This is a genomic window from Gordonia hongkongensis (assembly GCF_023078355.1).
In the GTDB taxonomy this organism is placed as follows: domain Bacteria; phylum Actinomycetota; class Actinomycetes; order Mycobacteriales; family Mycobacteriaceae; genus Gordonia; species Gordonia hongkongensis.
On the sequence record NZ_CP095552.1, the window covers coordinates 3,396,906 to 3,511,124 of the forward strand.

The 114,219-nt window shown below is 68.3% G+C and carries 112 protein-coding genes, 3 tRNA genes, 1 other RNA gene and 5 pseudogenes (2 of these 121 running past the window's edge); 43 read left to right on the forward strand and 78 right to left on the reverse strand.

Annotated features, from left to right (window positions below):
• The 5 genes from rnpB to cobC form a co-directional block, all read right to left on the reverse strand.
• Window positions 1-290: RNase P RNA component class A (rnpB, locus tag MVF96_RS15315), an RNA gene on the reverse strand (it extends 125 nt beyond the left edge of the window).
• Window positions 291-338: 48 nt separating this feature from the next.
• Window positions 339-1,031, reverse strand: a complete 693-nt coding sequence (locus MVF96_RS15320; protein ID WP_065630070.1) for a histidine phosphatase family protein — start codon at window positions 1,029-1,031, stop codon at window positions 339-341.
• A 4-nt stretch (window positions 1,032-1,035) separates the two neighbouring features.
• Window positions 1,036-1,773: a zinc ribbon domain-containing protein gene (locus MVF96_RS15325; protein ID WP_058253125.1), complete on the reverse strand. Its 738-nt coding sequence runs from the start codon at window positions 1,771-1,773 to the stop codon at window positions 1,036-1,038.
• 81 nt (window positions 1,774-1,854) lie between these two features.
• Window positions 1,855-2,997, reverse strand: a complete 1,143-nt coding sequence (locus tag MVF96_RS15330) for a Nif3-like dinuclear metal center hexameric protein (RefSeq protein WP_058253126.1) — start codon at window positions 2,995-2,997, stop codon at window positions 1,855-1,857.
• Window positions 2,975-4,117: an Rv2231c family histidinol phosphate aminotransferase CobC gene (gene cobC / locus MVF96_RS15335; RefSeq protein WP_247449572.1), complete on the reverse strand. Its 1,143-nt coding sequence runs from the start codon at window positions 4,115-4,117 to the stop codon at window positions 2,975-2,977. The genes MVF96_RS15330 and cobC overlap by 23 nt, the downstream gene beginning before the upstream one ends.
• 30 nt (window positions 4,118-4,147) lie before the next feature.
• On the opposite strand from cobC, the gene MVF96_RS15340 reads away from it, so the two are divergent.
• Complete coding sequence (locus MVF96_RS15340; protein ID WP_058253146.1) at window positions 4,148-4,834, forward strand: HAD hydrolase-like protein; 687 nt, start codon at window positions 4,148-4,150, stop codon at window positions 4,832-4,834.
• A 50-nt stretch (window positions 4,835-4,884) separates the two neighbouring features.
• On the forward strand, window positions 4,885-5,364 hold the full coding sequence (locus tag MVF96_RS15345) for a low molecular weight protein-tyrosine-phosphatase (RefSeq protein ID WP_058253128.1): 480 nt from the start codon (window positions 4,885-4,887) through the stop codon (window positions 5,362-5,364).
• Window positions 5,365-5,381: 17 nt separating this feature from the next.
• Here MVF96_RS15345 and MVF96_RS15350 read toward each other — a convergent pair whose 3' ends face one another.
• Window positions 5,382-6,386: a zinc-binding metallopeptidase family protein gene (locus MVF96_RS15350; protein WP_247449573.1), complete on the reverse strand. Its 1,005-nt coding sequence runs from the start codon at window positions 6,384-6,386 to the stop codon at window positions 5,382-5,384.
• Between the two features lie 36 nt (window positions 6,387-6,422).
• On the opposite strand from MVF96_RS15350, the gene MVF96_RS15355 reads away from it, so the two are divergent.
• The gene (locus MVF96_RS15355) at window positions 6,423-7,406 is read left to right on the forward strand and encodes an SURF1 family cytochrome oxidase biogenesis protein (protein WP_175401096.1); all 984 of its coding nucleotides are present in this window, start codon (window positions 6,423-6,425) and stop codon (window positions 7,404-7,406) included.
• Here MVF96_RS15355 and MVF96_RS15360 read toward each other — a convergent pair.
• Window positions 7,384-8,388 (reverse strand): cobalamin biosynthesis protein, encoded by a 1,005-nt coding sequence (locus MVF96_RS15360; protein WP_058253130.1) that lies wholly within the window; start codon window positions 8,386-8,388, stop codon window positions 7,384-7,386. The genes MVF96_RS15355 and MVF96_RS15360 overlap by 23 nt on opposite strands.
• Before the next feature lie 122 nt (window positions 8,389-8,510).
• On the opposite strand from MVF96_RS15360, the gene MVF96_RS15365 reads away from it, so the two are divergent.
• From MVF96_RS15365 to MVF96_RS24670, 3 genes are all read left to right on the forward strand, one after another.
• Entirely contained in the window at window positions 8,511-9,320 is an 810-nt protein-coding gene (locus MVF96_RS15365; RefSeq protein ID WP_247449575.1) for a spermidine synthase, read from the forward strand.
• A 131-nt stretch (window positions 9,321-9,451) separates the two neighbouring features.
• Window positions 9,452-11,431 carry a protein kinase domain-containing protein gene (locus MVF96_RS15370; protein WP_247449577.1) on the forward strand — a complete coding sequence of 660 codons (1,980 nt, stop codon included), beginning with the start codon at window positions 9,452-9,454 and terminating at the stop codon, window positions 11,429-11,431.
• A 506-nt stretch (window positions 11,432-11,937) separates the two neighbouring features.
• The gene (locus tag MVF96_RS24670) at window positions 11,938-12,222 is read left to right on the forward strand and encodes an endonuclease domain-containing protein (protein WP_418930391.1); all 285 of its coding nucleotides are present in this window, start codon (window positions 11,938-11,940) and stop codon (window positions 12,220-12,222) included.
• 19 nt (window positions 12,223-12,241) lie between these two features.
• Here the strand turns inward: MVF96_RS24670 and MVF96_RS15380 are convergent, their stop codons facing one another.
• The gene (locus MVF96_RS15380) at window positions 12,242-13,066 is read right to left on the reverse strand and encodes a maleylpyruvate isomerase family mycothiol-dependent enzyme (protein ID WP_247449578.1); all 825 of its coding nucleotides are present in this window, start codon (window positions 13,064-13,066) and stop codon (window positions 12,242-12,244) included.
• 157 nt (window positions 13,067-13,223) lie between these two features.
• On the opposite strand from MVF96_RS15380, the gene MVF96_RS15385 reads away from it, so the two are divergent.
• From MVF96_RS15385 to MVF96_RS15405, 5 genes are all read left to right on the forward strand, one after another.
• On the forward strand, window positions 13,224-14,789 hold the full coding sequence (locus tag MVF96_RS15385) for a serine/threonine-protein kinase (protein WP_247449580.1): 1,566 nt from the start codon (window positions 13,224-13,226) through the stop codon (window positions 14,787-14,789).
• 70 nt (window positions 14,790-14,859) lie between these two features.
• Window positions 14,860-15,843, forward strand: coding sequence for a helix-turn-helix transcriptional regulator (locus MVF96_RS15390; RefSeq protein WP_065630075.1), 984 nt, complete (start codon window positions 14,860-14,862; stop codon window positions 15,841-15,843).
• Between the two features lie 102 nt (window positions 15,844-15,945).
• Window positions 15,946-17,037 carry an NAD(P)H-binding protein gene (locus MVF96_RS15395; protein ID WP_065630076.1) on the forward strand — a complete coding sequence of 364 codons (1,092 nt, stop codon included), beginning with the start codon at window positions 15,946-15,948 and terminating at the stop codon, window positions 17,035-17,037.
• 51 nt (window positions 17,038-17,088) lie between these two features.
• Entirely contained in the window at window positions 17,089-17,796 is a 708-nt protein-coding gene (locus MVF96_RS15400; protein ID WP_247449582.1) for a type II CAAX endopeptidase family protein, read from the forward strand.
• A gap of 171 nt (window positions 17,797-17,967) precedes the next feature.
• A tRNA-Val gene (locus tag MVF96_RS15405) sits at window positions 17,968-18,039 on the forward strand.
• Window positions 18,040-18,095: 56 nt separating this feature from the next.
• On the opposite strand, the gene MVF96_RS15410 is transcribed toward MVF96_RS15405, so the two are convergent.
• Both MVF96_RS15410 and MVF96_RS15415 read right to left on the reverse strand, forming a co-directional pair.
• The gene (locus MVF96_RS15410; RefSeq protein WP_247449584.1) at window positions 18,096-18,575 is read right to left on the reverse strand and encodes a hypothetical protein; all 480 of its coding nucleotides are present in this window, start codon (window positions 18,573-18,575) and stop codon (window positions 18,096-18,098) included.
• Window positions 18,568-19,230 (reverse strand): RNA polymerase sigma factor, encoded by a 663-nt coding sequence (locus tag MVF96_RS15415; protein WP_247449586.1) that lies wholly within the window; start codon window positions 19,228-19,230, stop codon window positions 18,568-18,570. Before MVF96_RS15415 ends, MVF96_RS15410 begins: the two co-directional genes overlap by 8 nt.
• 123 nt (window positions 19,231-19,353) lie before the next feature.
• Between MVF96_RS15415 and MVF96_RS15420 the strand changes: the two genes are divergently transcribed.
• The 7 genes from MVF96_RS15420 to MVF96_RS15450 all read left to right on the forward strand — a co-directional run bounded on the left by MVF96_RS15420 (window position 19,354) and on the right by MVF96_RS15450 (window position 22,314).
• Window positions 19,354-19,854, forward strand: coding sequence for an Asp23/Gls24 family envelope stress response protein (locus MVF96_RS15420; RefSeq protein WP_058252039.1), 501 nt, complete (start codon window positions 19,354-19,356; stop codon window positions 19,852-19,854).
• A complete protein-coding gene (locus MVF96_RS15425; protein WP_247449588.1) occupies window positions 19,854-20,192 on the forward strand; it encodes a hypothetical protein in 339 nt (112 codons plus the stop codon). The genes MVF96_RS15420 and MVF96_RS15425 overlap by 1 nt, the downstream gene beginning before the upstream one ends.
• On the forward strand, window positions 20,189-20,368 hold the full coding sequence (locus tag MVF96_RS15430) for a DUF2273 domain-containing protein (protein ID WP_065630080.1): 180 nt from the start codon (window positions 20,189-20,191) through the stop codon (window positions 20,366-20,368). The genes MVF96_RS15425 and MVF96_RS15430 overlap by 4 nt, the downstream gene beginning before the upstream one ends.
• The gene (locus MVF96_RS15435) at window positions 20,361-20,906 is read left to right on the forward strand and encodes an Asp23/Gls24 family envelope stress response protein (protein ID WP_247449589.1); all 546 of its coding nucleotides are present in this window, start codon (window positions 20,361-20,363) and stop codon (window positions 20,904-20,906) included. Before MVF96_RS15430 ends, MVF96_RS15435 begins: the two co-directional genes overlap by 8 nt.
• On the forward strand, window positions 20,903-21,499 hold the full coding sequence (locus tag MVF96_RS15440; RefSeq protein ID WP_247449591.1) for an Asp23/Gls24 family envelope stress response protein: 597 nt from the start codon (window positions 20,903-20,905) through the stop codon (window positions 21,497-21,499). Before MVF96_RS15435 ends, MVF96_RS15440 begins: the two co-directional genes overlap by 4 nt.
• Window positions 21,496-22,044, forward strand: a complete 549-nt coding sequence (locus tag MVF96_RS15445) for a hypothetical protein (protein WP_247449593.1) — start codon at window positions 21,496-21,498, stop codon at window positions 22,042-22,044. The genes MVF96_RS15440 and MVF96_RS15445 overlap by 4 nt, the downstream gene beginning before the upstream one ends.
• Before the next feature lie 72 nt (window positions 22,045-22,116).
• Complete coding sequence (locus MVF96_RS15450; RefSeq protein WP_058252045.1) at window positions 22,117-22,314, forward strand: CsbD family protein; 198 nt, start codon at window positions 22,117-22,119, stop codon at window positions 22,312-22,314.
• Window positions 22,315-22,419: 105 nt separating this feature from the next.
• On the opposite strand, the gene MVF96_RS15455 is transcribed toward MVF96_RS15450, so the two are convergent.
• The 4 genes from MVF96_RS15455 to MVF96_RS15470 all read right to left on the reverse strand — a co-directional run bounded on the left by MVF96_RS15455 (window position 22,420) and on the right by MVF96_RS15470 (window position 25,569).
• Window positions 22,420-23,634 (reverse strand): RtcB family protein, encoded by a 1,215-nt coding sequence (locus MVF96_RS15455; RefSeq protein ID WP_418930392.1) that lies wholly within the window; start codon window positions 23,632-23,634, stop codon window positions 22,420-22,422.
• Window positions 23,635-23,807: 173 nt separating this feature from the next.
• Window positions 23,808-24,290, reverse strand: a complete 483-nt coding sequence (locus MVF96_RS15460; RefSeq protein ID WP_247449597.1) for a peroxiredoxin — start codon at window positions 24,288-24,290, stop codon at window positions 23,808-23,810.
• Window positions 24,287-24,709, reverse strand: a complete 423-nt coding sequence (locus tag MVF96_RS15465; protein WP_058252048.1) for a DUF3052 domain-containing protein — start codon at window positions 24,707-24,709, stop codon at window positions 24,287-24,289. The genes MVF96_RS15460 and MVF96_RS15465 overlap by 4 nt, the downstream gene beginning before the upstream one ends.
• A gap of 239 nt (window positions 24,710-24,948) precedes the next feature.
• A complete protein-coding gene (locus MVF96_RS15470; RefSeq protein WP_211539352.1) occupies window positions 24,949-25,569 on the reverse strand; it encodes a hypothetical protein in 621 nt (206 codons plus the stop codon).
• 151 nt (window positions 25,570-25,720) lie between these two features.
• Here MVF96_RS15470 and aceE point away from each other — a divergent pair, with 151 nt between their 5' ends.
• From aceE to MVF96_RS15500, 6 genes are all read left to right on the forward strand, one after another.
• A complete protein-coding gene (aceE, locus tag MVF96_RS15475; RefSeq protein WP_247452123.1) occupies window positions 25,721-28,600 on the forward strand; it encodes a pyruvate dehydrogenase (acetyl-transferring), homodimeric type in 2,880 nt (959 codons plus the stop codon).
• A 78-nt stretch (window positions 28,601-28,678) separates the two neighbouring features.
• The gene (locus MVF96_RS15480) at window positions 28,679-29,950 is read left to right on the forward strand and encodes a PucR family transcriptional regulator (protein ID WP_058252051.1); all 1,272 of its coding nucleotides are present in this window, start codon (window positions 28,679-28,681) and stop codon (window positions 29,948-29,950) included.
• A 195-nt stretch (window positions 29,951-30,145) separates the two neighbouring features.
• Window positions 30,146-31,054 carry an ACP S-malonyltransferase gene (locus tag MVF96_RS15485; RefSeq protein WP_137810264.1) on the forward strand — a complete coding sequence of 303 codons (909 nt, stop codon included), beginning with the start codon at window positions 30,146-30,148 and terminating at the stop codon, window positions 31,052-31,054.
• Between the two features lie 131 nt (window positions 31,055-31,185).
• Complete coding sequence (gene acpM, locus MVF96_RS15490; RefSeq protein WP_058252053.1) at window positions 31,186-31,488, forward strand: meromycolate extension acyl carrier protein AcpM; 303 nt, start codon at window positions 31,186-31,188, stop codon at window positions 31,486-31,488.
• On the forward strand, window positions 31,488-32,756 hold the full coding sequence (locus MVF96_RS15495; protein WP_065630088.1) for a KasA/KasB family beta-ketoacyl-ACP synthase: 1,269 nt from the start codon (window positions 31,488-31,490) through the stop codon (window positions 32,754-32,756). Before acpM ends, MVF96_RS15495 begins: the two co-directional genes overlap by 1 nt.
• A 37-nt stretch (window positions 32,757-32,793) precedes the next feature.
• The gene (locus MVF96_RS15500) at window positions 32,794-34,245 is read left to right on the forward strand and encodes an acyl-CoA carboxylase subunit beta (protein ID WP_247449599.1); all 1,452 of its coding nucleotides are present in this window, start codon (window positions 32,794-32,796) and stop codon (window positions 34,243-34,245) included.
• Between the two features lie 73 nt (window positions 34,246-34,318).
• Here the strand turns inward: MVF96_RS15500 and MVF96_RS15505 are convergent, their stop codons facing one another.
• From MVF96_RS15505 to MVF96_RS15525, 5 genes and pseudogenes are all read right to left on the reverse strand, one after another.
• Window positions 34,319-34,837, reverse strand: a complete 519-nt coding sequence (locus MVF96_RS15505; RefSeq protein ID WP_010841193.1) for a DUF3145 domain-containing protein — start codon at window positions 34,835-34,837, stop codon at window positions 34,319-34,321.
• A gap of 128 nt (window positions 34,838-34,965) precedes the next feature.
• Window positions 34,966-35,783: pseudogene (locus MVF96_RS15510) on the reverse strand (serine hydrolase domain-containing protein).
• A 23-nt stretch (window positions 35,784-35,806) separates the two neighbouring features.
• Entirely contained in the window at window positions 35,807-36,937 is a 1,131-nt protein-coding gene (locus MVF96_RS15515) for an NDMA-dependent alcohol dehydrogenase (RefSeq protein WP_065630090.1), read from the reverse strand.
• 252 nt (window positions 36,938-37,189) lie between these two features.
• On the reverse strand, window positions 37,190-38,794 hold the full coding sequence (gene fadD5, locus MVF96_RS15520; protein ID WP_247449601.1) for a fatty-acid--CoA ligase FadD5: 1,605 nt from the start codon (window positions 38,792-38,794) through the stop codon (window positions 37,190-37,192).
• An 82-nt stretch (window positions 38,795-38,876) separates the two neighbouring features.
• Complete coding sequence (locus tag MVF96_RS15525; RefSeq protein WP_247449603.1) at window positions 38,877-39,683, reverse strand: enoyl-CoA hydratase-related protein; 807 nt, start codon at window positions 39,681-39,683, stop codon at window positions 38,877-38,879.
• A 202-nt stretch (window positions 39,684-39,885) separates the two neighbouring features.
• On the opposite strand from MVF96_RS15525, the gene MVF96_RS15530 reads away from it, so the two are divergent.
• The gene (locus tag MVF96_RS15530) at window positions 39,886-41,073 is read left to right on the forward strand and encodes a TetR/AcrR family transcriptional regulator (RefSeq protein ID WP_247449605.1); all 1,188 of its coding nucleotides are present in this window, start codon (window positions 39,886-39,888) and stop codon (window positions 41,071-41,073) included.
• Between the two features lie 300 nt (window positions 41,074-41,373).
• On the opposite strand, the gene MVF96_RS15535 is transcribed toward MVF96_RS15530, so the two are convergent.
• The 5 genes from MVF96_RS15535 to MVF96_RS15555 form a co-directional block, all read right to left on the reverse strand.
• Complete coding sequence (locus MVF96_RS15535) at window positions 41,374-42,267, reverse strand: hypothetical protein (RefSeq protein ID WP_247449607.1); 894 nt, start codon at window positions 42,265-42,267, stop codon at window positions 41,374-41,376.
• Window positions 42,268-42,329: 62 nt separating this feature from the next.
• A complete protein-coding gene (locus MVF96_RS15540) occupies window positions 42,330-42,755 on the reverse strand; it encodes a pyridoxamine 5'-phosphate oxidase family protein (protein ID WP_065631454.1) in 426 nt (141 codons plus the stop codon).
• 68 nt (window positions 42,756-42,823) lie between these two features.
• Window positions 42,824-43,576, reverse strand: coding sequence for an isocitrate lyase/PEP mutase family protein (locus MVF96_RS15545; protein ID WP_058252063.1), 753 nt, complete (start codon window positions 43,574-43,576; stop codon window positions 42,824-42,826).
• Window positions 43,577-43,624: 48 nt separating this feature from the next.
• Entirely contained in the window at window positions 43,625-44,272 is a 648-nt protein-coding gene (locus MVF96_RS15550) for a dihydrofolate reductase family protein (protein ID WP_058252064.1), read from the reverse strand.
• Window positions 44,273-44,391: 119 nt separating this feature from the next.
• On the reverse strand, window positions 44,392-45,252 hold the full coding sequence (locus MVF96_RS15555) for an SDR family oxidoreductase (protein ID WP_058252065.1): 861 nt from the start codon (window positions 45,250-45,252) through the stop codon (window positions 44,392-44,394).
• Between the two features lie 108 nt (window positions 45,253-45,360).
• Between MVF96_RS15555 and MVF96_RS15560 the strand changes: the two genes are divergently transcribed.
• The 3 genes from MVF96_RS15560 to MVF96_RS15570 all read left to right on the forward strand — a co-directional run bounded on the left by MVF96_RS15560 (window position 45,361) and on the right by MVF96_RS15570 (window position 46,198).
• Window positions 45,361-45,750, forward strand: a complete 390-nt coding sequence (locus MVF96_RS15560; protein WP_065631457.1) for a winged helix-turn-helix transcriptional regulator — start codon at window positions 45,361-45,363, stop codon at window positions 45,748-45,750.
• A gap of 60 nt (window positions 45,751-45,810) precedes the next feature.
• On the forward strand, window positions 45,811-45,999 hold the full coding sequence (locus MVF96_RS15565) for a hypothetical protein (RefSeq protein WP_058252067.1): 189 nt from the start codon (window positions 45,811-45,813) through the stop codon (window positions 45,997-45,999).
• 126 nt (window positions 46,000-46,125) lie between these two features.
• Window positions 46,126-46,198, forward strand: a tRNA-Asn gene (locus tag MVF96_RS15570).
• 426 nt (window positions 46,199-46,624) lie between these two features.
• Here MVF96_RS15570 and MVF96_RS15575 read toward each other — a convergent pair.
• The 14 genes from MVF96_RS15575 to MVF96_RS15640 all read right to left on the reverse strand — a co-directional run bounded on the left by MVF96_RS15575 (window position 46,625) and on the right by MVF96_RS15640 (window position 56,969).
• A complete protein-coding gene (locus MVF96_RS15575; protein WP_247449609.1) occupies window positions 46,625-46,933 on the reverse strand; it encodes a hypothetical protein in 309 nt (102 codons plus the stop codon).
• A complete protein-coding gene (locus MVF96_RS15580) occupies window positions 46,930-47,244 on the reverse strand; it encodes a hypothetical protein (protein ID WP_247449611.1) in 315 nt (104 codons plus the stop codon). Before MVF96_RS15580 ends, MVF96_RS15575 begins: the two co-directional genes overlap by 4 nt.
• Window positions 47,241-48,077: a phage major capsid protein gene (locus MVF96_RS15585; RefSeq protein WP_247449613.1), complete on the reverse strand. Its 837-nt coding sequence runs from the start codon at window positions 48,075-48,077 to the stop codon at window positions 47,241-47,243. The genes MVF96_RS15580 and MVF96_RS15585 overlap by 4 nt, the downstream gene beginning before the upstream one ends.
• A 137-nt stretch (window positions 48,078-48,214) precedes the next feature.
• A complete protein-coding gene (locus MVF96_RS15590; RefSeq protein ID WP_247449615.1) occupies window positions 48,215-48,688 on the reverse strand; it encodes a hypothetical protein in 474 nt (157 codons plus the stop codon).
• Between the two features lie 531 nt (window positions 48,689-49,219).
• Window positions 49,220-50,569, reverse strand: coding sequence for a phage portal protein (locus tag MVF96_RS15595; RefSeq protein ID WP_247449617.1), 1,350 nt, complete (start codon window positions 50,567-50,569; stop codon window positions 49,220-49,222).
• Complete coding sequence (locus tag MVF96_RS15600) at window positions 50,566-52,035, reverse strand: terminase large subunit domain-containing protein (RefSeq protein WP_247449619.1); 1,470 nt, start codon at window positions 52,033-52,035, stop codon at window positions 50,566-50,568. Before MVF96_RS15600 ends, MVF96_RS15595 begins: the two co-directional genes overlap by 4 nt.
• Window positions 52,035-52,301 carry an HNH endonuclease signature motif containing protein gene (locus tag MVF96_RS15605; protein ID WP_247449620.1) on the reverse strand — a complete coding sequence of 89 codons (267 nt, stop codon included), beginning with the start codon at window positions 52,299-52,301 and terminating at the stop codon, window positions 52,035-52,037. The genes MVF96_RS15600 and MVF96_RS15605 overlap by 1 nt, the downstream gene beginning before the upstream one ends.
• A gap of 120 nt (window positions 52,302-52,421) precedes the next feature.
• Complete coding sequence (locus MVF96_RS15610; RefSeq protein WP_247449622.1) at window positions 52,422-52,814, reverse strand: hypothetical protein; 393 nt, start codon at window positions 52,812-52,814, stop codon at window positions 52,422-52,424.
• A complete protein-coding gene (locus MVF96_RS15615; RefSeq protein ID WP_247449623.1) occupies window positions 52,811-53,101 on the reverse strand; it encodes a hypothetical protein in 291 nt (96 codons plus the stop codon). The genes MVF96_RS15610 and MVF96_RS15615 overlap by 4 nt, the downstream gene beginning before the upstream one ends.
• On the reverse strand, window positions 53,094-53,258 hold the full coding sequence (locus MVF96_RS15620) for a hypothetical protein (protein WP_247449625.1): 165 nt from the start codon (window positions 53,256-53,258) through the stop codon (window positions 53,094-53,096). The genes MVF96_RS15615 and MVF96_RS15620 overlap by 8 nt, the downstream gene beginning before the upstream one ends.
• The gene (locus tag MVF96_RS15625; protein ID WP_247449627.1) at window positions 53,255-53,419 is read right to left on the reverse strand and encodes a hypothetical protein; all 165 of its coding nucleotides are present in this window, start codon (window positions 53,417-53,419) and stop codon (window positions 53,255-53,257) included. The genes MVF96_RS15620 and MVF96_RS15625 overlap by 4 nt, the downstream gene beginning before the upstream one ends.
• A 95-nt stretch (window positions 53,420-53,514) precedes the next feature.
• Complete coding sequence (locus MVF96_RS15630; protein WP_247449628.1) at window positions 53,515-55,443, reverse strand: AAA family ATPase; 1,929 nt, start codon at window positions 55,441-55,443, stop codon at window positions 53,515-53,517.
• Window positions 55,440-55,628 (reverse strand): helix-turn-helix transcriptional regulator, encoded by a 189-nt coding sequence (locus MVF96_RS15635; protein ID WP_247449630.1) that lies wholly within the window; start codon window positions 55,626-55,628, stop codon window positions 55,440-55,442. Before MVF96_RS15635 ends, MVF96_RS15630 begins: the two co-directional genes overlap by 4 nt.
• 219 nt (window positions 55,629-55,847) lie before the next feature.
• Window positions 55,848-56,969: a tyrosine-type recombinase/integrase gene (locus MVF96_RS15640; protein ID WP_247449632.1), complete on the reverse strand. Its 1,122-nt coding sequence runs from the start codon at window positions 56,967-56,969 to the stop codon at window positions 55,848-55,850.
• 295 nt (window positions 56,970-57,264) lie between these two features.
• Between MVF96_RS15640 and MVF96_RS15645 the strand changes: the two genes are divergently transcribed.
• Window positions 57,265-57,338 (forward strand) — tRNA-Ile (locus MVF96_RS15645).
• A 62-nt stretch (window positions 57,339-57,400) separates the two neighbouring features.
• Here MVF96_RS15645 and MVF96_RS15650 read toward each other — a convergent pair.
• From MVF96_RS15650 to MVF96_RS15675, 6 genes are all read right to left on the reverse strand, one after another.
• The gene (locus MVF96_RS15650; RefSeq protein WP_247449634.1) at window positions 57,401-57,640 is read right to left on the reverse strand and encodes a three-helix bundle dimerization domain-containing protein; all 240 of its coding nucleotides are present in this window, start codon (window positions 57,638-57,640) and stop codon (window positions 57,401-57,403) included.
• Between the two features lie 79 nt (window positions 57,641-57,719).
• A complete protein-coding gene (locus MVF96_RS15655) occupies window positions 57,720-58,277 on the reverse strand; it encodes a dihydrofolate reductase family protein (protein WP_086537460.1) in 558 nt (185 codons plus the stop codon).
• A gap of 115 nt (window positions 58,278-58,392) precedes the next feature.
• The gene (dnaG, locus tag MVF96_RS15660; protein ID WP_247449636.1) at window positions 58,393-60,315 is read right to left on the reverse strand and encodes a DNA primase; all 1,923 of its coding nucleotides are present in this window, start codon (window positions 60,313-60,315) and stop codon (window positions 58,393-58,395) included.
• A 62-nt stretch (window positions 60,316-60,377) separates the two neighbouring features.
• Window positions 60,378-61,694, reverse strand: coding sequence for a deoxyguanosinetriphosphate triphosphohydrolase (locus MVF96_RS15665; protein WP_247449638.1), 1,317 nt, complete (start codon window positions 61,692-61,694; stop codon window positions 60,378-60,380).
• Window positions 61,687-62,172, reverse strand: a complete 486-nt coding sequence (locus tag MVF96_RS15670) for a cold-shock protein (RefSeq protein WP_058252071.1) — start codon at window positions 62,170-62,172, stop codon at window positions 61,687-61,689. The genes MVF96_RS15665 and MVF96_RS15670 overlap by 8 nt, the downstream gene beginning before the upstream one ends.
• Window positions 62,173-62,308: 136 nt before the next feature.
• Window positions 62,309-63,694, reverse strand: a complete 1,386-nt coding sequence (locus MVF96_RS15675) for a glycine--tRNA ligase (protein ID WP_004023004.1) — start codon at window positions 63,692-63,694, stop codon at window positions 62,309-62,311.
• Between the two features lie 193 nt (window positions 63,695-63,887).
• Here MVF96_RS15675 and MVF96_RS15680 point away from each other — a divergent pair, with 193 nt between their 5' ends.
• From MVF96_RS15680 to MVF96_RS15690, 3 genes are all read left to right on the forward strand, one after another.
• On the forward strand, window positions 63,888-65,426 hold the full coding sequence (locus MVF96_RS15680; protein ID WP_247449640.1) for a M28 family metallopeptidase: 1,539 nt from the start codon (window positions 63,888-63,890) through the stop codon (window positions 65,424-65,426).
• Between the two features lie 86 nt (window positions 65,427-65,512).
• On the forward strand, window positions 65,513-65,887 hold the full coding sequence (locus MVF96_RS15685) for an ArsR/SmtB family transcription factor (protein ID WP_247449642.1): 375 nt from the start codon (window positions 65,513-65,515) through the stop codon (window positions 65,885-65,887).
• Window positions 65,884-66,312 carry a Fur family transcriptional regulator gene (locus tag MVF96_RS15690; RefSeq protein WP_247449644.1) on the forward strand — a complete coding sequence of 143 codons (429 nt, stop codon included), beginning with the start codon at window positions 65,884-65,886 and terminating at the stop codon, window positions 66,310-66,312. The genes MVF96_RS15685 and MVF96_RS15690 overlap by 4 nt, the downstream gene beginning before the upstream one ends.
• Before the next feature lie 165 nt (window positions 66,313-66,477).
• Here MVF96_RS15690 and MVF96_RS15695 read toward each other — a convergent pair.
• The 16 genes and pseudogenes from MVF96_RS15695 to hrcA all read right to left on the reverse strand — a co-directional run bounded on the left by MVF96_RS15695 (window position 66,478) and on the right by hrcA (window position 82,313).
• Window positions 66,478-67,694, reverse strand: a pseudogene (locus MVF96_RS15695) (IS110 family RNA-guided transposase).
• A gap of 418 nt (window positions 67,695-68,112) precedes the next feature.
• Window positions 68,113-68,523 carry a hypothetical protein gene (locus tag MVF96_RS15700; RefSeq protein ID WP_226513639.1) on the reverse strand — a complete coding sequence of 137 codons (411 nt, stop codon included), beginning with the start codon at window positions 68,521-68,523 and terminating at the stop codon, window positions 68,113-68,115.
• Window positions 68,520-69,343, reverse strand: a pseudogene (locus MVF96_RS15705) (isoprenyl transferase). The gene MVF96_RS15700 and the pseudogene MVF96_RS15705 overlap by 4 nt, the downstream one beginning before the upstream one ends.
• Window positions 69,324-70,127 carry a DNA repair protein RecO gene (gene recO, locus MVF96_RS15710; protein ID WP_055475472.1) on the reverse strand — a complete coding sequence of 268 codons (804 nt, stop codon included), beginning with the start codon at window positions 70,125-70,127 and terminating at the stop codon, window positions 69,324-69,326. Before recO ends, MVF96_RS15705 begins: the two are co-directional and overlap by 20 nt.
• 54 nt (window positions 70,128-70,181) lie before the next feature.
• The gene (locus MVF96_RS15715; RefSeq protein WP_247449646.1) at window positions 70,182-72,041 is read right to left on the reverse strand and encodes a pyruvate kinase; all 1,860 of its coding nucleotides are present in this window, start codon (window positions 72,039-72,041) and stop codon (window positions 70,182-70,184) included.
• A gap of 55 nt (window positions 72,042-72,096) precedes the next feature.
• Window positions 72,097-72,315, reverse strand: a pseudogene (locus MVF96_RS15720) (YhgE/Pip domain-containing protein); the annotation flags it as partial.
• A complete protein-coding gene (locus tag MVF96_RS15725) occupies window positions 72,306-73,811 on the reverse strand; it encodes a YhgE/Pip domain-containing protein (protein WP_247449650.1) in 1,506 nt (501 codons plus the stop codon). The gene MVF96_RS15725 and the pseudogene MVF96_RS15720, both read right to left, overlap by 10 nt.
• Window positions 73,812-73,867: 56 nt before the next feature.
• Complete coding sequence (gene era / locus MVF96_RS15730; protein WP_165629857.1) at window positions 73,868-74,779, reverse strand: GTPase Era; 912 nt, start codon at window positions 74,777-74,779, stop codon at window positions 73,868-73,870.
• Window positions 74,772-75,116 (reverse strand): cytidine/deoxycytidylate deaminase family protein, encoded by a 345-nt coding sequence (locus MVF96_RS15735; RefSeq protein ID WP_078112894.1) that lies wholly within the window; start codon window positions 75,114-75,116, stop codon window positions 74,772-74,774. Before MVF96_RS15735 ends, era begins: the two co-directional genes overlap by 8 nt.
• Entirely contained in the window at window positions 75,113-76,537 is a 1,425-nt protein-coding gene (locus tag MVF96_RS15740) for a hemolysin family protein (RefSeq protein ID WP_247449652.1), read from the reverse strand. The genes MVF96_RS15735 and MVF96_RS15740 overlap by 4 nt, the downstream gene beginning before the upstream one ends.
• Complete coding sequence (gene ybeY, locus MVF96_RS15745) at window positions 76,534-77,136, reverse strand: rRNA maturation RNase YbeY (RefSeq protein WP_055475477.1); 603 nt, start codon at window positions 77,134-77,136, stop codon at window positions 76,534-76,536. The genes MVF96_RS15740 and ybeY overlap by 4 nt, the downstream gene beginning before the upstream one ends.
• A complete protein-coding gene (locus MVF96_RS15750; protein ID WP_055475523.1) occupies window positions 77,133-78,215 on the reverse strand; it encodes a PhoH family protein in 1,083 nt (360 codons plus the stop codon). The genes ybeY and MVF96_RS15750 overlap by 4 nt, the downstream gene beginning before the upstream one ends.
• A 138-nt stretch (window positions 78,216-78,353) precedes the next feature.
• Entirely contained in the window at window positions 78,354-79,133 is a 780-nt protein-coding gene (locus MVF96_RS15755) for an alpha/beta hydrolase family protein (RefSeq protein ID WP_247449654.1), read from the reverse strand.
• Window positions 79,130-79,879, reverse strand: a complete 750-nt coding sequence (locus MVF96_RS15760; protein WP_159371946.1) for a 16S rRNA (uracil(1498)-N(3))-methyltransferase — start codon at window positions 79,877-79,879, stop codon at window positions 79,130-79,132. Before MVF96_RS15760 ends, MVF96_RS15755 begins: the two co-directional genes overlap by 4 nt.
• Window positions 79,880-79,942: 63 nt before the next feature.
• Entirely contained in the window at window positions 79,943-81,112 is a 1,170-nt protein-coding gene (dnaJ, locus tag MVF96_RS15765; RefSeq protein WP_165629853.1) for a molecular chaperone DnaJ, read from the reverse strand.
• Between the two features lie 166 nt (window positions 81,113-81,278).
• Entirely contained in the window at window positions 81,279-82,313 is a 1,035-nt protein-coding gene (gene hrcA, locus MVF96_RS15770) for a heat-inducible transcriptional repressor HrcA (RefSeq protein ID WP_055475525.1), read from the reverse strand.
• A gap of 162 nt (window positions 82,314-82,475) precedes the next feature.
• Between hrcA and MVF96_RS15775 the strand changes: the two genes are divergently transcribed.
• Window positions 82,476-82,934: a type II toxin-antitoxin system VapB family antitoxin gene (locus MVF96_RS15775; RefSeq protein ID WP_055475480.1), complete on the forward strand. Its 459-nt coding sequence runs from the start codon at window positions 82,476-82,478 to the stop codon at window positions 82,932-82,934.
• A 19-nt stretch (window positions 82,935-82,953) separates the two neighbouring features.
• Here the strand turns inward: MVF96_RS15775 and hemW are convergent.
• Window positions 82,954-84,151: pseudogene (gene hemW, locus MVF96_RS15780) on the reverse strand (radical SAM family heme chaperone HemW).
• Window positions 84,152-84,519: 368 nt separating this feature from the next.
• On the opposite strand from hemW, the gene MVF96_RS15785 reads away from it, so the two are divergent.
• The 5 genes from MVF96_RS15785 to MVF96_RS15805 are packed head-to-tail and all read left to right on the forward strand — an operon-like array spanning window position 84,520 to window position 90,059.
• Complete coding sequence (locus MVF96_RS15785) at window positions 84,520-86,283, forward strand: nitrite/sulfite reductase (RefSeq protein ID WP_055475482.1); 1,764 nt, start codon at window positions 84,520-84,522, stop codon at window positions 86,281-86,283.
• Window positions 86,280-87,059, forward strand: a complete 780-nt coding sequence (locus MVF96_RS15790) for a phosphoadenylyl-sulfate reductase (RefSeq protein ID WP_055475483.1) — start codon at window positions 86,280-86,282, stop codon at window positions 87,057-87,059. Before MVF96_RS15785 ends, MVF96_RS15790 begins: the two co-directional genes overlap by 4 nt.
• Complete coding sequence (gene cysD / locus MVF96_RS15795; RefSeq protein WP_189340120.1) at window positions 87,041-88,030, forward strand: sulfate adenylyltransferase subunit CysD; 990 nt, start codon at window positions 87,041-87,043, stop codon at window positions 88,028-88,030. Before MVF96_RS15790 ends, cysD begins: the two co-directional genes overlap by 19 nt.
• Window positions 88,030-89,325 carry a sulfate adenylyltransferase subunit 1 gene (locus MVF96_RS15800; protein ID WP_247449656.1) on the forward strand — a complete coding sequence of 432 codons (1,296 nt, stop codon included), beginning with the start codon at window positions 88,030-88,032 and terminating at the stop codon, window positions 89,323-89,325. The genes cysD and MVF96_RS15800 overlap by 1 nt, the downstream gene beginning before the upstream one ends.
• Window positions 89,322-90,059 (forward strand): sirohydrochlorin chelatase, encoded by a 738-nt coding sequence (locus MVF96_RS15805; protein WP_247449658.1) that lies wholly within the window; start codon window positions 89,322-89,324, stop codon window positions 90,057-90,059. Before MVF96_RS15800 ends, MVF96_RS15805 begins: the two co-directional genes overlap by 4 nt.
• A 267-nt stretch (window positions 90,060-90,326) precedes the next feature.
• Here the strand turns inward: MVF96_RS15805 and MVF96_RS15810 are convergent, their stop codons facing one another.
• Window positions 90,327-90,527, reverse strand: a complete 201-nt coding sequence (locus MVF96_RS15810; RefSeq protein ID WP_055475487.1) for a hypothetical protein — start codon at window positions 90,525-90,527, stop codon at window positions 90,327-90,329.
• 151 nt (window positions 90,528-90,678) lie between these two features.
• Between MVF96_RS15810 and MVF96_RS15815 the strand changes: the two genes are divergently transcribed.
• Window positions 90,679-92,679: a glycoside hydrolase family 15 protein gene (locus MVF96_RS15815; RefSeq protein ID WP_055475526.1), complete on the forward strand. Its 2,001-nt coding sequence runs from the start codon at window positions 90,679-90,681 to the stop codon at window positions 92,677-92,679.
• A 21-nt stretch (window positions 92,680-92,700) separates the two neighbouring features.
• Here the strand turns inward: MVF96_RS15815 and MVF96_RS15820 are convergent, their stop codons facing one another.
• From MVF96_RS15820 to lepA, 3 genes are read right to left on the reverse strand one after another with little or no spacing between them, the layout of a single operon-like run.
• Window positions 92,701-93,612 carry a cation diffusion facilitator family transporter gene (locus tag MVF96_RS15820; RefSeq protein WP_247449660.1) on the reverse strand — a complete coding sequence of 304 codons (912 nt, stop codon included), beginning with the start codon at window positions 93,610-93,612 and terminating at the stop codon, window positions 92,701-92,703.
• A gap of 13 nt (window positions 93,613-93,625) precedes the next feature.
• Window positions 93,626-95,674: a M3 family metallopeptidase gene (locus MVF96_RS15825; protein WP_247449662.1), complete on the reverse strand. Its 2,049-nt coding sequence runs from the start codon at window positions 95,672-95,674 to the stop codon at window positions 93,626-93,628.
• A gap of 32 nt (window positions 95,675-95,706) precedes the next feature.
• Complete coding sequence (lepA, locus tag MVF96_RS15830; RefSeq protein WP_247452124.1) at window positions 95,707-97,563, reverse strand: translation elongation factor 4; 1,857 nt, start codon at window positions 97,561-97,563, stop codon at window positions 95,707-95,709.
• Between the two features lie 183 nt (window positions 97,564-97,746).
• On the opposite strand from lepA, the gene MVF96_RS15835 reads away from it, so the two are divergent.
• Together MVF96_RS15835 and MVF96_RS15840 are read left to right on the forward strand one after the other, a co-directional pair.
• Window positions 97,747-98,427 carry an alpha/beta hydrolase family protein gene (locus tag MVF96_RS15835; protein WP_247449664.1) on the forward strand — a complete coding sequence of 227 codons (681 nt, stop codon included), beginning with the start codon at window positions 97,747-97,749 and terminating at the stop codon, window positions 98,425-98,427.
• 2 nt (window positions 98,428-98,429) lie between these two features.
• Entirely contained in the window at window positions 98,430-98,855 is a 426-nt protein-coding gene (locus tag MVF96_RS15840) for a type II toxin-antitoxin system PemK/MazF family toxin (protein WP_137810291.1), read from the forward strand.
• Window positions 98,856-98,871: 16 nt separating this feature from the next.
• Here the strand turns inward: MVF96_RS15840 and MVF96_RS15845 are convergent, their stop codons facing one another.
• From MVF96_RS15845 to MVF96_RS15860, 4 genes are all read right to left on the reverse strand, one after another.
• On the reverse strand, window positions 98,872-99,720 hold the full coding sequence (locus MVF96_RS15845) for a transglutaminase family protein (protein ID WP_137810292.1): 849 nt from the start codon (window positions 99,718-99,720) through the stop codon (window positions 98,872-98,874).
• Window positions 99,717-100,694, reverse strand: a complete 978-nt coding sequence (locus tag MVF96_RS15850) for an alpha-E domain-containing protein (RefSeq protein ID WP_058252096.1) — start codon at window positions 100,692-100,694, stop codon at window positions 99,717-99,719. The genes MVF96_RS15845 and MVF96_RS15850 overlap by 4 nt, the downstream gene beginning before the upstream one ends.
• A complete protein-coding gene (locus MVF96_RS15855) occupies window positions 100,691-102,592 on the reverse strand; it encodes a circularly permuted type 2 ATP-grasp protein (protein ID WP_137810293.1) in 1,902 nt (633 codons plus the stop codon). The genes MVF96_RS15850 and MVF96_RS15855 overlap by 4 nt, the downstream gene beginning before the upstream one ends.
• A gap of 92 nt (window positions 102,593-102,684) precedes the next feature.
• Window positions 102,685-103,857 carry a sulfotransferase family protein gene (locus MVF96_RS15860; protein ID WP_137810294.1) on the reverse strand — a complete coding sequence of 391 codons (1,173 nt, stop codon included), beginning with the start codon at window positions 103,855-103,857 and terminating at the stop codon, window positions 102,685-102,687.
• Window positions 103,858-104,096: 239 nt separating this feature from the next.
• Here MVF96_RS15860 and rpsT point away from each other — a divergent pair, with 239 nt between their 5' ends.
• A complete protein-coding gene (gene rpsT, locus MVF96_RS15865) occupies window positions 104,097-104,357 on the forward strand; it encodes a 30S ribosomal protein S20 (RefSeq protein ID WP_004023072.1) in 261 nt (86 codons plus the stop codon).
• A 245-nt stretch (window positions 104,358-104,602) separates the two neighbouring features.
• On the opposite strand, the gene holA is transcribed toward rpsT, so the two are convergent.
• Window positions 104,603-105,571 (reverse strand): DNA polymerase III subunit delta, encoded by a 969-nt coding sequence (holA, locus tag MVF96_RS15870; RefSeq protein WP_247449666.1) that lies wholly within the window; start codon window positions 105,569-105,571, stop codon window positions 104,603-104,605.
• 165 nt (window positions 105,572-105,736) lie between these two features.
• Here holA and MVF96_RS15875 point away from each other — a divergent pair, with 165 nt between their 5' ends.
• Complete coding sequence (locus MVF96_RS15875; RefSeq protein ID WP_165629845.1) at window positions 105,737-107,149, forward strand: amino acid permease; 1,413 nt, start codon at window positions 105,737-105,739, stop codon at window positions 107,147-107,149.
• Between the two features lie 12 nt (window positions 107,150-107,161).
• Here MVF96_RS15875 and MVF96_RS15880 read toward each other — a convergent pair whose 3' ends face one another.
• The 8 genes from MVF96_RS15880 to MVF96_RS15915 form a co-directional block, all read right to left on the reverse strand.
• On the reverse strand, window positions 107,162-108,559 hold the full coding sequence (locus MVF96_RS15880) for a ComEC/Rec2 family competence protein (protein WP_247449667.1): 1,398 nt from the start codon (window positions 108,557-108,559) through the stop codon (window positions 107,162-107,164).
• 3 nt (window positions 108,560-108,562) lie between these two features.
• Entirely contained in the window at window positions 108,563-109,564 is a 1,002-nt protein-coding gene (locus MVF96_RS15885) for a ComEA family DNA-binding protein (RefSeq protein ID WP_205333490.1), read from the reverse strand.
• Between the two features lie 116 nt (window positions 109,565-109,680).
• Window positions 109,681-110,541: a DegV family protein gene (locus MVF96_RS15890; protein WP_205333489.1), complete on the reverse strand. Its 861-nt coding sequence runs from the start codon at window positions 110,539-110,541 to the stop codon at window positions 109,681-109,683.
• 4 nt (window positions 110,542-110,545) lie between these two features.
• Window positions 110,546-111,370 (reverse strand): diglucosylglycerate octanoyltransferase, encoded by an 825-nt coding sequence (gene octT, locus MVF96_RS15895; RefSeq protein ID WP_205333488.1) that lies wholly within the window; start codon window positions 111,368-111,370, stop codon window positions 110,546-110,548.
• Window positions 111,371-111,383: 13 nt separating this feature from the next.
• Window positions 111,384-112,097 carry a histidine phosphatase family protein gene (locus tag MVF96_RS15900; RefSeq protein ID WP_247449669.1) on the reverse strand — a complete coding sequence of 238 codons (714 nt, stop codon included), beginning with the start codon at window positions 112,095-112,097 and terminating at the stop codon, window positions 111,384-111,386.
• The gene (gene rsfS, locus MVF96_RS15905; RefSeq protein ID WP_004023080.1) at window positions 112,094-112,456 is read right to left on the reverse strand and encodes a ribosome silencing factor; all 363 of its coding nucleotides are present in this window, start codon (window positions 112,454-112,456) and stop codon (window positions 112,094-112,096) included. Before rsfS ends, MVF96_RS15900 begins: the two co-directional genes overlap by 4 nt.
• 10 nt (window positions 112,457-112,466) lie before the next feature.
• Complete coding sequence (nadD, locus tag MVF96_RS15910) at window positions 112,467-113,246, reverse strand: nicotinate-nucleotide adenylyltransferase (RefSeq protein ID WP_058252105.1); 780 nt, start codon at window positions 113,244-113,246, stop codon at window positions 112,467-112,469.
• A 48-nt stretch (window positions 113,247-113,294) separates the two neighbouring features.
• A protein-coding gene (locus tag MVF96_RS15915) for a vWA domain-containing protein (protein ID WP_247449671.1) crosses the window boundary here: on the reverse strand, window positions 113,295-114,219 show its 3' portion. 470 nt of this gene lie beyond the right edge of the window; the window shows 925 of its 1,395 coding nt (coding positions 471-1,395); the start codon falls outside the window, past its right edge; the stop codon is at window positions 113,295-113,297.

The window sequence follows — 114,219 nt, forward strand, 5'->3', positions numbered from 1 at the left end:
GCAGCCCTCGTGACGCCCGCGCACACGCACCGTGAGGTGCGTGCTTCGGCCTTGCTCCGGGTGGGGTTTACCGAGCCGGCACGGTCACCCGTGCCGCTGGTGCGCTCTTACCGCACCGTTTCACCCTTACCGACCTCGCGGCCGGCGGTCTGTTCTCTGTGGCACTGTCCCGCGGGTCACCCCGGGTTGCCGTTGACAACCACCCTGCTCTGCGGAGTCCGGACTTTCCTCGATGCGCGGCGTGGCGGGAGACCGCCCGTTCCGCGCACCGCGGCCGCCCGGCCGACTCGTTCGCGCACTCAGGATACGCCCGGGGCGACGGCACAAAACATCCGCGGTCAGACGCGCCAGTGCGCGGCGTCGTTGACGAGCCGCACAACGGAGCCGCCGTCGTCGAAGTACTCGGCGATCGACACCGACGCGAGGTCGAGGTGCAGCCGGAACAGCAGTTCGGGTCCGACGCCGAGCGCGTCCTGCAGCAGCGTCTTGATGGGCGTGACATGCGAGACCAGCACCACGGTCTGACCCGGATACCTCTCCAGCAGTTCGGCTTTCGTCCGCGAAATGCGTTCGGCGACCTGCGCGAAGCTCTCCCCGCCGGGCGCGGGCACGGTGATGTCGGACAGCCACGCGCGGTGCAGATCCGGGTCACGCTGCGACGCCTCGGTGAACGTCAGACCCTCCCAGTCACCGAAGTCGTTCTCGATCAGCCCGGGATGTTCGACGACGTCGATCCCGGTCAGGGCGGCGACCTCCTCGGCCGTCGACCGTGCACGCCGCAGCGGCGAGGTCACGATCGCGGCGATCCCCTCCTCGCGCACCACGCGCGCGGCGGCGGCGCGGGCCTGGCGTCGGCCCTCGTCGGTGAGGTCGGGATTGCCCCGCCCGGAGTAGCGCCGCTCCACCGACAGCGGCGTCTGGCCGTGCCGGAGCAGGATCAACCGGGTCGGATCGCTGCGCCGACCCTGCCACGACGGCGCCTTGGTCGCCGAATCTCCCTCGGGGACAGACTCTTCGGCGGTCGCGGTCACGAATCTAGATCCCGGACTCGGCGGTGCGCACGAGGATCGCGCCGCACTCTTCGCACCGGATCACCTCGTCGGACTGTGCCGCGGCGATGGTGGCGATGGTCCCGCGGTCGAGTTCCATCCGGCAGGCACCGCATCGGCGTGCCCGCAGCAGGCCGGCGCCGATGCGGCCGCCGGCGCGTTGCTTGTCGTACATCGCGAGCAGCGGCGCATCGATCTCGGCTTCGAGGGTCTCGCGGCGCTCCCGCGCGCGCGACAGGTCCTCGTCGATGGTCTCGAGCGACTTGTCGCGCCGGACCTGCGCTTCGGCGACCTTCTCTTCGAGGTGGCTGATGGTCGCCGCGGCCCGGGTGCGTTCGGACTCGACGGCCTCCTGCTGCTCCATCAGCGACAGCATCTCGTCCTCGAGCACCGCTCGCCGACGACCCAGGCCCGCGAGCTCGTGTTGCAACTCCGACAACGCTTTCGGCGCCAGGCCACCGGCGGTCAACAGGGCCGAGTCCTTGGCCTCACGGTTGGCCATACCGGTCACCTCGGAGTCGATCCGGCGGTACTCGCGTCCGAGGTCCTCGGCGGCGATCTCCGCGCGCACCAGATCGTCACGGGCGGCATCGATCGCGGAATTGTGTTCGGCGATCTCGGCGTCCTCCGGCAGGGTCTTGCGGCGATGAACGAGACGATTGATCTCGGCATCGGAGTCCGCGAGATCGAGCAGCAGTCGCTGCACGGCGGCGTCGACTTTCATTGCGGTCTCCTCTTCGGCGAAAGTCCCCCCACCGTACGCGGGGGGCGCGCGAGAGCCGGCGGCGGCTCGGTTTCTCCCGAGTCAGCCCGCACTGTGCAGCGCGAACGGATCGGTCGGCGCCTCGAAGACGCTCACCGGCGTGCCCAATTCGGCCTCGAGCAGCGCCTCGACCTGCGCACACCACGGGAACTCGGTCGCCCAGTGTCCGGCGTCGACCAGCGCCGGCCCGCCGTCGCGCAGACTCTCGTCGACCGGATGATGACGGAGATCACCGGTCAGGTAGACGTCGACGCCGAGACCGCGGACACGTCCGAGCAAGGAGTCGCCGGCCCCGCCGCACACCGCGACGGTCCGCACCAGCGCGTCCGGGTCTCCCGCGGCGCGGACACCCGCCGGGGTGCGCAACACCCGGGCGGCCTCGGCGACGAAGTCGCGCAACGTCATCGACTCGGTGAGCGACCCGACGCGGCCCAGCCCGACATCGCTGCCCAGGTCGGCCAGTTCGAACACGTCGAAGGCCGGCTCCTCGTACGGATGCGCGTCGCGCAAGGCGCGCAGGACGCCGGCCCGCAGTCCGCGCGAGGCGACCATCTCGACCCGCGCCTCGTCGACGTGGGTGCGCATCCCGATCTCGCCGATGGTCGGCGAGGCGTCCTCGCCGGCCTCGAACTGCCCGGTTCCGACGACCGTCCACGAGCAGTCCCGGTAGTCGCCGATCGCCCCCGCACCCGCGGCGAACATCGCCTCGCTGACCTGCTCGACGTTGCCCTCCGGCACCATCACGACCCACTTGTCCATCGCCGCAACCGGTTTCGGGTCGATGGGAACGGTGCCGCGCAACCCCAGCCGGTCGGCCAGCGCGTCGGAGACGCCGGGGCGCGCACTGTCGGCGTTGGTGTGTGCGCACAGCAGCGCGATCCCGTTGCGGATGAGCCGATGGACGATCCGGCCCTTGGGGGTGTCGGCGGCCACAGTGGTGACACCGCGCAGGAGGAGCGGGTGATGGGCGACGACGATCCCTGCGCCGGCCGCGACCGCGGCGTCGACCACCGCATCGGTGACGTCCACGCACACCAGCACGCCGCGCGCCGGGTCGGCCCGGTCGCCACACACCAGACCGACCGCATCCCACGATTCGGCGAGGGCGGGCGGATAAGCCCGCTCCACGACGTCGACCACGTCGCCCACCGTCACAGTCGCGTCAGACGCGTTCGCCGGTTCCACTGTCGATCTCCTCTCGTACCAACTCGATCGCCCGCGTGAGCGCGCGGACCTGCGGAAGTGCCCGGACGGCAAGACGAAGATGCGAGTCGCCGAGGCCGACGAAATTGGCGCAGCTGCGCACCGCGAATGCGTGGCGGATCAGCCGCTGCTTCACCTCGGTGGCGTGGGCCATCTCGACGAGCAGGAAGGGCGCCGCGGGCTCGGCCGCCACTCGGAGCCCGATCCGCGTCAGCTCGGCGACCATCTCGCTGCGCTCGTCGGCGACCCGCCGCGCGACCGCGGCGCAGTATCGCTGCCCCTGTTGCTCGACACAGGCGGTCAGCGCGGCCAGCGCGGGGGTCGACACGGCCCACGGTCGTCGGCCGGCGCGGAGTCGGTCGAGCAGGTCGACCGGCCCGAGCAGATAACCCGCGCGGAGTCCAGCGAGACCGAAAGTCTTTGTCACACTGCGGATCACGAGAAGGTCGGGCCAGTCGACCGAGGCGAGGGACTGGGGTTCGAGTGACCCGTCGGCGCCCAGGGTGAGGTCGGCGAAGGCCTCGTCGACGACGAGGATCCGTCCCGGCCTGCGCAATGCGGCGATGGCCTCGACCGGGTGCAGCACCGACGTCGGGTTCGTGGGATTGCCCAGGATGACGAGATCGGCGTCGTCCGGCACGGCGGTCCCGCTGTCTCCCGGACCGGGCAGCTCCCAGGGTGCGGCCAGCGCGACCTGCGTGATCGGGATGCCCGCGGCGCGGAGCACGACCTCCGGCTCGGTGAACGACGGTTGGATCAGGGCCGCGTGACGAACCCCCAGCCGCGGGAGCATCTCGAACCCGTCGGCGGCTCCGGAAAGCAGCAGCACTTCCTCGGGGCGACGGCCGTGTGCCGCGGCGATCGCGTCGACGGCTCGTCGCTCCTGCGCTCCGGTCGGATATCGCGCAAGATCGTCGAGTCCCGACCGGATGGCGTCGAGGACGAACGCGGGCGGTGTACCGCGGACGTTCACGGCGAAGTCGACGAGCCCCGGCGCGGCGTCCTGGTCGCCGTGACGTTCCGGGTCGGTCAGATCGGCGCGCGGCGGCGGTGTCCCGGCCGGACCGGTCCCGACGTCGAGCGCGTCGTACCCAACTGTCATGTGTTCAGACCTTACGTGCACGATGGAGACGTGACGACGACGCCGGATCCCCGCCATCCCGAAACCGTCCTACTCGTCGACCTCGACGGCACGGTCACCGACAGTTTCGCAGGTATCGAGAACAGCTTTCGGCATGCTCTCGCCGTGGTCGGGGCGCCCGAGCCCGATCCGCGCATCGTGGCCGGCATCGCCGGGCCGCCGATGATCGACACGCTGAATGCCCTGGGCCTCTCCCCCGAGACGGCCGACAAGGCGATGCGCGCGTACCGAGAGCGATACACCGAGGTCGGCTGGCTGGAGAACTCGGTGTTCGACGGGATGGCCGAGCTGCTCGCCGATCTGGCCGCCGGCGGCCGGACCCTGGCGATCGCGACGTCGAAGAACCAGACAACCGCGCGTCGGATCCTCGAGCACTTCGGTCTGGCCGGACACTTCCGCTGCATCGCCGGGGCCAGCGACGACGGTACCCGCCGCGAGAAAGCCGACGTGATCGCCTCCGCCCTCGCCGAACTCGGACTGCCCACCGACCCGCAGACCGGGCACGTCACCACTCCGGTCGTGATGATCGGCGACCGCAGCCATGACGTGCTGGGCGCGGCCGAATTCGGCATCTCAGCGATTCTCGTGCGGTGGGGTTACGCTCTGGGCGGGGAGGACCAGGGTGCGACCTGGGTGGTCGAGTCCGTGGCCGAACTCCGCGACGTCCTGGGTGCGTGACCTCGTACCCGACGACCGGCTGAGGCGCACATCGACTTGTTGAGGTAGCAGTGTCTGACGAACTTCACATCTGCTTCGTGTGTACGGGCAACATCTGCCGGTCACCGATGGCGCAGAACATCTTCCGAACGGCACTCGACGACGCCGGACTCGGCGGCAAGGTGCGTGTGTCCAGTTGCGGGACGAGCGGCTATCACATCGGTGAGCCGGCCGACAATCGCGCGCGAACCGAATTGGTCGCGCACGGCTACTCCGACGCACATGTCGCCGCGTTGATCGGACCTGAACATTTCGAGGCCGACCTCCTGCTCGCGATGGACGAGGGCCACGTGCGCGAACTCGAACGCAAACGTCTCGGCGACCGCACACGACTGCTGCGCTCGTTCGATCCGTCCGCGCCCGCCGACGACCTCGATCTCGCCGACCCGTACTACGGCACCCCCGACGACTTCGTGGTGACACGCGAACAGATCGAGGGTTCGATGCCGGGCCTGATCGACTGGGTGCGGGCCGAACTCGGGGTGTCCTGACTCCGGTCCGCGTCTCCTCAGGCCGCCGGCGCGATGAGATTGTGCACGAAGCGGATCTTGGTCAGAACCGTCTCGGGCAGCACGAACGGGTAGAGGTCGGGATGGCCCATCGACCGGTTGATCTGATTGAGCGCCCAGGTCAGCGGTAGCCACTCGTCGATGACCCGGTCGAATCCCACGTCCCCGGGCGGCACCCCGTCGAAGGTCGTGCCCGCGGGCGCCATGGCGAACGCCGCTGCGGTGTCGAGCGTGTCGCGGATGTGCAGGTAGTGCGCGAACGTCTCCGCGAAATCCTCCGCCGGGTGCATCGTCGCGTATGAGGACACGAAGTCCTGCCGCCAGCCCTCGGGAGCGCCCTCGCTGTAGTGGCGGTCGAGAGCCGCCTGATAGTCGTCGTCGGGGTTTCCGAACAGCTCCTCGAAGCCCGCTCGTCGCTCGTCGGTGATGAGGACGAGTTGGTAGTAGTGGCCGATCTCATGCCGGAAGTGCCCGAGGACGGTCCGGTACGGTTCGGCGAGTTCGACGCGCATCTGTTCGCGGTGGACGTCGTCCCCCTCGGCGAGGTCGAGGGTGATGACGCCGTCTGCATGACCGGTGATGACCGACTGCTTCGCACTGGAGAGCAGGTCGAAGGCCAGCCCGGACTCCGGGTTCTCCTCCCGGGTCTCGATGGGGAGCCCGAGTTCGTCGAGTTCCAGGATGAGGCGACGCTTGGCGGTCTCGGTCTGGCCGAAGATGACCAGCGCCTCGGGATCGTCGTCGCCGGGACGGGTACGGGTGAGGCGGCACGACTCACACATGGTCGGCTTGCCGCTCCACTTCACCAGCCAATTGCATTGCGCGACCTTGGTATTGGCACAGCGTTCGAGCAGCACGCCGTCCACCTCCACGCGCGCCTGGTCGTCGAGGACGTGGATGGTCCTGGTCTTCAGCCAGAAGCCGAGCGGGCTCCGGCAGTTCAGACACAGACTGTTCTCGAAGGAGAGACGCTGACCGCACTTCAAGCAGAGGAAGTCTCGCATTTCGATCAGGCTACCCCGCTCGGTAGCCTGGGCGGTGTGCACGTACTGCGAACGATCCTCCGGCCCGGGTGGATTGCCCTCGGTCTCGTGGTCGCGGCGTTCGCGGTGGCCTGCTTCACCCTGCTCGCGCCCTGGCAGCTGGGCAAGAACTCCGACACCGAACGCCGCAACGACCTGATCCGCACTGCCACGTCGATCGAGACGGCACCGTTGGCGGAGGTGGCGCCGTCGTCGACCTTCGTGCCGTCCTCGGAGTGGCGTTCGGTCGCGGTGACCGGGCGGTACCTGACGGACCGGCAGGCTCTCGTCCGGCTCCGCAACGTCGATCAGCGCCCCGCGGTGGAGGTGCTCACCCCGTTCGCGGTCAGCGGGTCCGACCGGGTCATCCTCGTCAACCGCGGTTTCGTCCGCCCGGTCGAGGGAGCGGTCCCCGACATCCCGGCCCCGCCCGTCGGCGAGCAAACCGTCGACGGCCGCATCCGGGCCGCCGAGAGCGTGAGCACCGACCGCGGCACACGCGTCGAGAACGGCGCACTGACCGTCGCGACCATCAACCCGGGGCTGGTGTCCGCGGCGACGTCCACCCCGATGGACGACTTCTACCTGCAGCTCTCCCCCGACCAGCCGGGCTCGCTCGGCGAGATCCCGCTGCCCCAGCTCGACACCGGCCCCTACCTGTCGTACGGCTTGCAGTGGCTCGCCTTCGGCGTAATGGCCCCCCTCGGCGTCGGCTACTTCCTCTACTCCGAGATCCGCGCCCGTCGCCGGGCTGCCGCTGCCGCGACCGAGACTTCGGCGACCGCGGCCGCCGGCACCGCCGTCGACCAGCCGTCCGACCCGGTCGCCGCCACCACGACCGTCGAGTCCCGCTCCCAGCGCCGGCAGCACCGTCGAGAGGAATTGCGGGCCGCCGCCGGGACGACGGTGACCCAGCAGGTCGGCGACATCGGCCATGGCCCGCGCGCCGGTGACGAATCCGGCGACGTCCGCGACAAGCTCACCCGGCGATACGGCGGCTGAGCCGCCTCGCCGCGGCTCCGACGCCCGGTCGTACCACGGCGACGACCGCGCAGGTGAGCACCGTCGCGCGTTGCACGCGCCGCGACAAGGCGACCGCAGCCCGGAGATCGGCCGGCCCCGGCGCCGGTCCGGAACCGAGCGTCGGACGCATCTCGACGCCGTACGGGTAGACGGTCCGACCGCCCAGCTGCACCCCCAGCGCCCCGGCGAACCCGGCTTCGACGACCCCCGCGTTCGGACTCGGGTGGGCACTGCTGTCCCGGCGCCACGCCGCGATCGTCCGCCGCGGGGCGCCGCCGATCACCACCAGCAGCGAACCCGCCAGCCGCGCGGGCAGCAGGTTCACGAGATCGTCGAGGCGCGCGGCCGCCCAGCCGAAGTTCCGGTAGCGCTCACTCCGATAGCCGACCATCGCATCGAGCGTGTTGACCGCCCGATACCCCAGCACTCCGGGGACACCCGCCAATGCACCCCACACCAGCGGACCGACGGTCGCATCGGAGGTGTTCTCGGCGATCGACTCGAGAGCTGCACGGCAGAGCCCCGCCTCGTCGAGTGACTCCGGGTCCCGGCCGCACAGGCTGGGAATGAGCGCTCGCGCACCCTCGAGGTCCTCGGCCTCCAACGCTTGCGCGACCGCATCGCCGACCCGACACAGCGACGTGCCGCCCAGCGCCACCCACGTCGACGCCGCGGTCACCGCGACGCCGACAACGCCTGCAGATCGCCGACCGGGCAACGCCGCGAGCGCCACCGTCGAACCGACCATCACCCCGACCAGCCCGACGCCCGCCGCCCGCGAGTCCCGGTACATACGCCGCTCGACCGCACCCGTCAGCCGTCCGAATCCGGCCACCGGGTGACCGCGCGACGGATCACCGAACAGCTCGTCGAGCACGAACCCGGCCACCAACCCCGCCGCGGTGACGTCACCACGACGGCGATCGGGGTGCGGACTACGGAAACGCGACGGTCTGGGCACCGCGCGATGGTATCCACCCGGGCTCGTGTGCCTCCGGCCCGCTCGCTTCGCTCCCGGCGCCGGCACCCATTCGGCCCGCTCGCTTCGCTCCCGGCGCCGGGCCCGTGCCACACTTGGCCCCCGTGGCCCGGACAACCGCACACCCGACACCCGGTCGGTACGACATCGACACCGGCGTCGCCGAGTTGAGCCCCGACACCATCGCGGGCGGGTGGCTGCTGACCATCAACGGGGCGCACAGCTCGCACATCCACCCCGACGACCCGACCGCGCTCGACTTCGACTACCTGCGGCAGATGGCGGCCGTCATCGACGAACGGCACCCGACGACCGATCGACTCCGGGTCCTGCATCTCGGTGGGGCGGCCTGCGCGCTGGCGCGCCACCTCGACCACCGCTACCCGGACGCCCGCCAGGTGGCCGTCGAGATCGACGCCGAACTCGCACGCCTCGTACGGGAGTGGTTCGACCTCCCGCGGGCGCCGAAACTCCGGATCCGGGTCTGCGATGCGCGGCAGGTCGTCGAGTCGCTGCAACCGGGCACCCGCGAGGTCGTCGTACGGGACGCGTTCGCCGGCGATCGCACCTCACGGCACCTCACGACGCGCGAATTCACCGAACGCGTCCGCGACGTTCTCGTCCCCGGCGGCCTGTATCTCGCCAACTGCGGCGACAGCCGGGACCTCGCCGGCGCCCGCGCCGAAGCCGCGACCGTCGGATCGGTGTTCGGCCATCTCGCGCTCATCGCCGACGCCGCGATGTTCAAAGGTCGACGCACCGGCAACATCGTGATCGCGGGCAGCGACACCCCGCTCGATCCGTCGGCCTCCCTCGTCCGCACCCTGCTCAGCGATCCGCTACCGGCGCAAATCCTCTCCGGTGACCGGGCCCGCGAGTTCGCCCGCGGCGAGGCCCTGACCGACGAGCCGTGAAGCACCGGGGTGGTCGCGCGGCCGCCCGCCGGACGCGGTGTCGTGACCCGGCTGCCGGCACACGCTGCACACCCGTTGTCGCCAATGGATAGGGTTGGGTTCGATCCCGACGCCGAGGAACCGAGGATGACGTGAGCGATCCATCGTCGCGTGCGGGTACGACGCTGGGTCCGTACCGCATCGACAGACTCCTGGGTCGTGGCGGGATGGGTGAGGTCTACGAGGCCTACGACACCGTCCGGGAACGCCGCGTCGCCCTGAAACTCCTGCCCCCACACCTGGTGCACGACAAGGACTTCCGCGAGCGCTTCGAGCGGGAGTCGAAGACCGCGGCGAAGCTCTCCGACCCGCACGTCATCCCGATCCACGACTGGGGCGAGAAGGACGGCGTCCTCTTCATCGACATGCGGCTCGTCGACGGGCAGGACCTGCGCAAGCTGCTCGCCGCCGGTCCGCTGCCCGCCGCCCGGGCGGTTGCGATCCTCGGCCAGGTGGCGTCGGCTCTCGACGCCGCGCACCGCAACGGCCTCGTCCACCGAGACATCAAGCCGGACAACATCCTCGTCGACGCCGACGACTTCGCCTACCTCGTCGACTTCGGCATCGCGCAGGGCGCAAGCGACAGCCGCCTCACCCAGATCGGGACCGCGCTCGGGACACTCGCCTACATGGCGCCGGAGCGGTTCGGCGACGACCCCGCCGGGCCGAGTTCGGACAACTACGCGTTGGCCTGCGTGTTGTACGAAAGTGTCACCGGTCAGACCCCGTATCCGGTGAAAACCGACCAGGGTCTGATGGCCGCGCACATCACCAAGGAACCGCCGACGATGGGCGGTCCGCTCGACCCGGTCATCGCGCGCGGACTCGCCAAGGATCCGGCGCAGCGCTATCCGACGGCGCGCGAACTGATCCGGGCCGCGGCGTCGGCGCTGACCGAACCGCCCGCGTCGTCGGCACCGCCGACGGTGACACCGCGCATCGTGACACCGCCCCCGATGGCCCCGCCCACCTACGCGCCCGGAGGGGCCGGCGCCGACGCGTTTCGCAAGCCCGGGAGTCCGGTCCCCTCGGATCGCACGGTCATCTCGCCCGGCACACCCGCGCCCGGACAGCCCGGCAGCGCCCCCGGGTTCGGGCCACCGCCGGGACAGTCCGGCCCGCAACGACATTCGGGTCCCCAGTCCTATTCGGGCCCCCAGTCGCATTCGGGCGCGCCGTCCTACCCGGGTCCCCAACGCTCGGGTCCCCAGTCCTATTCGGCTCCCCAGCGCTCCAGCCCGCAACAGTTCTCCGGCCCGCAACAGTTCGCGGGCCCGGGCCAGTGGGGCACCCCGACCGCCCCGCCGCGGAAATCGAACACCGGACGGAATGTGGCCATCGCGGTGGGTGCCGGGCTGGTCGTGATCGCGCTGGCGGTCACCGGCATCATCGTGGTCCTGGCCGGTTCGGGCGGCGGCGACCCGGCCCCGCCGAGCACGTCGACCAGCGCGATCCCGGCGGGCACCGTTGCGTGCGACTACCCGACACGGACCGCGGTCGGCGGCATCACCCAGCCCGCTCCCGCCCCGAGCCAGCCGAACACCGGAACGGTCGACGCGCAGATCCCCATTGCCGGCCAGGGCACGATCGACCTGACGCTCGACCGTGCCGAGGCGCCCTGCAACGTGGGGGCGATGGTGTCGTTGATCGAGTCCGGTTTCTACGACAACAGCAAGTGTCACCGCGCGTCGCGGCAGTACCTGATCTGCGGCTCGTCCGGCGGCCGGGAGGGCACCAACCCGGGCTGGACCAGCCCGGACGAGCTGCCCGAGAACCTGCCGTCGGCGGGCACCGACGACGACGGCGTACCACAGGTCACCTATCCGCGCGGCACCGTCGGCATCCTCGATCTGCCAGACGACGAAGGCGCGACCGGCTCGACGACGTTCTTCCTGCTCGCCGACGACACCGACCTCCCGCTGACCTACTCGACCGTCGGCACCATCGACCCGTCCGGACTCGCCGTCCTCGACAAGGTCCTGGCAGGCGGTTTCACCCCGAATGCCCCGGGTGCGGCGTCGGGCCCGCCGAAGCAGAACCTGCTGATCCAAAAAGCGACCGTCGGCGGGTGACCCGCGGAGTCCATGTGGATCCAGTTGCGGTTTGTCCCGGCAACCGGGACAAACCGCAACCGGAATTCTGGGCCATCACCGATCGGCGCGCGCACAGGCACGGATCGCGGTGCTCTCCGTGAGCTCGACGCCGCGTTGGGTGGGGTTGCCGCCGCTTGGTGGTTGGGCCTCCACCCGAAAGAACCTCGAAAACACCTCGTGGCCACCGGTTCTCACAGAGCGCATACGCGCTCGTCAGCGACTGCGGTGGTCCGGCACCGCCGCTTGACGACGCCGACGTCACCACGCACGCCGACCTCAGGGTCACCGCAGCGGCGCTCACCGCCCTCGACGCCTCCGCCGAACTCGGAATCACTGTCCCCGATTCGGCTCTTCTCTCCGGCACGGTGAAACTCACCGACCTATAGGCCGCACACTCGCGCCACCCCGGGCGGCATGGTTCTCCGGCCATCACTCAGTACTTGCGACTCCTCGGCGACGGCACGCGATCGGAGGCGGAGCGAATCGTGGCCACGTTGTTTCGCGAGTCGGGCATAGTGAGCTGGACACCGAACGTGAGCGCCGAGGGATACGTCATCGACATGGCCTTCACCCGGGAGAAGCTGGCTGTCGAAATCGACGGATTCGCCTACCACCGCGATGTCACGACGTTTCAGCCAGACCGGACAAAGCGCAATGCGCTCATCGCCGCGGGCTGGACCGTCCTGAACTTCACCTGGGCCGACATCGTCGAACGCGGCGATCAGGTGGTGACCACGGTGAGAAATGCGTTCAGCCGTTCGGCCGCCTGAGCCGCAAAGGGCCACCCGACTAGATCACGTAGTTCATCCGGCTCAGGATCGCTTGTCCGAGAGCCTGATCGCCGTGCAACTCCACCGCGGACGGATCGGCATCCCGTCGGCCACCGGCGTACCGCGCAAGATTCATCGCATCCAGCCGGATACGCACGTCGGCAGCGTCGTCGCCGCCGTCGAACTCGTCGACGACACCTGCCCGGTCCCCGACGGCGATTCGCACGGTCCGCGGAGACACCCCGGTGATGTCGAAGAGGACGGTGCTGCCCTTCGGTGCATCGGCTCGCTTCCCGACGACGAAGGGCAACGACGCGCCGATCTCGTCGAGTGCGAACGACGCCGGGCCCGGCTCTGCCACGGCGGAACGATCGGTGCCGTCACGCAGGTCGATCTCGTGCACCCAACAGTCGAAGATCCGAATCCGCATGAATCGCCCATACGTGTCCGGCCCGGCGGGCGTCATCGCCTCGGCATCGAAGTCGTTCTGCGACATGGATTTCAACGCCTCGGTCCGGACGCCGATGATCTCGTCGAGGGCGGCAACCACCTCAGCACGCGGCTTCGGGCGGTAATGGTCGACCCACTTCTCGTTCAGTTCGCCGATCGGGTTACGGACGTGGTCGAGGGCGCTGACCGTACGGGTGGCCTCGACGTCGCGGCCGTCGAGCATGCTCTCGGTCCCGACGATGTGGGCGACGATGTCGGCATTGGTCCAGCCGGGCAGAACCGACGGCGCCGACCACGCATCGTCGTCGAGCGCGCGGGCCAGGTCGCCGATCACGCCCCACTGCGCGATCAGAGCCTCGGTCACCTCGTCGATCGGCAGGATCGTCGTCGCCATCGTTCCTCCTCGGGTCTGGATCGGCGATCAGGGTCGCCGGCGGGTCACTCGGTTCAACCGTATCGGGGACCGATCTGCGGATCCCGGGACCCGCCGAACGGAGGACACTGCGCGGTGTCGGCCCCGGCGAACGACCCGGGCACCTACGCTTGTCCGCGTGTCTGCATCCGTGCGCGCCGGCGACCGGCTCGGTCCGTACCTCATCGACGGGTTGATCGGCCGGGGCGGAATGGGCGAGGTGTACCGCGCGACCGACACCCGCAAGGACCGGGTCGTCGCCCTGAAGCTGCTCAGCCCGCAGGTCGCCGACGACCCGGCCTTCCGTGACCGGTTCCACCGCGAGTCGCGTGTCGCCGCCCGCCTCAACGATCCACACGTCATCCCGATCCACGACTGGGGAGAGATCGACGGGCGCCTGTTCATCGACATGCGCCTGGTCGACGGCCGCGACCTACGCACCCTGCTCCTGCAGGACGGACCCCTGCCGGCTGAACGCGCGCTGCGGATCGTCGGTCAAATCGGTGACGCCCTCGATGCAGCGCATCGATCCGGCCTCGTCCACCGCGACGTCAAACCCGACAACATTCTCGTCGACGATCGCGACTTCGCGTACCTCGTGGATTTCGGTCTCGCACAGGCGGACACCGACACACGGTTCACGAGCACCGGCACCGCAGTCGGTTCCTTCGGCTACATGGCGCCGGAGCGGTTCGGCGACGATGCCGTGGGGCCGCCCGCCGACATCTACGCGCTGGCGTGCGTGCTGTTCGAATGTCTCGCCGGAGTGCACCCGTTCGCCTCGGCGACCACCATCGAGCGGTTGATCGCCGCCCACCTCACCGCCCCGCCGCCGCGCCTCGGTGCCGCGATCGATCACGTCATCGCCCGCGGGATGGCGAAAGATCCGTCGCAGCGCCAGCTCTCGGCGGCGGCGCTGGTCGCCGACGCCGGCGGTGCCCTGCGGTCGGAGCCTCTCGGTGGCGCGCCGACGATCGTCCCGGCCGGAACCCCCACCGTCGTGCCCGCCACCCCGTCGGCATCGACACCCGCCGCTCCAGCCGGGCCGTGGGACGCCACCCGGGCCGCGGTCTGGACCACACCGCCCCGCCGCCGGTCACCTCTCGTTCCCATCGTCGTGGCGACGTCCGTCGTGCTGCTGATCTGCGCCGGCGTCGTCGCCTGGGCGATCGTCACGACCGAGCGGGACAACCCGGCGACCACAGCCGCCGACGCATCCGCAGTGTCCACGACCACCGAGGCGGCGCCCCAGCCAACGACGCCGACGCCGGCCGAACCGACGCCCCTTCCCGGACCGACTTCGCAACCGGGCCCCGCGTCGCAGCCGGGTCCGGCACCCCGGCCGTCGGCGAGTCCTCAACCCGCAATCGTCCCCGGCGATCTCGGTCTCACCGTGCCGATGACCCGGCCGGCGTGCGACGGCACGGGGATCGTCGTGGTCGCCAACGCGACCGCACCCGGGAACTACCCCGGCGAGGTGCAGTCCTATTTGAACCAGTACCCGGGTGCGAGCTACTTGCGCACAGATCAGTCGTGTCCGTCGCTGAAGCAGGTGAGCGATGACGGCACTCCGATCTATGCGGTCTACTACGTCGCGGGCCGCACTCTCGAGGACATCTGCACGATGCGCAACCAGATCGGCGGCCTTGCATACGGCCGCTGGCTCGACTACACCACCGACCCGGAATCGCAGATCACCTGCTGACCGCGCCCCTACAGGGACGACGCGACGAACAAGGACCGGACCTGTCCGCATCGTCGGGCAGGATGGGCACATGTTGGAAACCTCCGCGCGGTTGCTCGCGTTGCTGTCGCTACTGCAGACACGACGCGAGTGGTCGGGCCCCGAACTCGCCGAGCGCCTCGACATCACCACCCGCACCGTGCGGCGCGACATCGACAAACTGCGCGAGCTGGGCTACCCGGTGGACGCCAACGTCGGCTCGCGCGGTGGCTATCGGCTGGGCGCCGGCGCGGAGATGCCGCCGCTGCTGCTCGACGACCAGGAGGTCCTCGCGGTCGCTCTGGGGCTCGACGCGGTGACGACCGGTGCGGTCGCCGACATGGCGGAGGCCTCGGCGGGCGCGCTCGCGAAGCTGCGTCAGGTCATGCCGTCGAGGCTGCGCCACCGACTCGACGCCCTGCGGATCGAGGCCGTGCCCCGTACCGCGCCGGCGAGCGCGGTGTCCGCCGACCGGCTCACCGAGATCGCGACCGCATGCCATCGGAACGAGCGGCTGCGGTTCGACTATCGGCGCAACGACGGGGAGGAGAGCCGACGCGAGATCGAACCCTATCGACTCGTCCGCAACGGGAACCGTTGGTATCTGGTCGGTTTCGACATCCAACGCGGCGCCTGGCGGTCGTTCCGGGTCGACCGGATGGAACCGAAGGTGCCGACCGGACCGCGTTTCACCCCGCGCGAACCACCCGAGGGCGGCGCGGCGGCGTTCGTACTGCGCGGTCTCGGGTCCGTCTACCGACGCGTCACGGCGCGGGTGCGTATCCACGCCTCGCTCGACGCGGTGTCGGCGATGGTCCACGAATCGTGGGGTGCACTCGAGTCCGGCGACGAGCACAGTTGCGAGATCACGCTGTACAGCACGTCGCTCGCGGAGATCGCTCGCTGGCTGTACGCCTTCGGCGCGGATTTCACCGTGATCGAACCGGTTGAACTCCGGGCCGAGTTGGTGGCCGCCGCGGAGTACCACGACCGGGTCGCCGAACGGTACCGACGGGCAGTCGTCGCGCAACCGTGACCGTCACCGACGCCGTTACCCGACCGTGACATCGGCACCGTGTCTGTCACATGGACGCTCCCGAGCCGACCGACTCCGCCGATTTTCTCTACCGTCGGTGTCATGCGACTTCTCATCACTGGCGCCACGGGGTACGTCGGTTCCCGCTTGGTGTGCGCACTGCTCAAGCAGGGACACGACGTGGTCGTCACGTCACGGGACACCCGGAAGCTGGCCAAGTTCGGTTGGTCGGACCAAGTCAGCATGGTGACCATGGACGCCGACGACCCGGCGTCGGTCAGGAGCGCGATGTCGGACGCCGGGCAGATCGACGCGATCTACTACCTCGTCCACGCCATCGGCCAGGCCGACTTCGCGAACGGCGACCGCGACGCCGCACGCAACGTCGCCGAAGCCGCGCGTGACGCCGGAGTGGGACGGATCATCTATCTCGGCGGTTTCGTGCCGTCGGACGACAAACTGTCCACCCATCTGCAGAGCCGCGCCGACGTCGCCGACGGACTGGTGGTCGACGGCGGGCCCGAACTGGTGTGGCTGCGCGCCGCAGTGGTCATCGGCGCGGGTTCGACGTCGTTCGAGATCATTCGCTACATGGCCGACCGACTGCCGGTGATCCCCGAACCCGAATGGATCACCAACGAGATGGATCCCATCTCCATCCGCGACGCGGTCCACTACCTGGCCGCGGCGTGCGACTCGTCGGTCCTACCCGCCGGGAACTACGACATCTCCGGCCCCGACAGCGCACGCTACATCTCGATCCTGCACGAGTACGTGTCGGCGATCCGGATGCCGAGGCTGCGGCTACCGGTCTTCGGGATCTCGACCCGGCTCGCCGGGCGCGTCGGCGGCATGCTCGTGCCGGTCCCGGCGTCGCTCACCGAGGAGCTCGTCACCTCCCTCGACCACCCGATGACGGCGTCCGAGCACCGCATCCGCGATCTCGTCCCGCCGCCGGCGGGCGGACTGACACCGATGCGCGAGGCCGTCCACGCATCCGTGCGGTCGCCGTATCCCCGCTCGGTGTGCGACCTCGACGACCTCCACCACCTCGCCGACACCGACCCGGCCTGGGCCGGCGGCGACTGGTTGCGGGTCAAGCGCAGCGTCGTCGAGACGATCGGCACGTCCCTCGGAGTGGCGACGAAGGTCGTCGGAGTCCTCCGACCGGGTCGCGCCGATGTAGCGTCGTGACCGGTGACCATTGATCGACCGACTTCCTGACCGATCGAACTAGGTGGTGATGTGCTGGTGACCTCACTGGCGCGCGACCTGTACGACTCCGTCGCCGCGGACCGCGACCCCGATCCCGGCGCCCACTACATCCGACGACGCTGGCTGGTCGGCGTCTTCCTCGTCATCGGTGCGGTGGTTCTCGGCATCTCCCTACGGGTGGAGCCAGGTGACGCCGCGTTCTACCCGCTGACCATCGGGCTGGCGGCGGTGTGGATCGTCGGTGCGTTCGTCTCCGGACCGCTGCGGCTCGGTGCCTTCAGCCCCACCCCCTCGCGCCCGCCCGACCGGATCGGGGCGATCGGACTCGGCGTCGTCGTCGGCCTGGCCGTGGGCGGCGCGTTCGTGGTCGGTGGCCTGGTGGCACGGATCATCCCCGGCGTCAGCGACCTCGCCAACCAGGTGCTGGCCTTCGCCGACTTCGGCAGCCTCGCCGTGGTCACCGCGATCACGATGCTCAACGGCCTCGCCGAGGAGCTGTTCTTCCGCGGCTCGGTCTACTCGGCGGCCCGCCCGCACAATCCGATCCTCGTGTCGACGGTCATTTACGTGCTGGTCACCATGGCCAGCGGCAACGTTATGCTCGGCTTCGCCGGCGCGGTCCTCGGCACCGTCTGCGCCATCCTCCGACGCAGTACCGCCGGCGTCCTGGCCCCTGCGATCACCCACGTGATCTGGGGCGCGGTGATGGTCCTGGCCCTCCCGCCCGTCTTCGCCTGACCCTCTGCTCCCCGATCCGCGAGAAGCAACCGCCATTGCTCCCTGAGGTGCGAGGAGCGAAAGCGACGAGCCTCGAAGGGCTGGCGACCCGACCACCCAGACCCGGTTTGAGCGACCGGCATCGGAGCGACTAAATTCGTGTGCGCAGCGCCACGTTCGTCAGCGCGGCACGCGCGTATAGCTCAGCGGTAGAGCTCTGGTCTTACACACCAGCGGTCAGGGGTTCGAATCCCTTTGCGCGCACTCCCCGATCTCGTAGCCCCAACCCGCGCCGAGCTCCGCTCCAAGCCCTGAAATCGCTACCGGCTCAGCCACTCTCGGGTGTACACGTCCTGCCAGCGCACCGAGATGTTGCGTCGGGCGGCGGCGCTGCTCTCGCCCCCTAGGGTGTCGAGCAGCACGTCGTCGACGATGTCGCGCACCTCGTCGGAGAGCGCGGGCAGGTCGTCGGCGTAGCGGGCGATCAGGCCGACGCGCACGCCGTCGACGGTGTCACCAGGGCCGTCGACCGACACGAAGACCGTCAGGCGGCCGAGTTCGCGTCGGGTACGCACGGCGATGAGTTGTTTGACGACGCGGTCACTCGTGTTGACGCGCAGTTCGTCGGTCGCCAGGGTCCGGGCCGGCCGCCGAATCCGTTGCAGGCTGCCCGAGATCGAGGTGATCAGCCGATCGACGTCACCGATGGGTTCGTCGGCGGCGATCTGCTGTGTCGCCTCGACGAGCCAGGCGTCGGCGACGTCGGTGGCCTCGAAGTCGCGTCCGTGCTTGTCAGGCACCGACCTCGCCTCCCTCCGCGTCGTCGACGGTCTCCGTCGGTGTGATTCTCGGTTTATCAGGGTTCCACGGCGCCAAACGGGTCAACAGGAACTTCCGGCTCCGTTGGAGATGACCGCGCACCGATCCCGTGGTGATGCGCAACACCTGTCCGATTTCCTCGAGCGTAAGCCCCTCGACTTCCTTCAGCCACCACGCGGCGCGCGAATTGGCGGGGAGGTTGTCCAGTTCGGCGCGCAGCGCATCCATGAGCAGACTCCGTTCGGCCATGTCGGAGGGCAGCGGTCCGGCGGCCTCGAGTTCGGCGAACCGCTCGTCGTCGAACGGGACGTCGCGTCGGCGGCGGTGGTGGTCCACCGCCTTGCGGTGCGCGATGGCGAACATCCAGGTGCGGAAGCTGCTCCGGAAAGCGAAGTCGGGCAGCCCCTTCCACGCGTCGAGCAAAGTCTCCTGCGTGAGGTCCTCGGCGGTCTGCTGACCGTCGACCATCCGCAGCATGTATCGCAGCAGACCCGGGGTCACGCGCCGGACGAGCACGTCGAACGCCTCGGTGTCGCCGACGGCCGCCGCGCCTGCGAGTTCGTCATCACCGAGCTGGGAGAGGTCGAGTCCAACTAGGTCGGGCGGCTCCCTGTGAGCTGAATCACCGATATTCATGCGTGCACCTCCCCCGTCCGTCCCGACTGACCTTACAGACGGATCGTGAACAGCCTTTGCGATCGCGCATCATCCGAACGCGGTCCGTCTACGAAGAAGACACGACGACCGAAGGAGTTCGACATGTCCGCAAGCGCCACCACCACCAAGGACGCCACCAAGGACGACGCCACCACCGTCGACGCCACGCGCACCGACGGCGCCGCGGGCCGTGCCCTCGCCCGCCGTGATCCGTCGGGCGACCGGGGACGCACCTCCATCGCCGACATCGTGGTCGCCAAGGTCGCCGGGATCGCCGCACGCGAGATCGACGGTGTCCACGACCTGGGCGGCACCACCGAGCGCGTGGTCGGCCGGGTCCGCGACGTCCTGCCGGGCACGACGGTGAGCACCACCCAGGGCATCGAGGTCGAGGTCGGCGAGCGTCAGGCCGCCGTGGACGTCTCGATCGTGGCCGAGTACGGCGTCGCGATTCATCAACTCGCAGCGGCCATTCGACGGAATGTGGTCTCGGCGATCGAGCAGATGACGGGTCTCGAGGTCACCGAGGTCAACATCACCGTGCACGACATCGCGTTCGGCGACGACGAGCAGGAGTCGAACACCACCCCGCGGGTCCAGTGATGACGTCGGACCTCCCGGCGGCGCGGACCGACGACGGGGGCCCACTGGCGGAACGCCTCGCCACCGCCGTCCTCGCCGTACCGGGCGTCCGTGACCTGCACAACGGCCTGTTCGGGGAAATCGCCACGTATCTCCCCGGGCGTCGGGTCCCGGGCGTGTCCCTCGCCGACGACCACGGCGAGGTCCACATCGTCGTCGACGCAGCGTACGACCTCCACGGCACTGCCGCGCGGGTACGCGATGTCACCGAGGAGCTCGCCGCGAGACCCGTCACGGTGACCGTGGCAGACATCAGCGTCAGCTCGAAGCCGACTCCGAAAGATGGTGAAGCGCAATGAACAACGCGATCGTGGGCCTGTTCGCCGGCCTGCTCCTCGCTCTGGCCGCCGTCGCCGGCGGGCTGGCCGGTTTCCTGCTGGCCATCGTGCTCGGCGCCGCGGGACTCGTGCTGGGACTCAACCGGGACGGCACCATCGATCTGGGCGCACTCCTGCGGAGCCGGGGTCGTGGCTGAGCACGAATCCGGCGGGCCCGCCCGGGATGCTCACCCGACCGCGGGTGACTCGCCGCCCGGCACGCTCACCGTCGCCGATCGCGTGATCGAGAAGATCGCGGCCCGAGCGGCTCTCGACATCCCGGGGGTCGTCCGCCATCGCGGTGGCGTCGGGTCGGTACTGGGAGTCGGTGAGCGGAACTTTCCCGACGCGGCCGTTCATGCGGGCGGCGCCAGGATCACCCTGTCCCTCGCCCTCGAATGGCCGTGCGCGGTCGCCGAGGTATCCCGCACCGCACGCGATCACGTCGCCGCCGAGGTCGAGCGACTCGCCGGGATCGTTCCGCTTCGCGTCGACGTGACGGTGTCCAAGTTCGAGCCACGACAGGCGATCCGGCGCCTGCAGAAGGGTTACGTGGACCTGCCGCCGGTCTCCGACGAGCCCGAATACGACGACGTTGACGCCCACATTCGCGACAACGACCCGCGCCCCGACGACCCGGACAACACCGACGCATTCACTCCGACCATCAGCATCGACACGGGGGTACGACGATGACGCAGACCGCACCCGAATCGGGTACCGCTCCTGTCGCGACCCTACGGAACACCGACGCCCAGAACGTCTTCCCACCTGCAGCTCTCCCGGGCGCTGCGATCGCCGGCGCAGCGTTGGGGCTCGCTCTCCTCGCTCTCGGCGCGGCAGCCGTACGCGACATCGCCGTCGACGCGAGCTGGCTCAATGGTCGTCCGTGGTCGGTCACCGCCGCCGAGTGGGTCGCAGAACTGCAGTGGCAGAACTGGATGTGGCCGGCCGCGATCGGGTCGATCTTCGTAGGCCTCGTCCTGCTGTGGATCGCGATCAAGCCTCGTCGCCGGACCCACCTCGAACTCGCCGCCGGCGAGGGGATGTGGACCCGCCCCGGAGACGTCGCCCGACGCTGCAGCGCCGCCGTGTCCGACCTGCCCGGCGTACTCGACGCCGACACCGTGGTGACGCGACGGAAGGTCACCTGCACCGTCGGGGTGCGGAGACAGGTCGCCGACCGCGCCCTCATCGACAGCACGGTCGCCGCCGTGGCGGCCGATCTCGCCTCGTCACCGCGGGTTGTGGTGCGCGTGCGCGATCGAGGACCGAGGAGCGTCCGATGAATCGTCTTCCCGCAACCGCACATCGGCTGTCGGTCGGACTCGTGGCGCTGCTGCTCATCATCGTCGGCGTCGGAGCCGTGGCATGGAAGGTCGACGCCCAACCGGTGGCCGGGTGGGTCGACCGTCTCAACGAGCGTGCCGCTCTCGACGCCGCGCAGGCGTCCCGGTGGGTCTGGGTATTGGCCGGCGTCACCGTGATCGCGATCGGCTGGGGCCTGTTGTTGCTGGCCACCAACGTACGGCCCCGCGCAGTGGACGACGCTCTGCTCGTCGGTTCCAATCAGACCGGAGCGCTCACCGTCGCACCGAAACTGATCGCGGACGCGGCAGCGACGGAACTGGCCGGGAACCCGCTGTTCCAGAAGGTGACCGCGAGAGCGATCGACGACCGGTCGCGCAGCATCATCCGGCTCGAGGTGTCGGCGACGCCGAATCGGAGCTTCGACGAGGTCACCGCGCCCGTCGCGGAGACCGTCGCCGCCATCCGTACCGCGCTCGGAGAGTCCGGAGTCCACGTCCAGGCTCTCATCCACCTCGACAGGTGACCCGAAGAAGCGACCCCGACGGACGGCCTCATCCGAGGCTGTCGTCGAACCAATGAGATGAAGGAGAAGAGAATGGGATTCAGCGACAAGGTCGGCAACAAGGCCGAGGACCTCTCGGGTAAGGCCAAGGAGGCCGCCGGCGATGTGACCGGTGACGACCAACTCAAGAGCGAGGGCAAGGGCGATCAGCTCTCCGCCGCCGTCAAAGACGGCGTGGAGAACGTCAAGGACGCCGCGTCGAACATCAAGGACAAGCTGACCGGCAAGTGATCATCGCCGCCGGCAGCCGAACCTCCCCGCCGGCGGTGACAGGGCGAATCCCGGAGGTGCTCAGCACCTTCGGGGTTCGTCCTGTTGTCGGCCAGGAACGGTCGGTCACGTCCCCTTGACGTTGAGGATCTGTCGCAGGGTGTACTCGATGTCCACCAGATCGACGGCGTCGGCCATGACCTGCTCGATGTCCTTGTACGCGTCCGGGATCTCGTCGACCCACTGCTCGCCGTGACGGTACTCGATCCCTGCCATCCGGGCGGCGAGATCGTCGGCGGTGAACCGCCTCCGCGCCTCGCTCCGCGAGAACCGCCGACCGGCACCGTGCGGCGCCGAGCACAGGCCCGCGGGATTCCCCTTGCCGCGCACCACATACGACCGTGTACCCATCGAACCCGGGATGACGCCCCGTACGCCCTCATGGGCGTCGATCGCACCCTTCCGGGTGAGCCAGACGTCCTGGCCCGCGTGCGTCTCCCGCACGGTGTAGTTGTGGTGGCAATTGATCCGGTCCACCTCCAGGGATTCCGTTTCCTCGACGACGCCACCGGAGGCGTTGTCTGCGAACCACTTTCCGAACACCTCGACGAAGCGGTCCATCATCTCGGCGCGGTTCTCGAACGCGAACCGCTGCGCCCAGGACAGATCCCCCAGATAGGCGGTCAGTTCCGGGGTCCCCTGCGGCAGGTATGCGAGGTCGGCGTTCGGCAGCTTGATCCACCACTGGCGGCACAACCGCTGAGCGATCTTGATGTGCTTCTGCGCGATCTTGTTGCCGACTCCCCGCGAACCCGAGTGCAGGAACAGCCACACCACGTCGCCCTCGTCGAGGCACAGCTCGATGAAGTGGTTGCCACCGCCGAGCGAGCCCAGCTGCTCCCGCCACTTCGGCGAATGTGACAGGTCGACACCGTCTTTCGTCGCCTGTTCGGCGAGGGCATCAATGCGTGGCCGGGTGAACTCGAACCGGTCCAGACCGCGGTTGTAGTTGCCGGGCGACAGCGGGATCGCGTCCTCGATCGTCCTCCGCAGTCGCCCGAGGTCCATTCCGTCGATGTCCGCGGCGCGCAGGCGCGTCTGCACCGCGATCATGCCGCAGCCGATGTCGACGCCGACGGCCGCGGGAATCACCGCGCCGGTCGTCGGGATGACGGTGCCCACCGCGGAGCCCTTCCCGAAGTGTGCGTCGGGCATGAGGGCGATGTGCGGGTGCACGAACGGCAACCGGGCGGTCTCGGCCGCTTGGGTCAGGGTGTTGTCGTCCACGTGCGATGCATAGTTCAGCACCTTGGGCGACACCTTGGTCGGCATGGAGTTCATCCTCTCGTGTGCGCCCGGGTCAGCGGGCCCACACATCACACCGTCGAATCCCCGGTGCGGCAACCGTATTTCTTCTTCCCGATGCCACCCGGAACTCTCGCCGCCACCCGTCGCGGCGACACGAGACACACCAGGCGACCCGTCATGTACCGACCCGAGTCGACAGCAGATGGTCAGCCGATGACGCCGAGTGCCTTGTCCCAGACCGCGTTCTCGCGCACCTCACCGGGACCGACCATGTCGGCGAAGACGATCGTGCCGTCCCGATCGACGAGAAAGGTCCCGCGGTTCGCGTAGCCGCGATCCTCGTTGAACACCCCGTAGACGCGCGCGGTGTCGCCGTGCGGCCAGAAGTCGGACAGCAGCGGGAACAGGAAACCCTGCGCGGCGGACCACACCTTGTGCGTGGGAGAGGGTCCGACCGAGATGGTCACCGTGGTCACGTCGTCATTGTCGAAACGGGGCTGCTGGTCGCGGATGTAGCCGAGCTCGCCCTGGCAGGTACCGGTGAACGCGAGCGGGAAGAACACGACGAGCACGTTGCGGTCGGCTCGCAGGGTCGACAGCGACACGAGCTGGTTGTTCTGGTCGCGCAGGGCGAAATCCGGGGCCCGGTCACCGACGGTCAGGGGCGCAGAAGGCAGAGCACCGCTCATGCTTTCTTGCCCGCGCGGGCCTTCGGTTGGACCAGTCGGGCCGCCGACCAGTCACCGAGGCTGATGGCCGACGTCTGGGTGAGTCCCGCGGTCGGGGCCGCCTCGGCGATCTCACTCGGATCGACGTAGCCGGACTTGCCGGTCTTCGGCGACAACACCCACACGAAACCGTCTTCGGCGAGCGGACCGATCGCATCCATGAGGGCGTCGACGAGGTCGCCGTCGCCGTCGCGCCACCAGAGGACCACGACGTCGACGACGTCATCGGCATCCTCGTCGACCATCTCGGCGTCGATGGCGTCCTCGATGTCAGCGCGCAGTTCGTCGTCGGTGTCCTCGTCCCAGCCGAGTTCCTGCACGACCAAACCTGCGGTCAAGCCCAGTTTCTGGGCGTTGCTACCGTCTGTGGCGGCTACCACCGCGCGTGACCTCCTGAAGATTCGTGGATCGTTCTGTGCGTCGTCTGTGGCGAATCCGCGTGCGCTCCCGCACGCCGTTCGCCTGTCAGCATAGGCAACAGCCTAGAGCCTCACATTGCAAGCCGAACGCCGTCAGGGATTTCGGGCGTTTCGCACCGGTTCCGTGGCCGACCCGCCCGATCGTTACCCACAGCGGGGCGGAACAAACCGTACCCAGCGGCGCGAGGCGGACGGCGCCGTCAACCCCCGGGTCGCTCGGCCGACGTCGTGGCGGGAACCGACGGTCGAGGTGTGGCCGAGGACGTGGCCGGGAGCGGCGTGTAGGTACCGCACACATCGAGCAGGCGCTGTTTGGTGCGAGACCACTCGCTCGACACCGGGTTCAGGCCGGCACGCAGTTCGCGACTGATCGCGTTCTCGAGGCGTGCGGTCGACGCGAGGAACGCCCGCGCCGGCGTGGAGACGGCCGGTGGCGACGTCTCGGTGATCTTGGGGCGGATCTGGTCGGCACCGGCAATGAGACTGGCACGTGCCTTCTCGTCGAGATCCCCGACCCCGGCGTAGGTCTGTGCCGCGTTCAGCCGGGCGACGAAGGCGTTGAACCCGCGGACCATCACGACCATCGACGCCATCGACTCGCGGCAGAGTTCGACACCCTCGGCACGCACCTCCGCAGCCGCCGAGGCGGACAGTTCGGAGCGGTACACCGCCACCTCGCCGGGCGCCGGCGCCCCCGCGCCATCGACGGTCGACGCGCACGCCCCCGACAGGGCCGCGCCGAGTGCGATCGTGGCCGCGGTCGCCGACCGGACGGCACGACCCCGGCGTCGCCCGTCGGCCGCGCCTCCTCGATCCGGCATCCACTCCCCCTACTGGTCAGTAACCGTTTCTGGACGCTACCGCATCACGCCGATCGGGACACGCGACACGGATCCACCCGGTGCCAAGCCACCCCACATGGGGCACGATGAGGGTAGGCGCCGCACCACATCGGAGTGCGGTGCCGACGCCATGCGGTCGGACCACCACCCCGAGTTCGGCCTGTCAGAGGGAGTAGGCATCACCGTGACCAACCAGATGGACCAAGCGACACAGGACGTCTCGCCGGGCGCCGCCGGGAACACCGGCCCCAGCTCGAACGGACGTGCCGCCGGACAACGAGTCCGGGTCATCCGTGAAGGAGTCGCGTCCTATCTGCCCGACATCGACCCCGACGAGACCGACGAGTGGCTCGACTCGTTCGACGCCCTCCTCGACGCCGCGGGCCCCGGTCGTGCCCGGTACCTGATGTTGCGTCTGCTCGAACGCGCCGGCGAGAAGCGGGTGTCGATCCCCGCGCTCACCTCCACCGACTACGTCAACACCATCCCCACCGAGGCCGAACCCTGGTTCCCCGGTGACGAGGACGTCGAACGCCGTTTCCGCCAGATGATCCGGTGGAACGCCGCGATCATGGTGCACCGCGCACAGCGCCCGGGCGTCGGTGTGGGCGGCCACATCTCCACCTACGCCTCGTCGGCGTCGCTGTACGAGGTCGGCTTCAACCACTTCTTCCGCGGCAAGGACCACTCCGGCGGCGGCGACCACATCTTCATCCAGGGCCACGCCTCCCCGGGCATCTATGCCCGCGCCTACCTCGAGGGCCGCATCGACGAGGCCCGCATGGACGGGTTCCGGCAGGAGCACAGCCACGCCGGCGAGGGCGGCGGCCTGCCGTCGTACCCGCACCCGCGACTGATGCCGGACTTCTGGGAGTTCCCGACGGTGTCGATGGGCATCGGCCCCATGAATGCCGTCTACCAGGCGCGGTTCAACCACTACCTGCACGACCGCGGCATCAAGGACACCTCCGACCAGCACGTGTGGGCCTTCCTCGGCGACGGCGAGATGGACGAGCCGGAATCGCGCGGCTTCGCCAGCTTCGCGGCCACCGAGGGCCTCGACAACCTGACCTTCGTCATCAACTGCAACCTGCAGCGTCTCGACGGCCCCGTGCGCGGCAACGGCAAGATCATCCAGGAGCTCGAGTCGTTCTTCCGCGGTGCGGGCTGGAACGTCATCAAGGTCATCTGGGGCCGCGAGTGGGACTCGTTGCTGCACGCCGACCGTGACGGTGCACTGGTCAACCTGATGAACACCACCCCCGACGGCGACTTCCAGACCTACAAGGCCAACGACGGCGCGTTCGTCCGCGAGCACTTCTTCAACCGCGACCCGCGCACGAAGGAACTCGTCAAGGACCTCTCCGACGCCGACATCTGGAATCTGAAGCGCGGCGGCCACGACTACCGCAAGATCCACGCCGCCTACGCCGCGGCGATGACCCACAAGGGACAGCCGACGGTCATCCTGGCGCACACCATCAAGGGCTATACGCTCGGCAAGCACTTCGAGGGCCGCAACGCGACGCACCAGATGAAGAAGCTGACGCTCGACGACCTGAAGGCCTTCCGCGACAGCACTCGCATCCCGATCACCGACGAGCAGCTCGAGAAGGACCCGTACCTGCCGCCGTATTACAACCCCGGCAAGGACTCGCCGGAGCTGCAGTACATGCTCGACCGGCGCAAGACCCTCGGCGGCTTCCTGCCGAGCCGCCGCACCAAGGCGAAGGTGCTGAAGGCCGACATGAGTTCGGCACTGAAGGCCACCGCGAAGGGCTCGGGCAAGCAGCAGGTCGCGACCACCATGGCGCTCGTGCGCGTCTTCAAGGATCTGTTGCGCGACAAGGAGGTCGGCAAGCGGATCGTGCCGATCATCCCGGACGAGGCGCGGACCTTCGGTATGGACTCGTGGTTCCCGACCCTCAAGATCTACAACCGCAACGGACAGCTCTACACCTCGGTCGACGCCGAGCTGATGCTCGCCTACAAGGAGAGCCCCGAGGGTCAGATCCTGCACGAGGGCATCAACGAGGCCGGGTCGGCAGCCAGCTTCGCCGCGGTCGGCACGTCGTACTCGACCCACGACGAGCCGATGATCCCGCTGTACATCTTCTATTCGATGTTCGGCTTCCAGCGCACCGGTGACAGCTTCTGGGCCGCCGCCGACCAGATGGCGCGCGGCTTCGTCATCGGCGCGACCGCGGGCCGCACCACGCTGACCGGTGAGGGCCTGCAGCACGCCGACGGGCATTCGCCGCTGCTCGCCGCGACCAACCCCGCCGTCGTCTCCTACGATCCGGCCTTCGCCTACGAACTCGGCCACATCGTGGAGAGCGGCATGGAGCGGATGTTCGGCGAGGACCCCGAGAACGTCTTCTTCTACCTGACTGTCTACAACGAGCCGATCAGTCAGCCGGCGAAGCCCGAGGGACTCGACCCGACCGGCATCGTCAAGGGCGCCTACCGGTTCCAGAGGGCGCCAGAGGGCAAGGAACACCCGGCCAACATCCTCGTGTCCGGTGTGACCATGCCCGACGCACTGCGCGCCGCCGACATGCTCGCGGAGGAATGGAACGTCGGCGCCGACGTCTACTCGGTCACGTCGTGGAGCGAGCTCGCCCGGGACGGGATCCGCGCCGACCGCGAGGTACTGCGCGATCCGGCCGCCGAGCCGGCACCGGCGTACCTGACCGAGCTGCTCGCCGACGCCGCCGGCCCGTTCGTCGGTGTCAGCGACTACATGCGCGGCGTGCAGGAGCAGATCCGGGCATACCTCCCGGGCACCTACCTCACGCTGGGGACGGACGGGTTCGGGTTCTCCGACACGCGTCCGGCGGCGCGACGGTTCTTCAACGTCGATGCCGAGTCCATCGTCGTCGCGGTGCTCGTCGCGCTCGCCCGGGACGGCAACATCGAGATGTCGGTGGCCAAGCAGGCCGCCGACAAGTACCAGATCGACGACGTCTCGGCCGCACCCGAGCAGACCAGCGATCCAGGAGTCGCCTGACCGGTCGCGCCGACGGACACGGCCTCCACTCGTCCTCGGTCGGGGAACCCACTCCGGCCGAGGGGCTAGATTGAGGTCGTGTCCGATGCGCGCGTGAACAGGAAGCAGCCACCGGCTGACGTGTTCGGTGAGCGGGGCGCGCACGTACCGGCACCCGCCACCGTGCACGACGCGCTGCCGGACACGCTTCTCCGGCGGGTCAAGCAGTACAGCGGCCGACTCGCCACCGAGGCGGTGCATTCGATGCAGGACCAGCTGCCCTATTTCTCCGACCTCGACGCCGCGCAGCGCGCGAGTGTGCAACTCGTCGTGCAGACCGCGGTGGTCAACTTCGTCGAGTGGATCCAGGACCCCGAGGGCAATGTGAAGTTCACGGTCCAGGCCTTCCAGGTGGTCCCGCAGGATCTCGCCCGCCGCATCACGCTGCTGCAGACCGTCGAGATGGTCCGCGTGGCCATGGAGTTCTTCGAGAAGTGGCTGCCGCTCCTCGCCCGCAACGATGCCCAGCTCCGTGCGCTGACCGAGTCGGTGCTGCGCTACGGACGCGAGATCGGTTTCGCCGCGGCGGCGATCTACGCCTCGGCCGCGGAATCACGTGGAGCGTGGGACTCCCGGCTCGAGGCCCTCGTCGTCGACGCGGTGGTCCGCGGCGACACCGGGCCGCAATTACTCTCTCGCGCAGCGGCGCTCAACTGGGACTCGGATGCGCCGGCCACCGTGATAGTCGGGACGCCGCCGCCGGAACAGAACGTGTCGGTGCCACTGGCGATCCACAACACGGCCAAGTCCTTCGACCGGTCGGCCCTGTCGGTGGTGCAGGGTTCGGTGCTGGTGGCCATCGTGAGCGGTCCCGCCCGTCCCACCGAGAAGTTCGTCGGCGCACTGCTCTCCCACTTCGCCGACGGTCCGGTGGTGATCGGTCCGACCATGCCGAACCTCGGCAGCGCGCACTCGAGTGCCACCGAGGCCATGGCCGGGATCGAGGCAGTGGCCGGGTGGCCGAGCGCGCCGCGGCCGGTCCACAGTCTCGAACTGCTACCCGAGCGCGCGCTCAACGGCGACGAGTCAGCGATGACCGCTTTGATCGAATCCCTCGTCCAGCCGCTCGCCGAGGGCGGTGCGACGCTGACCACCACTCTCGAGGCCTACCTCGACTCCGGCGGCTCGGTCGAGTCCTGCGCCCGAATTCTGTACATCCATCCAAATACGGTTCGCTACCGACTGAAGAAAATTTCGGAAATCACAGGACGTGACCCAACTAACCCGCGCGACGCCTACGTTCTGAGGGTCGCGTCGACGGTGGGTCGACTGACACACTTCCGGCACAAATCGCCAACATCTGCCACATGAGTCACACGGGTTTCATGTCCGATTCACCGTTTGTGCTGATAGGAGCCCTAAGAACACGGTTCGGTAACAAATCTCAGACTGATGACGAACCAGGTGACCTCTAGGTCTCCTTTGTGGGAACCCCACAAAAGCCCGCGACAAGCTTCATGCTTCTCCACACCCACATCCCACGGGTAAAGGGTGTTCTCTGGTCACGTGCTTTCGATGCTTGCTCCCGGACAGGGATCTCAGACACCCGGCATGCTCACGCCGTGGCTCGAATTGCCGGGCGCGCGTGACCAGATCGCCACCTGGTCCAAACAGACCCGTCTGGACCTCGAACGCCTCGGCACCACCGCCACGGCGGAGGAGATCACCGACACCGCAGTGACCCAGCCGCTCGTCGTCGTCGCCGCACTGCTGGCCTACGACGAGGTGCGCAAGCACGGTGAACTGCCCGCCGACGCCGTGGTCGCCGGCCACTCGGTCGGCGAACTCGCCGCCGCCGCGATCACCGGTGTCATCTCGGCCGACGAGGCCGTCACGCTGGCCGCGCTGCGCGGCTCGGAGATGGCGAAGGCGTGTGCCCTGCAGCCCACGACCATGGCCGCGGTCCTCGGGGGCGACGAGGCGGCCGTCCTCGCACGTCTCGACGAACTCGATCTCGTCCCCGCCAACCGCAACGCCGCCGGGCAGATCGTCGCCGCCGGCGCCGTCGCGCAGATCGACGAGCTGATCGCCTCGCCGCCGGAGAAGGCCCGGATCCGCAAGCTCGCGGTCGCCGGCGCGTTCCACACGCACTTCATGGCCCCTGCGCAGGACGCCGTCGCCGCAGCCGCCGCCCGCATCACGCCCGCCGATCCCACCCGGACCCTGCTGTCGAACTCCGACGGACAGCCGGTGACGAACGGAGCCGACGCGCTCGCCAAGCTGGTGGGACAGGTGACCAGGCCGGTCCGCTGGGATCTGTGCTCGGCGTACCTGCGCGACCACTCGGCCCACGCCCTGGTGGAACTTCCCCCGGCGGGGACGCTGGTGGGCATCGCGAAGCGCGAGCTCAAGGGCACCCCCGCGCTGGCGCTCAAGGAGCCCGGCGACATCGCGAAGATCACCGAACTTGGATAGCGGTCGCGGCTGGTCCGCGACCCCCGGAACGTCGGCTTCGATGTCGGCGTGTCCAAGCGCGCGGACTTCTCCGTCCGTGCTGCGCTCCGGAAATCTCACATCCACGTAGGAAGACGAAAGGGAACCACACAGTGGCTGCCACCCAGGAACAACTCATTGCCGGCATCGCCGAGATCATCGAGGAAGTCACCGGCATCGAGCCGTCCGAGGTGACCCTCGAGAAGTCGTTCGTCGACGACCTCGACATCGACTCGCTGTCCATGGTCGAGATCGCGGTCCAGACCGAGGACAAGTACGGCGTCAAGATCCCCGACGAGGATCTGGCCGGCCTGCGCACGGTCGGCGACGCGGTCGCCTACATCCAGAAGCTCGAGAGCGAGAACCCCGAGGCCGCAGCTGCCATCAAGGCGCAGGTCGAGGCAGACGAGGCCTGATGACCCCCTCTTCCCTCCGCGAGTACTCCACGCTGGGTGGGAACTTCCCGAGTGTGGTGGTCACCTCCATGGTGGCCACCACCTCGTTGGGTGGGGATCTCGACTCGACCTGGAAGAACCTGCTGGCCGGCGAATCGGGCATCCGTGAGCTGACCGACGACTTCATCACCAAGTACAACCTCCCGGTGCGCATCGGTGGTCGTCTCCTCCAGGATCCCGCCGAGGAGGTCACGCGCATCGAATCCCGGCGGATGGCCTACGTCGAGCGCATCTCCCACGTGATGAGCAAGCGCCTCTGGGCGCAGGCCGGCGAACCCGACGTCGACAAGGACCGCCTCGCGGTCGTCATCGGCACCGGTCAGGGTGGCGCCGACGCGATGGTCGACGCAGTCCAGGCCATGGAGGGCACCGGCAACTACCGCAAGGTGTCCCCGCTCGCCGTCTCGATGGCGATGCCGAACGGACCGGCGGCCGTCGCGGGACTCAACGTCGGCGCACGCGCCGGCGTGATCACCCCCGTCTCGGCCTGTTCGTCGGGCGCCGAGGCCATCGCGCACGCCTGGCGGCACATCGTCATGGGTGACGCCGACATGGTCGTCACCGGCGGCGTCGAGGGTCACATCGACGCGGTGCCGATCGCCGCGTTCTCGATGATGCGGGCGATGAGCACCCGTAACGAGGACCCCGCAGCGGCGTCGCGACCGTTCGACAAAGATCGCGACGGTTTCGTGTTCGGCGAGGGTTCGGCGATGCTGATCCTCGAACGCGAGGAACACGCCCGCGCACGCGGTGCACATATCCACGCCCGCCTGCTCGGTACCGGCATCACCTCCGACGGATTCCACCTCGTCGCCCCCGACCCGAGTGGTCAGGGCAACGCGCGGGCCATGACGCGGGCCCTGCAGACCGCTGGTCTGCAGCGCTCCGACATCACCCACATCAACGCGCACGCGACGTCGACCCCCATCGGCGACACCGCCGAGGCCGCGGGCATCCTCGCCGCCATCGGACAGCACGCGGCGGTGTACGCGCCGAAGTCCGCGCTCGGACACTCCATCGGTGCGGTCGGGGCGCTCGAGTCGGTTCTGACGATCAAGAGCGTCGAGGAAGGCGTCATCCCGCCGACCCTCAACCTCGAGAACCTGGACCCGGAATGCGACATCGACGTCGTGCACGGTGAACCCCGGTACGGGCAGATCGATTACGCGATCAACAACTCGTTCGGTTTCGGTGGGCACAACGTGGCGCTCGCCTTCGGTCGCTACTGAGCATCACCGCCACACCCCCGACACCCAGGAGACATCGATGACGACCTTGGCTCCCGTTGCCGGCCGCGAAGAAGCCGCCGATCCCCGCGACCCGCTGTTGCGGCTCACCAACTTCTTCGACGAAGGCACGATGTCGCTGCTCCATCCGCGCGACAAGTCGGGCGTCCAGGCCGCCGTCGGACTGGTGCACGGGGTCCGCACGGTCTCCTACTGCACCGACGGCACCGTCATGGGCGGCGCCATGGGTGTCGTGGGGTGTGCGCACATCGTCAACGCCATCGACACCGCCATCACCGAACAGGCGCCGGTCATCGGCATCTGGCACTCGGGTGGCGCCCGCCTCGCCGAGGGTGTCGAGGCGTTGCACGCGGTGGGACAGGTCTTCGAGGCGATGGTGCGCGCCTCGGGCTACATCCCGCAGATCTCGGTGGTCGTCGGCTTCGCCGCCGGCGGCGCCGCCTACGGCCCGGCGCTCACCGACGTCGTGATCATGGCGCCGGCCGGCCGGGTCTTCGTGACCGGCCCGGACGTCGTCAAGAGCGTCACCGGCGAAGAAGTGGACATGGAGTCGCTGGGCGGCCCGACCACCCACGGCAAGAAGTCCGGTGTCTGTCACATCGTCGCCGACTCCGAGCCCGACGCGCTGTGGCGTGCACGGCGTCTGGTGTCGACGTTCACCCAGCAGGGACATTTCGACCGCGAACACGCGCGGGCCGGCGACACCGACCTCAAGGCCCTGCTGCCGGAGTCGAATCGACGCGCCTACGACGTCCACCCGGTCGTCGAGCAGTTGCTCGACTCCGGTGTCGCGGCCGACGGCGAGACCCAGATCTCGAGTTTCGAAGAGCTGCAAGCCAAATGGGCACCGAACATCGTCGTCGGCTTCGGCCGGTTGTCCGGACGCAGCGTGGGGATCATCGCGAACAACCCGCTGCGGATGGGCGGCTGCCTCAACTCCGAGAGCGCGGAGAAGGCATCGCGTTTCGTCCGCCTCTGCGATGCCTTCGGCATCCCGCTCATCGTCATCACCGATGTGCCGGGTTACTTGCCCGGCGTCGGCCAGGAGTGGAACGGCGTCGTCCGCCGCGGCGCGAAGCTCTTGCACGCGTTCGCCGAGGCCTCGGTCCCCCGGGTCACGCTGGTGACCCGGAAGATCTACGGCGGCGCCTACATCGCGATGAACTCGCGTGCGCTCGGCGCCACCGCGGTGTTGGCCTGGCCGGGCTCCGAGGTCGCCGTGATGGGCGCGAAGGCCGCGGTGGGCATCCTGCACAAGAAGGCTCTCGCCGCAGCGCCCGACGACGAGCGTGAGGCCCTGCACGACCGTCTCGCCGCCGAGCACGAGGCGATCGCCGGCGGTGTCGGCCGCGCACAGTCCATCGGCGTGGTCGACGAGATCATCGACCCGGCGCACACTCGCAGCATCATCGCCGAGGCGCTCGCCGCGGCACCCGCGCGCCGCGGTCGCCACAAGAACATCCCGCTCTGACGCGTCGCACAGACGACGAAAGTGCCCCGGTCCTCGAGGACCGGGGCACTTCTCGTTGTCGTTCGTCCCCCTGCTACCCCACCCGCTGCTGCAACCAGGTGACCTCGGCGCCGGCACCGCCCATGCGGTACTGCTCGAGCGCGTTGTCCCACGCGGTTCCGAGCGCGCCTTCGAGTTCACCGGCGAGACCGGCGCTGTCGGGTTGCGATTCGATCATCGAACGCAACTGGTTCTCGCCGATGATGACGTCGCCGTTGGCGCTCGTGGAGCCGCGCCAGAGGCCGAGTCCCGGGACGTAGCAGAACCGTTCACCGTCGACACCCTCGCTGGGGTTCTCGGTCACCTCGAAACGCAGCGCCGACCACTCCCGCAGCGCCGTCACCAGACGAGCCGCGGTGCCGACCGGACCCGCCCAGTCGACAGTGGCACGCTGCATGCCGGGTTCGGCATCCTGTGCCGACCATTTCAGGTTGGCGCGCGCATTCAGGGTCGACGACAGAGCCCACTCCACATGCGGGCACAGCGCCACCGGCGCCGAGTGGATGTAGACCACTCCTGTTGTCATGTCCGCAAACTGATTCAGATTGCGCACCTTGTTCACCTCCGTTGTCGACGAGGAACGTCTTCCCCAACACACCTCGCGACAGCGGATATCACATTCGTAGGGTCAATTGTGCCCCATGATGCACGTGTTGCGCTAGTTTCTCCTGCGAGAAAAATTCAGTTCTGTGACGAGAGTTCATCAACGACACGATCGTTGAATTCGCTCCACAGCGGCTTCGCCCATGGTCCGAAGAGCCGATCCGTCAGCACGACGCAGGCCGCGTCGAGCGCCGGATCCACCCAGAGGAACGTGCCGGCCTGACCGAAGTGCCCGAACGTCCGCGGGAGTTCCTCGTCCCGGTCCAGTGCGGCGACTTCTCGGACCTGATCTCGAAGCCGATCCCCCAGTCGTTGGGACGGTGCTTGCCGTACCCGGGGACGAATCCGTCGAGTCCGGGGAACCGCACCGACGTCAGCGTCCCGAAGGTCTCCGGCGCCAGCAGGCGCGGATCCAGCAACTCGCGGGCAAAGGCCGCCAAATCCGCCACGCTCGAGCGGGCGGCATGCCCGGCCGGCCCGTAGAGCGTCGTCGACGACATCTCCAGCGGCGCGCACACGGCTTCGGAGAGATAGCGGCCGAACTCGATACCGGTCGCCTCGGCCACGACCTCGGAGGCCACCTCGAAGCCCGCGCTCGAGTAGATCCGCTGCTCCCCCGGCGGGGCCTCGACCTCGCGGGTGTCGTAGGCCAGGCCGGACGCGTGCGAAAGCAGGTGGGCAAGGGTCGACCCCGACGGCCCGGCCGGGTCGTCCAGCTCGACGGCTCCCTCCTCGACGGCGACGAGCACCGCGTAGGCCACCAGCGGCTTCGTGACCGAGGCGAGCTCGTAGACGCGAGCGGGGTCGCCGAACTGGTCGGCGACCCCGTCGCGGGTGATGATCGCCGCCGACACGTGGTCGACGGGCCATTCCGTCAGAGAATCAAGGACAGACACATCGGGTCACGTTACCCGGGTGCTCACCAGTCCTCTTCGGTGTAGCGGATGACTCCGCGGATGTTCTTGCCGTCCAACATGTCCTGGTAGCCCTCATTGATCTGGTCCAGACGGTACTGCCGGGTGATCATGTCGGCGATGTTGAGCTTGCCGATCTTGTACATCGACAGCAGCTGTGGGATGTCGAGCTTCGGGTTGGCACCGCCGAAGATCGAACCCTGCAGATTCTTCTGGAGCAGGGTCAGCATGGCGAGATTGAGGTTGACATCGCTCTCGAGCATGTTGCCCATACCGGTCAGGACGCAGGTGCCACCCTTGGCGGTGATACCCATCCACAGGTCGACGTCCTTGCCGTGGACCTCGCCGACCGTGACGATCACCTTCTGGCACATGCCGCCGTGAGTGGTCTCCGCGATCGCCATGGCCGCCTCTTCGACCGTGGCGAAGGCCGCGGTGGCCCCGAACTTGAGCGCCTGCTCCCGCTTCCACTCCACCGGGTCGATGGCGAACAGGTTGCGGGCGCCGGAGATGACCGCGCCCTGTAGGGCCGCGGTACCCACGCCGCCGACACCCACGATCGCGACGTCCTCCCCCGGTCGTACGTCGCCGCTGCGGGTCGACGAGCCGTAACCGGTGGGGATGCCACAGCCGCAGAGCGCCGCGACCTCGAACGGGATGTCCTTGTCGATCTTCACCGCCGAGGCCTCGTGCACGACCATGTACGGCGCGAAGGTGCCCAGCAGCGTCATCGGGTAGACGTTCTCGCCGGCGGCGGTCTGGATCCGGAAGGTGTTGTCCGACACCGCCTCGCCCTGCAGCAGCATGGCGCCGAAGTCGCACAGGTTGGCCATTCCCGACTGACACGACGGACACTTGCCGCACGACGGGATGAACGACAGCACGACGTGGTCGCCGACCTCGAAGTCGGTGACTCCCTCACCGACCTCGGCCACGACGCCCGCACCCTCGTGACCACCGAGGATCGGGAACCCGGCCATCGGGATGCCACCGGTCATCAGGTGATGATCGGAGTGGCACATGCCGGCGGCTTCCATCTTGATCTTGATCTCGTGGGCCTTGGGATCGCCGATCTCGATGTCCTCGATCGCCCACGGCTTGTTGTGCTCCCGCAGCAATGCACCTTTTGTCTTCACTGAACTCCTCCGTTCGAACCGGCGACGTGTCACACCGGGAGGACCTACACACTCCGACGGTTGCCGCCATGACGTGACAGTAGTCACTCAACCACAAAATTGGAACGTGTTCTAGTGCGTGTTTCCTTGGCGCGTCGATGCCGGCGGTGGTCGGGACGGACGAGACCACGACGACCTGGGCGCGAGTGCTCGCGCCCAGGTCGGAGGGTGTCGACGTCGCCGAGGTGTCCGACGACGGTGGATACGACGGCGTCAGTCGGCCAGGCCGGCGTCCTTGCTGCCGTAGCTCTGGCGCAGGGTCGGCTTGACGACCTTGCCACCGGCGTTGCGCGGCAACTCGTCGACGATGACGATGTCCTTCGGATGCTTGAACCGCGCGAGGTTCTCGTTGAGGTACGGCTCGAGGTCGGCGAGCGTCAGGTCCTCGACGCCTTCGGCGAGCACGATCACCGCGACCGGCACCTCACCCCACTTCTCGTGTGCGCGACCGATGATCGCCGCCTCGGTGATGCTCGGATGACCGAAGAGGACGTTCTCGACCTCGGCGCAGTAGATGTTCTCGCCACCGGAGATGATCATGTCCTTGGCGCGGTCGACGACGTAGAGGAAGCCCTCCTCATCGGCCCGGACCAGGTCACCGGAGTGGAACCAGCCGCCGGCGAAAGCGTCGGCGGTGCCCTGCTCGTTCTGCCAGTACCCCTTCATCATGTTCGGACCGCGGTAGACGATCTCGCCGACCTCACCCTGCGCGACGTCGTTGCCCTCGGGGTCGACGATGCGCGCGGTCACGGCCGGGACGACCTTTCCGATGGAGCCGATCTTGCGCAGGGCATCCTTGCCCTCGAGTACGCAGGTGATCGGCGACATCTCGCTCTGTCCGAAAACGGCGACGTTGAGCGCCTCCGGGAAAGTCTCGTTCATCGCGTTCAGGACGGTGTCCGACGCCGGGGCCGCACCCCAGCTGATCACGCGCAGCTTGAGATCACGCGGCTTGGCCTGCTGCGCGGCACAGACGGCCTGCCACTGTGCGGGCACCAGGAAGATCGAGGTGGTGCCCTCGCGCTCGATGGTGTCCAGCATGTCGTCGGGGTCGAAAGCGCCGAGCGGATGGATCACCGAGAGGGCGCCCATGTAGAACAGCGGCGCCATGGCGCCGAGGCCGGCGATGTGGAACATCGGGGCAACACACGAGCCGATGTCGTCGGAACGGGTCTGCAGGGCCTGCAGACAGGTGACCGCCTGCGCCTGCATGTTCGTGTGGGTGAGCATGGCGCCCTTGGGCTTTCCGGTCGTGCCCGAGGTGTACATGATCAGCGCGACGGTCTCCTCGGGAACGTCTATCTCCTCGAGATCCGACGAATCCTCGGCGACGAGCGCCTCGTAGTCGAGGTGATTGTCCTTGTCCGAACCGCCGACCACGATGGTGTGCTCGATCGCTCCGGTGGAGGCGCCCGCGGCGTCGGCCAGCGGGGCGAGCAGGGTCTCGGTGACGATCACCTTCGCGCCGCTGTCGTTGACGAGAAACGCGACCTCGGCCGGGCTCATCCGGATGTTCACCGGAACGGGGATGGCACCGATCAGGTTCGCACCCAGAACCGCTTCGACGTACTCCGAGCGGTTGAGCAGGACGATCAGCACACGATCGCCGAACTGCACGCCGCGGCGGCTCAGTGCGGCCGCGAAGGCGCGGCTGCGCTCGTCGAGTTCCTTCCAGGTGGTGATGTTGCCCAGGAACTTCAGCGCCGGCTTGTCCGGGGTCATGAAGGCGTGGCGGCGGATCTGGTTGTTCCAGTGGTTGCGGCGCGAACGCAGCGGCTCGGTGGCCAGGTCGCTGAAGGTGTCGACGGTCGCGGTCATACGATCGGTCTCCTCGTTGTCTCTCTGGTGGTGATGGGGTCGGGAACGGTTGTGGTACAGCGATTCCGACGTGTCGCAGTGCTCACTTGGAGGCGCCGGCGAACGCGGTGATGGCCGCCTGGAACTCCGGGGACTGGAGCAGTTCGGTCTGGCCGTCGAGTTCTCGTTCGATCGCGGCCTCGAAACCGGACATCGTGTGCGCGTCGAGCGCGGCCTTCGTGAGCCGGAGCGCCGCGGCGCTCTTGCCGGCGAGCTTGCGGGCGACCTTGCCGACCACCTCGTCGAGCGCGGCACGATCCTCGACGACGCCGTTGACGAGTCCGGCGTCGAGAGCCTCTGCGGCACGCAGCTTCTCACCGAGCAGCGCCAGCTCGTTGGCACGCACGCGACCGACGGCCGTCGCGAACGACATCGAGGCGGCGCCGTCGGGCATGAGACCGATGTTGACGAACGCGAGCAGGAAATACGACCTGGCCGTCGTATAGATGAGGTCGGCACCGAGTGCGAGCGACGCACCGATCCCCGCGGCTGCACCGTCGACGGAGGCGATCACCGGGACCGGGACCGAACGCACGGCCCGGATGAGATCAGAACCTCCGGAGATGATCTGACGCGCCTGCGTCGGAGTGAACCCGGAGGCGCCGCCCGCGGTCGACTGTTCGGCGAAGCCCCGGACATCGGCGCCCGCACTGAAACTGCCGCCCGCGCCGTCGATCACGATCACGCGGACGTCGTCGCGAGTCGACCACTCCGCCAACGTGTCCTCGATCGCCTGATGGGCCCCGCCGTCGAGGGCGTTCATCCGTTCCGGACGAGAAATCGTCAGGCGCCCGATCCCGGAGTCGTCCACCGATGTGATGACTCCGCCGCGCGTGATCTCTTCGCTCACTGCTCTCCCCACTCCAGGCCGGCTTCTCGGTAGACACAGCCCCCCGCATCTGTGCCATCGCCTAGATTACTACCACAATGCGACGCAGATCACGAGAATCTCGGTTAACTTATCAGACCCGCAAGCCGGTCTCTCCTGCAGTTTTGCCGGTCGATGCCGAAATCTGTCACGAGAACGTGGTCTCCGGATAGGCTCTGTCGTCATGACCGCACGTCCGCAGACGTCGCGCCCGGACACCGGCGCCCGGCGTCGCCGTCCCGCCGACCGGCGACGCATGATCGTCGACGCCGCGGCGAAGGCCTTCAGCGACGGCGGGTACCACGCGGTGCGGCTCGACGACATCGCCGACGCCGTCGGCATCTCCACCCCGGCGCTGTACCGGCATTTCCCGAACAAGTACGCACTGTTCGCCGAGACCACCGCCGACCTCGCGACCGGCCTGCGCGACGTTCTCGACACCGTCCCGGAGGGGTCGCCCGAGGAGTTGCCCGCACTCCTCGAGGCGATCACCGCCACCTCGTTCGACAATCGCCGCCGCGGTGGGCTGTACCGGTGGGAGTCGCGCTACCTCGAGCCCGCCGACGCCGCGATCGTCCGCGATGTCGTCGTCCACCAGCATCGTCGTGTGCGTGCCGCCGCCCGCCGGCTGCGCCCGTCGCTGACCGATCTCGACGCCAATCTCGTTGCCGCCGCAATGATCAGCGTCGCGGCAAGTCCGACAACGCATCGCGCCTCGTTGCCGGCCCGCGAGGCGACGGCGTTGATGTCGGCCGCCGCGATCGGCCTACTCGGGGTCGAGCTGCCCGAGCCGACCGACCCCGAGCCGCCGTCGGTGACCGGACTCGCCCCGGCCGCCAAGCGCGAGGTCATCCTGACCGAGGCGATCGAGCTGTTCGCCGCCCGCGGGTTCCGGGACGTGACGATCGAGGACATCGCACACGCGGCCGACCTGCCGGCATCAGGCGTGTACCGCCACTTCCCCAGCAAGGTCGCCATTCTCGAGGCCTCGTTCTGGCGCGCGACCGACCGGGTCACGTCGGCCATCTCCGACGCGCTGGCGGCGTCGACCACGCCCCGCGAGGCGATCGCCGCGATGGTCGCCTCGTACATCCGGTTATCATCCAGCGCAACCGATCTCATCGCGATCTACGAGACCGAGATCGGGCACACGACTCCACAGGCACGCGAGGAACTACGCAACCAGCAACGGATCACCGTGGACGAGTTCGCCACCTGGCTCACCCGCGTCCGCGACGAGCTGTCGCTCTCGCAGGCGCGCTTCCTCGTACACGCTTCCCTGAACGTGGTCACCGACCTGTCGCGTCAGTCCCTACCGCCCTCCCCCGACCGGATCGACGCACTGGCGATGCGGATTCTGTTGCACGGCTGACTATCTGATGACCGGCAAGCACGCCGAACCTCGCTCCCTGATCCGAAAGAACTGCAGAACCCGAGAGACGTGCTGTGCCACTGCTCCCTGAGGTGCGAGCGAAGCGAGCCACGAAGGGCTTCGCAACGTGTCTCACCAGGCCCTTCGTGGCTCGTCGCTAACGCTCCTCGCACCTCAGGGGGCAATGGTTATGTCGTTCTTCGGATTCGGAAGGCGATGGTTGGCCGCGCCCTCCGCAAGCTCCGGCCGCTCCTCAGGGAGCGATAGGACTCGCTTCTTTCGGATCAGGGAGCCGAGGCCTCACAGCACCGCGAAGTCGTCCATCAGCCAGCGCCCGTCCTGCTCCACGAGGGTGACCTTGACCCGCGACTGGTACGGGAATCCCTCGGGGAACTCCTGGGCGGTCTGCGGCGATTTCAGGGTCTGGTCCTGGGTGACCAGCACAACGGCCTTGCCGTCGTCGACGGACATGAGGCCCGCATTGTCGGCCGTCGCCGTGGACACCGATTCGGCCTCGGCGGATCCGCGGCGGGCGTCCTGCGAGGACTCGATGTAGGTCTGGGTGAACGCGGGCGTGGAGATCTCCCGGATGCGTCGGTCGAGGTCAGCGTAGTCGGCAGAGTTGTAGGTCGAGATCTCGGCCGCGTATCGCCGGGCGGTCTCGAGGAGGGACGTCGTCGTACCGGCCGACGCGCTCGACTCGGCGCGTTCATCGGCATCCACGTACGCCACGGCGAGCACCGCCGTCGACGCCGCGAGGACGACGACCGCCACGATCAGCGCGATCACCGCCCACGGTCGGCTGCCGACCTTCGAAGTCCAACCGGTCCACCGGCGGGAACCACTCCTACGCGCCGTGGCGGGATCGAGCTTGCGGGGGGTGCGGTCCGAGCCAGGGCGTGGGTCCGCGACCACGGTCGTGGCGTCGTCGGACCCGTCGGCGTCGTCCGTATCGGCCGGCTCGTCGGCACCCGTGGGCTCGTCAGCCGGGCGTCGGCGCTCGGCCTTGCGGGCTGCTTTCGCCGCCTTCGCCTCGGCCTCGGCGCGGTACTTGTCGCGGTTGCTGCGATTGGCCTGCAGGAACTCGTTGCCGTCGAGCGGGGTGACCTGCTCGCCCGTCGGCGATGTCGCCTGGTGAGACTCCGCGTCGACGGACTGTTCGGGCTGGTCGGACGTGGAACGCGACTTCGGCATGCGTTCAATGTAGCGAGACGTTCCCGACGGGTTCGTCTCGCTGCCGGATCACGGCCCGTCGGTCACAGCGCACCGAGGTCCAGGGACACCCACTGTTTCGGTTCGAGGAACAGCTTGGTCTGGGGACCGTGATCCTTCTCGGCCATCTCCACGTAGGGGTCGACGGCCTGGGGCGGGAGGTAGCGCGCCGCCATCTCCTGCAGGTCGCCGCGGGTGCCCGGAACCATGTCGACCGCATCCCCCGACACGGCCACGTACATCAGCCGCGGCGACACCTCGTCGACCATGAGCGTGAACCGCCCGGCGGTTCGGATGAGCTGCAACTTGCGCGATTCAGTTCCGGTGAGCAGCCAGGGGCGACCGCCCGGCTCGTACTGGTACCACACCGGGACCGTGAGCGGCGCCCGGCCGGGCTCGGCTTCGACCGACAGCGCCGCGACATGGGGTTCGGACAGGAACGCTTCTCGTTCGGATTTCGTGAGTGCCATGATCCGACGGTAGTTCGGACCACCGACATTCCCCTCCGGGTTCGACGACCCGGAGGAGAGCGGTGTGACTACTTCCAGGGTTCGAGAACCTCGGCGGCGCGTTCGGCGAGCACCATCTGGAAGATCGGGCCGAAACTGACCCGGGCGACACCGAGTTCGGCCAGTGCCGCTTTGGTGTTCTTGGTCGGATGGCCGATCGCGTTGACCGGCAACGGCAGTTCGCTGGTGAGCCGCTTCTGCGCGGCGTCGTCGTGGAAACCGACCGGGTACAGCACGTCTGCGCCGGCATCGGCAGCCAGCTTCATTCGCTCGATCGCCCGGTCGAGGCGGTCGGATTCGTCGCCGACCTGCTTGACGAACAGGTCGGTGCGCGCGTTGATCACCACGTGGACATCGGTGGCGTCGGACGCCGCCCGCAGCGCACCTACGAAATCGGCGTGCTCCTGTGGCTCGCGAAGGCGTCCGCCCTCGCTGTGCACGGTGTCCTCGATGTTCAGACCGACGGCACCCGCGGCGATCAGGCCGTCGATGAGCGTCTTCGGGTCCTCCCCGTAGCCGGACTCGATGTCGACGGAGATCGGGACGTCGACCGCCGTGGTGATCTGCCGGATGCGGGTAGTCAGTTCCTCGAACGTGATTCCTTCGTTGTCGGGCTTGCCGATCGAGTCCGACACCGGGTGACTGCCGACGGTGAGCGCGGTGAACCCGGCGGAGATCGCGAGGTTCGCCGACCAGGCGTCCCACACCGTGGGCAGGATGACCGGGTTTCCCGGTTGGTGGAGTTCGAGCAGAGTCGTGGCCTTGCCGGCGAGTTCCGTCATGGTCCCTACAACTACGCGAGTTCCCGGTCTCATTCCACCGCCATTGCGCTACTTGCGCCAGAACAAATGGTGCGTCACGCCACTGGTGCTCGGGACGGATTCGTGGTGATACCGGCCCTCGAGCTCCTCGGGTGACTCCCAGAGTTTGAGTCCGGCGCCGATCGTGACGGGTGCGACGGCGATGTGGAGGGTGTCGATGAGGTCGGCGTCGAGGAACTCCCGGACGGTGCTCACGCCGCCGCCGATACGTACGTCCTTGCCGTCCGCCGCGGCCTTCGCCTGCTCGGCGGCCTCGGCCGGGGTCGCGTCCAAGAAGTGAAACGTGGTGTCACTCAGCGTGAACGACGGCCGCACATGGTGCGTCAGTACGAAGACGGGAGTGTGGAACGGCGGCTCATCACCCCACCAGCCCTGCCACTCATGGTCGGTCCACGGTCCGCGCTGATAACCGAACTTGTTGCGGCCCATGATCTCCGCACCGATGTTATGAGCGAAGTCGCGGGTGAAATAGTCGTCGAGGCCGCGGGTGCCACCCGGGTCGGTCCGGTTGGGCCAGCTCGCGGTGGCGCCCGCCCACGACATCAGTTCCCACGGTTCGACGCGATCACCGAAGGGACGCTCGAACGTCTGGTTCTCCCCCGCCCCGACCCCATCTTGTGAGATCGAGAAGTTCTGGACTCTGAGTAGCTGTGGCATGGTTCGGCTTCCTTGTCGGTCGGCACGAGCAATCTATGCGGACAGACTCGGTGTCGCAGCCGAACTCATCGATGCGACTCGGCGCGGAGCACGCCGGACGCCGATCGTACGACGCCGGGTCAGGCGAGCGCCTGCGCGATGACCTCCGCGACGGGGGTCGACGACCGGCCGATGAGCGACTGGAGGTCGCCGGAGTCGGTGTCCAGCTCACCGCGGCTGATCCCGGCATCTGCGCCGGCCAGCATCGCGGCGACCGGTTCCGGCAGACCCGCGCTGACGAGAGCGGCCTGGTAGTCGGCTTCGGAGAGGTCGCGGTACTGGACGGTCGCACCCGATGCCACACCGATCGCTCGGGCGAATTCGCCGTAGGTCAGCCGCTCGTCACCACCCAACTCGTAGACCTTGCCGGCCTGGTCCGAGTCGGCGGTGAGGACCGCTGCGGCCGCAGCCGCGTAGTCGGCACGAGCGGCGGCAGCGAGTTTTCCCTCACCCGCGGCACCCAGGAGCGTTCCGGTCGCCGCCGCCTGCGGGATGGCGGCCAGGTAGTTCTCCCAGTACCAGCCGTTGCGCAGGATCACGGCGGGCACCGACGACTCGTTCAGTCGAGCTTCGGTGGCGACGTGCTCGGGAGCCAGACTCAGACCGCTCGTGTCGGCGTGCAGCAGGCTGGTGTAGGCGATCAGTTCGACGGAGTTGGCCTCCGCCGCCTCGATCACGTTGGTGTGCTGGGCAACACGTTGCCCGACCGCCGAACCCGAGACCAGCAGCAACTTGTCGACGCCGACGAGGGCGTCGACAAGTGATGCCGGATCGTCATAGTCGGCGACACGGACCGAAACGCCGTGCGACACGAGCTTCGAGGCCTTCGACTCGTCGCGGACTATCGCCACCACGTCGGCGGCGGCGATGCCCCGGGCGAGTAGTTCGTCGATTACGAGTCCGCCGAGCTGTCCCGTCGCGCCGGTCACTGCTGTGGTCATCTGATTCCTCATCTCTGTCGGTTGGACGACTCCCAGTATGCACTTACTTTTCGTAAGTGCAATACGAACTGTTAGCAAGGTCTCGTCGATTCGGCTACCGTTGAGCACGTGACCGAGATCAGCGACGAGTCCCTCGAGGCGGACGTTTTCGCCCGGGACTGCTCGTCCCGGACCACACTGCAGACCGTTACCGGACGCTGGGGCAGCCTCGTGCTGATCGCGTTGGGGGAGAGCAACTATCGATTCAGCGCGCTGCGGCGACGCGTCGACGGCGTGAGCGAACGGATGCTCTCGCAGACCCTGCAGAGCCTCGAACGCGACGGCATGATCGTGCGCACCGTCCTCGAAGCCATCCCGCCGAAGGTCGAGTACCACCTCACTCCGCTCGGCAGGCAGGTCGCCGACCAGTTGAGCGGCCTGATCGAACTCGTGCAGGACAACATGCCGACCGTCCGCGACGCCCAGGCCGACTACGACGAGCGACGCGGGGGCGACTGAAACCACTCTCGTCGGGTACACGTGGAGACGTAGGAGTCCGACGACGAGAGGAGCGTCCCGATGACGTCACCGGAAGCCGACCTGCCGGTCGAGGCCAACGAGGCCGATGCACTCGAGCAGGCCCAGACGGCAGCGCCCGATCCCGCTGAAGGTGTCAACCCCAGCGTGCCGTTCGAGGCCGACGACGCCGACGCCGCCGAACAGGCCACCGAGGTCGAGATCGACCCCGAGGACTACCCCCGGGAGTAGCGCAGCGGGCGGCCTGGGCGCCGCATGCGGCTGACCGCCCGTTTTGTCGTCCGACATGACCATGCGCTAAAGTCTGTCCTCGGTCCTGATGACGCGCTCCACGAGCGCCGAGCAGGTCCGAGGCAGTCCCCCATAGCTCAATTGGCAGAGCATTCGACTGTTAATCGAACGGTTACTGGTTCGAGTCCAGTTGGGGGAGCAAGTAAACCGCCTGGTCACAGGCGGTTTTCTGCTTTCTCGGGTGGTTGACCATGCCAGACATGTGCCAGACCCGCCGGGTGCCAGACCCCGAGAGGCCCGACGTGATCCCAGACCGCACCACATGGATAGACCGTTGCTGCAAGGCGCTCGATCAACTGCACGCTGACGACATGGCGACTGAGCAGCTTGCCGCGCTGGCGGTGATGCTCGAGAACTTCAATGCTCTGCACCAGGCGACCGCGGCGCCGGTCCTGCGCCTGGTCTGAGACGTGAGGAAATTCCTCACTTACGACGTGCGGAAATTCCGCACTTTTCGACGTGGCAAAGTTTTCCACGTCAGATAGCGAACGACCCCGGGTTCTCCACCATGCCTAATGGAGACCGGGGTCGTTCTGTGTCCTGAGTCAGGAACCCACCGAACCGCTCAGGACACGTCGAGGCTCACCACCTCGACAGTTCGGGCGCCCACGTGCTCGGTGCGGGCGATCACAGGTCGAACACTGCCGTCAGGCAGCGTGACGACGGCGCCGATGTCGGGCAGGTTGGGGCCAGGCTGCACATAGATCGTCGCCGACGAGACTGCCTCTTCGCCGGTCGCGGTCTGTATTGTCTTCACGCCGAACTGCACCCGCGCCGGCACCGTGACCAGGTCGCCGTAGACCGGGCCGAAGCTGGTCCGGCCGGACAGCGGGCGGTAGGTCAGCTGCTGCGGGAGCAGTCGGGTCGGGATCATCGTGCGCGCCGACGGTAGCGGTTGAGGATCGCCAACTCGGCCAGCGTCCACCCCTCGACCACCTGACGCTGCACCTCGTAGTCGCCGATCTTCTCCGACCGGAGGTTCTCGGGGTTGGCGACCAGCCGCGCCGTTGAGGTGAGGATGACGGTGTCGATGTCGGGCGCCGGCTGTTCACCGGAGAACCCGCGGCCGCGGGTGTAGGCCCACACCTGGGCGGTGACGACCTGCTGCGCCTGCTGGGCGACGGTGACCAGCTCGGCGTCACCCGGTCGTCCGAGCAGCGCCAGGACGTCGTTGTTGTCGGTCACGGCGCCGCGGTCAGGACGGTGACCGCCTTCGGCTGCAACAGCGCGAGGTCGTAGCGGGCGACGACCCGCAGTGCGACTTCGTCGGTGTCGAAGTAGCGGGAGCTGTCGACGGTGACCGACGGGCTCATGTCGCGGGCGATGGCGACCATGTTCATGTCGGCGAGTACAGCCTTGCCGGTGGGGACCTGGGCCGTCACCGTGACGGGCACACCGAACAGCACCTCTTGGCCGGTCTGGGTCAGGTCGGGTTGCAGGATGTAGCGGCCGTCGGCGTCTTTGACCTTGCGGATCGACAGGTAGTCGGCGGGGCTGAGGAACCAGCGGTTGGGCTTGACCTCGTTGGCTCGGGCGACGCCGATACCGTCGAGCAGACTGTCGGGCTCGCTGGCGTCGAGGGTGCCGGTGGCCACGCCGCTCTGGTTGAGCAGACCGCGGATGGTGTTCGATGAGCCAGTGCCGGTGAACAGGGCGACGTCGAGCGCCTTGGCAGTGTCGGTCACCAAGCGCTGCTTGAGGATTGCATCGAGCGCCTGGGCCGACGAGCGCAGCACCTCGGACGTGACACGGCTGATGACCTTCAGGCTCTTGAGCGTCGAGGGCAGCATCGAGACTTCGTCGAGGCCGACGGAGCTTTCAGGGATCGCAGCACCTTCGGCGACGAATCCGACGGTCAGGCCGGAGGCGATACGCGGAATGCGGATCGGGCCGTTGGTGTCGATGACCTTGGGGCCGGAGGCGAGGAACACGCTCTCGGATTCGAGGGGCTGGACGAGTAGCTGCTGGATCTGAGTCTGCTGCAGCGTGGACAGGGTTGCGGTGGTCTGGGTGGCCATAGGGGGCTCCTACGTGAGTGCTGGGGATTCACGTCGAGCGCCCGGCTCGCAACGTCTCTTAGACAGGCATCTGGCCTGCACCCATGATGACAGGATGCAGGCCAGATGACAACGGTTGTCGATTACTTCTTCCTAGATCAGGCTCGGCCTTGCATGATGCCGAGCAGGTCGACACCGGTGGTGGTGCCGGACTCACCCTGCCCTACCGCACCGACAATGCGGCGGGCCTTGAGGTGCGGTTTGACGGAAAGCAACTGATCGATGGACGCGGTCAGCTTGTCGGGGTCCTCGAGGTGCTCGGCGTCGAACGGCATGTCGGTGGGGTCGGCGAGTTTGCCGGTGGCGCGGACGAGTTCAGTGTGGAGCCTCTTGGCGAGGTCGTCGGCGGCCTTGGCGCGGGTGCGGTAGTCGGCGTTCTCCTTGCGCAGCCGCTCGATGTAGGCCCGCGGGAAGACGTCGGGCTCAGGCTCCGGCGTCGGCTCGTTCTCGGTTGGCTCGTCGGGTTGCTGCGCCTCGCTGGGCTGCGGCTGATCGTCGGGCTGCGGCGTCGGGGGTGTCGTTGGCTCGTCGGGTTGCTGCTGCTCGTCGAGCTGCTGCGGATCGTTGGGCATCGGAGTTCTCCTTCTCGGTGGGTGTTGCCGGCGCCTGGGTGCAGGAACAGCCGGTGTGGTGCCACATGGGCGTCTCGATGGGCAGGACGGTGCCGGCCAGGTTGCGGCAGGCAGGACAGGCACCGGAGTTCGGTACGCGTTTCCAGAACTTGACCTCGTGGCGGTGCAGCCCGGAGGCGTAGCACTCGCGCGCCGTCTCGAGGGTGCGGCCGCGGGCGGCGGTCTCGAGCTTGGTCCGCGGGTCAGGATCGTCAAGCGCCTCGCGGATCAGGTTGTGTAGCAATGCTTTCGGTGGGTCCGGTGCCGGGACGCCGACGGGTAGCGCGACAGCGCCGAGTTGTGCGGTGAGGATGGCGGCCACGCCGACGTCGGCCAGGGTCGCGGCGCGGTGATCGTTGACCGTGAGGGCGGTGGTGGCCAGCTCGACGAACAGTTCCTCGGTCAGCTCACCGGCTAGGAAACGGTCGTAGAGCGCCTGTACCGACTCACTGGTGGACTGGGCCAGCGTGGCCACGCGATCGGCGTAGGCGTTCACCTCGGGGCCTCGGCGCCGGGTAGCAGGCTGGTCACGTCAGCGCCTGCGGAGTCCATCGCCTCAAGCCTTGTGGCGGTGCGGATTTCGACGACGTCGGTGTCGCTGTAGCCGAGTCGCTTGAGAGCGTAGGTCGCCGGCAGTAGACCGGCCTGATGGAGCTTGACGACGGCGTCGGCCTCCTGGGCGATAGACCGGGTGCTGGGGTCGGCCCACTGCACCGACGCCTCGACCTCGGCCGGGTTGATGCCCTCGCGCACCGCGACAATCAGCCGCGCCACCTGCTCCCAGCTCCGACCGAACAGCGCCTGCTTGGCTTCGGCACGCGCGGTCAGCGCGGCTTCGGCGGCACGCATGGCGTCAGCGCTGGCCGGATTTGCGCTCGTGATGCCGACGTAGTGCCCCGGTAGTGCGCTGACGGCCATGATCTGCTCGAGCAGCACCTTGACGCTCGATTCGTAGGCGGCGATGCTGGCGGCCTCGAGCTGACCGAACTTGGCTTGCACCTCCTCGGCGATCATCATGCGGTTGTTCTCGGGGTAGGGATTGGTCTCTTCAACCACCGGGTCGCCGTCGTCGTCGAGCACCGGGTTGCCGTCGTCGTCGAGTACGGGTTCCTCGACGAGCTCGACGCCGGTGGCCCAGCGGCGCGGTCGGGCGTAGTACTCCGAGCCGACGAGCATGTCGGCCAGCGTCTTGTTGAGGGCGTCGACGAGCGGGATCAGGTCGGTGATCTCGGAGACCGGGTCGCCGAGGATGCGGTCGGTGTTGGCCAGCCGCACCACCGGCACCACGCCGAGCGGGTTGTCAAGCACCTCGACCGTCTCGAATCCTGCGGTCGTCGCGCCGACGTTGTTGGCCCTCAGCCGGGTGATGGTGTCGGCCTCGAAGATGGTTGCCTCGGTGGTGGTGTCGGTGGTCCACCGCTTGCAGGCGGCGACAATCTGACGGGTGCCGGGGTCGACCTTGACCGACACCTGGTGTGCCGACTCGATGGATACCTGCGGGCGCCCCTGAGCGTCGGCCCACACCAGGATGTAGTTGGCGCCGAGCAGCAGCGCTTCACGGTGGGCGACCGGGGCGAGCTGGTCGAGGTCGTTGCGCAGCCAGTCTCCCCAGACGTCGGCGCCAGTGAATCCGGTGACCCGCAACCGTTCCGCGATCGAGGTCACCGACAGGCGGCAGAGGTTCGATGCGATCCGACCAAACCTGTCCCCCAACGCTTTACGCGCCTCGGGGGCGAGGAATGCCAGCGGTTGTTCGCCGACGTAGTAGCGGTCGAGGACCGCATAGCGGGCAGCGGGATGGTCGATGCGTTGCAGTAGATCGGTGTGCAGGGCGTTGGTCACGTGAAGCTCCTTGCTCGTTTCTTCTTCTTGGAGGCGCGCCAGGTGGCACGCGAGTGCGCCATGACCGCGCACGCGGCCAGGTCGATCTTCCGGGCCTTCGCCGACCGGCTGGCCTTGCTCAGGCGGATGCCGCGGGCGTCCTCGGTGATGACCGCGGCGCCGATGTGCTCGGCGAGGGTGCGGTCGCCGGAGTGGCTCAGACGCTTGTTGAGGCAGGCGTTGTAGAGGTCGCCGGTCGCCGCGGTCAGGCGCGCCGGCGAGTGCGGGAACTCGACCACCGGCAGCCGCTCGGCCTCGAGGGCTTGCAGGGTGCGGGTCCAGCGGAACGGGTCGGCGATGATCTCCACGACCTGCCAGTACCGACACGCCTTGCGTATCTCGTCTTCGACCTCGGCGATGGGTACCCGCCAGGTGGTGTCATCGCGGTCGGGCCGCTGCCACACCTTCACCTTGTCCATGTGCGGCTCGGTCGAGACCGTGGCCACCAACAGTGCGGTGGTGTCGTCGGAGAACGACCCGTCGAGCGCGAGCACTACCCGCGCACCCTTGGGTACCGGATGCCCGGTCGAGAGGTCTGCCCACACCCCAGGAGGCAGGAACGCGCCGTCGGTGTCGGAGGCGAACTGACACAGGCGCGCTCGGCGGAACGTCGCCTCGCGGGTCTTGGGCGGCAGCAACGCGGTCAGCGCGTCGCGGTGCAGGAAGTCGTCGAGCGCCGGGTTGGCCAGCTCCCAGCAGTGCTCGCAGTCGACGGGGTGGTCCTCGAAGCCGGCGGCCGAATGCTCCCGCCACACCAGGCTCTTGTCATCGGGGTGCTCGTCGGCGTAGTTGCGGAGGTCGGCCAGAACTTGGTCGTTGGGGTCCGGGCCGGGTGTGCCGATACAGACCAGCGTCGAGCGCTCCCGCTTGCCCTGGGCCAGTGTCAGCACCTCGTAGGAGTCCCGGTTGGCCACACCGGCCTCGTCGAGGATTGCCAGCGTGTAGTCCAGGCCCTCGAGGCGCTTCGGTTCGGCAGGCAGGCAGTGAAAGTAGCTGTCGGTGGTGGGGTTGTAGATCTTCTCCTTGAACGTCTGCACCCGGCTCGCGAGGTCGTCGTCGAGTTCCACCATGCGGCGGGCGATGCCGAACACGATGCCGGCCTGACGCTCGTCCACCGCGACCACGCAGACCATCGCGCCCTCGCCGTCGGTGAAGAACCGATAGAGCCCATACGCGGCGACCAGGGTGCTCTTACCCTGGCCGCGGGGCAGCATCCATCCCGCGGTGCGGGGCGTCTGCTCGGCGTCCTCCACCGACCCGATCAGCTCGCGTTGCCAGTCCCGCAGCCGCAACGCCTTGAGCGCGTTGGTGCCCTTAGGCACCTTGATGAAGCGCTCGCAGAACTTGACGAACCGTGCCGACCCGGTGACCCTCGGCGACCACGGCAGCGGAGTCGCGTCTACAGCGGCCTTCGGCCCGGCGCGCATCAGGCAGCCCTCCTACGTCGCCACTGCCTCAACATGTTCTCCTCGTGGGTCACGGGCTCGAGATGAGCCGGGTTGACGCATCGCGGGGTATTGCACAGGTGATCGAGTTCGAGTCCGTCAGGGATCGCACCGATGCGCTGCTCGTATACCCAGCGGTGAGCACGGATCTCGTCGTACTTGCCGAGAGACTTGACCCCGTAGCCGTCGTCCCGAACCTTCCGGTTCCAGAGCCAGCAGCCTGACGTGTCTACGTCCCAATGGGCCATGTCACGACGCCTCTGGATCACGCCCTCACGGATCGCACGGTTGTAGTGACTCCCGCAGTACCCACGGCTGTGAACAGGCCGATCACATGCTGGCCAGGCGCAGGCCTTCACGCCGCCCCCTCACCGGTGTGTAAGGGCCTTCGCGGCTCCCCCCGCCGAGTCCCGTCCCCCCTCGCGGGGGCTGCCCCCAGGCCGGGCGCGGCCCTTGCGGGCGTTGCAGCGGCGGCACAGGACGTCGATGTCTTGCAGCCTGATCGGCTTGCCGGCGTCGTGGCGGCGCCAGGCTTCCTCGGAGTGGTCGGCGGTGAGGTCGTCGGGGGTGCCACAGTCGGAGCACCACGGCTGCATCCGTCGGGCCTGGCGGCTGAGCTTGTCCCAGGCGGTGCCGTAGCCGCGGCTACGGGCGCTCGTCGTGGGCAGGTCGGTGCGGGTGACGCTGCGGTGCGCGGGTGCGCAGTCGTCGCAGCGCGTGGCGTCTGCGGGCTCACCGCACTCGATGCAAGGGCGCCTCACTGGTCGTCCTCGTCGTCGAGGTTGTCCGGGTCGAGGTCGGGTTCGGCCATCATGCGGAACCACTTCGGGATGTCCTCTGCCGCGACGCCAGCTTTCGGTGCGTGCAAGACAGCAAGTCCGATGGTGACCGAGACGCCGCCGAGCCACATGGCCGTCTGCTCTTCGACACTCATCGATCCGAGGTAGCTGCGCACGAGGTTGCTCTTGCCTTCGGCTCGAAGGGCACAGAGGTAGTAGTAGGCGTTCATGCCTTCGGTCACTTGCTCATCGGCGGTGGGCTTACTCATCGGTCATCCCCTTGATGGCGTGGTCGTAGTAGTGGTCGAGTACCGCAGTGAGGTAGGCGAGTTGGGCGTCGTTGAGGCGGTCGTGGTTGATGCGGGCGGCCAGGCTGTAGAGCCGGGTCACCAGTCGGCGGCGGGTGCGGGTCCGTGGTTCGGTCATGGCTGCGCCTCCTGCTGGCAACGCCGGATGTAGTCGGACTCCGACTCGGTGATGTGGTCGAGGCGGTCGCGGGTTTCGGGTGCGAGGTCGTCACGCTCGTCGCGGAGGTAGATCAGCGCGACCAAGCCATAGGGGAGTCGACGAACCTCAGAGGCCGTCATGTCATCCACACACGGTCTGTCACCCCCTAAAGGGGGGTGATGTGACATGACACCGTCACCGGCGCTGTGACATTCCGTGACACGTGACAGATCGGTCATGCCCTGCCCTCCTTGTAGAAGGGCTGTTTGTCGGTGCCGACGTTGACCAGTCGACCCGCTTCTACCAGCTCAGATACGCCTTTGTAGAACGACGCGGGCGGCATCTCAGCCACCGCCCGAAGCTCCGACTTGCTGGCGCCCGTGGCCGCGAAAGATGACAAAAACGATGACATGACCCTGTCGGCACACGACCCCCATGTCATGGGGGTGTGACACGTGATCGCCGCCGACGTCGTGCCCATGATCGGTTCGATCTTCAGTCGGTGTCGGTCCTCGGCGGGGCCGTCCTTTCGCTTCTCCCGAATGAGGTCGATCGCACCGCCATCGGTGGTCACCTGGTACACCGTGTCCACGCCTGCCTCAAACGCAGACGAGCCGCGCAGTGTCTTCGCGTCCTTACCGGTGTGGTGGACGCCGAGGACCACGCCGCGCCCGCCTGGTGTGGCTTGCCGGATCTTCGTCATGGCGTCGATGACGACGCCGGCGTCCTTGGCGCTGTTCTCGTCGCCACCAACCATGCACCGCGCCAACGTGTCGAGCACGATGAGGCCGAACGATCCCCACTCGACGAGGTGGCACAGCTCGGCAACTTGAACTCCGTTGGTGAGGTTCACCGGCTCGGGCAAGACGGTCAGGTCGTCGGCACCGATGTCGCGTTTCCAGGCGTGTTCCCACGCGTCCACGCGTCCCTTGAGTCCGAAAGCGCCCTCGGCTGCGACGTAGAGGACTCGACGTCGTGCGACCGGCCTGCCCTGCCAGTTGCGGCCGGTGGCCACGTTGGCGGCCCAGTCGAGTGCGATGAAGCTCTTTCCGGTGCCCCATTTGCCGTACAGCAGCACAGTGGTGCCCTGGTCGAGCGTGTCGTGGATGAGTGGCTCAGGATTGGGCAGGGCACGCAAGTCGGTGCGAGAGAGCACTTTCGTGGCCAGGCGCGGCGTGTCAGCGGCAGTCAGGGGCTTCGGGTCGTCAGCCGGTGGTACCCCGCGGGGGTTCCTTGCCCCGTAGTCCAGACCGCGGTCGATCTGTCGTTGCACGGCCGCGGGGCCGTCGTCGGCGAGGTAGCCGTTGCGTTCGGCGGCCTGAGTCAGCTCTCGCCGGATCTCCGTCTCGTCGAGACCGGTTCCCGCCATCAGTGATCCGAGCTTGATCGCCGCCTCGTAGAGTCGATTCTGTCGGTTGCCGTCGGCCGTGTTGGCGAGGATGCGAGCTTCGTCACGCACGGCGCTGTCCACATAGGCCTTTTGTCGTGTGTCGAGAGGTTCGCCACTCCATGGCTGCACCGGCGGGCGCTGTGTCGTGGCGGCAACGTTGGCGGCGTGCATGCCGACGAGGACCTCGATGGCTTCGTCACCTTCGGCGAGCGCGTCGTCGAGGCCATCAGCACCGATCACGTAGCCCATTCCGCCGTACTTGGGTCGGCGGGTGCCAGGAGCGTAAACGTTGCAGCCGTTGGCTTGCAGGTCGACATGGGATTTGTCGAAACCGTGAGGGGTGAACTTGCGTAGGTCAGGGTGGCCGGCGAGGTAGAAGTGCCGACCACCCGATGGTGTGAACACCTCGCCGAACACGCGAATATCGTTGTCGGCAAGGAACTGTCGAGCCTGTTCGATGCCGGCGCCGTTCTTGGTATCGACATCGAAAACGGTCAGCATCTCGCCACACACCGCATTGACCGACCATCCCGGCCGCCATCGGCTGAGACGTTCGCCGTTGCCGTCTGCGGTGTAGTGCTGCCAGCGGGCGTCACCAGACCAGTCGAACTCGCTGCCGCCTGGGGGCAGGCAGAATACTGGGATGCCGAGCGCGTCGAGCTGCCATGCGAATGCGAGGTCGGTAGAATGACCGGTGTCGGCTTGCTTGGTGGCGACTGACTTGGAGAGGTCCTCGATTGGCGCGGGGGCCTCTTCGCTGTTCGGGGGCCTCAAGCTGCACCGCCGAACGGCTGCATCGAGGCGTCAACCTCGTTGAGGTCCAGGCGGATACAGCGTGAACCGTTGCGGTAGCCGTTGAGGCGGCCCTCGGCGATCATGCGCCGGACGGTTCGCTCGTTGAGTCCGAGGTGGTCGGCGACTTGGGGAATGGACGCCCATTGGCGACGAGGAGAAGACATCAGGGAAGAGACTCCAGACACAAGGCAGCCGTGAATCGCGGCTAGTCGGTGTCCTTTCGCCTGCGCTCCGGCAAGCCCGGCGTTCGTGACAGAACCGATCGGCGGTTGCTGTCCTCCGCGCTCAGATCGTCATCGGCGTCCTACGGCGTACTCCGGTCTGAGTCTCTTCGCGGTCGAGACTACCAGTGCGTGCCCGCAGAAGTCCGTGTGCGACACGAGTTATCCCTCGATGAGCTTCGACAGGGCTTCGGCGATGGCCTTGTCGCGGCCCTGGGCGGCGTGCTGGTAGCGCATGGCGGCGGCCACGGTCGAGTGACCGAGCCGGGCTTGCAGATCGGCCAGCGTGGCGCCGCTGACCGCGGCAAGCACGGCACCGGTGTGGCGCAGGTCGTGGAATCTCAGGTCGGGGCGGCCGGCTTGCTGGCGGGCAGGGTAGTAGTAGCGGTACAGCGACGTCGGGGACAGGTAGCCGCCACCAGGGGCTGGGAACAGTAGCGAGTCCTGACGACGCTCGGTGTGCTTGTCGAGGTGCTCGACGATCGCCGGGAGTACGTGCGGCGGAATGTGAACGACGCGGATGCCGGCGTCCGACTTCGGGGTGGTCACGATGTAGCGACCGGTGTCGCCTTCGCGGACTGCGGCCCGGCTGATCGACACAACCCCCTCGGCGACGTCGATGTCGCTGCGCCGCAACTCGATCAGCTCGCCGAACCGCATTGCACACCACCCGGCGAGGAGGACTGAGGCGCGCAGGTGGTCGGGCATGGCGTCGGCGATCGCGGTCAGCTCGGGCACCGTGGCGGGTTTGGTGCGTGAGCGCCGCTGTGCCGACCCTGCGCCTTCGACCCGGCACGGGTTGGCGTCGATCAGGTCGGCGTTGACCGCCGACGTCATGATCGTGCGCAACAGGCTGTAGGCGTGCGCCCGCATGGTGTCCTTGCCGGGCAGGAGTTTCGCGTGCCACTGGCGGACTGCGGCCGGGGTGATCTGGTCGAGGCGCTGCTCGCCGAATGCGGGGATGAGGTGCAGCTTGAGGAGCTCGGCGTAGTGGTCGCGGGTGCGAGTCTTGAGGGGGCGGCCGCGGACGGTGCGGGTCGCCAACCATTCCTCGGCGTACGGGGCGAATGTGGGGGCGACGTCCCGGTCTGCTGCGGCTGGGTTCCACAGGTTGCGGTCGATCTCGCGGCGGCGGTCCGACAGCCACGCTTCGGCGTCGATCTTGGCGGCGAACGTCTGCGGGGCCTTGTGTTCGGCACCGTCGGGGCCGGTGTAGCGGGCCTGGTATCGGCCGGAGGGGAGACGTCGGATGTTGCCGAATCCTCGTTTACTGGCCACTGCCATCTGTCCTCTCGCGTGCCAAATACGTGCCAGATGACTGTATCTCACTGTCCGCTTGTGCCCGTCCATGTCAGCGGTTACTGTGTGCAGTACCCGCAGGCAGAGACTCGATTCTGCAGGTGGGAAACCATAACCGAAGAACACCCGGTTTACTGGTTCGAGTCCAGTTGGGGGAGCAAGAGGCCCGTCACCCGCGTCGGCAGGTGACGGGTTTTCTCGTCTTCGGCAGTCGTGCCGGTCCGCATTCATATGACCGTCGACCGTGCGGTAATGTCCAGCAGCGGGCTCTCGGGCCCACGGGGCGGTAGCTCAGTCGGTTAGAGCCGCGGACTCATAATCCGTAGGTCGCGGGTTCGAGCCCCGCCCGCCCCACGCACGAAAAGCGTTGTAGCACAGAGCGAGAGCAAACAATCCCCCGGCCGGGCCCGCAGCGCTCACTCACCCACTGTGGGTGGCACATCGGTCGATTCGGCCATCACCGCAGAGCCACTGAGTGTCTCGTTGGCGCGGCGCTCGACCAGCAGCGGCACGAAGTCGCGGACATCGATGCCGTCGAAGTGCCGATACGCGGCCTCGACGGCCTCGGCGACCTCTTCGGGCTTCTTGTCGGTGTACATCCCGATCAGGCGGTGCTGCACCTCGGTGACCTGCCTGCGCTCGTCATTCGCGTCCACGCTCCCACGGTAGGCAGCCGCCGGCGGACTCGCAGCCGGGAGCACGAACCGTCGTCGACTGTTCAACTCCGGTTCGGGTTCATCGCTCCACTCGACACCAGTACTCGCTCTCACCGGGGATCGGTGTGAGCCGGACCTCGCCACCGCCGGGCCGGTCGAACAACCGCACGCCCGCGCCGAGAAACACCGGGACGAAGAACACGAGCACCTCGTCGAGCAACCCGTGATCGATCATCTGTCGCGCGACATCGGCACCGATCACGGTGACATAGGCGTCGCCCGCGATCGCGGTGGCGGTCTCGACCGCCTCGTGCAGATCGGACACGAAGGTGACGCCGTCGACGGGGTCGGCGGGTGGGTTGTGCGTGAGAACAACAGCGGGCCCGTCATATTCGCCACCGAACGCACCTTCGCGGTCGGTGCCCTTGTTGGGATCATCGCCGCGGAACGAGCGATTGCCGACCAGCAGTGCGCCGGTGCCGCGCATCAACCGTGCGGCGGCATCGTCCGCTGCAGTGGACGCCGGCTGCCCGTCGGCGGGCACGTCGAAGAATCGGGTCAGCCACGACATGTCGCCACCGGGTCCGGCGATGAACCCGTCGAGTGATGCCGTCGCCGAGAAGATCGTTGTCGCCATGGATTCCTGCCTCCGTCGGTGGCGTGGGGGTACCGACGGGGTAGACCGGGCCGGAGACGGATACTCATCGGCCGCCGGCCCCGCGACCGTCGGCGCGAAGACCTACGCGGGTGTGTCAGCCCGCGTCGACGATCGGGTCGACAGCCTGTTCCAGCAGGCTACGACGATAGGCCTCGAGCGCCACGAGATCACCGAAGACCGCGTTGTAGCCGTCGGGGTCGTCGCTGGGTGCCATCCGGCGCAGGCGCGACTTGATGTCGGCGATCTGCGAGCCCACCCACACCTCCTGCAACCGTGCGAGCACGCTGGAGATGTAGCGGGCGATGTTGTCCTCGTCGACCGGCATCGATTCGACGGCGAGTTCGGTCACGAGCGGATCGATGATCGGGTCGTCGACGGCATTGCGCACCGCGTCGACCCAGGCCGCGCCACCCAGACCGGACGACGTCCCGCCGAGCCCGGTCATCGCCTGGCGGATGATCGCGTAGGCCGGCTCGTTGAAGCACTCGACGGGCAGCGAGTCGAAGACCGTGCCGGCGATCGCCGGATACTGCAGCGCCGCCTTCAGTGCTTCCCGCTGCGGCCACAGGCGCGGGTCGTTGGGCTGTGGGCGGGCCGACGTCGGCGCGGACTCCGCCTCCGGCCGATTGCGAGCACCGCGACCGCTCCCCCGACTGCCGGAGTTGCTGACGCCCTGCGCCTTTCGAATTCTCGCGCCTTCTTCGCGGACTCTGCCGAGAACCTGGGAGACCTCCTCCCAACCGACCCAACCGGCCAGCTGGCGAGCGTACTCGTCACGCAGCGCGATGTCCTTGATCCGGGCGACCACCGGCACGGTGTCGCGCAACGCGTGCACGCGGCCCTCCGCGGTGTCGAGGTCGTGGCCGGCGAGGAGGGCCTTGATCGCGAACTCGAACATCGGCACCCGACGGGCGACCAGGTCGCGGACGGCGGCGTCGCCCTTCTCCTGCCGGAGTTCGCAGGGATCCATGCCATCGGGCGCGATCGCCACGAACGTCTGCCCCGAGATGGACTGTTCGCCCTCGAAGGCCTTGAGCGCGGCTGCTTTTCCGGCATCGTCCCCGTCGAACGTGTAGATGACCTCGCCGCGGAAGTACGAGTCGTCCATCATCAGCCGCCGGATGAGGGCGAGGTGGTCCTCACCGAAGGCGGTGCCACACGAGGCGACCGCGGTGGTGACGCCGGCCAGATGCATCGCCATGACGTCGGTGTAGCCCTCGACGACCACCACCTGATGCCCCTTGGCGATGCTCTTCTTCGCGTGGTCGAGACCGAACAGCACCTGAGACTTCTTGTACAGCATGGTCTCCGGCGTGTTCATGTACTTGCCGAGGTTGTCGTCGTCGAACAGTTTGCGGGCGCCGAAGCCGATGATGTCCCCGCCGAGGTTGCGGATCGGCCACAGGAGACGGCGATGGAAGCGGTCGATCGGCCCCTTGCGTCCTTGTTTGGACAGACCGGCGGCTTCGAGTTCGCTGAACTCGAAGCCCTGCGACAGCAGCGCCTTGGTCATCGTGTCCCAGCCGGCAGGTGCGTAACCGCAACCGAATTGAACGGCCGCCACCGCGTCGAAGTCGCGTTCCTTGAGGTAGTCGCGCGCCGGCTGCGCCTCGGGTGACTGCAGCGCGGCCGCGTAGAACTTGGCCGCGGCGGCGTTGGCGGCCACCAGTCGGGCGCGGGTGCCGCGGTCCCGCTTGATGGCGGTACCGCCGCCCTCGTAGTTGATCTGGTAGCCGATCCGGTCGGCGAGCTGCTCGACCGCCTCGACGAAGCTGATGTGCTCCTGCTTCTGCAGGAAGCTGTACACGTCGCCGCCTTCGCCGCAGCCGAAGCAGTGGAAGTGGCCGTGGTTGGGACGGACGTGGAACGACGGCGACTTCTCGTCGTGGAAGGGGCACAGGCCCTTGAGGCTGTCGGCACCGGCGCGCCGGAGGGCGACGTAGTCGCCGACGATGTCCTCGATCCTCGTCTGCTCACGGATCGCCGTGATGTCGCGATCGGGAATTCGGCCTGCCACGCGACCAGTGTAGTGACGCCGGTGAGGCCGCCCGGCCGGGTGCTTCGTCGACCACGCCCGGCCTACCCCAGATGCGCCTGGGCCCCCGAATTGTGCTTGTCGGTGCGCTCGAGCCGGCCTTCGGTCATGGACGCGATCTGGTCGACGATGACCCGCATGCGGGCGGCATCGTCGGACGCGGCGTTCCACCACGGCACGAAGATCGGGTCCAGGCCCCCGGGCGCCGCCTCGGCGAACCAGTTCGCGACCCGGTGGATGCGTTCCCGCTGACGACGCTGCGTCGCCTTGTGTCGCTCGTTGGAGAAGATGAACCGCAGTGCCAGGGTCTTGAGCATCGACACCTCGGCGGCGATGAGTTCCGGCACCTCGAGGTCGGCGTCGTAGCGCGAGACCGGCCGGTCGCCGACCACCTCGCGGGTGCCGGTGATCGCGGCCGACGCGAAGCGGCCGATGAACTCACTGGTCAACCTCTTGAGCGCGACGTAGGAGTCGAGCGTGCCGTCGAAGACACCCACCGACCGCACGATGTCCATGCGGTGCAGGCGGGCGGCGGCGTCGACGAGGGCCTCGGGGTCGAGACCCGGGAATTCCTTGGCGCCGATGTCGGCGAGCGCGCGTTGGTCCTGCGGATCGCCGAGGGTCCGCAGGTCGATTCGGCCACCGATGACGCCGTCCTCGAGGTCGTGCACGGAGTACGCCACGTCGTCGGACCAGTCCATGATCTGGGCCTCGACGCACTGTCGGGTCCCGGGCGCCTCCCGACGAATCCACGCCAGCGTGGCGGCATCGTCGTCGTAGGCGCCGAACTTGCCTCCGAGCGTGCGTCGGGTCCACGGATACTTCAGGGTCGCGTCCAGCGACGCGCGGGTGAGGTTGAGGCCGGCGCTGCGCCCGTCGGCATCGAGCAGCTTGGGTTCGAGCCGCGTCAGGATGCGCAGGTTCTGGGCGTTGCCCTCGAAACCACCGTGGTCCGCCGCCACCTCGTCGAGCGCGCGTTCGCCGTTGTGTCCGTAGGGCGGATGCCCGATGTCGTGGGCGAGTCCGGCGAGTTCGACGAGGTCGGGTTCGGCGCCGAGACCGATGGCGATCCCCCGGCCGATCTGCCCGACCTCGAGCGAATGTGTGAGCCGGGTACGGGGCGTGTCGCCCTCGCGCGGACCGACGACCTGCGTCTTGTCGGCCAGCCTGCGCAGGGCGGCCGAGTGCAGGACCCGCGCACGGTCCCGCGCGAAGTCGCTTCGATGGTCGGTCCGGGTGCCGGGCAGGCTCGCGACCTTGGCGCCCTCGGGCACGAACCGCTCGACGGCCTCGTCGCCGTAGGTTGCCACCGTCGGGAGCACATGCCCGACCGTCTCGGGAACCTGTCGGGTGCTAGTCAAGCACCCAGCCCCGGGCGACGGCGAAGTCGGTGACCCGCTGCCTGATCGCCACGATCTGACGAGCCGTGAGGGCGCCGTCGGCGTCGAGGAGCAGCTCGGTGAGCTCTTCGGTGAACGCGGCGGCATCCAGCGAGCCACCCCCGCCGCGCGGACGACGACTGCCGCGGTCGTCGTGACGTCCGCGGTCGCCCCGGTCCCCACGATCACGGTCGCGGCCGTGGTGCTCGTCGCGGCGGTGCGCCCGTGCGCCGGCGGTGTCGTCGGCCGGCGCGGCCTCGGTCACCGCGACGTTGACGGCCTTGGAACCGCGGTCGGTCTCCTCGATGTCGAAGGACACCTTGGCACCCGGTTTCAACGAGTTCTCGTCGATGTCGATGTCGTTGATGTGGAGGAACACATCGGCGCCGCCCGATTCCGGCGCCAAGAACCCGAATCCCCGATTCGCGTCGTAATGAACGACTTTCCCGCTGACAGACACGACTCCACTCACTCTCTCGTCGCGCGCACGACGGACCCCATGCCCTACTCCACGCGACAACTCGTCATCGATTGTGACAGACATCCGCAGGTCAGGCGGAATCGTGAACACCCGGCCCGCGCGGCCGGGAGCAGGATCAGGCGCCGAGCAGCTTGCCGCCGAGATACTCGGCGACCTTGTCGAGCGCGACCCGCTCCTGGCTCATGGTGTCCCGTTCGCGCACCGTGACGGCCTGGTCGTCGAGGGTGTCGAAGTCGACCGTCACGCAGAACGGCGTGCCGATCTCGTCCTGCCGGCGGTACCGCTTGCCGATGCCCTGTGCGTCGTCGAACTCGACATTCCAGTGCTTGCGGAGCTCGGCGGCGAGGTCGCGGGCCTTCGGCGAGAGCTTCTCGTTGCGCGAGAGCGGCAGCACGGCGACCTTGATCGGGGCCAGCCGGCGGTCGAGCCGCAGCACGGTGCGAGTGTCGGTGCCGCCCTTGGCGTTCGGCACCTCCTCCTCGGTGTAGGCGTCGCACAGGAAGGCCATCAGCGAGCGGGTCAGGCCGGCCGCCGGCTCGATCACGAACGGGGTGTAGCGCTCACCCGACGCCTGGTCGAAGAACGACAGGTCCTCCCCCGAGTGCTTGCTGTGGGTGGACAGGTCGTAGTCGGTCCGGTTGGCGACACCCTCGAGCTCACCCCACGGGTTGCCGGTGAAGCCGAACTTGTACTCCACGTCCACAGTCCGCTTGGAGTAGTGCGACAGCTTCTCCTTCGGGTGGTCGTAGAGCCGCAGGTTCTCCGGGTCGATGCCCAGGTTGACGTACCAGTCGAAGCGCTGGTCGATCCAGTACTGGTGCCATTCCTCGTCCTCGCCCGGCTTGACGAAGAACTCCATCTCCATCTGCTCGAACTCGCGGGTGCGGAAGATGAAGTTGCCCGGTGTGATCTCGTTGCGGAAGCTCTTGCCGATCTGCGCGATGCCGAACGGCGGCTTCTTGCGCGCGGTGGTCATCACGTTCTTGAAGTTCACGAAGATGCCCTGTGCGGTCTCGGGACGCAGGTAGTGCAGACCCTCTTCGTCGTCGACGGGCCCGAGGAACGTCTTCATCAGACCGCTGAACGCCTTGGGTTCGGTCCAGTTGCCGGGCTGCCCGGTCTCCGGGTCGTTGATGTCGGCCAGACCGTTGGCCGGCGGGTGCCCGTGCTTCGCCTCGTAGGCCTCGATGAGATGGTCGGCGCGGTAGCGCTTGTGGGTGTGCAGCGACTCGACCAGCGGGTCGGTGAACACCTCGACGTGGCCGGAGGCCTCCCACACCTGACGCGGCAGGATGACCGACGAGTCGAGGCCGACGACGTCCTCGCGGCTGATGACCATCGTGCGCCACCACTGCCGCTTGATGTTCTCCTTGAGTTCGACGCCGAGCGGGCCGTAGTCCCACGCCGATTTGGTACCGCCGTAGATCTCACCGCACTGGTACACCAGGCCCCGGCGCTTGGCGAGGTTGACGACGGATTCCACATTGGACTGGGCGGCCACGGTTAACTGCTCTCCACGGGTTGAGGTGTTCGGCTGGGACGGTCGTGCTGACGCTCGGTGCTCGACGTGCATCCACCAGATGCGGGCGGCAACCCGTACAGACTACCGAGCACGTGTGCCGTTTCCCGAAACCACCGGCAACGGTGCACCCGTCGGACCCACATGCACGGACGGGAACTGCCAGAGTGGCAGGGTGATCGTTCGCATACGACGACGCGTCGGCGTCCCCCCATCGGCCCGCGGGCGTCGGCCGGTCCTCGCCTCGGCCGGCCTCGCACTGACAATGGCACTGGCCGTGGGGTGTTCGTCCGAGCAGCCCGCCGAGCCCGAGCGACCCTCGTCGGCGCCGGTGTCGACGCCCTCTCCCGAACCGCCGATCGACGAGGTCACCCCGGCCGCGCTGGCCGACGCCGTCACCCTCGACAACGTGATGGCGCACGTTCGCGCACTGGCCCAGATCGCCGACAACAACGGCGGCAACCGCGCGGCCGGCACACCCGGGTACGACGACTCGCTGGACTACGTCGCCGGGCTCCTCCGCACGGCGGGCTTCGACGTGACGACGCCGCCCGTCGAGTACGAGCGCTTCGACGCCGGTCCGGTCAGCCTCACCGCCGACGGCCTGAAGGTCGCCACCCGCGTCGTCGAGTATTCGGCCGGAACCGGCGACACCCCGGTCACCGGGGCCCCGGTCGCCGTCAACGGCCTCGGATGCGCAAGCACCGACTTTCCGGCCACGACGCGTGGTGCGATCGCCGTCATCACCCGAGGAACCTGCACCTTCGCCGACAAGGCACGGAACGCGGAGTCGGCCGGCGCGGTCGGGGTCGTCATGGTCAACAACGAACCCGGCCCGCTCACCGGCGCCACCCTGGGGCCGGACGACCGCCCGGGGATCCCGGTCCTCGGCATCGCGGGCGACGACGCCGATCGGGTGCGGTCGGCGCGATCGGTCGCGCTTGCGGTCGAGGCGAAGACCACCGGCATCACCACGCGCAACTTGATCGCCGAGACCCGGACGGGCTCCGGCGACGACGTCGTCATGGCCGGCGCACACCTCGACAGCGTCGCCGAGGGACCCGGCATGAACGACAACGCCAGCGGCTCCGCGGCCGTGCTCGAGACGGCTCTGCGACTCGGGTCGTCGCCGCGGGTCCCGCACCGCGTGCGATTCGCGTTCTGGGGCGCGGAGGAGGACGGGCTCGTGGGCTCCACCGAGTACGTCCGGGGACTCGACCCGGCCGCGCGTACGGCGGTGGCCCTCTACCTGAACTTCGACATGCTCGCCTCACCCAACGGCGGGTACTTCACGTACGACGGCGACGACTCCGAGCGTCAGGGAGCCGGCCCCGGCCCGGACGGCTCCGGGGGCATCGAGCGGACCTTCGAGAAGTTCTACGCCGATCGCGGCATCCCCCTCGCCCCCGACGACTTCGACGGCCGTTCCGATTACGGCCCGTTCATCGCGGTGGGCATCCCCTCCGGCGGGGTGTTCACCGGCGCGGAAACAGAGAAGGACGAAGCGCAGGCGAAGATGTGGGGCGGCCGGGCCGGCGAACCCTTCGACCCCGACTATCACACCGCGCGCGACACCCTCGACAACCTGAACACCGACCTGCTGGGCGTCAACTCGGCTGCGGTCGCGTCCGCGGTCGCAACCTACGCGTTGTCGACCGCAGGTGCGGACGGGGTCCCGCCGCCGGCCGAGCGCCGACGTGCAGACGAGGGCTGACCAGCGGCGACACCGGTGGCATGGATTGAAAACCATTTCCGATAGAATGGCCGGATCAGTGGCGCGAGCCAGGCGAGAGGAGCGCGATGTCGACGCAACCGTTGGACGGGCCCGGACCGATCGAGACGGCCGATGCCGCGGCGCGGGAAGCCGCCGCCGACCTCCTGCGCGCCCTCGCCTCCCCCACCCGCGTCGCGATCGTGCTGTCCCTGCGCGAGCGGGTGCAGTGCGTGCACGAACTCGTCGGGCACCTCGGCCTGAGTCAGCCACTGGTCAGCCAGCACCTGCGCGTGCTCAAAGACGCCGGTGTGGTGCGGGGCCAGCGCAACGGTCGTGAGATCACCTACGAACTCCTCGACGACCACGTCGCGCACATCGTCGGCGATGCGCTGATCCACGCGAACGAGACCACCGACGGCCGCGCCGTGCCGTCCGATGCGTCCCGGGTGGTGAACGAATGAGTGGCGTCGCCTCGGGCCCGCAGCCGGTCACCGGCATCCGGTCGACGCGCCAACGCGCTGCGATCGCCGACGCCCTGGCCGGCACCGAGGACTTCTGCTCCGCGCAGGAACTCCACGAGATCCTTAAGGCCCGGGGCGAATCCATCGGCCTGACGACGGTGTACCGCAATCTGCAGGCGCTGAGCCAGGCCGGGCAGATCGATGTCCTGTGGGACGGCTCCGGTGAGACCCGCTACCGCCACTGTTCGTCGGGACACCATCACCATCTCGTGTGCCGGGAGTGCGGCACCACCGTCGAGGTCCAGGCCGAACCGGTCGAACGCTGGGCCGCGAAGATCGCCGCCCAGCACGGCTTCTCCGACATCAACCACACCGTCGAGGTCTTCGGGCGCTGCGCGGACTGCCGGACCACCAAGAAGGACTGAGCTTTCAGCGCCCCCTGATCCGAAACACCACACCCCACTGGTCCCTGATCCGAAAGAACCACACACCGCTGGTCTGTGGCGTGCGAGCGATGCCCCTCCCTCTGCTCCCTGAGGTGCGAGGAGCGCTAGCGACGAGCCACGAAGACATCCCAGGGGTGCAAGGTGTCAAGCGGCGAGGTTGGCGCGGTGGTTCCAGGCGGTGTGTTCGTTGTAGAGGGTGCGGTGTTTGAGGCAGCCGTGGAGGATGCCGATGAGCCGGTTGGCGAGCGCACGCAAGGCTTGGGGGTGGGACTTCTTCTGATCTCGCAGGCTGTCGTAGTAGACGCGGGCGCCGGGACTGCCGGTCAGCGCGCTTTGCGCCATCGCCATGGCGGCGGCGTTGAGGCGGGTGTTGCGGATATGGCGGGCCAGCACGACGTGCCCTTTGCCTGAGGCGATGGTCCGTGGTGAGGTGCCGGCATAGTTTCTGCGAGACTTGGCGGTGGCATAGCGTTCGGGGTCGTCCCCGAACTCGCCAAGCATCCGGGCGCCGGTGATGTCACCGACTCCGGGCATGGACAGGTAGATCTCGGCGTCCGGATGCGCTCTAAAAGACTGGGCCATACTGGTTTCCAGTTGATCAATTTGGGTGTTGAGCGTCGTCAGCATGTTAACCGTCACGGTCACGGTCGCCGCATACGCTGCGGTAAGTGCCTCCGGTGCGCTCAGATGACCGCCCCCACGCAGGGCCTGCTGGATCTCGCGGGCACGGGTATCGGTATTGCGTTGGCGGCCACCCTTTTCAGAGCTGATCGGATCGCCGCGACCGTCAGTGCCGCTCCCTGTCGTGGGGTGGGAGCGCGACGCAACACCGCCAGGCAGTCTTTGTGGGCGAGGTCGCCGCCGAAGGCATCGACCGCGGCCGGATAGTAGGCGCCCAGTTGAGCGCGCAACACGTTCTGTTGTGCTGAGCGCGCCCACACCAGATTCTGATGCGTACGGGCCATCACCGTGATCGCCTTGACCTCGACGGTGTCGGCGGCGACCAATCGATGATTGTGCCGGTCGGTCCGCACCAGATCAGCCAGCGTTTTCGCGTCAGCCTTATCGGATTTGGTGCCCCCGACATGGTGGCGGTCGCGGTACCGCGACACCGACAACGGGTTGATCGCATACACCTGATAGCCCGCGGCGACCAGGGCGGCGACCCACATGCCGTGATCGGTTTCGATCCCCACCACCACCTCAGAGGGGTCGTGGGCGAACCGGGCGAGCAGGTCATGCATCGCCGTCACGCCGGCCGCGTTCTCGGGTAGTCGGCGGGTGGCCAGGGTGGTGCCGTGTTCATCCATCACGTTCACGTCGTGATGATCCGACGCCCAGTCGTTGCCCACACAGATCATGTCGGTCGTTCACCTCGTCTTCGGTCGTCTCGATCGATCGTCGGTGTGAACCTTGGGGCGATCACCCTTGACGCGGCCTAATGGATCAGTGCTCACCCCACATGGTTCAGGGGGCACGACATCCCAGAAGCGTTCTAGCGGGTGATCCTTACCCGGCCGGGCCACGGTCTTCGTGTAGAAATCCGACACCGTTTCAGGGTCTCGGAGTGGTCACCGGCCGGGAAGGCTCACACAAACCAGCATCCCCTGCAGGACGCCGATCCACCCCCATTAGGGTCCTGGCGAGACACGTTGCGGCCCTTCGTGACTCGCTTCGTGCGCACCTCAGGGAGCATAGGTCGCGCTCAACGCCTCAGGGAGCATTGGTTGTGCTCAACGCTTCTCAGTCCTCAGGGAGCGGGATCCGATGTCGCCAGACTCAAGCAGAAGCCGGGCCCACCAGCCGTTCGGCGGCGTCGACACCGGCGGCGAGGACGATGTGCAGAACCGTCAGCAGCGGCACGTCGTCGAGCTGGCTCGCGGGAAACGTGTAGTACTGCAACACATCCGTGGTGACCCCCACACGATCGGAGCGTCGGAGGCTGCCGAAGCTGAGCTGGGCGGCGCACGCCTCGACGTCGTCCCGGAGCGTCGGCGTGTTGGGCAGGTCCATCGCGACCATCTGCGTCAGGGCCAGCACGTCGAGCCCGTCGGCCAGCGTGAGCACGCGGATGGAGGCACGCGTCGGACCGACCTGCACGACGAGGGAGTCGGCGTCGGGTCGGTCGACGGGACCGAGTTCGGCGACGATCTGCGCGGTCCGGTCGAGGAGCGCGGCGGCGTCGGTCACGACGGCTTCACCCCGCCGAATCGCCGGTCGCGCGATGCGTATTCGAGGCAGGCCGCCCACAGGTCACGCCGGTCGAAGTCCGGGAAGAGCTTCTCCTGGTAGACCATCTCGGCGTACGCCGACTGCCACAGCAGGAAGTTCGAGATCCGCTGCTCCCCCGACGGACGCAGGAACAGGTCGACGTCGGGCATGTCCGGCTCGTCCAGGTACCGCGCGAAGGTCGACTCCGAGATGCGCTCCGGGTCGATCTCGCCGCGCGCGCCGCGCGTCGCGCGATCTCCCGTGCGGCGTCGGCGATCTCGGCACGACCGCCGTAGTTGACGCACATCGTGAGCGTCATGACGGTGTTGTCGCGGGTCATCTCCTCGGCGATCTCGAGTTCCCGGATCACGCTGCGCCACAACCGGGGTCGGCGTCCGGCCCAGCGCACCCGGACGCCCATCTCGTGCATCTCATCGCGTCGACGGCGGATGACGTCGCGGTTGAAGCCCATGAGGAACTTCACCTCGTCGGGGCTGCGCGACCAGTTCTCGGTGGAGAACGCGTAGGCGGAGAGCCAGCCGACCCCCAATTCGATACAGCCGCAGACGGTGTCCATCAACACGGCCTCGCCGCGCTTGTGCCCCTCGGTGCGCGGGAACCCGCGGTCGGTGGCCCAGCGCCCGTTCCCGTCCATCACCAGCGCCACGTGCTTGGGCACGAACTCCGCGGGGATCGCCGGGGGCCGGGCACCGCTCGGATGCGGATCGGGGGGACGGACATCCGTCCGGAGGCTCGCGGCCTTGCGTCCCTTCGCCGAACTACCCGGCCGCAACGCCATCGTCGACCCTCCTCACGCCCGTGTCCACACCCGTCTCCATCAGCCTATGAGGGGCGGTGCGTTCGATCAGCGGCAGGGTTCGGAGCTGGCGTTCCAGATGCCACTGCAGATGCGCGGCGGTGAGTCCGCTGGCCTGTCGACGCAGCGACGGCGTGGCGTCGACGACCTCATCCCACCGACCGCGGAACAGGGCCTCCATGAGGTCGAGCACGCCGGGCGAGGGGGTCGCCGATCCGGGTGGCCGGCACGGCAGACAGACGGCGCCGCCGGCGGCGACGTGGAAAGCGCGGTGGGGGCCGGGTGTCGCGCACCGCGCGCACTCCTCGAGCGCCGGCATCCAGCCCGCGCTGTACATCGCGCGCAGCAGGTAGGCGTCGAGGATCAGTTCTCGCGGCCGGCGGTCGTCGGCCAGCGCGGCCAACGCCCCGACCGTCAGCCGGTGCAGCTGACGGGTGGGCGCTCGTTCCTCACCCGCGAGCCGCTCCGCGGTCTCGAGGACCGCGCAGGCCGTGGTGTAGCGCCCGTAGTCGGCGACGATGGCGTCGGCGAAGGCGTGCAGGCTGTGGACCTGGGTGACCACGTCGAGGCTGCGGCCGGGGTACAGATGTACGTCGATGTGAGCGAAGGGTTCGAGCCGGGCGCCGAACTTGGACCGCGTCCGCCGCACGCCCTTGGCGACCGCGCGCACGAGACCGTGCTCGGCGGTGAGCAGCGTGATGATGCGGTCGGCTTCGCCCAGCTTGTGCTGGCGCAGCACGACGGCCTCATCCCGGTAGAACCTCACCGGGACATTCTCCCACCGGGTACCGACACGACGTGCCCCGACATGCCCGCCGGCCTACCCCGGATCGATGTCGAACGAGGTCAGCGGCCGCAGCAGCGAGCGCTTCTTCTCGACATGACCACCCATCCGGTCGAGGATCGACGTCAGCGCCTCGATGGCCTCGACGATATAAGGCCCCTTGTTCAGCATCACGCCCTCCGCGCGCCGGCTCATCGCGGCGTCGGTGACCTCGGCCCGGGACGGCACGCCCTTCTTGGCCAGTCCGTCGAGCACCTGTGTCGCCCAGATGACGGGGACATGCGCGGCCTCGCACAGCCAGAGGATCTCCTCCTGCACTTCGGCGAGCCGGCCGAACCCGACCTCGACGGCCAGGTCGCCGCGAGCGATCATGACCCCGACCGCGTCCCAGCGCATCGCCTCGAGCAGCATCTGCGGGAGCGACCCGAAGGCCGCCCTGGTCTCGATCTTCAGCACGATGCCCACATCGGACGCACCGCGACGGTTCAGTTCGTCGATGAGGTCGGCCACATCCTCCGGGGAACGGACGAACGAGCAGTTCACCATGTCGGCATGTACCGCGACGAACTCGAGGTCATCGCGGTCCGACGCGGTGAGCGCCGGGATGTGCAGCGTCGTGTCCGGGAGGTTGATGCCCTTCTCGGCACGGAGTTTCGTCCCACCCGGCGCGGCACGCTCGACGTCGACCACGATCTCGTCGTCGAGCTTCTCCCTCACTCGCCCGGCGATCTTGCCGTCGTCGAACAACACCCGATGGCCCGCCTCGACGTCGTCGAAGGCGTCCCCGAGCTCGCATCCGATCCGATGCGGCCCGGTCCGGGTCGCCGGTGTCGGCGTGAGGTCGCGCTGTAGCCGGATCTCGTCACCGGTGCGCACGAGCAGATGCTGACGCTTCTCGGGCAGATCGTCGACGACGATCGGAGCGGCGTCGGCAGAGCCCGACAACCCGATCGGCGTACCCGTCTCGTAGTAGACGGTGCGATCGCATTCGACGTCGATCCCCGCCTCGGACACCGCGACCACCTCGAGTCGCCGTCGGCGACCACGAGCGTCCCGTAGGCGCAACCGGTCTCCCTGCACGACGTCGACGAGTGCGCGTACCGGGATGACCGCGTCGATGCCGTCGGGCAGGCGTGCGCCGGGATCGAACGGTGCGGCACTGAGCCGCACCCGCGACCGCCGTTCGACGGTGCCATCGTCGGCGCGGACCGGTTTGACCTTGATCACCTTCGGTCCCGGTTCGAGCGGGCCGGTGCGCAACTTCGGACCGGCGAGATCCATCGCCACCCGCACCCGGCCGGGTAGAGCACGCACCGACTCGATCATCCGCGCCCACTCGGCCGGGCCGTCGTGTGCGCAGTTCACCCGCGCGACGTCCATTCCGGCGGCACCCATGGCGCGGACGAGGTCGGGGTCGTCGGCGGCCTGGGTCGGCATCGTGACCATCACACGGGTGGCCCGCTCGCCGTGCTCGTCACCGGGTCCGTCGACGATGGCGTCATCGCCGCCACCGGGATGCACGCGCCCGAGGAGCCGGTCGCGATTACGCGTCAGGGTCCGCACCCCGCCCGCGAGGTCACCCCAGATCGGATGCCGGGTGCGACCCTCGGCCAAGGCGTCCACCGTTTCGATCACCGTCTCGATCCACGAATAGACGATCGACTCCATCCGGCCGAGACTCGACAGTCCGTGCGCGGACATCGACTCCTGCAGCGGACGCAGATCGCGGCGTCGCACCGCGACGTAGTGCACGAGGTTGCGGGCGCTGTCCCGGTGCTGGTCGGCGACGGCGGCGATGAGCGATTCGGCCTGCACCTCGGCGCGGTCGAGGTCGTCGCGCAGTTCGTGCAGGGCCGAGGACAATTCGGGGATCGACATGACGACGGGGGTACCCATCCGGCCACCGTGTCAGACCCAGGTGAACGGTCGGGGCGAGGCGGCGCCGCCCGTGTCAGCCGGCGTTGACGATCTTGTCCAGCTTCGGCGGCAGCGTCATCCCACCCGGGTATCGGTGCCAGCCCTTGCGGTCGTAGAACTTGGTGCCGAGCAGACCGAGGAGCACGCCGACGAGCAAGCCGATGAAGCACTGGATGATCGATCGGCCCAACCCCGCCGACAGGTCGGCGTCGAAGTACAGGACAGCACGCACGCCGAGGTAGATCACGTGCAGAGAGAGAGAGAGAGAGAGAGAGAGAGAGAGAGAGAGAGAGAGAGAGAGAGAGAGAGAGAGAGAGAGAGAGAGAGAGAGAGAGAGAGAGAGAGAGAGAGAGAGAGAGAGAGAGAGAGAGAGAGAGAGAGAGAGAGAGAGAGAGAGAGAGAGAGAGAGAGAGAGAGAGAGAGAGAGAGAGAGAGAGAGAGAGAGAGAGAGAGAGAGAGAGAGAGAGAGAGAGAGAGAGAGAGAGAGAGAGAGAGAGAGAGAGAGAGAGAGAGAGAGAGAGAGAGAGAGAGAGAGAGAGAGAGAGAGAGAGAGATCGGCTCGATCGCGGCGATCCACTCGAAGAGGCGCGGACTCGCCTCCAGCGGTAGCGTCCCGCCCGACGACGGCAGGCCGAACACCACGAAGAAGAGCAGATTGAACAGCAGACCGGGGTTGCCGAACACCGCCATCATCGCGCTCGCGCTCACGCCGACGGCGAAGATGCCGAGGACCGAGAGCATCCAGAGCACGAAGCCGTTCGGGATCGACGTCCCGACCATCGCGCCGACGGCGATGAACAGGGTCGAGAGCACCACTGCGACCAGGAACATGATCGTCCACTTCGCCGCGAGCGTCGCCCACCGGCTGATCGCGAGCCGCTCGCGCAGCTGATAGAACGGCCCGTACTCGATGGGGGTCTGGCCGAGCATGCCGTCGACCACGATGCTGACCATCATCGCCCCGGTGAAGCCGGCGAGGACGAGCAGCAGGGTCAGATAGAACGCTGACAATCCGTTGCCCGCACCCTCGGGAAGCGGGGTCGGCTCGGACACCTCGACGGCCACCGGGGTCGCGAGCGCGACCTGCGCCGCGCCGGTGAAGGTGATGTCGTTGCGCTCGAGCTGGGTACGGACCTGTTCGGTCAGCTGCGCGCCCACCTGCTCGTTGACCCGTTCACGGACCTGATCGGCGAGGGTGGTGGTGATCGACGACGCGAACGCCCCGGAGCCCCGGTTGATGAAGATGTCGATGGTCGGTTTCGCCGGTTCGGCGGTGAGGACCGTCGACCGGCCCAGTGCGACCGCCCGATTCGTGAAATTGGACCCGACGACGATGACGCCGTACACCTTGCCGCTGTTGAGTTCGGACAGCGCGGTCGAGCGGTCGGTGCGGGTCACGACGATCCCATTCTGCGCCGCCGAGGAGATGATGCCCTCGGCGACCTGGTCGCCGAAGTTCTGCGGCGTGGACTGTCCGTCTGCGTTCTGCACCTCACCACCCGCGTCCTCCTGCACCAGGGCGACGGGGAAGTCGTGAAGGTGACGCTGCGGGTCGACGACCGCCGCCATGTACAGCGCGGCCATCAGCGAGAACATCACCGCGACGAGAGCCAACGGTGCCAGCCAGAAACGCGGCGATCCGAGGACGCCGGCGATGGTGCGACCGGTCGGCTGGTCGGTGTCGGGCGCCTCATGCGCTCCGCGGCCGGAATCGTCCCCCGGCTGTTGTGGCGATTCGTGCGTTCCCATCGGCGTACCTCCCCGCAGGCTGCCCCTGCCGGCGCCGGGCCGTCAGGAACACGCTGCTAGAAACCCAATCGACGCAACTGCTTGGGGTCGCGTTGCCAGTCCTTGGCGACCTTCACGTGCAGATCCAGGTACACCTTGGTGCCCAGCAGCCGCTCGATCTGTGCGCGGGCAACTGTACCGACCTCCTTCAGACGCGCGCCCTTGCGGCCGATGATGATGCCCTTCTGGCTGTCGCGTTCGACGAACAGCACGGCGTGGACGTCGACCATCGGCGGTAGGTCGGGGTCGCGGTCCTCACGATCGATGACCTCTTCGATGACGACGGCCAGCGAGTGCGGCAGCTCGTCGTGCACCCCCTCGAGCGCGGCCTCGCGGATGAACTCCGCCATCAGCACCTGTTCGGGTTCGTCGGTGAGTTCGCCGTCCGGGTAGAACGCGGGGCCTTCCTCCATGAGGCTCACGAGCACGTCGGACAGCACGTCGAGCTGCTTGCCCGACTTCGCCGACACCGGAACCACTTCCGAGTCCGGCCCGAGTACCTCCGACAGCGCGAGCAGCTGTTTGGCCACCTGCTCCGGCCCGACCCGGTCGATCTTGGTGACCACCCCGACGATCGTCGTGCGCGGCGCCATCTCGCGGACCTGCGAGATGATCCACCGGTCACCCGGACCGATGGCCTCGTCGGCCGGTATGCAGACTCCGATCACGTCGACCTCGGAGTAGGTGTCGCGGACGAGGTCGTTCAGGCGCTGACCCAGCAGGGTGCGCGGTCGGTGCAGGCCCGGGGTGTCGACGAGGATCAGCTGGGCGTCGGGCCGGTTGACGATCCCGCGGATGGTGTGGCGGGTGGTCTGCGGACGATTCGAGGTGATCGCGATCTTCTCGCCGACCAGGGCGTTGGTGAGCGTGGATTTGCCGGTGTTGGGCCTGCCCACGAAACAGACGAAGCCCGAACGGAACTCAGGCATCCGCGCGCCCCAGCCGCTGCTGAGGACGACCCGCGGTGTCGGTGAGGACCGCATAGGCCTCCGGGCTCAGCTCGTGCAGGGTGTCCAGGCCCGGGTCGCCGGCGTCACCGTTGACGACGACCGCCGCCTCGAAGGAGCGGGCGCCGCTCGAGATCGCCGACGCCACCGCGACCTGGAGTCCGGTGAGGGTCAGCGAGCGGGTCCGCACGTCGGCCCCGGCGTAGGTGCGACCGTCGCCGTCCCGGACCGCCGCGCCCGAGGGCGACTCGGCGCGCGCCAGCGCACCTCGGGCGAGCACCACGAGCTTGCGATCCTCGTCGGAGAGGGTCTCGGTCACTGGTTCATCCTTGCTCTCGACTCGCCTGCGCGCTCCTGGCCGGCGGTGTCCGTGTCCTGGTCGTCGTGGGCGTTGCCCGTGGTGCGCTCGGCACGTCCCTGCGATCGACTCGACTGCCCGCCGTGCTCGTCGCGTCGGGAATCCTCGTCCGCGTCGGGGACCCGGGTGACCAGCACCGTGATGATGCGTTGGCGCCCTTGGCGATTGGGCCCACCCTCGGCCACCAGCTGCAGCCCGTGCGACTCCACCCGGGCGCCGGGCAGTGGCACCCGCCCCAGTTCCAGACCGACGAGTCCGCCGACCGTCTCGACCTCTTCCTCGGCGATCTCGACGCCGAACAGCTCGCCGAGATCCTCCACCGGCAGTCGTGCCGACACCCGGTACGACCCGTCGCCCAGGTCTTCGACCGGTGCGAGCTCGTCGATGTCGTACTCGTCGGTGATCTCGCCGACGATCTCCTCCAGCACGTCCTCGATGGTCACCAGCCCGGCGATGCCGCCGTACTCGTCGACGAGCATCGCCATGTGGTTGCGCTCGCGCTGCATGTCGGCGAGGACCCGGTCCAGTGGCTTGGAGTCGGGGATGAACTCGGCCTCGCGCATCACGTCGACCACGCGGAGGGTCGTGGGATCGATCCGCTGGGCGACCGTGCGCGCCACCAGATCCTTGAGGTACACGATGCCCAGGACGTCGTCGGTGTTCTCCCCGATCACCGGGATCCGCGAATGTCCGGACCGCGTCGCGAGACTCGTGGCCTGCAGCGCGGTCTTGTCGGCCTCGATCCACACCATCTCCGGGCGCGGGACCATCACCTCGCGGGCACTGGTGTCGCCGAGGTCGAAGACCGACTGGATCATCCGGCGCTCGTCGGCCGCGACGACGCCCGAGGCCTCGGCGAGGTCGACGACCTCGCGCAACTCGACCTCGGTGGCGAACGGACCGTTGCGGAACCCGCGACCCGGGGTGAGGGCGTTGCCGATCAGGATCAACAGCCGGGTCAGCGGTTTGAGCAGCACGCCGAGCGCGAACAACAGGTACGACGACGACAGCGCGATCGTGTACGCGTGCTGCCGGCCGAGGGTGCGGGGGCCGACGCCGACGGCGACGTACGAGACGACCGTCATGGCGGCGATGGCCACCGCCAGTCCCCCGCCGACGCCGATCAGCTGCGTCGCGGCGACCGCGACGAGCGCGACCGCCGCGGCCTCGCACACGACTCGGAGCAGCACCACGAGGCCGACATAGGTCGCACGCGCCTCGAGGATGCCCGCCAGGCGGCGCGCACCGGCCCGCCCTTCCCGGACCATGTCGTCGACCCGGGCGTTCGACACCGTCGACACCGCGGTGTCGACGGCCGCGAAGACGCCGCCCACCACGATCAACACAACTGCCGCCACGATGAACCAGTAGTCGGAGGTCACCCTCGGTCCTCCTCGGACCGCGACTGCTCGGGCACCGACTGGGCACCGGGGGTCGGTGAATCTCCCTCGGCTCCGGTGAACCCGATGTTGGACAGCAGCCGGGAATCGCGGTCGGTCTGTCGTTGCTCCTGGGCGCGACGGTGACGGTCGGCGTAGAACGCGTCGAGGATGCGGTTCTGCAGTCCGAACATCTCGCGCTCCTCCTCCGGCTCGGCATGGTCGTAGCCGAGGAGGTGGAGCACTCCGTGGATGGTCAGCATGGCGAGCTCGTGCTCGAAGGACCGCTTGGCCTCGCGCGCCTGTTTCCGGGCGAAGTCCGGGCACAGCACGATGTCCCCGAGAATCGCCGGGCCCGGGTCGGTCGCATCCGGCCGGCCGCCGGGCACCAGTTCGTCCATCGGGAAACTCATGACATCGGTCGGGCCCGGCAGGTCCATCCACTGGACGTGCATGTCGGCCATGGTGTCCTCGTCGACACACAGCACCGACAGCAACGCGGCCGGGTTCACGTCCATCGCGGTGACCGCGAAACGCGCGGCGTCGATGATCAACTCGGCCGGGACCTCGACCCCGGATTCGTTGGCCAGTTCGATGCTCATGAGCGACGACCCTGCGCCGCTGCCCGGCGTGCGGCGCGATTGCCGCCGATCGCCGTGTTGGGCAGACCCCGCTGCGCCTCCTCGGCCCGCCCGTAGGCGTCGACGATGTCGGCGACCAGGCGGTGCCGGACCACGTCCTGGCTGGTGAGGCGGGCGAAGTGGATGTCGTCGATGCCCTCGAGGATCTCCGACGCGGCGAGGAGACCGCTGCGGGCGCCGCCGGGCAGGTCCACCTGCGTTACGTCACCGGTCACGACGACCTTGGAACCGAAACCGAGGCGCGTGAGGAACATCTTCATCTGCTCGCTCGTGGTGTTCTGCGCCTCGTCGAGGATGATGAACGCGTCGTTCAGGGTGCGGCCGCGCATGTAGGCCAGCGGCGCGACCTCGATGACCCCGGCCGCCATCAGCTTCGGGATCGCGTCGGGGTCCATCATGTCGTGCAGCGCGTCGTACAGCGGGCGCAGGTACGGGTCGATCTTCTCGCTCAGCGTGCCCGGCAGGAAGCCGAGACGTTCGCCGGCCTCGACCGCCGGCCGCGTCAGGATGATGCGGTTGACCGACTTCGACTGCAGCGCCTGCACGGCCTTGGCCATGGCCAGATAGGTCTTGCCGGTGCCGGCCGGGCCCAGTCCGAAGACGATGGTGTGCTCGTCGATCGCGTCGACATAGTGCTTCTGGTTGAGTGTCTTGGGCCGAATCGTCTTGCCGCGGCGCGACAGGATGTCCAGTGACAGCACGTCGGCGGGCGATTCCTCGGTGCCGTCGGACAGCATCGAGACGCTGTGCCGGACGAGATCTGGTGTCAGCGGGGTTCCGCGCCCGACGAGGTCGACGAGTTCGGCGATGACGCGCTCGGACGCGGCTACCTCGGCGGGTTCACCGGTCAATGTCACCTGGTTGCCGCGGACGTGGATGTCGGCGGGCAGGAGCTGCTCGAGGGTACGCAGGTTGACGTCACTAGCGCCGAGCAGCCCGAACACGACTCCGGGAGAGACTTCGACAGTGGATGTGACCCCAGACCGGCGCGGCTGCGTACGGCTGGATTGCCCGCTCTGGTCGGGGTTGTCGTCACTCACGTATGAAATCACTCCTGGTGTTCTGGTCCGGATGGATGTTCGGTTCTGGATGCGGCGCCCCCGGACGACGCGGTCGCGGCGGCAGGGGTGTGGTCAGTGTATCGCGGTGCAACAGCCGATCAGCAGGCAATATTTCCGTCAGATCCCGAGCACGCGGATCGTCTGTCGCGTGCCGACGCTGCGCGGGTCGACGAAGGCGTCGTGCCCCTCACCGGGGACGACGATGAGTTCGGCGGACTGTCCGCGTGCGATCGCGGCGTCGACGTACCGGCGGCTGGACTCGACCGGGATCAGATCATCGGCGTCGCCGTGGATCGCGACGACGTGGGCGTCGACCACCGGTGCCAGCAGTGGTGAGGCGTCGGAGTAGCGGCGCGGCGACTCGCTGAACGGCCGACCCATGAACGCCCGCACCGACTCCCGGTCCGCTGCGCCGACGGTGTCGAGCACGGCCGCCTGGGCGATCACGGTGGTGATGGTGGCCGTGGCGGTCCGGGCTCCGAGCTGACCGACGGCCCAGACCGCGAGCTGACCACCCGCGGAATGCCCGACGACCGCGGTCGAGGCGAAGTCGACAGCGCCGGGCGGGAGCAGGTCGCGGACGGGACCGTCCAGGGCACCGAGCGCGTCGAGGACATCCCGGCCGGTATTCGGCCACCCGCCGCCCTCTTCACCCACCCGGCGGTACTCGATGTTCCACACCGCCGCCCCGCGTTCGGCGAGCATCCGGGCGATCGCGGTCTGGGTCGTCGACCCGAACTCGACAGACCAGGACCCGCCGTGGACAAGCACCACGAGCCGCGTCGGCGTCGCGGCGTCGAGCCACTCGGAAGGCACGTACAGGTGCCCGAATTGGGAAGGCGCAGAGCCGTATTCGATCTTGGTCCGACGCACCGAACGGCGTCCGACGACGCTCATCGGGCCCACCGGCGGGTGAGCACCCCGATCGCGCCGAGGGCCACCGCGGCGGCCGTCGACGTACGCAACACCTCGGGGCCGAGCACGACCGAGTTCGCACCGAGCGCGGTCAGGTCGGCGACCTCGCCGGCGTCGAGTCCGCCCTCGGGCCCGACCACGAGCAGGATCTCGGTGGCGTCGGCGAGGGGTAGCCGGGCCAGGGGTTGCGCGGCTTCCTCGTGCAGGACGGCGACGACCCCTCCCCGCGCCACGGCGTCCGCGCAGCGGGCCCGGACGTCGATGGTGGTCGCGAGGTCGGTGATCTCCGGAATCCATGGTCGACGGCTCTGTTTGGCAGCTGCCGAGGCCGCGGCCCGCCACTTGGCCACGCCCTTGTCCGCCTTGCCCGTCCACCGCGACACGCACCGCAGCGCCTGCCACGGCACGATGACGTCGGCGCCGGCCTCGGTGGCGAGGTCGACCGCGAGCTCGGACCGCTCCGACTTCGGGAGCGCCTGCACCACGGTCACCTGCGGGGTCGGGCGAGCCTCGAACGCGAGGTCGTGGACGGTCGCCACCAGTGTGTCCTTGGCGGTGATCTCCCGGATCTCGCAACCGCCGACCGAGCCGGCGCCGTCGCCGACGAGGATCCGTTCGCCGACGCCCAGCCGGGCGACGGTGACCGCGTGACGACCCTCGGCGCCGCTCAGGATCAGGTCAGCGCCGGGCGCGGGCACGGAGTCCGCCCAGAACAGCGGTGGACTCACCGCGTACCCGCCGTCCCGAACGCGCACATCCACTCGGAGATCGCCGCCGCGGACACCAGGTGCCTATTTCCCGGCGAACGCGTTGCGCAGCCGCGAGAAGAGGCCGCCGGGCGCCGCGGCCGCCGAGGTGTTGACGACCTCGATCTCGTCGGCGGCGATCTTGCGGTACTTCTTCAGTGCTTCGGTCTGCGCCGCATCGAGTCTGGTCGGTACGACGACGTCGAGGTGGACGTGCATGGTGCCGCGCACACCGGAACTGACGTGCGGCATGCCCTGCCCGCGCAGCTTCACGATCTGGCCCGGCTGCGTGCCGGGCGCGACCGTCACGGTGACCGGATCGCCGAGAATCGTCTCCACCTCGAACTCGGCACCGAGCGCGGCGTCGGCCATCGGGACCTTGACGGTGCAGTGCAGGTCGTCCTTGTCGCGCAGGAACACCTCGTGCGGCCGTTCGGCGACCTCGACGTACAAATCGCCGGCCGGGCCGCCGCCGAGACCCACCTCACCCTGCCCGGTGAGGCGGACACGCATGCCGTTCTCGATCCCGGCGGGGATGCGCACGGTCATCGTGCGCCGCGAGCGGTAGCGTCCGTCGCCGCCGCACTTGTGGCAGGGGTCGGGGATGACCTCGCCGACGCCGTGGCAGGTCGGGCACTCGCGCACGGTCATGACCTGCCCGAGGAAGGAACGCTGCACCGACTGGATCTCCCCGGCGCCCTTGCAGATGTCGCAGGTGACCGGCTTGCTGTCGCCGTTGGTTCCCGAGCCGGTACACACGTCGCAGAGGATCGCGGTGTCGACGGTGATCTCTTTGGCGACACCCTTGGCGCACTCGGCGAGATCCAGGGTCACGTTCACCAGTGCCGGCTCACCCGGCTGGACACGGGACTTGGGTCCGCGGCCCGAGCCGAAGCCCCCGCCACCGCCGCCGAAGGCACCGCCGTTGCCGAAGAACGCCTCGAAGACGTCGCCGAATCCCCCGCCGCCGCCACCGAAACCGCCGAAGCCGCCCGCACCGGCGCCGGCCAGCGGATCACCGCCGGCGTCGACGATGCGACGCTTCTCCGGATCGGTCAGCACCTCGTAGGCGGTGCTGACCTCTTTGAACTCGTCTTCGTTGCCCGGGTTGACGTCGGGGTGCAGCTCCCGCGCCTTCTTGCGGTAGGCGCGCTTGAGCTCCTGATCACTGGCGCCCTTCGCCACTCCCAGGATTGCGTAGTAGTCACGTGCCACGGTTGTAGTGATCCTTCGGTCTCAGTTGGTGCCTGGCGGCGGGTGCTCTCACGATCGCGCGACGCGCGGGTGGACCGGCCGTCCCCGTCGTCGTCCCGGCTCGGTGTCGCGAGCGGCCGCCGTCGACGCTGCGGTATGCCCGACAGCGATCATGGAAAAACAGCGATCATCGTTCGGCGAGCACCTCGCCGATGTACTTGGCAACGGCCGCCACCGAGGCGATGGTTCCCGGATAGTCCATCCGTGTGGGGCCGAGCACACCGACGCCGCCGAACACGGTTCCCGAAGCACCGTACCCTGTCGACACGACCGAGGTGCCACGCAGGTTCTCGGTCCGGGTCTCCTCGCCGATCTGCACCGTGACCTGGCCCATGTCCTGGGTTGTCGCCAAGATCTTGAGCACCACCACCTGCTCCTCGAGCGCCTCGAGAACGGTGTCCATCCCGCCGACGACGGGGGTGAAGTCGGCCGCCGACCGCGCGAGGTTCGACGTGCCGCCGAGCACCAGCCGGTCGTCACCGCGTTCGACGAGGGTCTCCACCAGCACGGTGGCGATGTTGAGGACCGCTCCGCGCAGATCCTCAGGCGCGGAATTGGCGAGCTCGGCCACCGCGGCCGACGCGGCTTCGAGGCGTTTGCCGTGCAGTGCGGCCGAGAACAGATCGCGCAACCGGGCGATCTCGTCCTCATCGTGGTCTTCGCTCAGCGCCACCATGCGCTGTTCGACCCGGCCGTTGTCGACGATGACGACCAGCAGCAGGCGCGACGGAGACAGGGTGACGACCTCGAGGTGACGCACGGTCGCCGCCGACAAGACCGGGTACTGGATGACCGCGACCTGTCTCGTCAGCTGGGCAAGGAGCCGCACCGAGCGCCGGAGCACGTCGTCGAGGTCGACGCCGGAGTCGAGCACCGAGAGGATCGCCCGGCGCTCGGCGGCCGACAGCGGCTTGATCTCGCTGATCCGATCGACGAACATCCGGTAGCCCTTGTCGGTGGGCACCCGGCCGGAGCTGGTGTGCGGCTGGGTGATGTATCCCTCTGCCTCCAGGACCGCCATGTCGTTGCGGACGGTGGCACTCGACACCCCCAGCTGGTGTCGCTCCACGAGCGCCTTCGAACCGATCGGTTCCTGCGTGTCGACGTAGTCGGTCACGATCGCACGCAAGATCTCGAAGCGACGATCATCGGTGGTAGACACGCGGCACACCTCCTGACTCGGGTCCCTGCCATACAGTTGGGTGCGTTCCATAGTACGAAATGGGATCGCGATCACCGTGCCACGGCGTGGTGTCGCGCACTGACCGTCGACGCGTCGTCGCAGATCAGCAATCGTCGAGGCACGGGCGTCGGAGGAGTTCGCATGATCTTCAAGGGGGTGCGGGAGGGCAAGCCCTATCCCGACCACGGGCTGTCGACGCGTGGCTGGGCCAAGATCCCGCCGCGGCAACTCCGGCTCGACCAGCTGACGCCGATCACCAAGGTCCTCGCCTTGGACAAGCTCCTCAGCGAGGACTCCACCTTCTACGGCGACCTGTTCGCCCACGTCGTGCGGTGGGAGGGCGAGCTCTATCTGGAGGACGGCCTGCATCGCGCCGTCCGGTCGGCATTGCGCAACCGCCACATCATCCACGCCCGCACCCTCGACCTCGACGCCCTGGACCTGTCCGACGCGGCCAAACCCCTCGACGAGCAACTCCAAGACACCGCCGAGATCCCGGCGCGCCGGCCCCCGACCACGCCCGACGGCCCCGGTGCGCATCGGCGCGGTGCGCGATCGACGGGCTGGACGAGTCCGCCTCGCCCCGATCAGAGCTGGTAGGCCGACAACCGGCCCCGCGTCAGCCCCAGAGCACGCGGCGGATCACGCCGTCGGCCAGCAACCGACCCGCGTCGGTGAGCACGTAGGCGTCGTCGGCCGCGGTGAGCAGTCCGGCGGCCCGGAGCTGTTCGGCATGCGCGGTCTCGGCGTCGTCGAGGAGGTCGCGCGGCAGTCCGCTGCGGCACCGGGTGGTCAGCATGACGGCCTCGAGGTGCCGGTCCTCGGGGGTCAGCTGTTCTGCCGAAGCGATCGGCAAGACCCCGTCCGCCAGCGACTTCGCATAGCGCGCAGGATGTTTGGCGTTCAGCCAGCGCACGCCGGCGACGTGGGAATGCGCCCCCGGACCGATGCCCCACCAGTCGTTGCTGTGCCAGTAGGCGATGTTGTGACGACACACCGACTTCTCGCCGCGCGCCCAGTTCGACACCTCGTACCAGTCGAGTCCGTCCGCACGCAGACGACGGTCGAGGATCTGATAGCGGTCGGCGAGGACGTCGTCGTCGGGTGCTGGCATCTCCCCGCGCCGGATGCGGCGGGCGAGCGCGGTGCCGTCCTCGACGATCAGCGCGTAGGCCGACACATGGTCGACCCCGGCGTCGAGCACCGCATCAACGGTGGCGTGCAGGTCGGCGTCGGTCTCGCCGGGCGTGCCAGATCAGGTCGAGGTTGACGTGGTCGAACCCGGCCGCTCGTGCCTCCCTGGCGGCCGCAACCGCCCGACCCGGGGTGTGCGTGCGATCGAGCAGCCGGAGCACGTGTGCGGCGGCCGACTGCATGCCGAGCGAGATGCGGGTGAAACCGGCGGAGCGGAGGTCGTCGAAGAACTCCGGCGAGGTCGACTCCGGATTCGACTCGGTGGTGATCTCGACGTCGTCGGACAGGTCGAAGTGGACCCGGACGGCGTCGAGGAGTCGTGTGAGGCCGTCGCCGCCGAGCAGCGACGGCGTGCCCCCGCCGACGAAGATCGTCGAGACCGGCCGGCCGGGGGCCAGCATCCGCGACGCCGCCTCGAGTTCGCGGGCGACCGCGTGCTGCCACGATTCCGGCGACGACGACGAACCGAGTTCGCCCGCCGTATAGGTGTTGAAGTCGCAGTACCCACACCGGGTCGCGCAGAACGGGACGTGCAGGTACAGCGCGAGTGGTACGTCCGTGTCGACCTCGCGGCACGCAGCGGCGACCAGGTCGGCTGCGATGGTGGTGGTGTCGACGTTCACCGTTCCATGATGCCGATCGCGGCGACGTGGACGGAAATCGTCGCCCAGATCGGGAACAGCGCAGTACTCGACGGCGTTGTGCGGCGCAGGCAGGCGTGGAGGCCGGCCTGGTTTCCATCATCATGATGGAAAATAACCCCAAGTAGACGAGCCGATAGGGAGCGTGGCACTATGGACCGCGTGATTTTCCCCGGGGTGTGGCTCGCAGCTCGACGCCACATTGATCTCAAGCGCGTCAACAGCGCTTTCTGTCGCATCTAGCGACGTCTCGGCCCCGATTTGTCCCCGATTCCCTGGGGATGCCGGCACGTTTCAGCCCGTAACTCGTGCAACGAACGCCGGCCCTGTGCGCCGGCACAGGAGAGTTCATGACGTCCACCACCGACGCCCCCGCCGCTTCCGGTCCGGGTGCACCGAACGACGCTGCCGCTGCAGAGCCGGCCGCCGCGAAGCCCGCGCGCCCGGCCCGCAAGGCTCGTCCGACCAAGCGCCGCGCCGAGGGTCAGTGGAAGCTCGGTTATCGCGAGCCGCTGAACCCCAACGAGCAGGTCAAGAAGGACGACAACCCGCTCAACGTGCGTGCGCGCATCGAGAACATCTATTCCAAGCAGGGTTTCGACTCGATCGACAAACAGGACCTGCGCGGCCGGATGCGCTGGTGGGGTCTCTACACCCAGCGCGCCGAGGGTTACGACGGCACCTGGACCGGCGACGAGAACATCGACATCCTCGAGGACAGCCACTTCATGATGCGGGTGCGCTGCGACGGCGGTGCGCTCAACGTTGCTCAGCTGCGCACCCTCGGTGAGATCTCCACCGAGTTCGCCCGCGACACCGCCGACCTCTCCGACCGGGAGAACGTCCAGTACCACTGGATCCGCATCGAGGACGTCCCGACCATCTGGGAGCGCCTCGAGGGCGTGGGGCTGCAGACCACCGAGGCCTGCGGCGACTGCCCCCGCGTCGTGCTGGGTTCGCCTCTCGCCGGCGAGTCCCTCGACGAGGTCCTCGACCCTACCCCGGCCATCGACGAAATCGTCCGCCGCTACATCGGCGACCCGAAGTACTCGAACCTGCCGCGCAAGTTCAAGACCGCGATCTCGGGCCAGCAGGACGTGGTCCACGAGATCAACGACGTCGCGTTCGTCGGCGTCGTGCATCCCGAGCACGGCCCCGGACTGGACCTCTGGGTCGGCGGCGGATTGTCCACCAACCCGATGCTCGCCCAGCGCGTCGGCGCCTGGGTGCCGCTCGACGAGGTGCCCGACGTCTGGGAGGCCGTGGTCTCGATCTTCCGCGACTACGGGTACCGGCGTCTGCGCGCCAAGGCGCGGCTGAAGTTCCTCATCAAGGACTGGGGCATCGAGAAGTTCCGCCAGGTGCTCGAGGACGAATACCTGGGGCGCAAGCTGATCGACGGCCCGGCGCCGGAAAAGCCGGAGCGTCCGATCGACCACATCGGTGTGCAGAAGCTGAGCAACGGACTCAACGCGATCGGCTTCTCCCCCATCGCCGGTCGCGTCTCGGGCACGATCCTGACCAAGACCGCCGACGCGGTCGCCGCGGCCGGTTCCGACCGTGTGCGCTTCACCCCGTACCAGAAGCTGATCGTCCTCGACGTCCCCGACGACAAGGTCGAGTGGCTGATCGACGAGCTCAAGCCGCTCGGCCTGCACGGCCGGCCCACGCGGTGGCGCCGGAACCTGCTGGCGTGCAGCGGCATCGAGTTCTGCAAGCTGTCGTTCACCGAGACCCGCAAGCGCTCGCAGGTCCTCGCCCCGGAACTGGACGAGCGGCTGGCCGACATCAACGCGAAGCTCGACGTGCCGATCACGGTGAACATCAACGGCTGCCCCAACTCCTGCGGACGGTCGCAGATCGCCGACATCGGCTTCAAGGGACAGCTCGTCGAGGACGCCGACGGCAACCAGACCGACGGCTTCCAGGTCCACCTCGGCGGCAGCCTGGGCCTGGACTCGGGTTTCGGTCGCAAGTTGCGCCAGCACAAGGTGCTGGGTACCGAACTGGGCGACTACATCGAGCGCGTGGTCCGCAACTTCGTCGACCAACGCGAAGAGGGTGAACGGTTCGCGCAGTGGGCCGTTCGTGCCGATGAGGAGGCGCTGCGATGACCATCGAGACCACCACCCGTACGGGCCGGCGCTTCAGCGAGGACCAGCTGCGGGACATCGCCGAGAAGGGTGCTGCGGACCTCGGTTCCGACGCCACCCCGGAGGAATTGATCCGCTGGACCGCGCAGACCTTCGGCACCAACTTCGTCGTCGCGTCGAACATGCAGGACGCGGCCCTGGTCGACCTCGCCGTGAAGAACATCGACCGTGAGTTGCTCGACGGCGACCCGGTCAAGGTGCTCTTCCTCGACACCGGATACCACTTCGCCGAGACCATCGGCACCCGCGACGCCGTCGAGCAGGTGTATAACCATTCTGCCCCTCGCTTCGCTCGACCGGGCGTGGAGATGGTGAACCTGACCCCCGAGCACAGCGTCGCCGAGCAGGACGAACTGTTGGGCCGCAACCTCTTCGCCCGCGACCCGGGCGAATGCTGCCGACTGCGGAAAGTCGTGCCGCTCAAGGCCGGACTCGCCGGGTACGACGCGTGGATCACGGGCATCCGTCGTGTGGAGGCACCGACTCGGGCCAACGCGCCGCTCATCTCCTTCGACGAGGGCTTCGGACTGGTAAAGATCAACCCGATCGCGGCCTGGTCCGACGAGACGATGCAGGACTACATCGACACCAACGGCGTGCTGGTGAATCCGCTCGTCGACGAGGGATATCCCTCGATCGGGTGCGCACCGTGCACCGCCAAACCCGAACCCGGATCCGATCCGCGCAGCGGCCGCTGGGCCGGTCGCGCCAAGACAGAATGTGGGCTGCACGCATGACCGTGACCGAAACACCGTCCGTTCCGGCGACGAGCGGCGCCGCCGCTGCCCAGACGAGCGGCGCCGCCGCGGAGGCCGACGAGTTCACCACACTCGACGCCCTGGAGTCCGAGGCGATCCACATCTTCCGCGAGGTCGCGGGAGAGTTCGAGCGGCCGGTGATCCTGTTCTCCGGCGGCAAGGACTCCACCGTGCTCCTGCACGTCGCGCTCAAGGCGTTCTGGCCTGCGCCCCTGCCCTTCTCGCTGCTGCACGTCGACACCGGGCACAACCTGCCCGAGGTCCTCGAGTTCCGTGACCAGGTCGTGGAACGGCACAACCTGCGGCTGCACGTGGCCAGGGTGGAGGACTACCTCGCGGACGGCCGGCTCACCGAGCGCCCCGACGGGGTCCGCAACCCGCTGCAGACCATCCCCCTGCTCGACGCGATCACCGAGAACCGTTTCGACGCGGTGTTCGGCGGCGGTCGGCGCGACGAGGAGCGGTCGCGCGCCAAGGAGCGGATCTTCTCGCTGCGCAACGCCTTCGGCCAGTGGGACCCGAAGCGACAGCGCCCCGAGCTGTGGAACCTCTACAACGGCCGCCACGCCCCGGGTGAGCACGTGCGGGTGTTCCCGCTGTCGAACTGGACCGAGCTCGACATCTGGCGCTACATCGCTCGCGAGCAGGTGCTCCTCCCGTCGATCTACTACGCCCATGAGCGCGAGGTCTACCAGCGCGACGGCATGTGGATGACCTCGGGAGTCTGGGGCGGTCCCCGCGAAGGCGAAGAGGTGCAGCGACTCTCGGTGCGCTACCGCACCGTCGGCGACGGCTCCTCGACCGGCGCGGTCCTCTCCGACGCCACGGACAACGAGGCCGTGCTCGCCGAGGTCGCCGCGTCGCGGCTGACCGAGCGTGGCGCCACCCGTGGCGACGACCGGGTCTCCGAGGCCGCCATGGAAGACCGTAAGCGCGAAGGATATTTCTGATGAAGCACGCTCCTGATCTCCTCCGCATCGCGACCGCGGGCAGCGTCGACGACGGTAAGTCCACGCTCGTGGGCCGCCTGCTGTACGACACGAAATCCGTTCTGGCCGACCAGATCGACGCGGTCACGAAGGCGTCGGTGGACCGCGGTCTCGACACCCCGGACCTGTCGCTGCTCGTCGACGGGCTGCGCGCCGAGCGCGAACAGGGCATCACCATCGATGTCGCCTACCGCTACTTCGCCACCCCCGCGCGCTCGTTCGTGCTCGCCGACACCCCCGGGCACGTCCAGTACACCCGCAACACGGTGTCGGGTGCGTCGACTGCGCAACTGGTGATCCTGCTCGTCGACGCCCGCACCGGCGTCGTCGCCCAGACCCGCCGCCACGCCGCGGTGATGGCACTGCTCGGCGTGCCCCAGCTGGTGCTCGCGGTCAACAAGATCGACCTCGTCACCGATCAGGCGTCGGTGTTCGCCGAGATCTCCGCTGAATTCGCCGATCTCACCCGGTCGCTGGGTTGGTCCGCCGAGCAGGTCACCGCGATCCCGGTGTCGGCGCTGCACGGCGACAACGTGGCGCACCGCTCGGAGACCACCTCCTTCTACGACGGGCCGACACTCATCGAGCATCTCGAGACCGTGCCCAATCTGTTGGAGCGCAACGACGTCGGCCTGCGGTTCCCGGTCCAGTACGTCATCCGTCCCCGCACACCGGAACACCCCGACTACCGCGGTTACGCGGGTCAGATCGCCGCCGGTCGGGTCTCCGTCGGCGACGAGGTGGTCGTCCTGCCGTCGGGGCAGCGGACCACCGTCAGCAAGATCGACACCGCCGACGGCGAATTGCCCACCGCGCACACCGGACGCAGTGTCACGATCCTGCTGGCAGACGACGTCGATATCTCGCGCGGTGACCTCATCGCCGCCGCCGCTGACGCCCCGGAACCGTTGCAGCAGTTCAGCGCAACGGTCTGCTGGCTCGCCGAGAAGCCCCTGCGCCCGGGCGCTCGCCTGCTCCTCAAGCACGGCACCAAGACCACCCAGGCGATCGTCGGCGCCCTCGACGCGCTGTTCGACGAGCAGAACCTCGCCCTGATGGAGGCTCCGGAATCGGTGGAACTCAACCAGATCGTGCGTATCTCGGTGCAGACCGCCGAGCCGATCCCGGCCGACGACTACCAGGTCAACCGGGAGTCGGGCAGCTTCCTGCTCATCGACCCGCAGGGCGGGAACACGCTGGCCGCAGGCCTCGTGGGCGACGCCTTGGCGCCGCTCCATCTCAAAGAGTTGGTGTGACACCGACTCTCGTCCTCGCCGCACACGGCAGTCGCGATCCGCGCTTCGGCGCGACCGCGCGCCGTGTGCGGAACGCCGTCGCGTCGAGCCTGCCCGGTGTCGAGGTGGTGCTCTCCTATCTCGACCTCGACGAGCCACTCGTGGGCGACGTTCTCGGACAGCTCGACGGGGCGCATTCGACGCACCACGGTCCGGTCGTCGTACCGATGCTGCTGTCGGCGGGGTACCACCACAAGATCGACCTACCGTCGATCATCGCGTCGCGACGACCGACCGCCCGGCAGACCGACGTCATGGGGACCCGGTCGTTGGCCGGGGCACTGGCGGACCGTCTGATCGAGGCCGGCCTCGGCCCGCACGACGGTGTGATCCTGTCCGCGGTCGGGTCCCCCGACCCGGCCGCCGATCGTTCGGTGCGCCTACGGGCGATCGAACTGTCGACACGGCTCCACCGTCCGGTCGAGGTGGTCTTCGCGACCAAGCTGGGGCCGCACGATCGCGCCGTCGTCTCGGCCGTGCGCCGACTCCGCGCCGGCGGTGCCCGACGTATCGCGGTGAGTCCGTACTTCCTGTCGGCCGGACTGCTCACCGAGCGGGTCGAGTCGGCTCTCGACGCCCTGGTCGACGACACCCTCGTCGCCGGTCCCCTCGGCACCCATCCGGACGTCATCGAGGCGATCGGGTCGCTCTACCGCACGGCGGCGGATCAGCGAGTGGTGCCCGCCGGACACTGAGCCGTCCGCTCCTCCCGCTCCCTGATCCGAAAGAACGACATAGCCATTGCTCCCTGAGGAGCGCCCAGAGCTTGCGGAGGGCCGGAACACCACCCGCTCCCTGAGGAGGCCCGGAGCCTGCGGAGGGCCGTCACGAAGGGGCGCCGAACCCACCGATCAACCGGCGACGACCAGCTCGGGACGCTCAGCCCGTGACAAGCCAGGCGATGATGACCAGGACCAGCAGCGCCAGCAGCGCGAAGGTGACCGGCGAGCGCAGTATCTTCTTCACAATCCGGTCCCGTCGTCGTCAGCGAAGCGGCGTCGGTCGACCAGCGTGGCAGCGGCGTCGACCAGCAAACTGAGCACGTAGGCGATGAGGATCGCCACCGGGATCACGACGGCGACGGTCACCAGCAACTGGGGCACGAAGGACAGGCCCGTGAGCCACTCCTCCACGCTGTCCCACCAGTCGAAGAACGCCGACACCTCATCACCCCGTCATCCGTGCATTCGTTCCCGCGGGCAGCCGTATATCCGTCCGCGGCGTCTGCGTCGCTCCGAGTCCGTGATCACCGCCACTGTCTCCCTCACGGGAGCCGAGTGGCGTCGGCGAGAACCCGTCGCGATGATGGAACTCATGTCTGTCGCAGATGACTCCACCGTAACGTCCCTGCCGACCGTGCCGCCGCGGGCATCCGGGACCGCGGCCGACGTCTCCCCGGCGGCTCCTCCGGCTCCGTCGCACACGAGCGCCTTCCCGCCGATCGGCGACTACGCGTTCCTGTCCGACACCGAGACCAACTGTCTCATCGCGCGCAACGGCTCCGTCGAGTGGATGTGCATACCCCGGCCCGATTCACCGAGCGTCTTCGGCGCCATCCTCGACCGTAGTGCCGGCCACTTCCGACTGGCGCCCTACGGCGTGAACGTCCCGGTGGATCGGCGCTACCTGCCCGGCAGCCTGATGGTCGAGACCACCTGGCAGACCGACACCGGTTGGATCATCGTCCGTGACGCACTGGTCATGGGTCCGTGGCACGACAACGAACGTCGTTCGAAGACGCACCGCCGGACGCCCACCGACTGGGACGCCGAGCACATCCTGCTGCGCACCGTGCGCTGCGTGTCCGGCACCGTCGAACTGCACATGAGTTGCGAACCCGCCTTCGACTACCACCGCGGGACGACGAAGTGGGAGTACTCGGGCCCGGCCTACGGCGAGGCGATCGCGACCGCCAAGGACACCGATGCCGACACGCCCACCTTGAAACTCACCACGGACCTCCGGCTGGGTCTGGAGGGTCGCGAAGCGCGGGCACGTACCCGGCTCGTCGAAGGCGACAACCGCTTCGTCGCACTCAGCTGGTCCCGGCAGCCGGCGCCGCAGAACTTCGAGGAAGCCGCCCAGAAGATGTGGGCGACAAGCGAGTCGTGGCGGCAGTGGATCAACATCGGCAGCTTCCCCGATCATCCGTGGCGCTCACATCTGCAGCGTTCGGCCCTCACGCTGAAGGGACTCACCTACTCCCCGACCGGCGCGCTGCTCGCCGCCGCGACCACGTCGCTGCCGGAAACGCCTCAGGGCGAGCGCAACTGGGACTACCGCTATGCGTGGGTGCGGGACTCGACCTTCGCCCTGTGGGGTCTGTACACGCTCGGTCTCGACCGCGAGGCCGACGACTTCTTCTCCTTCATCGCCGATGTCTCGGGCATCACCAACGGGGAACGTCATCCGCTGCAGGTGATGTACGGCGTCGGCGGCGAACGCACCCTGGAAGAGGAAGAGCTGACCCATCTCTCGGGCTACGACGGCGCCCGGCCGGTCCGTATCGGCAACGGCGCGTACAACCAGGCACAGCACGACATCTGGGGCACGATGCTCGACTCGGTGTACCTCAACATCAAGTCGCACGAAGCGGTGCCGGAGACGTTGTGGCCCGTGCTGAAGGCCCAGGTCGAAGAAGCGATCAAGCACTGGAAGGATCCCGACCGCGGCATCTGGGAGGTGCGCGGGGAGCCGCAGCATTTCACGTCCTCGAAGGTCATGTGCTGGGTCGCCCTCGACCGCGGGTCACGCCTCGCGACGATGCACGGCGAGCAGGCCCACGCGCGCGAGTGGGCCGCGATCGCGGAGGAGATCAAGGCCGACGTCCTGGCGCACGGGGTCAACGAGCGCGGGGTGTTCACCCAGCGTTACGGCGACGACGCGCTCGATGCCTCGTTACTACTCGTCCCGCTGCTGCGATTCCTGCCGCCGGACGACCCCCGGGTGCGCGCAACGGTTCTCGCGATCGCCGACGAACTCACCGAGAACGAACTGGTGCTCCGCTACCGGGTCGAGGAGACCGACGACGGCCTCAGCGGCGAAGAGGGTACGTTCACCATCTGCTCGTTCTGGCTGGTGTCGGCCCTCGTCGAGATCGGCGAACTGCCACGGGCGAAGACGCTGTGTGAACGACTGCTGTCCTACTCGAGCCCGCTCAAGCTGTACGCCGAGGAGATCGACGCCAAGACCGGACAGCACCTCGGCAACTTCCCGCAGGCGTTCACCCACCTCGCCCTCATCAACGCGGTGATGCATGTGATCCGCGCCGAGGAAGCCGCCCACCAGGCCACCTTCCAGCCGGCGAATCACTGAGCGCGACGAGCCGAAACGCGCTCAGTCCAACCGCCAGTCCTCGTAGGCGCGTGGGTCGTTGATCGGTTCGACATGCAGGGTCACGGTGAGATCGTCGACCGCGGCGCGGAGTTCGTCCTCGATCGTCTCGGCCAGATCGTGCGCGCGCTGCACCGACCAGTCACCGGGGACGAGCATGTGCAACTGGACGAACCGTTCGTGGCCGGCCTCCCGCGTGCGGACGTCGTGGAAGTCGATCCGGTCGGCGCGGTGACGCGCGAGGACGGCGTCGATCGCGGCGCGCAGGTCGTCGGGCAGCGCCGAGTCCATCAGTCCCGCACCGGATCGCCAGACCAACCGTCCGCCCACGACGAGGATGTTGGCAGCCACCGCGATGGCGATCAGCGGGTCGAGCGGCAGCCAGCCGGTCACGGCGACCAGGAACACACCGACCACCACGCCGGCCGTCGTCCACACGTCGGTCATGAGATGCCGGCCGTCGGCTTCGAGGGTCAGCGACCGATGACGTCGACCGGCGCGGATGAGCACCCAGCCGACGACCGCGTTGACCACCGTCGCGCCCACCGAGATCGCCAGTCCCATGCCGACTTCGTCCAGTTCCTCCGGGTGGAGCAGGCGGTCGATGGCCGTCGCGACGATGACGACCGCCGCGACGACGATCATCACCCCCTCGAACACCGCCGACAGGTACTCGGCCTTGGTGTGCCCGAAGTTATGGCTCCGGTCCGGTGGCTTCGCCGCCACCCGCAGCGCGACGAACGCACCGATCGCCGCAACGAGGTTGACGGTGGACTCCAGCGCGTCGGAGAGCAGACCGACCGAGCCGGTGATCCGCCACGCGATCAGTTTGAGACCGATCACGACGATCGCGGTCACGATGCTCAGCACCGCGAACGCCGACAGGTCCCGGCGCGGGGTGCGCGTCGTCGTCATGACCGGGACCCGATCAGGCCGCGAGCCCCCGGCGCCGCAGCAGCGGTTCGATGCGCGGCCGGCGACCGATCAGGCCCTGGTGTGCGACAAGCGGATCCACGCTGTCGCCGCGGGAGAGAGTGGCGTCGGCGAACCGGCGGCCGTTCTCGCGACGCAGCCCGCCCTCGGCGAGGAACCACTGTTCGGTCTCTGCGTCGAGTACCTCCGACCAGATGTAGCTGTAGTAGCCGGCGGAGTAGCCGCCACCGAAGATGTGGTTGAAGTACGAGCTCCGGTAGCGCGGCGGGATCAGCTCGGTGTGCAATCCCGCGTCGGTGAGCGCCTGCGCCTCGAAGGCCTCGACGTCGGCCACCGCCTCGGCCTCCGCCACCGACAACCGGTGCCAGGCCAGGTCCAGCGAGGATGCGGCGAGGTACTCGATGGTGCCGTGCGCGGACTCGGCTCCCGCCGAGTCCCGCGCCGCATCGGCGAGTTCGGCCGGGATCGGCTCTCCGGTCTCGTGATGCCGGGCGTAGTTCGCCAGCACGTCCGGGTGCAGCGCCCACATCTCGTTCACCTGCGACGGGAACTCGACGAAGTCCCGCGGTACCGATGTCCCGGATTGCGACGGATACTCCACCGAGGACAACAACCCGTGCAGGGCGTGCCCGAACTCGTGGAAAAGCGTGGTGAGCTGATCCATCGTGAGCAGACACGGTTGTTCGGCATCGGGTTTGGTCAGGTTCAGCACGTTCACGATGATCGGCTGGGTGTGCAGGACCGACGACTGGTCGACGATGTTGTTCATCCACGCCCCGCCGCGTTTCGACGGCCGGGCGAAGAAGTCGCCGAGGAAGAGCCCGATACCGACGCCCGCGTCGTCGCGTACCTCCCAGGCGCGTACATCCGGGTGGTACAGCGGGAGATCGGTGATCTCCCGAAAGGTCAGGCCGTACAGCTTGTTCGCGGCGAAGAAGACACCCCGGGTCAGCACCGCGTCCAGTTCGCAATAGTTCGCGAAGTCGTCGAGCGGCACCGCCGAGTGCGACCGCTTCTCCCGATCGAGCCAGAAGGTGAGATCGGCGGGGCCGATCGGCGCGTCACCCGCGAACTCGGTGAGCCGGGTGAGTTCTCGGCCACCGGCACGCATGGCCGAGGAGTTGAGCTCGCGCAGCATGTCGTCGACGGCCCCCGGGTCCGGCGCCGTCTGCTCGGCGATCACGTATTCGGCGTGGTCCCGGTAGCCGAGCATCTCTGCTCGGCGTGCCCGCAGGCGGACGATCTCGAGGACCAGTTCCCGGGTGTCGTGTTCGTTGCCTCGGGCGCACCGCCCCACCGACGCGTCGAACACCCGCCGGCGCACATCGGCATTCGTCAATTCGGTGAGCACCGACTGGCTCGTCGGAAGTTCGAGTGTGACGAGGTATCCGCTGTCGTGCCCGGCCTCGCCGGCGGCACGGCGGGCGGCGGCGATCTGTCCGGCCGACAGACCGTCGAGTTCGGCGGCATCGTCGACGAGCACCGCCGAGTCATTGGTGTCGTCGAGGATCTTCTGGGAGAACGTCGTCGTGAGATAGGCCAGGCGAGAAGCGATCTCCCGCATCTCACGCTGTGCGTCGGGGTCCAATCCGGCTCCGGCGCGGACCGATTCCCGGTACCGCTTGTCGAGCAACCGGCGCTGGGCTTCGGTGAGATCGAGTTCGTCGGCGCGCGAATGGAGGTCGGAGATCCGTTCGAAGAGAACCGGATTCATCGCGATCGTGTTCGCATGATCGGTCAGGAGCGTCGACAGCTCCTGGGAGATCGCGTTGCGTCTGGGGTTCGTGTCGGGCCCGACGAGGTTGAAGAAGATCCCCGACGCCCGGGCCAGGTCGCGCCCCGACAACTCCAGGGCCTCGATCGTGTTGGCGAAGGTCGGTGCCGCGGGGTCGGCCGCGATCGCCTCCACCTCGGCCACATGCGACGCCATCGCTTCGGTGAACGCCGGCAGGAAGTCGTCGTCGGAGATCGACGCGAAGTCGGGGAGGTCGTAGGGCAGGCCGCTTTGCGCCAGTACCGGATTGGTGCCCTGCGCTGCGGTCATCGTCTCCCCACTCCCGGTCTGCCCGTCGCCCATCACTTCCCCTTCGGCTTGTCACCCACCGCGTCGGTGGAGAGCGCGGCCACGAAGGCCTCTTGCGGGACCTCGACGCGGCCGATGGTCTTCATCCGCTTCTTGCCCTCTTTCTGCTTCTCGAGCAGTTTGCGCTTACGGCTGATGTCGCCGCCGTAGCACTTCGCGAGCACATCCTTGCGGATGGCTCGGATGTTCTCGCGCGCAATGATCTTCGAGCCGACGGCGGCCTGCACCGGAACCTCGAACTGCTGGCGCGGGATGAGCTCCTTGAGCTTGATCGCCATCCGGTTGCCGTAGGCATAGGCGGCGTCCTTGTGGACGATCGCACTGAACGCGTCGACGGCCTCGCCCTGGAGCAGGATGTCGACCTTCACCAGATCGGCTTCCTGCTCGCCCGCCTCCTCGTAGTCGAGGCTGGCATAGCCACGCGTCCGCGACTTCAAGGCGTCGAAGAAGTCGAAGATGATCTCGGCCATGGGCAGCGTGTACCGCAGTTCCACGCGCGTCTCCGACAGGTAGTCCATCCCGCCGAGCTCACCTCGACGCGACTGACACAGCTCCATGATCGCGCCGATGAACTCGCTCGGCGCGATCACGGTGGTCTTGACGATGGGTTCGTAGATGTGCCGGGTCTTGCCTTCCGGCCAGTCCGACGGGTTGGTCACCACATGCTCCGAACCGTCTTCCATGACCACCCGGTAGACGACGTTCGGGGCCGTCGAGATCAGGTCGAGGTTGAACTCGCGCTCGAGACGCTCGCGGGTGATCTCCATGTGCAGCAGACCGAGGAAGCCGCAGCGGAAGCCGAAGCCGAGCGCGACCGAGGTCTCCGGCTCGAAGGTCAGGGCGGCGTCGTTGAGTTGCAGCTTCTCGAGCGCCTCACGCAGCACCGGGTGGTCGGAGCCGTCGAGCGGGTACAGCCCCGAGTAGACCATCGGGCGCGGCTCGCGGTACCCCGTCAGCGCCTGCTCGGCACCCCGGCGGGCAGTGGTGACGGTGTCACCGACCTTCGACTGGCGAACGTCCTTCACACCCGTGATCAGGTAACCGACCTCGCCGACACCCAGCCCCGTGGTCGGCTTCGGTTCCGGGGACACGATGCCCACCTCGAGCAGCTCGTGCGTCGTGCCGGTCGACATCATCAGGATCTTCTCCCGGGGCACGATCTTGCCGTCGACGACCCGGACGTAGGTGACCACGCCGCGGTAGGTGTCGTACACCGAGTCGAAGATCATCGCGCGCGCCGGGGCGTCGGAGTCGCCCACCGGGGCCGGCACCTTCCGGATGACCTCGTCGAGCAGCTCGGTGACCCCGACGCCGGTCTTGCCCGACACACGCAGCACGTCTTCCGGCTCGCAACCCACGATGTGCGCGAGTTCGGCAGCGTAGCGCTCGGGGTCGGCCGCGGGCAGGTCGATCTTGTTGAGCACCGGGATGATGGTGAGGTCGTTCTCCATCGCCAGATACAGGTTGGCGAGGGTCTGGGCCTCGATGCCCTGCGCGGCGTCGACGAGCAGGACAGCTCCCTCGCACGCCTCCAGAGCGCGGGACACCTCGTAGGTGAAGTCGACGTGCCCGGGGGTGTCGATGAGGTGCAGGACGTAGTCCTCGTCGCCCTCCGCCGACTTCACCGTCCAGGGCAGACGGACGTTCTGCGCCTTGATGGTGATGCCGCGCTCGCGCTCGATGTCCATTCGATCGAGGTACTGCGCCCGCATCTGCCGCTCTTCGACGACGCCAGTGAGCTGCAGCATCCGGTCTGCCAGCGTCGACTTGCCGTGGTCGATGTGGGCGATGATGCAGAAGTTCCGGATACGTGCCGGATCGGTGAAGGTGGTGTCGGCGAAGGTGGGAATGGAACTACTCCTCGAACGAGAACTTCGGTAGAGAACGGGTACGGATACGGGTTGTCCTCCAGTTTCTCATGAGCACCCCGCGTGGCGCGTCCGGCCACGTCGCACCCTTCGAGACGGCCCTCCGCAGGCTCCGGGCCTCCTCAGGGATCGGAGAAGTCCGCGAGCACCTCCGAAGGCGCTACGGTGGCAGCCGTGTCCGCGTCCACCGTCACCACCATCGAGTCCGACGACGTCGCCGCCGAGGTACACCGCCCGGGGATCCCGGCACGTGCCACGCTCGTCCTCGCCCACGGCGCAGGCGGCAACCGCGACGCCGTGATCCTGCGTGCCCTGGCCGAGGAACTGTGCGACCGCGGGTTCGTCGTCGCCCGGATCGACCTGCCGTATCGACGGCGCCGACCCAAGGGTCCGCCCAGCCCGTCCACCGCCGACGCCGACCGGGACGGCATCCGTGCCGCGTGTGCAACGCTGCGCGCCGAGCTCGACGGGCCGCTGATCGTCGGTGGCCACTCCTATGGCGGGCGACAGTCCTCGATGGCCGTCGCCGAGAACGGAACAGCTCTGGCCGACGGCCTGTTGCTGACGTCGTATCCGCTGCATCCACCGGGCAAGCCCGACCGACTGCGCACCGAACACCTGCCGTCGATCACCGTCCCGACCCTCGTGGTCCACGGGAGCACCGACCCGTTCGGCACCACCGACGAGATGACCCGCGCGATCGGCCTCATCGATGCGCCGACACACATCGTCGAACTCGAGAAGGTCGGACACGACCTCAACCCGAAGAGAAAACCCACCGCAGCCCTCACCTCGGACGCGGTCGAGGACTTCCTGCTACCCCACATCTCCGGAGAGGACTTCTGACGGTGACCAGTCGCAACGCCCGGCCCGCACTTCGGCCGACAACCGATCTCGCCCGCACCATCAGCTATTCCCCCGACCTCGACGGCGACGCCGACCCCGGCGAGATCGTGTGGACCTGGGTCGCCTACGAGGACGACCCGAACCAGGGAAAGGACCGGCCGGTCCTGGTCGTCGGCCGGGACGCCCGGGCCGACCGGTCCGACACCGTGCTCGGGCTCATGCTGTCGAGCAAGGACCACCGGGACGACGGCAACTGGCTTCCCCTCGGGTCGGGCGCATGGGATTCCCAGGGCCGGCCGAGCTTCGTGCGCCTCGACCGTGTACTCGTCGTCGACGACGACGGCATCCGCCGGGAAGGCGCGATCCTCGACCGCACGACGTTCGACGCCGTCGCCCAGGAACTCCGCGGGCACTACGGCTGGCGGTGACCCGAAGGACGAAACCCTAGGCGAGCCGGGTGATCTCGACGATGACGTCGAGGTCGGTCGCGCCGCCGCCGGTGTAGATACCCTTCAGCGGCGACACATCGGCGTAGTCACGACCCACGCCCACCGACACATGCTGCTCGGTGATCGGGGTGTCGTTGGTCGGGTCGTAGCCCCACCAGCCGCCCGTCCACGCCTCGATCCAGGCGTGACTCTGACCCTGCACCGTCTTGTCGATCTCGGCGTCGGGTTCGGGATGGAGATACCCCGACACGTACCGGGCGGGAATGCCCAGCCCGCGGAGCATCAGCAGGGTGAGGTGCGCGTAGTCCTGACACACGCCCTTGCGGTCGGTCCACGCGTCGACCGCGGTGGTGTGCACGCCCGTCGTGCCGGGGACGTACTCCATCTCGGTGTGGATGAAGCGACACACCGCCTCGACCGCCTCCTCGGGGGTGAGCCCCTTGGTCACCTTCTTCGCGGTCGACAGCAGTGACCGGTTGCGGGCGACATACGGTGTGTAAGACAGCATCTCGTCATACCGGTCGATGACGTGATCGCTGTTCATGTCGTCCCACGAGACCTGATCCTCCACGTCGGGGCGTTGTCCGGCCTCGGTTTCGACGACCGACAGCCCCGAGACCTCGAGTTCGTTGTGCGGCGCGTGCAGATCGAAGGCGGTGACCGCGGTACCCCAGTAGTCGGTGTACCGGTAGGACCTCGTCGCCGGGACGGTCTCGACCCGGTTGACGATCACGTTCTGGCGGGCGTCGCTGCGCGGGGTGAGCCGGGCTTCGTTGTACGACGAGGTGACCGGACTGTGGTAGGCGAAGCCCGTGGAATGGACAACACGCAGACGCCAGCTCACAGCTCACTCTCCTCGATGACATGCCCGTCGCTGACGCGGGCGTCGGCCCACGAGACATAGGGCGACACATGGAAATACTGCTTCGTGACCGCCTCGTTGACCGCGCGGCAGGTGTCCTGCAGGTCGACGAGCCGGTCCTGCAGATCGTCGAGCAACTTCCCGGGCTCGAGGAACTCGAGCGAACTGCGTGCGCGGCCCAGCAGCAACTGCGCCTCGGCCTGGGCCCCGACCCGGCTCGGCCCACTCTCGAGCTGACCCAGATTGCGCTCGGCGACGCTGAGGGCGTGGAAGATGGACCGTGGGAACAGCCGGTCGAGAAGCATGAACTCGACGATGTTCTCGGCGTCCAACACACCGCGGTAGGTCCGCAGGAAGGTGTCGTGCCCGCCGGCGGACACGAGGACGTTCACCCAGGCCGGCGACGTCGTCCGATCCCCGGCGCGGGACAGCAACATCCGGATGGTCATGTCGACCCGCTCCACCGACCGACCCAGCAGCAGATATCGGTAGCCGTCGTCGTGGCTGAGGGTGGCGTCGGCGAGGCCCGCGAACATCGCCGCCCGGTTCTTCACGTACGACAGGAACTCGTGGGGACCGAGGCGACGCGAGCGCCGTTCGGCGCCGTCGAGTCCGTTGTAGGTGGTGTTGAGGCATTCCCACAACTCGCTGGACGTGACTTCGCGTGCGCCCCGGGCGTTTTCCCGCGCCGCCCGGATCAGGTCGACGATCGATCCCACCGCGTCGGCGTCGTAGGCGACGCGTTCGGTCAACGACCAGACGTCGAGCTCGTCGTCGTCCTCCGGCGCGGTGAGCCCGAGTACCTGGATGATCAGGCGTGCCTGCCGGTCGACGTCGACCGTGGTGTCCTCGAGGATCTGGTGGATCGCGACATCGAGGATGCGCGCCATGTCGTCGGCGCGCTCGACGTACCTGCCGATCCAGTAGAGCGATTCGGCGTTACGCGCCAACATCATCGGATATCACCCTCCTGCTGTCGGGTCATGCCGCCGGACGCTGTGGTCGGATTCGGTTGCGGCGTCATGCCACCCATCTGCTGCGTCCCACCCAACTGCTGCATCATGGAGCCCATCTGCTGCGTCCCACCCAACTGCTGCATCATCGAACCCTGCTGTTGCTGTTGAGTCTGCGTGTGCACCGGGTCGGGGGCGCTCTCCGCCGGCCGGGCGGCGGCGACACCGCTCGTCGTCACGACCTTCGCACCCGACAACTCCCGGTCCCCCTCGGATGTGCGCGAGGCCAGCACCCAGGTGTCCTTGGAACCGCCGCCCTGGCTCGAGTTGACGACGAGCGATCCCTCCGGCAGCGCCACCCGGGTCAGGCCGCCGGGCAGGACCCACACGGACTCACCGTCGTTGACCGCGAACGGACGCAGGTCAACATGGCGCGGCCGGATGGCGTCACCGATCTTCGTCGGCACCGTCGACAGCTGCACGACCGGCTGTGCGATCCACCCGCGCGGATCGTTGCGGACCTTGCGTGCCAGTGCGTCCAATTCGGCGCCGGTCGCGTCGGGGCCGAAGACGATGCCGTAACCGCCCGATCCCTCAACGGGTTTCACGACGAGTTCGTCGATGCGGTCGAGCACCTCCTCGCATTCGTCGGGCAGCCAGCAGCGTAGGGTGTCCACGTTCTGGAGACTCGGCTTCTCGCCGAGGTAGTACTGGATGATCTCCGGCACGTAGGTGTAGATCAGCTTGTCGTCGCCGACGCCGTTGCCGACCGCACTGGAGATCACCACGTTGCCCGCGCGCGCGGCGTTCAGCAGCCCCGCCACGCCGAGCATCGAATCCGGCCGGAACTGCATGGGATCCAGGAAGTCGTCGTCGATGCGGCGGTAGATGACGTCGACCCGCTGCTCCCCCTCGGTCGTGCGCATGTACACGACGTTGTCGCGGCAGAACAGGTCACGGCCCTCGACCAGCTCGACGCCCATCAGGCGTGCGAGGAGCGAGTGCTCGAAGTAGGCCGAGTTGGCCACGCCCGGGGTCAGCACGACGATGTTCGGGTCGGCCTCGTTGAACGCCGCCGACGCGCGTAGCGCGCGCAGGAGGTGGCTCGGGTAGTCGGCGACCGCACGCACCTTGTGTTTGGAGAACAGGTCCGGGAAGACGCGGGCCATCGCGCGCCGGTTCTCGAGCACATAGGAGACGCCCGACGGCGACCGCAGATTGTCCTCGAGGACCCGGAAGTCGCCGTTCTCGTCGCGGATCAGGTCGATACCCGCGACGTGGATGCGAACACCGTTGGGCGGCCGAATGTTTGCCGCCTGTCGATGAAAGTGCTCACAGGAGTGGACGAGTCGCTTGGGCAGTACCCCGTCGCGCAGGATCTCCTGCTCGCCGTAGATGTCGTCGAGGAAGAGTTCCAGCGCCTGTACGCGCTGGGTGATACCCGCCTCGAGCTTGTTCCACTCCGCCGCCGAGATCACCCGTGGCACAACATCCAACGGGAAGGGGCGTTCCTTGCCGGACAGCGAGAACGTCACACCCTGGTCGAGATAGGCACGCCCGAGGGCCTCCACACGGGCCTCCACGAGGTCGGACTGATCCTCGTCGGCCATGGCCTTGTAGATACCGCGGTACGGTGTCCGCACCTCGCCGGCGGCATCGAACATCTCGTCATAGGCCTTGCCGTACGGGCCTTTTGCGTACCCGCCGAAGTTGCCGGTGAAATTCTCCCCGGTGGTTGCGTCGCCCGCGCCCTTCGCCGACCGGCTGCCGGAACCGGAACCCTTGGTCGAACCGGACTTGGCGGAGGCCGTCCGTCCCGACGAGGTGGACGACGCCGCTTTCGCGGCTGCGGACTTACGCGCCGCCTTCTTGGCTGGCGCACTTGTCGATGCGGGGGTCATAAACTGCCATGGTGCTACAGAATGCCGAAATTGGCAGGACGTCGACCGGCCGTGTCATCGACGAAGCCGCACCGCCGTTCCGGGGCCACCGATCAGGATGATCGGCGCGCGGCGATCACCCGCCGCTTGACCCGGCGCACCACATTCGCCGCCCGCGTCCGCGCACGGGGTCCGACCTTGGGCAAGGGCGCCGCGAGCACCATCGCCGCGATCGTGTCGAGCGCGACGTCGAGCACCTCGCCGTCCGACGGCGGCGGCACGTCGCCGGCGTCGTGTTCGGGCGACACCACCAGATCGTCGAGGTCACCGACGACGTCGTAGCCGGCGTCGCGGACCGCCGCGACCATCCGCCGGGACTCCCCCGCCGCCCACTCCCGGCTCTTGTCCGAGAGTCCCTGCGGCGGGCCGGACGGTGCCTCGAACAGGATCTCCCCGATCACCTGCCCCTTGATGATCCGCTCGTATCGGCGCCACTCAATGGCGTCCGGCTGCAGGCGGCGGTTGAGGCCGCGCAGGAACTCGGCCTGCGGCGCGGACAGCGAGCTGTTCAGGCTGGGGACCGGGATCCGCAGCGGGACCGGATCGATGTTCATCACGCGCAGGAACCGATCCCAGAGCGTGTCGCCCGACGCTGCCCCGCGGGGCGGCACCGTGACGATGTGGACGCGCTCGGGTCCGACGACACGCGACCAGCGTTCCAGGATGCCGACGTAGTCCTGGAACTCCCAGAACGGCTCCTCGTCGACCTCGTCGGCCGGGGCATCGTCAGCGGGGGTACTGACGACGACGGGACCGCCGGTCCGGCGCCCCTCGGAAGCGAAGGCCACCGAATCCACGAACTCGTCGAACGACGCCCGGCGCTGGTTCTTCACGTTCTCCTGCCACACGGACGGGAGCTGGCGGCCGAGGTCGCGGACGGTCGCTATCACGTGGACCTCGTCGGCGAAGGACAGGTCGGCCATCAACCGTTCGATCTGGTCGACGGTCGCGGTGCTGTACAGCTCGTGCGACAGCAACGAGATCTGCGGCCAGGCCCGGATCTGACCGAGGAGCGTCGGCCAGGTGCCGGCGAAGGCGGGATCGACCCAGTCGAGGTATCGCTCCGGCTGCAGATGCACCGCGGCATGGAAGTGATCCGAGATCACGTTGCCCGGGTACAGCAACCCGGAGGACTGCAACGCCAGGTCGCGGTTTCGCCAGAGGCGATCCTGGAGGTGTGTGGTCCCGGTTTTGGGAAGGCCGATGTGTACGTAAACGACGGACATGATGGCTCCACCGTAGACATAAGTTCACGATGATTCTTATTGGCCGACGCGGTGGCCCGTCGTTCCCGACGCACGGATTTTGGCGGGCTGACCCCGGCTGGTAATGTTGTGCGCTGTTGCGGTGACGCCGTGGAGATGCTTCACGCGCCGACACCGCCCGGTGCGAGTTCAGCCCCCAGGGCCGACCGCCCGACCCGAACAGACAGACATATCCACCAGCAACGACAGAGGTAACACGCGTGGCAAACATCAAGTCTCAGATCAAGCGCAATCGCACCAATGAAGCGAACCGCCAGCGCAACCAGTCGGTGAAGTCGGCCCTTCGTACCGCGATCCGCAGCTTCCGTGAGGCTGTCGAGTCCGGCGACAAGGCGAAGGCCGCCGAGCTCGGCCAGACCGCCAGCCGCAAGCTCGACAAGGCTGCCAGCAAGGGCGTCATCCACGCCAACCAGGCCGCCAACAAGAAGTCGGCCATCGCTCTCGCGGTCAACAAGCTCTGATCTGACGCCGACCCCGGGTCGGTCCGACGGTTGATCCGTCGCCACCTCTCCATACCTCGATCACCCCGGCAGCATCCACGCGGTTGCCGGGGTGATTGTCGTTTCTGTCTGGCGCCCTACCGCTGGTTGAGCCGGCCCCGAGCGGAGCCGCCCCCACCGCTGGTTGAGCCGGCCCCGAGCGGAGCGAGGCGCCGAGTCGAAGCCACTCCCGTCCGACGGCCGACTCAAGACCGGCCGGACGGGCGTCAGCTCCGCCGACGCCCGTCCGGCCGGAGGTCGGCGACCGTGGCGACGGCGTGGGTGAGGCTGTAATCGGGGTCGGCGGCCTGCCCCTTCACATCCGCGTTGAGCGCCGCGACCACGCCGACCGCCCGCGCGATCGACTCCGCGTCCCACGCCTTGGCCTTCGCCTGCACGTTCTTGACCCGGTTGGGCGGCATGCCGAGTTCGCGGGCCGCATCGAAGTGGTTGATCGACCCCATGGGTCGGATGCGAGCGATGGCGTGGACGGCCTCGGCGAGGGCGTCGGCAAGCAGCACCCGCGGCACGCCGTGGTGCAGCGCCCAGGCCAGGGATTCCAGCGCGCCGGCACGGTCGCCCGTCACCGCCCGGTCGGCCACCTCGTATCCGGTCACCTCGGGACGGCCCTGGTAGTACAGGCGCACGGTGTCGCGGTCGACCTTGCCGCCGGTGTCGGCCACGAGTTGCGCGCACGCGGCGGCCAGCTCGCGCAGTTCCGATCCGACGCCCTCGACCACCTGCTCGACGACATCGGCGCCGACCTTTACGCCCAGCGAACGGAACTCGTTGCGCACGAAAGTCATTCGCTCCGACGGCCACTTCGGGGCGGTCGTCTCGTGCTCGACGGCCCCGGCCTTCTTCAACGCGGGGACCATCGACTTCGCCCGGCCCCCGCCGTGATGGATCACCATCAGCGTGATGCCCTCGGGCAGCGACGACGCGGTCGCGGCGATGAGCGCGGCCGGCTCCTTGCCCGCGTCGGCGGCGGCCTCGACGACGACGATCCGCTCTTCGGCGAACAGCGACGGACTGAGCAACTCCGCGAGTTCGTGTTCGCTCACGTCGCCGGCACGTACCCGGGTCACCGGCACCGGGGTACCTGCCGCTTTCGACGCGGCGTCGACCACGGCCGAGATCACCCGGCCGGTGAGGAAGTCGTCGTCTCCGAGCAGCAGGTGCAGGCGATCGGTCACGGCGACAATGGTGCCAGACGGCGCCGACACGATCACCGGACCGCCGCCCGGCCAACCGAATACGACAAAGTGGACGGGTCCTGTGGGCAAGTGAATCCGGTCGATCGCGGGCCGTTACGGTGAGCTTCTGCCATCGGCCCACCGACATTCGGAGGAGTTGCCCGCGTGACTGTCGAGCATCCCGGCACCGACACGGGTGCCGACACCGACGAGGGATACCAACGCGGGCTCACCGCCCGCACCGTGCAGATGATCGCCATCGGCGGCGCGATCGGCACCGGCCTCTTCTACGGCGCGGGTGGCGCGATCGAGAAGGCGGGACCGGCACTCATCCTGGCGTACGCGCTCGCCGGCCTCGCGATCTTCATCGTCATGCGCGCTCTCGGCGAACTCCTCATCTACCGGCCGATCTCCGGTGGCATCAGCGAGTACGCCGACGAGTTCCTCGGACGGTTCGCCGGTTTCAGCCAGGGGTGGACCTATTGGGCCGTGTGGACGACGACGTGCATGGCCGAGATCACCGTGGCGGGCAAGTACATCAACTACTGGTGGCCCTCGGTGCCGGTGTGGGTCACCGCCCTCATCGCGCTCATCGTGCTGTTCGGCGCGAACCTGATCTCCGTCGGGGTGTTCGGACGCGCGGAGTTCTGGTTCTCCGCCATCAAGGTCACCGCCATCCTCGGCATGATCATCGTCGGCATCGGTGTGCTGCTCCCGATCGCCGGGCTGGGGCCCGAGACCGGTCCGTCGGTGACGAACCTGTGGAACGACGGCGGCTTCTTCGCGACCGGCTTCAGCAACGCGATGCTGAGCCTGCAGATCGTCATGTTCGCCTATGTCGGCGTCGAGCTCGTCGGCGTGACCGCGGGAGAGGCACAGAACCCGCGCGTCACGCTGCGCAAGGCGATCAACACCGTTCCGTTCCGCATCGGGATCTTTTATGTCGGCTCGCTGCTGGTGATCCTCTCGGTCCGCAGCTGGACGGACTTCCAGGCCGGCGAGAGCCCCTTCGTCTCGGTCTTCTCCTACATCGGCATCCCCGGCGCCGCGGGCATCGTCAACTTCATCTTGCTCACCGCTGCCCTCTCGTCGTGCAACTCGGGCATCTACTCGACCGGGCGCATGCTGCGCTCCCTCGCCCACACCGGCGACGCCCCGCGGCAGCTGACCCGACTCTCGAACCGCAAGGTCCCGGCCGTCGGCATCACGCTGAGTGCCGCCGTCATGGCGATCGGCGTGGTGGTGAACGTCATCGATCCCGCACACGCCTTCGCCTACATCACCGCGGTGTCGACGGTCGGGATCATCGTCATCTGGTCGACTATCCTGCTGTGCCAGATGGCCTACCGCCGGAAGGTCGCGCGCGGCGAACTGCCGCGTTCGGACTACCGGGTCCCCGGCGCCCCGATCACCACGTGGCTCGCCCTCGCCTTCCTCGCGCTCGTCTTCGTCCTGCTGTTCTTCGACCGCGACGGTCGGATCGCACTGATCGTCGGGGCGGTCTGGTTCGCCGCCGTCGGCGTCGGCTACATGGTGTGGAACCGCACCGCGGGCGAGCTGGCCGACCGCGAGGTCTGACTGCGGGCAGCCTCATCCGAACGGCGAGGGCACCTCCACACTCGCCCAGCCCACGCCGCCGAGGGTGCGCGCGCACACGACCATCCACCACAGTTCGGGGGCGAGGGCGCGCACCAGCAGTTCACCCACGAGCGCGCCGACGCCGTCGGGCGGCCCGATCGCGCCGATGAGTGCGGCGAGGGTGCCGACCACGCTGATCACCGCGACCACCGGGGCGACCAGAAGGTTCGCAACGATTCCCACCACCGAGAACGTGCCGGTCACCACGACCACGATCGGCGCCGTCACCACCTGCGCGGTGACCGCCATCGCGATCACCTCGGCGACACCGGGCGGACAACGCCACTCGCGCAACCGGTCACGGAATCGTGGGGCCCACAGCACGATGGCGGCGGTGGCGGCCACCGACAAGGCGAACCCCGGTTGCAGCGCCAGCTCGGGCCACCACAGGAGTCCGCCGACGACCGCCGCACCGAGCGCCGGGAACGCCTGCGCCCGACGAGAGGCGAAGAGCGCCAACACACCCACCGCTCCCATCAACGCGGCACGCACGACACTAGGCGACGGCCGGACGAGCACCACGAATGCCAGGATCACCACCAGCCCGACGACCGCGGCCGCCCGCGGTGGCACACCCGCACTGCGAACCACGAGAAGCGCTGCCCCGCAGACGATCGCGAAATTGCTGCCGCTCACCGCGGTCAGATGGCTCAGGCCGGCGTCGCGGAAATCGTCCCGCAGGCCGTCGTCGAGGGACCTCTCGTCGCCGAGCACGAGGCCGGGCAGGAGTCCGGCCGCGTCCTCGTCGAGCGCCCGCGCGGCCAACACCTGCAACCGTTCCCGGATCGCACCGGCCACCTGCTGGTGGGCGGGCGGCGAGCCGACGACCCGGGGCTGCTGCGCAGTCAGGGTCGCCACCAGCAGCGAGTGCTCGGGCGGCGGCCGCACCCGCGCGACCGTGAGCACCCGTTGCCCGGGCAACAGTCCCGACCACTCCCCGAGATCCCCCATCAGGTCGGCGGAAGCCGTCGGAACACGATGCGAACCAACCTGTTCCACGTCGACGCGCAGACGGACGCGTCCGGCCGACGAGGGCCCGACAACCACCGGGTCCCCACGCACGGTAAGTACGACCGTCGACTTCCCGGTCGACGCGGCCAGCGGGTGATCGGAGCGGACCTCCTGCCGGATCGCCAAGGAAGTCGCGCACACCGCGGCGAGTCCGGCCACGACGATGATCAAACCGACCGCGTCCCATCCGAACCGGCCGCCGGCACAGACCAGCGTGCCGACCGAGGCCACCGCGCCCGAACAGATCGCCAGCCCGAGCGTGTACCCGGGCGGCATCACCAGCCCGAACGCCGTCACCGACCACACCGCCACCGCCGGTACCAGCAGGCGGTAGTCCACCCGTCAGACCGTCACGAGATCGCGCAGTCTGGCCAGGCGTGCCGGACCGATCCCGTCGACCTCGGCGAGCTGGTCCACGGAGCTGAAGCGCCCGTTGCGATCCCTCCACGACAGGATGGCCTTCGCGGTCACCGGCCCCACCCCGGGCAACTCGTCGAGGTCGGCCTCGGTGGCGGTGTTGAGGTTCACGAGTCCGCCGGTGGCCGGCGGACCACCCGAACCGCCGGCGGGCGCCCCTGCATCTGCCGGGGGTGCACCCGCGGGTGCGGGCGGCGCGCCGGAAGCCCCGACGACGGCGCTGCGCAGCGACATCTCGCCCTGCCCGCCCGCGTAGCCGACGAGGATCTGATCGCCGTCCCGGAGGACCTGCGCGAGGTTCAGCGACAGCAGATCCGCGTTCTTGCGCGCACCTCCCGCCCGGTCGATCGCGTCGGCGACCCGCGCCCCGGGCGTGAGTTGCACCAGACCCGGCGTGTGCACCAAACCGACGACACTGACCACCATCTGCGCCGGGATCGATTCGGTCGGCACGGCCGGCGGCGTCGACGGGTCCGACATCGACGAGGTGCCGGCCACCGCACCGAAATCCACGACCGGCGCCGACCCCGACCCGCGGAACAGTCCGAAGGCCGCGACGGCACAGACGACGACACCGACCGCGATCAGCGCGAGAGCTGCCGGTGGCGCGACCGCGAAGCGCCGCCGAGGGATGGGATCGTCGTCGAAGTCATCGTCATCCTCGGCACCGTCGCCGCCGACACTGTCGCCGCCGTCGGCGTCCGACCGTCGCCGCTGGGTTCGCGCCGGCGTGTCAAGCCACGTCGGCATCCCGCCGATCCCCCACCCGGGATGCTCGGGTTCCTCGACGGGGCCGAGCCGGTCGTCGATGTCCGGCGCGAGCGGCGGCGACACGGGGTCGATGCCTGCCGTACCGTCCCGTCGGTCCGGCAGATCGGCCACCGGCGCCAGCCGGTCCAGCGGGTTCCGCCGTCCTGATGCGCTCATGACGCCACACGCTAGGTCGCACAGCCGCCGCTGCTCCGCACGCGAACCGCAGAACCCGCGATCTGTGGACGGTCAGCGCGAGCTGTGGATGGCGCCGAGCCCGGCGCGCCGGACCGCTAGGACTCGCCGAGACCCTCGATCGGTTCGAGGTGCGCGGCGATCACGACGCCCACCGCGCCGGGGCCGACGTGGGCGCCGAGGATGGGACCGAGATCAACGGTCAGCTCGGAGGTCACCACCCGCAGCTTGGCGTGGACGGCCGCGCGCAGTTCCTCGGCGACGTCCGGGCTCTGACAGTGCTGGATGCCGACCGTGACCGCGCGCCCGCCCGCGGAGTCGGCGGCGGCGTCGACCATCTTGTCCAGCGCCTTGGAGAACGTGCGATGACGTTCCTTCAGCGTCAGGGTCCCGTCGACCATGTGCAGGATCGGTTTGATGGACAGCGCCGATCCGAAGAGCTTGCCCGCGGCGCTGATCCGGCCACTGTTGCGCAGATTGTCGAGCTGCTGCACACACAGCAGCGAGTCGACGGTCGCTGCCTGTCGGATGGCGGACTCGTACACGCGGTCCCGGTCGGCTCCCCCGGCGGCGGCCTGGGCGGCCGCGACGGCGGTGAAACCGACTGCGAGACCGACAGATCGGGAATCGACGACCCGAACCTGCCCGGAGAACTTCTCCGCAGCCATCCGCGCCGAACTCCAGGTCCCCGACAACCGGCGCGACATGTGGACGGCGACGACGCCGGCACCCTGACTCGCCTCGAGCGCGGACTCGAAATGTTCGGAGAGATCGTTGGGGTTGGCGCCGGAGGTGGTCACGCCCGGCGTCGTCACGATGTCGGCCGGGATGTCGTCGACACCTTCGCGGTAGTCCTCGTCGCCGACGGCGAGGTGCAATGGGACCTGCCGTATCCCGTAGTGCTCGGTCACCGACCGCGGCAGTCGGGACGAGGAGTCTGTGACGACGACGACAGGCACGCGTCTACGTTAACGGGTTCACGCGCCGGGCCTCCACGGGCGTCGGGGTCGGGCCCCCGGCGTCGCGGTTCGCGCGCCGCCGGACGGCGTCGACGACCGGGGCGACAACGTCGGCGATGCCCCGATGGCACGAGAAACCCCAGTGGATTCCGTCGGGATTCATCTCGGCGGTGTCGTCGTCGAAGGCGTCCCGGGTGACCGGGTAGAAGTCGACACTCGGTAGGCCGTGGCTCGACGCCCATCGCGACATCGCCGCGGTCGTCGGGATCCGCCCGGCATGGACGTTGCCGTAATACGGGCTGCGGTGGGTGGGCGGCAGGCACACGACGATCGGGAGGTCCGGACGCAACTGGGCGAGCGCCGCGCGGATCTTCTCCAGGTACTCGATCGTGACGTGCGGCGGCAGCGCGAGCGGCCATCCGAGGTGCGACCCCCGCGGTTGTATCCACGCATAGGCCGCGCGTATTCGCTGCCGCAACCCGTTCGGCCTGATGTAGCGGATCTGCTCCCGGAAAGCCGTCGGAAGCGGCGAGGGCAGAGTGTCCATCCCTCCGAATGCGAGCACGACGACGTCGGCGCGGGGCACGGTGGCCCAGATGTTCGGGTCCTGGGTGAGGGCCCACCAGACGTCCCGGCTCGTCCACCCGATCCGGCCGAACAGCCGCACCTCCGAACGCGTCGCAGCGCCCACGAGCATCGGCCAGATCCGAGGGTCATCCGCGGGCAGACCGCCCTGCGGACCGTAGTACGCGAGCGAGTCGGACAACACCAGCACACATCGCTCCCGCGCATCGGCAGCGGATGGACCGGGTCCGGCGGCCTCGGTCATCGGCGGACGTCGCTCACTGCACCGCCGGGTCGGAGTCCTCGGCGGACGCGTTCCACACGTCCAGGCGCCACCGCGGCAGTTCGCCGGGCATGCCGTGCCCCGACAGCTGCACCCAACTCGTGTTCGCGAGCCCCCCGAAGACGGGCCAGTTCTCGACCGGCAGCCCGAGCAGCGCCGCGGTCATCGCCGCGATCACTCCCCCGTGGGCCACCAGCACCACCGGCGCCTCCGGGTTGTCGCCGACGCCCCACTCCGGCAACAGCTCGATCAACTCGTCGACCAGGGGGGTGGAGCGGCGGGCGACGTCGACGCGGCTCTCCCCACCCGGCGGCGTCCAGGTCGCGTCATCGCGCCAGACGGCGCGCGCGCCCGGCATCGCGGCATCGACGTCGAGGTGCGTCAGACCCTGCCACTCACCGAGGTGTGTCTCCCGTAGGCGTACGTCGGTGGTCACCGGCAGACCGGTTCGTTGCGCGAGCGCCTCGGCGGTGTCGCGGGCCCGCCGCAGATCCGACGACCAGATGACCACCGGTTGCCGCTTGGCGAGCTCGACCGCCGCCGAACCAGCTTGCCGGACACCGAGTTCGGACAAGTCGGTGTCGATCTGGCCTTGCATCCGACTCGCCGCGTTGTACTCGGTCTGCCCGTGCCGCAACAGGATCAGGCGCCGCACCACAGGGGTGAGACGTTCGACGGCGGTATCGTGTGAGTCGGGACCGCCACTCACGACAGCCCGTCCACCTCGACCACCGGGCAGTCCTTCCACAGACTCTCCAGCGCGTAGAAGCGTCGTTCATCGGTGTGCTGGATGTGCACCACGATGTCGGCGTAATCGAGCAGTGCCCAACGACCTTCGCGCGTGCCCTCGCGCCGCAGCGGCTTGTGGCCGGCCTCCCGCAGCTTCTCCTCGACCTCGTCGACGATCGAGTTCACCTGACGCTCGTTGTCGGCGGAGGCGATCACGAAGGCGTCGGTGATCACCAACTGCTCCGACACGTCGATCACCGTCACCTCATGGGCGAGCTTCTCGGCCGCGGCCAGGGCGGCCACCTTGGCCATCTCCAGCGCTTCAGCTGACGCAGTCACACTTGTCCTCTCATTCGGTCACGGCCTGTTCGCCCAGGGCGCGGCCCGACCCGTCGGTATCGCCCTGCAACTCCCCGGGAGGAATTTCCTCGGGCGGGAGCCGCTCGGGGCGGTTGGCCCCCGGAAGCGCCGGGGCGGAGACACCGGGCGACGACGCCCGGGGCGCACGATACAGCTTCCGCTTGGCGATGTACTGCACGACGCCGTCGGGCACCAGGTACCAGACGGGCCGACCCTGCAACGCGCGCGTCCGGCACTCGGTGGACGAGATCGCCAGCGCCGGGATCTCCAGCAGATGCAGGGTGTCGGCGGGCATGGCCTCGAGATGGTGGGCCAGGTGCGTGGCGTCGAGCTCGTACCCCGGGCGGCTCACGCCGACGAATCGGGCGAGGCCGAACAGCTCCTCCCAGTCCTGCCACGACAGGATGGATTCCAGCGCGTCGGCACCGGTGATGAAGTACAGCTGGGCTTCCGGAAGCAGCGCTCGCAGGTCGCGGAGCGTGTCCACGGTGTAGGTGTCGCCGTCGCGGTCGATGTCGACACGACTGACGCTGAACTGCGGATTCGACGCGGTCGCGATGACCGTCATGAGGTAGCGGTCCTCCGGCGGGCTCACCGTCGTCGCCTCGCCGATCTTCTGCCAGGGACGGCCGGTCGGGACGAAGATCACCTCGTCCAGCGAGAACCGGTGGGCGACCTCGCTGGCCGCGACGAGGTGCCCGTTGTGGATCGGGTCGAACGTGCCGCCCATCACGCCGATACGGCGCGCACGCGGGCGGTCGGGTGACATGGACGGTCAGTCTACGCGTCGAGCACTGATGCGAATCGGCAGCGCTGGTCAGATCGGCAGGAGGTCGGCGATGACCGTGCCCAGTTGTGTGGCGTTCCGGCATTCGAACATGTCGATCACGTCCCCGTAATCGGTCGCGACCGAGTCACCCGTGCCCCAGTGCTGCTTGGCCTCCGGGTTGAGCCAGTAGGCGTGCCGGGCCCGTTCCACCAGTTCGGCGAGCGCGTCGGCGTGCGGATCGTGATAGTTGTTCCGCCCGTCCCCCAGGATCAGCAACGCACCCCGGTGGGTCAGCGTATCGCCGTAGTCGGCGACGAACCCGGCCAGCATGTTGCCGTAGTCCGAGTGACCGTCGCGGGTGGAGATCCGCGCGGTGGAGATCATGTGGTGCATCGCCGCACCGAAATCCTCTTCGCCGTGGTCGAAGTAATCGGTCACCTCGTCGACGGTGTCGACGAAAGCGAACACCCGCACCTTCGAGAACTGTTGCCGCAGTGCATACACCAAGCGCAACGTGAACTGACTGAACCCGGCCACCGACCCCGAGACGTCGCAGATGATGATGAGTTCGGGCCGCCCCGGGCGCGGCTTGCGGTGACTGAGTTCGATGGGCACCCCACCGGTGGACATCGAGGCGCGCAGCGTCTTCCGGACGTCGACCGCGCCGCGGTGAGCGCGCCGTCGCCTCGTCTCGAGCTTCGCGGCCAGCAATCTGGCCAGCGGTTCGATGGTCTTGCGGATCTCCACCTGCTCTTTGGCGCCGGCCGACAGGAAGTTGACGTTCTCCGGTAGCGGGGGCACCGCGTAGGCGCCGACCTTCTCGCGGCCGTTGCGGTCGGCCATGCGCCGCTGGGTCTCTCGCTCGATCGCCGCACGCAGATCGTTGGCCTTCCGGCGCGCCGCCTGCCGGTAGAGCGGTTCCGTACCGGCCCGGCCGCCGTCCCCATCGCCCTCACCGGCCATGGCCGCCGCG

Bases quoted from the DNA above. Each gene is read 5' to 3' on its own strand.
- MVF96_RS15800 (WP_247449656.1), top strand. From the start codon at position 88,030: ATGAAGCACGCTCCTGATCTCCTCCGCATCGCGACCGCGGGCAGCGTC.
- MVF96_RS15820 (WP_247449660.1), bottom strand. From the start codon at position 93,612: ATGACGACGACGCGCACCCCGCGCCGGGACCTGTCGGCGTTCGCGGTG.
- MVF96_RS15450 (WP_058252045.1), top strand. From the start codon at position 22,117: ATGGGATTCAGCGACAAGGTCGGCAACAAGGCCGAGGACCTCTCGGGT.
- MVF96_RS15545 (WP_058252063.1), bottom strand. From the start codon at position 43,576: ATGACGGAACTCGCCGGCAAGGCCACGACTCTGCTCGAACTCCACCAA.
- nadD (WP_058252105.1), bottom strand. From the start codon at position 113,246: ATGTCACCCGACCGCCCGCGTGCGCGCCGTATCGGCGTGATGGGCGGC.
- MVF96_RS15850 (WP_058252096.1), bottom strand. From the start codon at position 100,694: ATGATGTTGGCGCGTAACGCCGAATCGCTCTACTGGATCGGCAGGTAC.
- MVF96_RS15380 (WP_247449578.1), bottom strand. From the start codon at position 13,066: ATGGCGACGACGATCCTGCCGATCGACGAGGTGACCGAGGCTCTGATC.
- MVF96_RS15620 (WP_247449625.1), bottom strand. From the start codon at position 53,258: ATGACCGAACCACGGACCCGCACCCGCCGCCGACTGGTGACCCGGCTC.
- MVF96_RS15550 (WP_058252064.1), bottom strand. From the start codon at position 44,272: ATGCCACAGCTACTCAGAGTCCAGAACTTCTCGATCTCACAAGATGGG.
- MVF96_RS15455 (WP_418930392.1), bottom strand. From the start codon at position 23,634: ATGAACTCCATGCCGACCAAGGTGTCGCCCAAGGTGCTGAACTATGCA.
- cobC (WP_247449572.1), bottom strand. From the start codon at position 4,117: ATGACAGTTGGGTACGACGCGCTCGACGTCGGGACCGGTCCGGCCGGG.
- MVF96_RS15530 (WP_247449605.1), top strand. From the start codon at position 39,886: ATGACCGCACGTCCGCAGACGTCGCGCCCGGACACCGGCGCCCGGCGT.
- MVF96_RS15415 (WP_247449586.1), bottom strand. From the start codon at position 19,230: ATGAATATCGGTGATTCAGCTCACAGGGAGCCGCCCGACCTAGTTGGA.
- MVF96_RS15535 (WP_247449607.1), bottom strand. From the start codon at position 42,267: ATGCCGAAGTCGCGTTCCACGTCCGACCAGCCCGAACAGTCCGTCGAC.
- MVF96_RS15430 (WP_065630080.1), top strand. From the start codon at position 20,189: ATGAACAACGCGATCGTGGGCCTGTTCGCCGGCCTGCTCCTCGCTCTG.
- MVF96_RS15445 (WP_247449593.1), top strand. From the start codon at position 21,496: ATGAATCGTCTTCCCGCAACCGCACATCGGCTGTCGGTCGGACTCGTG.
- MVF96_RS15605 (WP_247449620.1), bottom strand. From the start codon at position 52,301: ATGGCCCATTGGGACGTAGACACGTCAGGCTGCTGGCTCTGGAACCGG.
- MVF96_RS15860 (WP_137810294.1), bottom strand. From the start codon at position 103,857: ATGTCCGTCGTTTACGTACACATCGGCCTTCCCAAAACCGGGACCACA.
- MVF96_RS15440 (WP_247449591.1), top strand. From the start codon at position 20,903: ATGACGCAGACCGCACCCGAATCGGGTACCGCTCCTGTCGCGACCCTA.
- MVF96_RS15625 (WP_247449627.1), bottom strand. From the start codon at position 53,419: ATGACGGCCTCTGAGGTTCGTCGACTCCCCTATGGCTTGGTCGCGCTG.
- MVF96_RS15825 (WP_247449662.1), bottom strand. From the start codon at position 95,674: ATGACCGCAGCGCAGGGCACCAATCCGGTACTGGCGCAAAGCGGCCTG.
- MVF96_RS15575 (WP_247449609.1), bottom strand. From the start codon at position 46,933: ATGATCCCGACCCGACTGCTCCCGCAGCAGCTGACCTACCGCCCGCTG.
- MVF96_RS15590 (WP_247449615.1), bottom strand. From the start codon at position 48,688: ATGCCCAACGATCCGCAGCAGCTCGACGAGCAGCAGCAACCCGACGAG.
- MVF96_RS15655 (WP_086537460.1), bottom strand. From the start codon at position 58,277: ATGGCGACAACGATCTTCTCGGCGACGGCATCACTCGACGGGTTCATC.
- MVF96_RS15495 (WP_065630088.1), top strand. From the start codon at position 31,488: ATGACCCCCTCTTCCCTCCGCGAGTACTCCACGCTGGGTGGGAACTTC.
- MVF96_RS15855 (WP_137810293.1), bottom strand. From the start codon at position 102,592: ATGACCCCCGCATCGACAAGTGCGCCAGCCAAGAAGGCGGCGCGTAAG.
- MVF96_RS15815 (WP_055475526.1), top strand. From the start codon at position 90,679: ATGTCTGTCGCAGATGACTCCACCGTAACGTCCCTGCCGACCGTGCCG.
- MVF96_RS15390 (WP_065630075.1), top strand. From the start codon at position 14,860: ATGTTGGAAACCTCCGCGCGGTTGCTCGCGTTGCTGTCGCTACTGCAG.
- era (WP_165629857.1), bottom strand. From the start codon at position 74,779: ATGCCTGAGTTCCGTTCGGGCTTCGTCTGTTTCGTGGGCAGGCCCAAC.
- MVF96_RS15690 (WP_247449644.1), top strand. From the start codon at position 65,884: ATGAGTGGCGTCGCCTCGGGCCCGCAGCCGGTCACCGGCATCCGGTCG.
- MVF96_RS15565 (WP_058252067.1), top strand. From the start codon at position 45,811: ATGACGTCACCGGAAGCCGACCTGCCGGTCGAGGCCAACGAGGCCGAT.
- MVF96_RS15640 (WP_247449632.1), bottom strand. From the start codon at position 56,969: ATGGCAGTGGCCAGTAAACGAGGATTCGGCAACATCCGACGTCTCCCC.
- MVF96_RS15425 (WP_247449588.1), top strand. From the start codon at position 19,854: ATGACGTCGGACCTCCCGGCGGCGCGGACCGACGACGGGGGCCCACTG.
- MVF96_RS15555 (WP_058252065.1), bottom strand. From the start codon at position 45,252: ATGACCACAGCAGTGACCGGCGCGACGGGACAGCTCGGCGGACTCGTA.
- MVF96_RS15600 (WP_247449619.1), bottom strand. From the start codon at position 52,035: ATGCGCGCCGGGCCGAAGGCCGCTGTAGACGCGACTCCGCTGCCGTGG.
- aceE (WP_247452123.1), top strand. From the start codon at position 25,721: ATGCGGTCGGACCACCACCCCGAGTTCGGCCTGTCAGAGGGAGTAGGC.
- MVF96_RS15500 (WP_247449599.1), top strand. From the start codon at position 32,794: ATGACGACCTTGGCTCCCGTTGCCGGCCGCGAAGAAGCCGCCGATCCC.
- MVF96_RS15725 (WP_247449650.1), bottom strand. From the start codon at position 73,811: ATGGGAACGCACGAATCGCCACAACAGCCGGGGGACGATTCCGGCCGC.
- MVF96_RS15635 (WP_247449630.1), bottom strand. From the start codon at position 55,628: ATGTCTTCTCCTCGTCGCCAATGGGCGTCCATTCCCCAAGTCGCCGAC.
- MVF96_RS15615 (WP_247449623.1), bottom strand. From the start codon at position 53,101: ATGAGTAAGCCCACCGCCGATGAGCAAGTGACCGAAGGCATGAACGCC.
- MVF96_RS15540 (WP_065631454.1), bottom strand. From the start codon at position 42,755: ATGGCACTCACGAAATCCGAACGAGAAGCGTTCCTGTCCGAACCCCAT.
- octT (WP_205333488.1), bottom strand. From the start codon at position 111,370: ATGACCGAGGCCGCCGGACCCGGTCCATCCGCTGCCGATGCGCGGGAG.
- MVF96_RS15470 (WP_211539352.1), bottom strand. From the start codon at position 25,569: ATGCCGGATCGAGGAGGCGCGGCCGACGGGCGACGCCGGGGTCGTGCC.
- MVF96_RS15885 (WP_205333490.1), bottom strand. From the start codon at position 109,564: ATGAGCGCATCAGGACGGCGGAACCCGCTGGACCGGCTGGCGCCGGTG.
- MVF96_RS15790 (WP_055475483.1), top strand. From the start codon at position 86,280: ATGACCATCGAGACCACCACCCGTACGGGCCGGCGCTTCAGCGAGGAC.
- MVF96_RS15755 (WP_247449654.1), bottom strand. From the start codon at position 79,133: ATGAGCGTCGTCGGACGCCGTTCGGTGCGTCGGACCAAGATCGAATAC.
- MVF96_RS15715 (WP_247449646.1), bottom strand. From the start codon at position 72,041: ATGGGTACCCCCGTCGTCATGTCGATCCCCGAATTGTCCTCGGCCCTG.
- MVF96_RS15420 (WP_058252039.1), top strand. From the start codon at position 19,354: ATGTCCGCAAGCGCCACCACCACCAAGGACGCCACCAAGGACGACGCC.
- cysD (WP_189340120.1), top strand. From the start codon at position 87,041: ATGTGGGCTGCACGCATGACCGTGACCGAAACACCGTCCGTTCCGGCG.
- ybeY (WP_055475477.1), bottom strand. From the start codon at position 77,136: ATGAGCATCGAACTGGCCAACGAATCCGGGGTCGAGGTCCCGGCCGAG.
- MVF96_RS15395 (WP_065630076.1), top strand. From the start codon at position 15,946: ATGCGACTTCTCATCACTGGCGCCACGGGGTACGTCGGTTCCCGCTTG.
- MVF96_RS15325 (WP_058253125.1), bottom strand. From the start codon at position 1,773: ATGAAAGTCGACGCCGCCGTGCAGCGACTGCTGCTCGATCTCGCGGAC.
- MVF96_RS15785 (WP_055475482.1), top strand. From the start codon at position 84,520: ATGACGTCCACCACCGACGCCCCCGCCGCTTCCGGTCCGGGTGCACCG.
- MVF96_RS15460 (WP_247449597.1), bottom strand. From the start codon at position 24,290: ATGAGCGGTGCTCTGCCTTCTGCGCCCCTGACCGTCGGTGACCGGGCC.
- MVF96_RS15585 (WP_247449613.1), bottom strand. From the start codon at position 48,077: ATGGCCACCCAGACCACCGCAACCCTGTCCACGCTGCAGCAGACTCAG.
- MVF96_RS15775 (WP_055475480.1), top strand. From the start codon at position 82,476: ATGATCTTCAAGGGGGTGCGGGAGGGCAAGCCCTATCCCGACCACGGG.
- MVF96_RS15350 (WP_247449573.1), bottom strand. From the start codon at position 6,386: ATGCGAGACTTCCTCTGCTTGAAGTGCGGTCAGCGTCTCTCCTTCGAG.
- MVF96_RS15685 (WP_247449642.1), top strand. From the start codon at position 65,513: ATGTCGACGCAACCGTTGGACGGGCCCGGACCGATCGAGACGGCCGAT.
- fadD5 (WP_247449601.1), bottom strand. From the start codon at position 38,794: ATGACCGCGACCGTCGACACCTTCAGCGACCTGGCCACCGAGCCGCTG.